Source organism: Arcobacter sp. L (assembly GCF_000284235.1).
GTDB lineage: Bacteria > Campylobacterota > Campylobacteria > Campylobacterales > Arcobacteraceae > Aliarcobacter > Aliarcobacter defluvii.
Genome location: NC_017192.1, coordinates 1,787,818 through 1,903,160, shown reverse-complemented (window position 1 = coordinate 1,903,160; position 115,343 = coordinate 1,787,818). Strand labels below are relative to the sequence as shown.

Below are 115,343 nucleotides of genomic sequence, written 5' to 3'. Positions count from 1 at the left end.
TATTCAAAACCTAGATTTAGAAAAGATAACACTTACATTTCAAAAGCAAATTTTACAAATTATAAACAAAAGTGACTCTTTTGAGGAGATGCTAGACACTCTTTTTAAAGCTTATCCAACCTTTGATACAAAGCTTTTAGAAGAAAGTTTATATAAAAACCTTACCCTTTCGCAGATTTTAGCAGCTGCTCAAATTGAGGATGAAAATCCAAATGGTTAAAATAGATTTTGAAGCTCAAAAAACTCCAGCTGCAGTATATGATTATTTAAAAAGTAAAGGTTTAAAACTAACTTTTAATTATGATGAGCTTTTAAAAGAGGCTCATGATAAAGCTTTTACCGTTGCCAAAATCACAAGAGCAGACCTATTAAATGATATTCATGAATCACTTACAAATGCCATGAAAAGTGGAGAAAACTTCAATACTTGGAAAAAGAATATTATCCCAACTTTAGAAAAAAAAGGTTGGTGGGGAGAAAAAGATATAGTAAATCCAGCAACAGGTGAAGTAAAAAAAATAGTAATAGACTCAAGAAGATTAAAAACTATCTACAGTACAAACATGAGAGTTGCATATCAAAAGTATAGATATAAGCAAATGATGGAACTGCCATTGTCAACCTATTGGATGTATAGAAGTGCTCTGCTTGAAAACACCAGGGACTCACATAGAAAACTTCATGGAACAGTTCTGCCAAGAGATAATGCTTTTTGGAATACAAACTATCCTCCAAATGATTGGAATTGCAAATGTACAGTTACAGCTCACAGCAAAAGAGACCTTGAAAGAAGAGGATTAAAAGTAGCAACTGGAGACATTGAAAATATCGCTTCAAGGGATTGGGCATACAATGTAGGTAAAACTTCAAATTTAGCTGCTATTTCGAAACTAAATTTAGATGATTCATTATCTTCTTTAACTACTATGAATAGTGTAAAAAATGAAGCTTTAAAAGACATGAGTGAAGTTGAACTAAAAGAAAGATTTTATAAAACTTTAGGTGTTGCACCAGGAACAGTTTTTATAGATAAAATAAATGATCCTATCATAATTGATGATAATCTATTTGAAGCAGCTTCAGGTCACACGAAAATAAAAAAAAGAGATAGACACTTATATCTTGATGAAATAGCCAAAACTATAAGTGACCCTGATGAGATATATCTTGAATCAAAAAGAGGAAATATATCAAAAGAAAACACAATATTTAAAAAGATGTTTAGATACATAGACGACAATGGAAAAAAAAGAGCAATAGTTGTTATATTTGAATATTTAGAGGATAAAACACAAGGTGTCACAGCGTACTACTTAGACAATGGAACTCAAGTAGAAAAAAGAAGAATAGAAAAGTTAGTTTACAAAAGAGAGTCGGATTAAGGCTACAGTTTGCGGGGCAGAGCCGACATGCCATTATCTGTAGTCCCATTTCTCTTTTTATACTCTAATTGTACCAAATAGGATAATTAAATGCAAGTAACATTAGAAATATTAGAATTACCAGCTATTAAAAGAAAACTTGAAGAAATAGGTCAAAATATCTCAAATACTTTTCCATTAATGAATGAAATGGGACAATACCTAGCAACCATAACAAGAGATAGTTTTGATGAAAAAAAAGACCCAAATGGAAGAAATTGGACTCCATTATCAAATGCAACTGTTCAAAAAAAACTAAAAAAAGGAAAACCTAATAAATTACTTTTTCAAGAAGGAGATTTACAAGATAGATTTATTTATCATATTGAAGAAAATGAAATAGCAATAGGAACAAATGCAAATAATGATGGTTTTTTATATCCAGCTGTTCATCAATTTGGAACAGATAATGCTTGGGGAAGAGGAATAAAAGTTGAGGCAAGAGCCTTTATGCCTATAACAATAGATGGAAAGCTTTATGATGATGTGGAAAATGAATTAGAAAGGATTGTTGTAGATTTTGTAGAGAGTGCTTTAGAATAAACTACCAGGCTCTCTTAAATGTTTTGTGATAAGTAAGATTTGTGCTTCACTTAAATCATAAGTTTTTGCAAGCTTTTTAGTAAGTCTTTTTTCACCTTGTCTTTTTTTATATTCAGTACAAATTTCATCATTTCGGATAGTTGTTTTATATGAAGGTATATACAAAGAAGAACCTCCATGTTCTTTTATTACATCTTCAATTGTACTTTCAGGTTTTTTTACAAAGTTAAAAAACTCTTGGAATAAATCATAATTTGTAATTGTTGCCATTTTTAACCTCCATAAAATAATGGATTATATCCAAATAAATAACATTTTGCAATATATAACTAGAATTATATTTCTAAGTGAAATTAAAAAACTAAAATATTTCATATTAATATTAAAGTTTTTCTAAGCATTCCCGTAGCCCTGAAATAGTATCAGATACAATATAATGATCTTCAGCAAGTTTATATAATTCATTAAGTATTTTTTCTCCATATGGTTCTTTTAGAGGATTAAGATTTACTTTTTTAGTAGCAGGCACTCTGAAATAACCTTTCAATAAATATTCTAAATCAACCATAACTTCTTCAACTTCACCATCTATAAGATAGTTCACTTTTCATACTTTCTCCTTTTTTATTATTTTATCCCATTTTTTCTAAAGCTATAATCACCTTTGTAGCTTCATGTTTTGTTAAGCTTTCCATTTCTTGCAATTTATGTCTTGTAATTCTCAATATAAAATTTGCTAAAGCTTTTTTGTCTTTATCTCTTGCCTTTTTACTCCATAATTCATATATTTTATGTTCTTGTGCCTCAGTTGCTTTTTCAATAGGAATATCACTTACATTTCTATTGCAAAAATCTAAAAGTAGTTTTAATTCATCTATACTTAGCTTTGTTGTACTATCAGCTCCAAAACGACTAAGCATAAACTCTTTTCGCATTTCATCATCTATAAAAACATTATGTTTAACTATTTGGATTTTTTGAATAAGTCTTTTTTTATAAGATTGTTGTTTGTTTATCATAGTTTTTCCTTTTTCTATACAACCTTTACAACCTATACAACCCCTATATTATAAGCCTTTGTTTGTGGTAGTTGTAGTGGTTGTAGCGGTTGTGTTAAATTAAAGTATAAGTTATAGGTTTACCTTTTTTTTCTTGGTATTTACTCCAAAATTTATCGGTAAATTTATCTAAAGTATCTCGTGCTGTTTTATCTGTTTTTTCATATCCGATTTGATTTAAAAGTTCAGTTTGTCCTAATCCATCAGGATTTTTATTTAGAATTTCTTTTGCTTTATTTACAAAGCTTTCTTCATATTCACTCATATTTGAAAAAACTGGATCTATATCTTTTAAGTCTAAAGTTATAGTATCAACTGCAAAGCCACAATCAGATATCGCATCTCTATCATTTTCAACTCTTAAACTCCATTGTAACTCATTTCCTAATCTTACTTTTTGTTTAAATTCATAAACATTATCAGCACTTTTTGCAAATTCACTACTTCCATCTATAACTTTTCCATTTTTTGTTGCATGATGTATTAATAATACAGTTCCACCAGAGTCTCTTATATCTTTCATATTCTGCATAAAAGATTTTGCTTTAGTGTCATTATGAATATTATCAACAAAATCTCTTGTACTATCAATAACAAAAATACAATCTTTATAATTTTGCCCAAAAGCATTTTTAATAATTTCACTCAAGAAACCCTCAGGAGTTAGACCCACTTTACCTTTATTAAAATATTTAATATTTTTATGTTCTTCAATAAGCCAATTAACTCCTCGTTCTTTTAATTGTCTTTTTGGGTTATCAAAATCAATATAATAAATCTTTTTTATTTTTGTTGCTAAAAGTTTACTAACTGCTAACATGAACCAAGTTTTACCTTGACTTGGAGGACCATATATCATAGTAATAGCTTCAGCAACCAAAAAATCTTTTATATAAAATACTGTTTCTTCATCATTTAAATCATTCGGTGTTAAAGCCATATTTTCAAAGCTAAACATTATGCACCTCTTACTTTCTCTAATTTTTCTTTTAACCAGTTTTCTAATTTTTCTTTATCCCTTAGAGATACTCTCTCAAGCAAAATATCAAAGTCATGTTTTTGGCTAGTTCTTCCATATCTAAACTCAATAAAAAGCACTTTTAAAAGCCATTTATTTAATCTATCTTTATCATCTGTTTTTACTATTTTGTTAAAAATAGTTTTGAAACTCAGGGAACTTATCATAAGTACTTATATGTACTTGGATATTTCTATAAGCTTCATCTAGTTTCTCATCACCTGTATTAACTGTTAATATGTTCATCTTTTCTTCCTTTCGTCACGTAACCATCTTTCAAGCTTATTATTTTCAGACTCTAAGAATTCTGCTCTTTCTTCTAATACTCTTATTTTATTATTTGCTTTTGTTAGCCCATCAATAGCTCTTATGTACATTTCCCATATTTCTTTTATTGCTAATGTTTTTAACATTTCTTCATCTTCTATAATCTCACTCATTTTTACTCCTCCTAATAATCTCAATAGAACAGCTCGTAAGCTGCTCTATGAGATCACTTAACCTCTTGGTAAATCTTTAAATTTTTTCTATCACCAAAAAACTCTTCATCATTTTTGATAAACTCTTTTGCCTCTTGTAGTGTTTCTTCTACACCTACTATGCAAAAGGTAGTTTCATCCTCAACATTAATAATTAAAAATTCATTCATCTCATCCTCCACCAATTATAAAATCTACCTACCAAATAGCTTCTACTGTAGCTAAAACCAAACATAGTGAAAACAACTATCACACTTTGTAATTCAGGGCTTAAATCTTTTATAAGAGGAAGTAATATCCTCATAACAATAAGCCCTATTAATATTCCTAACACACTATTTATGAGTGCTTCATTGTGTGTATCTCTTTTAGAACGCATTCATCCCCTCATTTTGATGAGTACTTTTTAAAAAAATGCAAAAATCTTCTTTTATCTTTTTTACTGTATTAAGAGATTCTTTTATGTTCATATTTTTTGTTTCAGCATACTTTGTTTCAATTTTTTGCAAGAGAGAGTCAATGTCTTTAAGTGAAATACAATTACAAGTTTTAAATATTTCTAAAGAATCACATCTTTTTATTTTTAATTTTTTCTTTGTAAAATTCAATCTATATTTCTTAAAAAGCCTATTAACAGCTGTTCTTTGGTTTTCAGTAAAAACCCTTCTTATTGGGATTAATTTTGTTTCAAACATATTACTATCCTTTCAGTACCTCATTTCGACGAGTAATCTTTCACAACAGTAAAACCATTGTCTTTTAACTCTTGTAAGGCTTCTTGCTCTTTTTCTTCATATTTTTTATTCTCGTCAGATTGGGGTATCATTCTCTACCATCGCTTTCATAACCAGCTATTTTATAAATATGCCTTGTATCATCAACTTTAAATTTTACACTACTGGTATTTCCCAGCATATCTCTAAATCCCTCAGGAATTCCATTTTTATGCATCTCTTTAGCAAGACTAATATTAGAATCTAAAAAACTATTTGTTTCATTAGTATCAAGCCAATCAACAGCTTGATTTAATACCTCTTCAACACTATCACCTGTAAAAACTACAACTTCATCAAGGACAAGTCTATACTTGCCCTTTTTACATTGCAAATCAAAGTTATTGCAATCTGCTTTTAAAATTTCAAATAGTTCTTCTATCATTACCATTCCTCCTCACTATCATCCTCGTCTGACATTTCAAAATCAGGACAATCTTTTATTTCATCATCAAGATAATTTCCATAAGCCTTACACTCAAAAGTTCCATCTGTAAAATCACTTCCTTTATATTTACAGTTGTAGCAACAGTTTGTTGCTATTCTTATCATAGTTCCCATCTTTTAGCCTCTTCTAGCTTTCTATACACAGCAGGGAAGATAAACTTCTTGTGGATTCATTTCAAAGCCTTTAAGTACTCCAAGCTTTCTGCTATTGCTTCACAAAATCCTGCTGTAAGACTTCCTTGATTAAAACATAGTTCCCCATTTATAAGTTCATCATCGTTATCTATAAAAAAAGGTTCTGTTATTATGCAAGGAGCATTTGTATATCTAAGCATATAACCACCTCTATCTTCAGCTGTTTTAGGTTTTATACCTCTATCTTTATTTTTTAAAACTGCTAATATATTTTTTTGAAAAATAGTAGCTATAGCTTTACCTTTTATAGATTTGTGATAATAAAGTGTTTCACAACCATTTGCTTGTTTATTAAAAGCATTACAATGTAACTCTATTACCAAATCAGGTTTTTGAGCATTTACTTCATTTGGTAAGTTCTGTAAAGTTGTTTCTCTATACATAACAACTATTTCATGCTGGTCAAAATTAAACAAATTCCCAAAATTATGCTCAATATCATGTGCAAGTTTTTGATTAAATTCAAACTCTGTAGTTCCATAAGTGCTATTCATAGCACCTTTAGATCTTTCTTGATGTCCTATTACTACTGCTACTTTCATTATTTCTCTCCTATATTATTTCCTGCTTCTTGCCAACATTTTTCCTCTTCTTTTGCATAGGATAAAGCTTCATCAATACTTTTACCCTCATCAAATAATTTTCTCCAGTAATAATCATCTTCAGACTCAATAAATACGAATTTATTTCCTCTTCTTAAAAGATTTCTTTTCCATTTTATAAACTCAATACTCTTTTGTATTACAGTATCTTGTATAGGAAGAGCTGCAAGATCTAAAATAATTCCTTCCCACATTCCATCTAGTTTTAATTCTTCTTTTTGTCTAAGATTTATGTAAGATTTTGTACCCGTAGTAATTCTTGCACTTTGTAATAGTTCAACTCCTTCTTTCCAAAATGGATGTTCAAATCCCCAATTTATAAGTTTCTGAATATCTCTATCATCATATTTCCCATTTTTAGGCTCTAATGCACCTAAAACAATAGTTTTTATATCATTGTCTTCAATATCTTTTATTTTCAAATTTGCGTATTGAAGAAACTTTTCTTTTGCAAGTTCGACTTTCACTTGGTTATAGTCAATAAGATTATTTACAGAAATTTTAAATTCTTTCGTTCCATTAAAAGACTTTAAAGTTATTCTTTCTGTTTTTCCTTTTAATCTTTCGATGTTATATTCTTCTCTTAGATTGTCTAAAAAAGCGTAACATTCACTATAAACAAAATCTTTATATTCCAAAATGGCAGCTTGAAGTTTCAAACCTTTAGCATGGATTTTTTCCACAAGTTCATCTTCTAGTTGTTCATCTATATCTATCCTTGCAGGATGTTTATATTCACCTGTTTTATCCTGCCACCAACCCTTATCATCTACAATTGGCATATATTCTCCTTATAATTTATTTTTTTGAGTACTCAATAAAGCTATCTTTTTCTAAGATAGCTCTATGAATACTCTTCATATTCATCTCCACCAAATGGATATTCTTTAGAACTTTTTTCATTTGCTTTTTGAGCAAGTACTCGTATATTTTCTCTTTGATCTACGATACTTAAACCCATAAATAACGCTAAAGTTCTACATATATATTCAGCTTTTTCTTCATCTACTTGTATTCCAACCTCTCCATGTTTTACAATAAACATCTTTTTATCTTCAACATTCACCCTTTTTACACGAATTGCACTCATTTCACATCCTCCTTGAAAGGTATTTTGTTTTTATCTTTTCTTTTATTTCCTGCAACCTCTGCAGCAACATAACCACATATAAACCATAAAAAGCAAACCAATAAAATCACTGCTATCTTCATCACAAACACTCCCTAATTTTTTTATAAATTAGGTGTGGAGCAGGGTATTTATTGTGCAAAACCTGATTTATAGTTGTTTTAGATAACTCTAATCTTTTTGCCACATCGCCTTGCGACATTACTTTTAAAGCATTTAGTAGTATTTTTCTAGCTGCAATATCTGTTTTAATTCCTGTTGTTGTACAATAAACTTCTTTGCTATTTATAATAGGAGCTGTTAAGATATTTTCTTTCGCAAGGAATACAAAAGTTGCTTCAAACAAAACTTTTCTAGCTTTTGTTTCATCAGCTCCTCTTCTTTGTATATATCCAGCAACTTCTAGCGGATAAATTATTGCTCTAATCGTATGCTCTTTAATATCCAAGATACTTTGCATATCTTTTACTTTAAAAAGTTTGTTACGTCGCATATAGTCCCAAACCCTTTGTTTCACACTTCTTTTTCCTGCAAAAGTTGTTTTTGCAATTCTTTTTCTAGGTTTTCGTTTTTTCTCTTCCATTACTCAACTCCTAAATCCTTGTAAGTTCGTAAATTCACACTTTCAATATCTTTTAGTAAACAAAGCTCTTCAAGTGCCTCAATCTTTCTTTTTATTTGTCTTAAATTTCCATATTTTTTATCAAAATGTGCTACTAAATCATTTTCGATTTTCACCTCAGATAACTCACAAAAGGCTTTTATATCTTCTAAAGTCATTTTTTCAAGCTTATGCAGTCTTAATCGGCTATAATAGTGTCCATATTTAGCCCATTTAACAGCACTTTGCTCCATACCTATAAAGATAATTACGCAAGAGGTTTGGTCTGTTAAATCTCTAAATACTTCTAGAAGTTCGTGTTTTGCGCCAGTCAGAAGTTTATCAACTTCATCAACTATCATTATTCTGTCTTCAAGTCTTAGTCTCTCTTTTATTTGCTCACTTGTCTCTGTTATTTTTCCACTATCAACGCCAAGCTCAACGCCAATTTTTTTAATCAAGAAACTTTTGGTCCAAACTTCCTCAGCTCTTAAAAAGATTATATTTTTAGGTTCATTTGCTGCTATTTTTTCAATAGTCCAAGTCTTACCAATCCCAAAACCACCATGTAAAAGAGCCATTCTTGCACTATTAAACTCTTCAATCTCTTCATTTTTAAGAGCATCTAACACCTCTCTTACTTTCTTAAAATTTGCTGTTTCTATAAAACCATGTTTCATTATGCCAATCTCCTTTTTTCATATTTTTCAAAAGCTCTTTTGTAGCTATCAGGCTTAAGCTCTTTTAATTTTTTATCTTTCTCATTCCACTCATTTTTCTCTAAGCACCATAAAAATCTATCTTCATAGGTTTCAAACTCAGGTCTTCTGCCCTCAAGTACTTTTTTAGGCTTACCATCTTCATCTTTGTTTTTAAAGTCATAGTGTTTGCTTGTTTCAAGTTCTGCTTTATCTTGCTCTTGTAGTTTATGCGACTCATTTAGTAGCATAGTTGTTACCGTAGTTCGTTTTGTTGTTGCAAGGGTATAACTTATTTCATATTTTTCTTTTGCTTTTATCACATCAATCAAAGTAGGGTCATCTGCTTCCTCAGCCATCTTAATAGCCTTATTAAACTGTTGTACTATTTTGTTTTGTTGTTTTCTAGCACTTGCAGCAGTTTCTCTACTTATTCCGTAGTACTCTAAATCTATTGCTTTACAAATAAGCTGCATAGTTTCAGGATCATAAGCTATTACTTCACCTAAGTTATCATTTGTCATAACTTTTACAGTTTTACCCATATAGTTAAATAACTCATCATGCCAATAGGTACAGTTATCCATCCTAATACCTTTTTTACCAACTTTAGCTTTGTAACTTTTACCAAGTAGTAAATCAAGCATTCTCTCATCGCCTATACTTTGCACAGGTGTAGGATAAGAGTTCCAAGCATTAATCGGAGATTTATTTAATCCACCATGTTCTTTTTGTTCATATATTCTCTCAGTCCAAAGATCTATTATCTCTTGTAACTCATCTTTATATAAAGCTATATTTATATCTATTCCTATATTCTCTTTTTTTATCCTCCAAAGTTCCCTAAAAGCATCCTCTTCATCTTTGTTTTTTATCTCTTCATTTGCCTTTTTTATAGACATAATCTTATGTGCAAAACTCTCTCTAGCTTTTATTTCGCTATTCATTGCAACATTGTGTCCTATAAAAGCAGGTATGTATCTAAACAATCCCCTTGCTAGTGTTCCAAACATCCTTTCAATAAAAGGTTTTTTATCCCCACTAAAAGGAGGTGTTGTATGCACCATAATCTCAAGATTTGCACAAACACTTGCAAAATGATTAGAAATAAACTCTTTTCCATTATCTATTACTATATTTTCAGGTATTCCAAACTTCAAAATCCCAGCTCTTAAAAGTCTTGTTACAGCAAAAACACTATTCGAATCTTCAACTTTAAATATAGGTCTTCTAGTTGCTATATCAATAAGTCCTAAAATCGTGTATCTTTTCCCATCTTTACATATAACATCTGCAGGTGTTGCATCAAACTCCCAGAAATGGTTTCTATAAAGTGCTTTTTCACTCTCATTTCCTAATGCAATAAGGAAGTAGTTCTTCCACTTATCTGGACTTTTAGAAAACATAAACAACTGTGGATTTGCTTTTTTCCATCTCTTATAAAAATTGTTTAATGCATCATACGAGGGCATAGTAGAACCAAAATGACTACACATAAGAAGATGAATAGTCCTTATTATCGGATGCGATTGTTTTAAAAAGTATCGCTCTGCCATTTGCTGTTGTTCTATTGTAAGAGCAGTTGTATTTTTCTCTTTGCCTCTACCATCAACAAAGGCTTCCACTAGATTCTCACCCTTTGCTTTAGCTTCTTTGTATGTTCTTATCCAGTCATTTAGTTGCTTCAAAGATATATTTCCCAAAATATCAAACTCAATTGAGTTTTTAAGGGTGTTTTCTATAAATTTGCCCTGCGATACACTTATATCTTTTTTAAAGTAGAACTCTATAAATTTAAGCTTTTTTAAGGCTTTTTCTTGCTTTTCACTACTTGCAAGAAGATATTTTTTTGTAAAAGCTTTAAAATTTGTTTTAGAAATGTTAGTAACTTTTTCTTCCTCTTTTACAATTCCTAGCTCTTTAAGCTTTTCTTTGTAGCGTTCAGGTAAATCATCATATTTATAGTGTTTTACAGGTTTTGTACTTGTATCTAGTTTTTTAGATTCAAAGGGGATGTTTTTTAGAGCTTTAGAAAGTGCCATTTTTGTTAGATTTAATTTTTCAATCAAATCTTTAGCTGTAAACTCCATATCAATTCTCCTCTTTTTCTTCCTTTTTTATCCAAGGCAATTTTCCAGCCCAAACACCATCTTTTTTAAGCTGTGCTATTATTTTTCCAACAGTGCTATTTTCATCTTTTACATTTTTACCTGTAACTCTTCTATTCATCAGTTTAGAAAACATTGTTTTATCAAGATTGTATTTCTCTACATATTTACCATCACTAAACATAAGTGAATCAAACCTAGCTCTTAACAAAGGAACAGTTTTATTTTTTTTATTTGAATCTCGAACTCTTATCATCCTAAAATTTAGATCTATTTTTTCATTCATTCTAAAATCTCCTTTTCAATAAACTCCACTAACTCTTTTTCTCCCTCAAGCTTTTTATTCTTTATAAATACAAGCTCCACTTTTGTTGGATTATTCTTATGCCTACAAACATAATATTTTTTACCAAACATAACCTCAGGCTCTGTTTGTATATTCCAAAAACCAAATTCAACTATCATTATTAACTCCTAAATTAAAATATAAAATACTCACAAAAATTAAGATATTTTTATCAATATTCACGGTTAAGTCCTTATTGGTTAAAATTTTGAGTACTCAATTCAAAACAACCAACTAACCAAAAGGACTTAAATATGAATAAATTTTTTGATAGTTACTATTACTGTGATGAAGGATTAATTCCTGTAGATGCTTTAATCTTAGAAAAATTAATGCGAGAATATTCAGAAATTAAAGAGTGCTATTTATCTATATATAAAGAGTTAGATGCTTTAAACATATTAAGATCAAGCTTTATGTCTAAATATAAATATGTAATATCTTATCATCCATACTATATGCTTTATAACAACATCAAGAGACCTGATATTTCTCTTTACAGAAGAAAAGAAAAATATCTAAACAGCACAATGTCTTTTTCTATTGCTTCTAAATCAAAAGCTATATTAGTATCATTTGAAGATGATAAATTTGTACATATTCCTCAAATATTAGAAGATAAAAAAACAAAAGTAATAACACTCAAAGAGTTTCGAAAAAAGGAAATAAAACTTTTTCATACAAACAATCCAACATCAACCGAATTGAACGATATAATTGAAATTTTAAAAGCTTTAAATGAAAAATTAAATATCATTTTTTCAAAAAAGATACCCTTTACCATTTTAGAGAATTCATTGAATTGGAGTTTAGTCTTCTTTTCCATGCGAGAGATTTCCTAGCCATTCTTCTAGCACACTTTTTAGTTGCACCCATTTTTCTGAACTTTTTTTCATATTCTTTTTGTTCAATCATTAGTTTATTTGACATTTTTAGCCATATAGAAGCCTTTGATTCTTCTATATAAGTGCCATTTTTTACATCAGCTATTATTTCCATTAAAGTTTTACTCATCCTCTTCCTCCTCCTCAATATCTAAAGTTAAGCCCTCTTGAAAATCGCAAAATCAAAAGGACTTAAGAATAGATATTTTCATATCTATTTATATTCCAGTGCTTTTCTTTTCTTGGTACACTGCTCAAACCTCAATTTATATCCCTTTTGACACATATAAATATTTTTTTAACAATTATCACTAGATGTTACTCCTAGCGTTTTCAACCGTTGTCTTAAGAACTGGTTTAAAAATTTAAAGATCATGTTTTTTAAAAAAAAAACTCAAGTTTTAATAAACTTAATAGAGCTTTTAAACAAAAGCTCCGTTAAATCTACTTATATTTTAAAAGTGTAATTTTTTGTTGTTTTATGTACCTCGTACATTTTTTTTTCATAAACTCTTTTGAATTTTTCAAGTTTATTTATGTTTTCTTCAAATTTACCTAGTATTTGTGAGGGACTTATTCTTGCAGGTAAATCTATTTTTATATCAAGTAAATTTCCATTTAGTGTTCTTATTCTTACTGCATAAATATCTCCGCTTGAATAAGCTAACACACTCTCCACTCGTGTTCCAAAATCTGTACAAGCCATAGTTAAAATATCAAGCATAAAAGTACTATCTATCTCTTCTTTTTCTACAAAAATTTTTAAAGCACTTTGCGCGACAAATTCCTCCGTTCCTGTTTGTGTCAATTCAAATCTAATCTTTCTCATTTATGTTCCTTTTTATTATTTTTCTCTTATAATGTTCTTTGTATGTTGAACAAATATATAACGAAGTATAGATAATTTTTACTCTATTGTCAAGAGTAAAATTACTAAATTAGATAATTTTTACTCTAAAGGAATATGATGACACCTGCTGAAAGGTTTAAAGAAGCCCGTAATTACATTGTTTTAACTCAAAAAGAGTTGGGGGAAAAATTGGGATTCCAATGGCATAAAATTAAAGATATTGAGGCTGGAAAGCTAAAAGTTACACCAGATATCGCAGAATATTTAGAGAATTATTACTCTATTAGTGGCTGGTGGCTTCTAACTGGCAAGGGTGAAATGTTACTAAAAGATAACAATTTAGTTCAAAAAAATGAAACAAAATTAGATTCAAATTTAGTTACTATCTCTTATTTTAAAGATACTTATGCAGCAGCTGGAGCAGGTGCTATAAACTATGATAAAGCTCCAAAAGTTATGACTTTTGATAAAGAATTTTTAAGAGTTCAATTGGGAATAACAGTTTTCAAACATCTTCATATTATCCATGCTATTGGAAATAGTATGCATCCAACTATACAAACAGGAGAGATGCTATTTATAAATCCTTTTGAAAATGAAGACTTTAAAATAAGAGATAAAGATATTTATGTAATTAATACTCCCAATGGAGTGCTTGTAAAAAGAATAAAAATACATCCAATAAAACCTATTTACATATTAGTGTCAGATAATCCTGAAGATGAAGATATTATTCTTGAAGGTGATGAGTTTAACTCTTGTACAGTTATAGGTCGAGTTATTGGTCATTTTAATAAGTTGTAAAAAGGAGAGGATATGGCTTTTATACCATTTGTATTATTTATAGTAGTTTGGATTTTTACTTATAAACATTTCATAAGTAAGCAAAAAGGAAAGTTTATATCCCATTTTTTAGGATTTATAATCTCTTTTTTGGTATTTATTATTTCCCTTACAATAATTGCACCTACATCAACGCCTACTTTAGAACAGATAGAAAAAAAAGAAGAACCTAAAATTTCAGATACTTCAAATACACAGTTGAAAGTATTAAAGGTATCAGATTATCCATATACCTTTAAAAATAAATCCGCTGTCTCTTTTTATATAGGAACGGATGAATATAACTATATAAATATTACTATCCCTCGTGAAAATGTAAAAAAAGGTTTTATTTTAAACACAAAATTAAACACTAATGATAGAAATCTTATTTCTGCCATTGCATCATGGGATAAAAAAACATATTTTGACAATGAAAATTCATTTGTAATTTTTGAAATCACAGATATAGATTATAAAAATAAAACTGCATCTATAAAGCTAGAAGTAAGTCTTAATGAAGCAAAAGAAATCGCTAGTAATTTTCACGTTCAATTAACTGCAAATATAACAGATGAAGTATTTAACAATTTTATAAAAAAAGATGAAATAAAAGATAAATATCTAAATAAAAAATTAGAAAATAAGCCTTTAATTGATTTAAAAGCATATCAATCTATTTCTCCAGAATATGTTTTTGCAAACTTTATAAATAAATGGGGGGATAAAAATTATAAAGAGATGGCAGAATATACTCAATTAAGATGGAAAGAAAAAGAAAAAAATCCCGAAGAATTCTTGAGAAATTTATATGATCTTAAAAATTTGCAAAGTGCAGAAATTGTTAAAATTGAAAAAAGTGGAACAGCTGCATATAAAATTATTGCAAATATGATTTATATAAATACTATGAATAATGAAGAGTATAATGTTTCTATAACAGGCATGGTAATTAAAGAAGAAAACATATGGGGAGTAAACCCAATATCAACTTTAGCAGAAAAATAATTTTTTTTATTTGCAGTTAAAATGTTAGTAACTTTCACTAACTTTTTAACTGCAAATCTTAAGCTTTAGGTTTACTTGGTTTACTTGCTAGGTTTACTTGCTATACTTTTACAATCGTTTCACTCTTTCCTTTTTCTTTTTTTAATACAAAAGCTTCTACTTAATTTTATTGATGATATAGCCTATAATATCGGCTTAGTAGATACACTTTAAGTGTTAAAATTTCTTTGATTTTTTCTATAATAAGGAAGATAAGGGGAGATAGGGAAAAAATACATCACATACATTTCTACAACCGAGCTATAAAAACCCTTATAAAGCCGATAATAAGGGCATTAAAAATAAAAAACACCCGATAAAACACACTAACATTTCTTTTACTCCCTCACACAGATTCATATAAAAACAAAATTATCACAATATGTTATAAAGCTATAATTTTTTATAATCAAAAATATTAAAAATTGAGGATTTAATGGTAACTTTTTTTATAAAAGTAAAAGGCATTGTTCAAGGAGTAGGGTTTCGTCCTTTTGTATATAATTTAGCAATTAAACATGATATAAAAGGTTGGGTTAATAATGATGAAAAAGGTGTAAATATTTTATTATATGCACAAGAAGAGAGTATTGAAAATTTTATATTAGAATTAAAATCAAATTCTCCTATCTTGGCAAAAATTGATTCTATAAGAATAAGAAAAATAACTAAAAAACAAGAATATAAAAGCTTTGAAATATTAGATAGTTCAACATCAAAAAATAAAACTACAATTATCTCTCCTGATATATCAATTTGTGAGGAATGTATCAAAGATATAAATGATATGAATAATTTTAGATATAATTATAGTTTAACAAATTGTACAAATTGTGGTCCAAGATATTCTATAATAGAAACAATTCCTTATGATAGATGTAATACCTCTATGAAAGAGTTTAAATTATGTCAAAATTGTCAAGAAGAGTATGAAAATCCAGCAAATAGAAGATACCACGCACAACCTGTTTCTTGTGAAGTTTGTGGCCCAAATGTAACTTTGTATAATAAAAATAATATTGTAATATCTAACAATATAGAAGCTATTAAAAAAACAGCAGAATTATTAGATAAAGGATATATAATTGCAATCAAAGGATTAGGTGGTTTTCATTTGATGTGTGATGCAACAAATGATAATATTGTTAATAAATTAAGGGTAGTTAAGAATAGACCAACAAAACCATATGCTCTTATGTTCAATAATATAAATACTATTAAAAGATATACAAAAATAAATATCATTGAAGAAGAAATATTAACTTCAAAAGAGAGACCAATAGTTCTTGTTAATAAAAAAGAAAATACTATTATTTCAAAATTCGTTGCTCCGAATGTTAATAAATTAGGATGTTATATCGCTTATACACCATTGCATTATTTATTATTTAGATATATAAATAAACCACTTGTTGCAACAAGTGCAAATCTTAAAGATGAACCAATAATAAGAACAAAAGAAGAGATAACAGACAAACTAGAAGATGTAATAGATTTTGTATTAGATTATAATAGAGAAATTATAAACACTTGTGATGATTCTATTATACAAAATGTTAGAAAATATAATATCAAACTGAGAAATGCTAGAGGTTATGCTCCAACTTCTATAAAATTGAAAAAAGAACTTCAAAAAAAGATTTTATCTCTTGGTGCAAATCAAAAATCAACTATCTCAATTGCTTTTAAAAATAATTTAATTTTATCACCTCATATTGGAGATTTAAATTCTATTGAATCAGCTGAATATTTTGAAAGAACTATAAATACATTTAAAAGATTTTATGATTTTGAACCAGATGTTATAATCTGTGATAAACATCCAAATTATGAATCTACAAAATTTGCAATGAAAATAAAAGAAAAAAATCCAAATATTAAGCTTGTACAAGTTCAGCATCACTATGCACATATATTATCTGTTATGGCACAAGAAAATATCGAAAAAGAAGTTTTAGGATTTGCTTTTGATGGTACTGGCTATGGAGATGATGGAAATATTTGGGGTGGAGAGGTATTACTTAGTTCTAGAAAAGAGTTTAAAAGAGTAAAACATATCAAATATTTTAGGCTAATTGGTGGTGAAATTGCTGTAAAAGAGCCAAGAAGAGTGGCTTTAAGTCTGTTGTTTGATACTTTTTCTTTAGATGAAGTTTTAGCTATGGATATTCCAACAGTAAAAGCATTTAAAGATACAGAGATAAAAATGTTTTATACAATGTGGCAAAAAGGTTTAAATAGCCCTTTATGTAGTTCTATAGGTCGTTTATTTGATGCTATTTCATCATTTGCAGATATTCTACAAGTTCAAACTTACGAGGGTGAAACTGGATTACAAATAGAGCAAAATTATGATAAATCAATTATTTCTTCATACACTTATGAAATTTTTGAAGAAGAAATTGATTTAAGACCTATGATCAAAGAAATTATAAATGAAAAAGATAAAAAGCTTATCTGTACAAAATTTATAAATACTCTTGTAAATCTTATTTTAGAAATCTCAAATATTTATAAAAATTTTCCAGTTGTTTTAAGTGGAGGAGTTTTTCAAAATAAAATTTTACTTGAAATTTTACTTGACGAATTTGAAAAAGAGGGTAGGGAATTTTACTTTAATATTGATATCCCATCAAATGATGGTGGCATCAGTATTGGTCAAATTTACCATCAATTTGAATAAAGTATAAATATCAAGAAAAGTCTTCTTTATATAAAACATATAAATTATACATAATATAAATATTTAATATTCTATAAGATAGATATAAAATGTAATAAAAATATTTAAATATGCTATAATATAGGCTTTTATAGAAAAAATAATTTTTTCAAAAAAATTAATAAAAAATATTTTAAATAAATATAAAATAAATCAAAAAATATTTATACATAGTATATAAATAATTATATCTTATATATTATACATAAAAAGATAAATAGTAAATATAAATTTAGAGTATGATAGAATAAAAATAAAAATAGGAAAGCTTGTTATGATTAAAACCACTTCTTTAATATCAGATGAAAATGGATATAAAAAATATAATCTTTTTGAAATTCATGAAGATTTAGAACCAATAATTGCTGGTGATTATCTTTTGTATTCTTCGAAAGATTTCAAAAAAACTGCTTATTGTGAACTGATGTATAAAAACAATTTTTATGATAAATATGATAAAGATACTTATCAAGAAATTTATGAAAAATATATAAACAATGAAAAATTTATTGAAAAAGCAAAATTTATTTATAGCATAATTGATTATGATAAATATGCAAAATTTGTTGAAGAAAATGAAACAATTGAAAATCCAAATGATTTGATTATTTCTTATAGTGTTGTTGATAGTGACGGAGTGAAAGTGAATATTTATAATATTAGTATAAAAGAGATTGCTTTTGTATTTTAGAAAAATAAAGATATTTTTGTCGTATTAGCAATTATTAGTTGCTAATACAAAGTGCAGTTAAAAAAGCTTGTTCTTGATATTTTTTTAACTCTTTTGGAAATACTATTTGATTTTTCTTTTCAAAAGAACTTATAGTTTGAGTTGAGATTAAATCAACAGAACAAATAGGATTTAATTGTATTAGTCCTTCCATTTTAAAGGTTACTGCTCCACCTGAAAAACTTCCTTTTTTTGCTCTTTTTTTTATGTAAATTTTTTCAATTTGATTTTTTTGTAAAAAATCTAAAAATTCATTACAAAATTTTCTGATATTTTCTTGTTTCTCATCATCTTCAAATATAATTTTTTTTATTTTATTATCTTGATATTTTTTATCATTTAGAATTACTAAAATAAGATTATTAGATTTCAATTCTATTCCACAAATATTCATATTTTTCCTTTATTATTAGAAATTAATCAAATTATAGTGAACTATTTTATTTTGAATTGATTTTATTACAAAATGCAATAAAATAATTAAATAATTAAAATTTTCAAATGATATTAAGTATAGAGTAAGTACAATCAAAATAATAACAATTATCAATTGTAAAAAAGGAGTACATTATGAAAAAAGACAAAGTTTTAGTTTTAAGTGATCTAAGAGAATTTACTGAAATTGTTGCAAAAAAAGCAATATTTTTAGCAGATAAATATAATAAAGAGTTAAATGTACTTCACGTAGAAGATGAATCATTTTTGAAATTCTTTAAAGAAAAAACAGAAGGTTCTTTGGAAAAAAGTAAATCTATATTAAAAGATATTTATAAAGATAAAGCAGATGTTTATTGTGAATGTGGAGATTTTATAGAAATTGTAAAAAAACATATAAAAATACATAATATCTCAACTGTAATTGCTGGATTTAAAAGAGAAAGAACTTTTTTTGAAGATATTTTTAATGGTTCAAATCTAAGTTCAATAATAAGAAAGCTTGATATTCCAGTTCTTGTGGTAAAAACAGAAGAAAAACCAGAGTATAAAAATATATTAATCCCAACAGATTTATCTAAATCTTCAAAAAAAAATATAGAGTATTTAGTGAATTTATTTCCTGAAGCAAATTTTCATATAGAGCACTATTATAAAACATTTTTTGAAGATAGAGTTAAATTATATGGTTTTGATGAAGATGAAATTCATGATTTTGTGGATTTTTATGCAACAGAAGCAGAACATGATTTGAATAAATTTATAAATAATTTAGATATTCCAAAAGATATAAAACTATTTACAAAAGCAAAAAAATTTATAGATATAAAAACAATGGTTGATGAGTCAATTGAATATAAAACAATTGATTTATTAAGTTTGTCTGTTGGAAGTAGTTTGAGTATTTTTTCATTTGATTTATTAGAACACTCAACAAAAGATGTAATTATTTATAAAATATTAGAGGATGATATAGTATGAAATTTGTTACATTAGTTGTTATAGCATCTTCTGAACATGAAGATAAAATTAAATTAGTAGCTAAAGAATATGGTGCTGATGGAGCAACTATTGTACAAGCAAGAGGAAGTAGTTCGGGGAATAAAAAGAGTTTTTTTTCTTTAACTTTTGATGGAAATCAAACAGTTATTCTTTATGTACTTGAAGAGAGATTATCAAAAAAAGTGCTTAAAGCAATAAATAATGAGATTTTGAACAAAGGTACAAATTGTGTTGCTTTTACAATGCCAATATCTCATATCATTGGTTTAGATAGAGAAGTTTTAAAAAAATTTGAAGATACAATAAAAAATGAAGATGATTTATAAGGGAAAAGTATGTTAGTTGAAAATTTGATGAAAAAAGATGTTACGACTATTAAGCCTTATGCAACTTTAAAAGAAGCATTGCAACTTATGAAAGAAAAAAATTTAAAAGTATTGGTTGTTGAAAAAAATTCTCCATCTGATGCTTATGGAATTATTACAAATACACAAATTTTAAAAGCAATTGTAGCTGAAGATGGAGATATTGATTTATTAAATGTTTATGATTTATATAAAAAGCCTGCATTTAGTGTATCTTCAAAAATTGATGTTAAATATGCAGCTAAAATAATGATAGAACATAATATTAAAAGAGTTGTTGTTACAGATAATAATGAACTTGAAGGTGTTTTGTCAATTACAGATTTAACTAACTATTTGATGACTTGGGTGGAGTAAAATGTGCATGAGTTAATAAAACAGTTTAGATATACTTTAGTAGAATCAGCTGTAAATTTAATTCCAATTTTATTAATAATCATAGGATTTCAACTTTTTGTTTTTCAAAGTTTACCACAAGATGTAATTTCAATTTGTATAGGTTTTATAATTGTAATAGTTGGAGTTACATTTTTTTTAATGGGGCTAGAAATAGGAATTTTCCCTTTAGGCAATAATTTATCTAGTGAATTTTTAGAAAGAAAATCTATACTATTATTTGCACTTTTTGGATTTTCTTTAGGTTTTAGTGCATCTATTGCAGAACCTGCAATTATTGCTGTAGCTTCTCAAGCAGGAGAGATTACTCAAGGAGCCTTAAATCCTTTAACTTTAAGAATAATAATTGCTATAAGTGTAGGATTAATTACTGCTTTTGGAATAGTAAGAACTATTATAGGTTGGAATATAGCAGTTATTATAATAATTGGATATTTAATAGTTTTAATAGTGACTTATTTTACACCAACTGCAATCATAGGCTTAGCTTATGATTCTGGTGGAGTTGCTACAAATGTAGCAACAGTTCCTTTAATCGTCGCTTTAGGTGTTGGTATTGCTTCTGCTTTACAAGGAAGAAGTGTTTTAAAAGATGGTTTTGGTTTTGTTGCACTTGCAGCTATTACTCCTATGATTAGTATTCAACTTTATGGAATATTTGCTTTAGGAAGCGATTTTGGAAGTGAAAATATAGAATTTATATCAAACGTTGAAGATGAAGCACACTATGACAAGGGTTTTACTCTATTTGGAATTGTTATAGATTTATTTAAAACTTTTCTAAATTTGGTTCCAATAATTGCTACGATTTTAATATTTCAATATTTAGTTATTAAAAAGCCTTTAGCAAATCTTTCAGGTGTGATATTTGGTTTTATTTTTTTAATTATTGGTTTATATGGTTTTATCGTTGGAATAAAACTAGGACTTTTTCCTATTGGTGAATCAATAGCAAATAATCTAGTACAAATGAATAATGTATTTTTTATATATTTGTTTGCATTTCTAATTGGATTTGGAACAACAATGGCAGAACCAGCTTTGATTGCAGTTATAAAACAAGCTGATAAAATGTCAAGTATTCGATTGAATGTAACAATTATCAGGTTATTAGTTGCCATAGGAGTTGGATGTGGTATTTTATTTGGAGCTTATAAAATAGTAAATGGATATAATATTTGGTTATTGATAACTATTCTTTATAGTATAGTTGTAATTTTAACTATATTTGCACCAAAACAAATAGTTGCTTTTGCTTTTGATTTAGGAGGAGTTACAACTTCTGAAATTACTGTTCCTATTGTAACTGCTTTTGGAATATTTTTAGCTTCAAATATAGAAGGAAGAAATGTTTTAATGGATGGATTTGGTCTTATTGCTTTTGCTTCAGTTTTTCCAATGATTACAGTTATGACTTATAGTATAATCATAAATTTAATAAATAGTATAAAAGCTACATAGAAAGCTTTTATACTTCTATTTCGTACTTTTTATTAATCAATAGTGACTATAATAATTTAATTTTTTTAAGATATAATTTTTATTATTTATAAAAGAGGAGTTTTATGGCATCTATTGAATTTTATTTATTAATTACTGCTTTTTTGATGCTTTTAAGTGTTGTAGCTAGCAAGCTATCTAGTAATTTTGGAATACCTTCTTTATTTATATTTTTAGGGCTTGGAATGTTAGCTGGTTCAGATGGAATTTTAGGCATACATTTTGACAATGTAGAACTTGCTCAACATATTGGAACTTTAGCTCTTATTTTTATCTTATTTGGTGGTGGTTTAGATACAGCTTGGAAATCAATAAAACCTGTTTTAAAAGATGGATTGATTTTAGCAACAGTTGGAGTATTTTTAACAGCTTTTTTTGTTGCAATTTGCGTTTATTATATACTTGGATTTACTTTTTTGGAATCTTTACTTGTAGGAGCGATTATCTCTTCAACAGATGCAGCTGCAGTTTTTGCAATATTAAGAGCAAAAGGTATTTCTTTAAAAAAGAAACTTACTCCACTTTTAGAACTTGAATCAGGAAGTAATGATCCAATGGCAATCTTTTTAACAGTTGCTATATTACAAATTTTGATGTTACCTGAAAGCTCAAGTATAACAGAATGGATTTTGAGATTTTTTTTACAATTTATAATAGGTGGAGCTTTAGGTTATATTTTTGGAATATTATTACCTCCCATATTAAATAGAATACATTTGAGTTTTTATGGATTATATCCTGTATTTACTATTGGTTGGATTCTATTTTTATTTTCAAGTACATCTTTATTGGAAGGAAATGGTTTTTTAGCTGTTTATTTAGCAGGTATTGTTGCAAATACAAAAGAGTTTGTACATAAAAAAAATCTAATTGGTTTCCATGAAGGATTATCTTGGATTATGCAAATAACAGTCTTTTTAGCTCTTGGACTTTTAGTTTTCCCATCTGAACTTCCTGATATTGCTTTATCTGGTTTACTTATTGCTTTTTGTTTAATGTTTATAGCAAGACCCGCAGGGGTTTTTATAAGTACGATTTTCAGTTCTTTTACCATAAAAGAAAAAGCTTTTATTTCTTGGGTTGGTTTAAGAGGAGCTGTTCCAATTATTTTGGCAACATACCCATATTTACAAGGATTTGATAAATCAAATTTGATTTTTAATATAGTATTTTTTATTGTTTTATTTTCAATTTTGATTCAAGGAACAACTCTTCCTCTTATGGCAAAATGGTTAAATGTTGAATCAAAAAGTAAAGATTTTAAACCAGATAATGTTATAGCTTCACCACTTTTTTATCATACTTTAAAACAGTTTTATATTGAAGAAAATTCGAAAGTTATTGGTTTAAGTATAGTGGAATTAAATCTTCCTGCTGATTTTTTGATTCTTCTAATAAAAAGAGAAAATGATTATTTAAAACCAACTGGTTCTACAATCTTAGAAGAAAATGATATGTTATTAATCCAATGTAATAGTGAAAATAGATATAAAAAAGTTCTAAAAAGATTTAAACCATAAAAGAAAACAAGCTCTATATTCTGAGCTTGTTTTAATAATCCTCATCTTCTGTATCTGTATCACAACAATAAATACATTTTTCATCAAAAAATGAATACTCATCATAACAATAAAATTTATCACAACTTTCACATTTGAAACAATCATATTTTTTTGAAAGAATTTGTTCTAATTCTTCTTCATCAATTTTGTTGATTTTTGCATACTCTTTAAAAAGTTCTAGTGCATTTTCATTTTCATCAGATTTTAACTCTTTAGCTAAATCTTCTAAAGTATCTATATCCATATTTTCCTCTTTATTTTAATAAATCTTCTCTCATTTTTGTAATATCAATAACCAGTCTTTCTTTCATCTCTTTTGTTATTGATGGATTTGCTTCAAAAACTTGATTTATTATATTTTCAAATTCATTAGTTGTTAACTCTTTAGTTTCAGCAATTAGTTTAAAAAATAATAATCTAATTTTTTCATATTGGTTTTCTTGCATACTTTATTCCTTTTTTTACAAACGGGTATTATGTCAAAAAAAATTATAGAAAAAAATAAAAATACTTACCTTTACAACTGTTATGTTATAATTCGCACCAATAAAAAATAGAAGGTCTTTCAAATACATGGATAAATCACAAATCAAAACACAAAAATTCATAATAAAATATTTCACAGAAATTATGATAAAAGGCACAACTGCAAAAAGACAGATGATAGCCCAAGTTTATAATAATCTTGTAAATCTTTTATCAAGAATTTCAAGTGATATACAAATCAAAAAATTTTTTGACAAAGTAGAAATAGTTTGTCCTATAGAAGTAGTTGACCAAGTTCGAACAAAACTACTTGATACTCCAGGAATAGAGCAAATATTAGAAGCATTACAATTTGATAATATGAATACTTTAGATGATATTAAAGTAAAAGTAAATGAAATGATGGCAGATGAAATAAAAGGTAAAACTTTTGTTATAAGAGCAAAAAGAACTGGAACACAAGATTTTAAATCTACAAATATAGAACAAACTGTTGGTGGTTATATGTTAGCAATGAACCCAGAAACAAAAGGTGTTGCTTTAAAAAATGCTGAGGTAACTATAAATATAGAGCTTGAACATACAAAGTTAAATATTATTACAAAAAAACATATGGGACTTAGAGGTTTTCCTATAGGAACTCAAGGAAGTATAATATCTTTGATGTCAGGTGGATTTGACTCAACAGTTGCTTCATATCTTACAATGAAAAGAGGAATTAAAACTCACTTTATTTTCTTTAATCTTGGTGGATTAGCTCATGAAATTGGAGTAAAACAAGTAGCTTATTATCTTTGGAATAAATTTGGAAGTTCTCATAGAGTTTCATTTATTAGTGTTCCTTTTGATGATGTAGTAACTGAAATTTTTAAAAGCGTAAGTCAACCTTATATGGGAGTTATGTTAAAAAGATTGATGCTAACAGCAAGTGAAAAAATAGCAAATAGTATGGGAATAGATGCTTTAGTAACAGGAGAGAGTGTTGCTCAAGTTTCGAGTCAAACATTAAGAAATCTAGCATTAATTGACCAATGTACAAATAAACTTGTATTAAGACCTCTTGCAATGATGAGTAAACCAGATATTATTGATATTGCTTATAAAATAGGAACAAGAAGATTTGCAGAGTCTATGCCTGAATATTGTGGAGTTATTTCAAAAAATCCAGTAACTCATGGAAGTTATGAAAGAATGGAAAAAGAAGCAAAGGCTTTTGATTATTCTATTTTAGATGAGTCTGTTAAAAAATCTGTATTTGTAAATGTAGATGAAATAGATCAAGATGTAAATGAAATAGGGCAAATGGAGATAATTACTGATTTAAATAGTGGAGATTACACAGTTATAGATATTAGACAAACTCCTGATTGTATAGAAACTTCTTGTGAGACTTTAAAAATTCCATTTTATGAGTTAAAAAATGAATTAAAAAAACTACCTCAAGATAAAACTTATTTATTCTATTGTGATAAAGGAATAATGAGTCAATTACATGCCCAATATTTAAGAGATAGTGAAGGTTATACAAATATAAAAGTTTATAGACCAGAGAGTAAATAATGAAAAAGTTTTTATTAGCACTTTTTACAGCATTTTTTTTTACAACTAATTTTGCTTATGCAAATCCAATCATTGATAAAGCTTATCACAATAAACAAAGTGATATTCAAGTTCAAGGAAGTGGAAAAGTTATTAAAATTTTAAAAGATGATACAAAAGGTTCAAAACATCAAAGATTTATATTAAAATTACCAACAAAATTATCAATTTTAGTTGCTCATAATATAGATTTAGCTAAAAGAATAGATGATTTACAAGTTGGTGATACTGTCGAATTTTATGGAGAATATGAGTGGAATAATAAAGGTGGAGTAATTCATTGGACTCACCATGATCCAAGAAAAAAACATAAAAATGGCTGGTTAAAACACAAAGGAACAATTTATCAATAAGAAAAAAGGGGGAAGTATGAAAAAAATTATTTTAGGAATAATAGCTATTTTAGTAGTTATAATAGCTGTAGTTGTAGGTTTTAAAATAAAATCTGATAATTTGATAAAAACAAAAATTGAAGAGCTAAATAATAATGGATTTTTAGTAACTCATAAACAAACATCAAATTATTTAAAAACAAATGGAAATGGACAAATTGAAGTTATTTATCCTGAAAAAGTAGCTTTATATATTTTTAGTAAAATAAAAAATGAAGAAATAAAAAAAGCTTTAGAAAAAGAGTTTAATTCAGTTTCTTTATATGAAAAAGAGAAATTTTTTGAAGGTATTACTTTTGATTATGATTTTTTAATTAATAATTTAAGTATGGATGTAAATACAAATATCTATTTATCTAAATTATCTAAAAAAAATATGTATTTACTTGCTAATAATCCAAATAGTCAAGCTGATACTTGGTTATTAAATTTTGTAAAAGATAAAAAACTAAAAGTAACAATTGATAGAAATGCAAATTATAAATTGGCAGATATTGATACAGTTATTCCAAATTTAATGTTTTTAACTATTCGTGGTTTAGAAGGAAATAGTAAAAATATGAAATTACCTTTAGTAAAATTATCAAGTACAGATAATTCTGCAAAAGATTTTCTTCAATTAGATAATTTAAATTTGGATTATATTTTTGATGATAAAAAAGAAGTTTCAGATTTGACTATTCAAAATTTTGAGTTCCAAAGTTCTGATTTATCATTTAATATCAAAAATGTAGTAATAAAATCAAATACACAAAAAGATGAACTTAATGTTTCAGGAAAAAGTGAAATATCATTTGATGAAATTCATGCAAAAAAATATGATGAAGAAATTGCTAATTTGAAAAAAACATCTTTAAATTTTGTAGTTGATAAATTACCAATAAAAAAATTAGATGAAATAACAAAATATTTAGAAGATGAAAATTATAAAGAGTATTTAAAATCTTTATTTCAAAGTGGAATTTCAGTATCATCAAATGGAAGTGCAACTAATTATATGATAAAAAATCAAAAGATTTTTGATACTTTAAAATATGAATTATCTTTAGGATTAAATAAAAATGGTTCTATTGAAGATGCAAAAAATATAAAAGATATTTTTGAAACTATAAAATTGGCAATAGATTTAGATAATGATACAGCACTAAATGTAAAAAATTTACTAAATTTAAAACAACCAGATTCAAAAGTAGATTTTATGGATGCTCCTAATAATTTAAAAAGATTTGAAGCAGAATTGAAAAATGATGGTGTTTATGTAAATACTAAAAAAGTATTAGATGAAAAAGAATTAGTTTTTCCTGAAAAAAAGAGTTTTAATGATACAACATTAGGACAAAATGATACAGGAAAAGGTGTATTTTATGATTATGAGTTTATTGGCAATAATCTTTTAAAAGTAAATTTTAAATATTTAACTAATTTAGAAGTAATTTCAAGTGGAGGAATATCTGTTTCTTTCCCTCAACTTACAGATGCAACAAGAATTAAAAAACATTCAACAAAAAGTTTTGACAAAATTAATTTTTACAATGCAGGAAGTGAAATCTGGAATGGTGGATTACAAAAAAATGTAATCTCATCATATTTATTAGTTGAAGGATGGGATGAAAACTGGACAGATACAGCTATCGAAAAAGAGTTCAGTTTAGTAATAGATGTAAAAGATTTAGATGTTTTAGAAATAAATTTAAGAGCAGGTGCTTTAAATGATGTTGATATTAAAGCAAAAGCTTATGAAATAGTTCCTGAGACAGGTGATTTAGATCAACAAAACTATCCAATAGAAATAGCTGATATTGAAATAGTTACACACTAAAAAGAAAAAATATTAAGGTTTAAAACCTTAATATTTAAAATACAAATAAAAATAAATAGATAAAAATTCCCATAATAGAACTTACTGTTAATGCTAAGAAAATAGCTTTACCCATTTTTTTATGTTTTTTAGGATTAAGTTTTCGATGAACATAATCTTTATATGAAGAGATAAATAAATATAGCCAACCACCAACAGCTGCAATTGCTATTAAAATATGAATTACTAAAAAGATTACCATAAAATCAAAAGAGATATTACTATATTTTGAATATTCAATAAATCCACCAGTTATTCTAACACCTATTTCAAAAATAACAACAATAAATAAAGTGATACCTAATATTATTGCTTGTGAAAGAAAGTGTTTGTTATACTCTTTTTTAATAGCAAAATAGATACTAATAGCTAATAAAAAAGGTAATATTGCAAAATAAATTGTTGCTAAATCTAAATAAAATGGAGCAGATGTTCCCAAAAAACCTTTTGAAAAAAACATCTATTTTAACTTCTTAGGTGGAGTTTTCATGATAGTTTTTTCAATTAAAATAAAACCAAATGGAATTAATGAATAAACAAAAAGTTGAAAACTTAAGAACTTCCAATTATATTTTTTCATTGCCATAAATAAAGCAATAAAAAATAAAATAAATAAAATACCATGAGTCATTCCAGCAACTTTTACTGCAATTTCATAACCAGCAAAATATTTTAAAGGCATTGCAATAAATACTAAAATTAAGTAAGAAAGACCTTCTACAAATGAGATTACTCTAAATCTTGAAAAAGTATCGTTTAACATAATTATCCTTTTTTAAAAGGCGTAGTATAATGAACTTTAGTTTATGAAAAGTTAATATCAATAACTTTGTGTTACAATCGCGAATGAAAAATATAATACTTACTACATTAAACGCGAGATACTCTCACACATCTTTAGCTTTGAGATATTTATATGCAAATTTAAAAGAATTAAAAGAAGAAGCTAAAATATTAGAGTTTGTTATAAACTCATCAAACCAAACAATAGCAGAACAAATACTAGAACATAAACCAAAAATAGTTGGAATTGCTGTTTATATTTGGAATGCAAGTGATGTTGCTGAACTTGTACAAACTATAAAAAAAGTATCACCTGAAACGATAGTTGTTCTTGGAGGTCCCGAGGTTAGTTATACTCCTTTACGAGTAAATTTTGATATGGCTGATTATATAATCAAAGGTGAGGGAGAAGTGAGTTTTTACAATTTATGTTTTGATATTTTAAATGGAAATTGTAAAGAAACAAGAGTTATAAATTCACCAAAAGTTGATTTAGAAAATATTGTTTTACCTTATGATGACTATACAGATTTTGATATCAAAAATAGACATATTTATGTGGAAATGGCAAGAGGTTGCCCTTTTGAATGTGAGTTTTGTTTATCTTCAATTGATACAAAAATGAGATATTTGTCTATTGAAGTTTTTTTAGAAGAAATTGATAAATTATGGCAAAGAGGTGCAAGAAATTTCAAGTTTATTGATAGAACTTTTAATATCAAAATCTCTTATGCAAAAGCCATTTTAAACTATTTTTTAGAGAAAAAAGAAGAGTATTTTTTACATTTTGAAGTAATTCCTGATAATTTCCCTGAAGAATTAAGAGAATTAATCAAACAGTTTAAAGCTGGAAGTTTACAACTTGAAGTTGGTATTCAAACTCTAAATTTAGATGTGGCAAAAGAGATTCATAGAAATCTAAGAATTGATAAAATCAAAGATAATCTAAAGTTCTTATCAACCCAAACTCACGCTCATATGCATATAGATTTGATTATTGGGCTTCCAAGTGAAACTATTGAGAGTTTTGGAAAAAATCTTGATTTACTTTATACCCTTTCAACTGGAGAAATTCAAGTTGGTATTTTGAAAAAATTATCAGGTACAACGCTTGATAGACATGATAAAGTTTACGGTATGGTTTATAGTGATTTACCTCCTTATGATATTTTACAAAATGATTTGATTGATTTTTCTTTGATGCAAGAGATGAAAAGATTTGCTAGATTTTGGGATATAGTTTACAATAGTGGGAATTTTCAAAAAACAACTGCTTTACTTTTTGAAGATGGAAAAGTTTTTGAAAACTTTTATGATTTGAGTAAGTGGCTTTATAGAAGAAGTGAATCTACTTATAAAATCTCACTTGATAGAATGGCTGAATTTTTATTTGAATATATGAGTGCAAAATTTGATAAAGAAAAAATTGCAAATATAATTTTGGAAGATGTTATGAAAGTAGGGGGACGAAAAATTCCACCATTTCTAAAGAAAATTATTCCAGAAAACTATGATTTCGCTCAAAAAGAAGTTTCAAAAGCAAATAAAAGACAAGTATTAAGACAAGAAAATTAAAATATTTTTAGCTAAGATAATCTTATGAATTACAATAAGATTATCTTCACTTTACTAATGCTTTATATTTTAGCAGATATTATTAAGAGTTACTTTTTTTAAATCTTGAAAAGATATTTGAAATAAACGGAACTATTAAAACAACAACATAACCCACAATCGCCCCTAAAATAATCTCACTTAAAAATCCTCCAAGAGGAATAGCTTTTAAAATCTCATCAAATGAGTGTAAGATATGTGTTTCATGAGAGATAATTCCTCCTCCAACAGCAAGCATTGCAATCGTTCCTAAAATACCAATAGTTTTTATGATATAAGGCATTGATTTTACAAATCCATCACCAATAGTTTTTAACATTGCACTTTTTTTCTCTTGTAAATAAAATCCTATATCATCAAGTTTTATAATAAATGCAACAATTCCATACACAAAGATTGTTGTTAAAATTCCAACAAGAATTAAAACAGAAACTTTTGTTAAAAACTCAGTTTCTTCTATCAAACTAAGACTTATTACAATAATTTCAAAAGATAAAATAAAGTCAGTTTTAACCGCACTTTTTACTTTTGCATCTTCTAGTTTTTCACTTGAAAGCTCTTTTATTGTCTCTTTGACATCATCTACTTCATGATGTTTACCAAACTTTTCTAAGATACTTTCAACTCCTTCATAAGCTAAATAAGAACCACCAAGTACCAAAATAGGAGCGATTAAAAAAGGAGCAAGATAACTTAAAATTAATACAATAGGGATAATGATAAATTTGTTTTTAAAACTTCCAAGTGCAATTTTATAAACAATAGGAAGTTCTCTAAGTGCTGCTTTTCTTTTTGCTTCAAGAATTGCTAAATTTCTAATATTTTCAAGTTCAGCTAAAATCTTTTTTTGTTCATTAACATCAAGTTTTTCAATATTTTCTTTAAATTCTTCAACAGATTTTGCTTTTTCTAACTCTTTTTTCAAAATATCAGAAGTTGTTTCATTTGTAAAATTTGCAATAGCAGCTAAGTCATCAACTAAAAGACCACTAGATTTTACACTTGCAAGTTTTGTGTAAGTTGCAATATCATCAAACAGCAATCCTATATCATCAAGTGATGTTGCTAAACTTTTGGCAGTTGTTGCCATAGTTTTTCCAGCAAGAGAACTTATATCATCTGCTAAAACTGATAAATAGCCTAATATTCCAGCCAATTATAATCCTTCAAAATAATTTAATATGTAATGATATTTAATAGTTACTTAGAAAGATTTTTTATTAAAAAATTTATTTGTATATTTTTTAAACAATAAAACTATTCAATAAAGATTAATTTTTATTTATAATTACTTTATCAAACATGTTAGAGGCAATTTCGCCTCTTAAAGAACTGCAAAGATGGCTAGGGTTCCGAACTTTTTAAGTTGACTGGTCCAAGAGCCATCGACTCTTAAATTAGAGTTACACGGAGGGATAAAAGCCCGGGAGGTGAAAACCTCTTTCGTGTTTAATTTTATTTAGGAGTAATACATGAAACTTTCGATTTCAAAAATCTTTAAACTATTGTCATTGGTTGTTCTATTTTTAGGATTAACATCAACTTCGCTTTTTGCTGGAACAAAAAAAGATTTTAAAGTTGCTTGGAGTATCTATGTTGGTTGGATGCCTTGGGATGTTATAGAATCTCAAAAAATCATGGATAAATGGGCTAAAAAATATGGAATTAATGTGCAAATAGTTCAAATAAATGATTATATAGAATCAATCAATCAATATAGTTCAGGTGAATTTGATGGTTGTGTAATGGCAAATACTGATGCATTAGGAATTCCTGCTGCTGGTGGAGTTGATTCAACTGCTTTAATCATTGGAGATTATTCAAACGGAAATGATGCTGTTATTTCTAAAACTGCAAAATCAATCAAGGATTTAAAAGGAACAAATATAAATCTTGTTGAATTATCAATTTCTCACTATTTATTAGCTCGAGCTTTAGAAAAAAATGGAATGAGTGAAAAAGATATAAAAGTTGTAAATACAAGTGATGCTGATATGGTTTCTGCTTATACAACTGCTGATGTTACAAGTGTTGTTACTTGGAAACCACAAGTTAGTGAAATTCAAAAAATGCCAAATGCAAATACTATTTTTGATAGTTCAAAAATCCCTGGTGAGATTATAGACTTAATGGTTGCTAACACTCAAACTTTAAAAGAAAATCCAGAATTTGGAAAAGCATTAGTTGGTGCTTGGTATGAAATGATGACTTTAATGACTTCTAATTCTAAAGAATCAATCGAAGCAAAAACAATTATGGCAAAAGCATCTGGAACTGATTTAGCTGGATTTGAAGACCAATTAAAAACTACAAATATGTATTACACACCAGTAGAAGCTGTTAAATTTAATAATAGTGATGAAATAGTAAAAACTATGGAGTTTGTTGCTAAGTTCTCATTTGACCATGGTTTATATGGTGAGGGTGCTAGTGATTATGGATTTGTAGGAATTGAGTTTCCAAATGGAAAAGTTATTGGAGATAAAGGAAATATCAAACTTAGATTTGATGATACATATATGAAAATGGCACTAGAGGGAAAACTTTAATTTTTAGGAAAAAATATGAAAAGGTTAATAAATGAAATTCCATCAAAAACAACAAATATTTTTTTGGGATTATTACCTTTTCTATTAATAGTGATAGTTTATATAGGTTCTTCAAATGCTAGACTTGCTGAAAATCCAAATGATAAACTGTTGCCATCAATAGAAAAATGTATTGAAAGTATGAGTAAATTGGCTTTTGAAGAGGATAAAAGAACTGGAAGTTATATCCTTTATGATGACACAGTTTCAAGTTTAAAAAGATTGGCTTTAGGTGTAGGAATTAGTGCAGTTATTGCTTTAGTTGTTGGTATTTCTATAGGAGTTATTCCTATGATTACTTCAACTTTATCGCCACTTATTTGGTTTTTTTCACTAATACCTACAATGGCAATTTTACCAATACTTTTTATAGTATTTGGTTTAGGTGAGATTTCAAAAGTAGTTTTGATTATTTTGGGAATTACACCAATTATGATAAGAGATATTTATCAAAGAGTAAGAGAAATACCAAGTGAACAAATCATAAAAGTTCAAACTTTGGGAGCTAATACTTGGCAAATAATTACAAGAGTTGTAACTCCTCAAATATTTCCAAGATTGATTGATTCTATTAGATTGACTTTAGGAACTGCTTGGATATTTTTGATTTCAGCTGAAGCAATAGCTGCAACTGAAGGTTTAGGTTATAGAATATTTTTAGTACGAAGATATTTAGCAATGGATGTGATTTTACCTTATGTTATATGGATTACACTGTTAGCATTTTTAATAGATTTTGTTTTAAGACAATTTAATCAAAAACTATTTCCTTGGTTTGGAAAGGAGTGATTATGGGATTAATTAAAGCAAAAAATATTTGGAAGAATTATGGTGAAAATATAATTTTAGAAAAAGTAAATTTTTCTATGAATAGTGGAGAATTTTGTACTTTAGTTGGACCATCTGGTTGTGGTAAAAGTACATTTTTAAGAATGTTATTAGGAATTGAACAACCCTCACGTGGTGAGTTGTTTTTTGAAGATAAAGAGTATCCAAAAGAGCCAAGTGATGATAGAGGAATAGTATTTCAACGATATTCAACACTAAATCACTTAAATGTGATTGATAATGTAATTATTGGTTTAGAGTTTAAAAAGTCGCCATTTTTTGGAAAACTTTTTGGAAAAGCAAAAAAAGAGGCTGTAGAAAGCGCTGATGAGATTTTAAAGGCAGTTGGTTTATATCACTCAAGAACTAAATATCCACATGAGTTAAGTGGTGGAATGAAACAAAGATTGTCTATTGCTCAATCACTTGTAAAAGAGCCAAAACTTTTACTTTTAGATGAGCCGTTTGGTGCGCTTGACCCTGGGATTAGTAAAGATATGCATGAATTACTTTTGGATATTCATTCAAAACTAAATTTTGGAGTTGTAATGGTAACTCATGATATTAGTGAAGCTTTTAAATTAGGAACAAGAGTTTTGGTATTTGACAAAATAAAAGTTGATGAGAATTTTCCAAATAGATATGGCTCAACAATTGTAAATGATATAGATTCAAGTAAGGAAAGAAAAAATGAGAAGTAATAAAGTGGTTTTAAATGAAATTTTCCCTTCAAGTGTAAAATGGTCAAAAATTATAAAAAGAGGGCAAACAATACAACTAAAAGCAAAAGGTGAAAATGCAAGTTTAAGTGCTATGTTTTACAACGCTTCAAATGTAGCAGAAAGATTTAATAGTGCAGATACAGTAAAAATCCAATGGAATGCTTTTTTAGGAAAAGAAAAAGTTCTATTTTCAGAAATGGGTAGAGTTTTATTTGCAATTACAGATGATTCTACTGATGGTTTATTTGATATTTTAGGTGGAATTTCAAATGAAAGAACTATCAAAGAAAATTTTGGTGGAACAGCAACTTATGAAAGTTGTAGAAATGGTTACTATAAAAGTGATAAAGAAAACTTTTTAATAGAGCTTGGAAAATATGGAATGACAAAAAAAGATTTAATTCCTGCACTGAATCTATTTAGAAAAGTTGATGTTAAAGAGGGTTCAAAACTTGTATTAAGTGATAGAAAAGCTGCACAAGGTGATGTTATAGAATTAACAGCACACATGGATGTTTTACTTGTATTATCAAATACACCACACGCTATGGATAAAAGTGGAGTTTATGAACCAAGTGATATTGAAATAACTATTTTTGATAGTGTTGAGTTTAAAGATGAAGATTATAAAAACTATAGTGATGAAGCTAAAAGAGGCTTTATAAATACAAATAGATATTTTGTGTAAGGATTAAAAAATGTCAAAAAATATAGAAAACGCAATTTATAATGAAAAGTTACCATCAGGTCTTCCATGGGCAGGTGTTATTAAAAAAGGGCAAACTTTTAGAATAATTGATTTAGAAGGGTGTCAAGCAGTAGATACACTTTTTTACAATAATGATAATTACAATGATAGATATAGTGCAAATGATACTATTAGAGAACAAGGAAGTATTTTTATTACAACTGGAACAAAACTAATCTCAATAGATGATAATGTGTTAATGGAAATTACAGAAGATACTTGTGGAAATCACGATACTTTAGGTGGACATTGTAGTGCTGAAAGTAATAGTGTTAGATTTGGATTAGATAAAAAATATATGCACTCTTGTAGAGACAATTACTTAACAATTGCGGCACAACTTGAAATGAGTCCAAAAGATATTACAAATAATATTAACTTTTTTATGAATGTACCAGTAGAAGAAAATGGACATTTAGCAATAGTTGATGGTATTTCAAAACCAGGTGATTATGTGGAAATGGTTGCACACATGGATACTTTAGTTTTGATATCAAATTGCCCACAATTAAACAATCCATGTAATGGATATAACCCAACTGCTATACAATTAATTATTTGGGACAAATAGTTAGTTAAAAGCCTAAAAGAGCTAATTCTTTTTATCTTATTAGACGACTTATAAGATATATTCATACGGGACGGCCCAAAATTATACTTCAAGGATATAAAGTGTTTAAAAGAGTATTAATTGCAAATAGAGCTGAGATTGCAAATAGAGTAATTAGAACTTTAAAAAAGATGGGTATTGAATCAGTTGCGATTTATAGTGAGGCAGATAAACATGCTTCCTTTGTACGAAATGCAAATATTAGTGTACAACTTCATGGAACTACACTAGAAGAGACTTACCTAAACTATAAAAAAATTATTGAGATTTGTAAAGAGTATAATGTTGATGCTATTCATCCAGGATATGGGTTTTTAAGTGAAAATGTAAATTTTGTAAAAGAGTGTGAAAAAAATGGTATTGTTTTTATTGGACCAACTTCTAAACAGATAGAAGATTTTGGATTAAAACACACTGCGCGTGATATTGCAAAAGCAAATAATGTACCATTATTAGAGGGAAGTGAACTTCTTACGAGTTTAGAAATGGCAAAAGAGATTGCAAACACTATTTCTTATCCTGTTATGTTAAAAAGTACAGCAGGTGGTGGTGGAATAGGAATGAAACTTTGCTTTAATGAAGAAGAGTTAGTTCAAGCCTATGAAAGTGTTATAAAACTTGCTACTTCAAACTTTAGTAATGGTGGAGTTTTTTTAGAAAAATATATCGAAACTGCTCGTCATATTGAAGTTCAAATTTTTGGTGATGGAAATGGAAATGTTAAAACTTTAGGTGAGAGAGATTGTTCAATACAACGAAGAAACCAAAAAGTTATAGAAGAAACACCAGCTCCAAATATTAGTGATGAGTTAAGAAAAGAGTTATTTGAAGCTTCAAAAAAATTAGCACTTGCAGTAAATTATAAAAGTGCTGGAACAGTTGAGTATATCTATGATACAAAAACAAATAAGTTTTACTTTTTAGAAGTTAATACAAGATTACAAGTTGAACATGGAATTACTGAAGAGGTTTGTGGGGTTGATTTAGTTGAGTGGATGATAAAAATTGCATATGGTGATAATAAACCACTACTTAATTATGTACATAATCCAAAAGGTCATGCAATACAACTAAGAGTTTATGCAGAAGATGCAAGTAAAAATTTCCAACCAAGTACTGGACTCATCACAAAAGTAGAATTTCCAAAAGATTTAAGAATTGATACATGGATTGAAGATGGATGTGAAGTAAGTCCATTTTATGACCCACTTTTAGCAAAATTAATCTCTTATGGAAAAAATAGAGAAGAAAATTTAGAAAAACTACAAGAGGTTTTAAAAACTTCAAAAATCTATGGAATTGAATCAAATCTTTCATATTTAGAAACAATTATAAAACAAGACTTTTTCAAAAATTCTAGCTTTTATACAAAAGTATTAGAGAAGTTAGAATACAAACCATTTAAAGTTGATATTTTAAAATCAGGAACGATGACATCAATTCAAGATTATCCTGCACGACAAAACTTCTGGGCAGTTGGTATTCCACCATCTGGAGCTATGGACAATCTAACACCAAGACTTTTAAATTATCTGTTAAAAAATGATGAAAAAGCTGCATTTATTGAGATGACTTTTATGGGAGCTACTTTTAAATTTAGAAACTCTACAACTATTGCATTTGGTGGGGCCAATATGCAAGCAATACTAAATGGAAATAGTGTAGAGATGTATAAAGCTATAAATGTAAAAGAAAACGATGTTTTAGAGTTTAAAAAAGTTATTGGAAATGGAAATAGAACATATTTAGCTATCAAAGGTGGTTTTGATGTGGCTTCATATCTTGGAAGTGCTTCAACATTTACTTTAGGTGAGTTTGGAGGACATGGAGGACGTGCACTTAAAGCTGGTGATGTATTAAACTATTTTGAAACTAAAGATGAGGTTTATGAAGATCTTGTAAATAAAATAAATTTAGTAAATGAGTGGGAAATCGGAGTTGTTTATGGTCCTCATGGAAGCCCTGATTTTTTTACGGGTGTTGATATAAAAGAGTTTTTTGCTACTTCTTGGGAAGTTCACTTTAACTCAAGTAGAACAGGAGTTAGACTAATAGGACCAACTCCAAAATGGGCAAGAAATGATGGAGGAGAAGCTGGACTTCACCCTTCAAATATCCATGACAATGCTTATGCTTTTGGAACAATAGATTTTACAGGAGATATGCCAGTTATTTTAGGACCTGATGGTCCAAGTCTTGGAGGATTTGTTTGTCCTGCAACAATTATCTCTTGTGAATTACATAAAATTGGTCAGCTTAAAACTGGTGATAAAATAAAGTTTAAACCAGTTAGTTTAGAAAATGCAGATTTGATGAACAAAGCTTATGAAAAAGCTATAAAAACAAATGAAGTTTTACCAAATTTGGCTGATTTTATTATAGATTTTGATGAAGAAAAAGCAACGCCAATTATAAAAACTTTTAATTATAAAGAGCTAGATTTAGATATTGTTATTAGAAGTGCTGGAAATGAGTTTGTTTTAGTTGAAGCAGGGGAGTTAAAACTTGATATTGAATTAAGATTTTTTATTCATGCTCTAATGACTTATATTGAAGAGAAAAATTTAACTTCAATTATTGATTTAACGCCAGGTATTAGAAGTTTACAAATTCATTTTAACTCTTTAGAGATAAATAGAAGTGAGATTTTAAAACTTGTAGAAGAAGCGATAAATTCACTAAAAGATATAGAAAATTTAGAAGTTGAATCTAGAACAGTTTATTTACCACTTTCTTGGAATGACCCATCAATTCAACTAGCAATTGATAAATATCAACAAGGAGTACGACCAAATGCACCTTGGTGTCCTTCAAATATTGAGTTTATTAGAAGAATAAATGGACTTAAAGATGTAGATGAAGTTCAAAGAATTATCTTAGATGCTTCTTATTTAGTTATGGGATTAGGTGATGTTTATTTAGGTGCTCCTGTTGCAACTCCTTTAAATCCAGCTCATAGAATGGTTACAACAAAATATAATCCAGCAAGAACTTGGACAGCTCAAAACTCTGTTGGAATTGGTGGAGCTTATATGTGTGTTTATGGAATGGAAGGGCCCGGAGGTTATCAACTTTTTGGAAGAACTTTACAAATGTGGAACACATATAGAAGTACAAATGAGTTTAGTAAACCTTGGTTATTAAGATTCTTTGACCAAGTTCGGTTTTATTTAGTTTCAAGTGATGAGTTACATGAGATTAGAGAGAAGTTTTTATATGGAAAATATCCTTTAAAAATTGAAAATGGAACATTTAAACTAAAAGAATATAAAGAGTTTTTAGAAAACAACAAAAAAGAGCATACAACTTTCCAATCAATGCGAAAACAAGCCTTTGAAGATGAAAGATTGATGTGGAAAGAAAAAGGACTAGATAAGTTTAATGTTCAAACAGAAGTTATTGAAGCTAAAGATGAAATCATTTTAAATGAAAATGAAGAAGCCGTTGAATCTATCATGTCTGGAAATATTTGGAAAATTGAAGTTAAAGTGGGTGATAAGGTAAAAGCTGGTGAAGTTTTAGTTATCTTAGAATCAATGAAAATGGAAGTTGATATTGAGACAAATATTAGTGGAACTGTAGAGAAAATTCTTTTTAAAGAGGGTGATAATATAAATTCTGGTGATGTTTTAGTAATCATCAAAAAGGATGAAAAATGAATCTAAATATAAAAGATTTAAGAGCAAAATATTTAAGTGGTGAAGTTACAGTAAAAGAAGTAATTTCATCTATTTTTGAAAAAATAGAACAAACTAGAGATTCTAATATTTGGATTTATACTTTAACTGAAGAAGAGTTAAGCCCATATTTAAAAAATTTAGAAAATAAAAATATAGAGGATTTACCACTTTATGGTATTCCTTTTGCTATAAAAGATAATATTGATTTAGTAAATATTCCTACAACTGCTGCTTGTCCTGAATTTTCTTATACTCCAAAAAAATCTGCATTTGTTGTAGAAAAGTTGGTAAAAGCAGGAGCTATTCCAATTGGAAAAACAAATCTTGACCAATTTGCAACTGGACTTGTGGGAACAAGAAGTCCTTATGGAGCGTGTAAAAACTCAATAAATAAAGATTACATCTCAGGAGGTTCAAGCTCTGGAAGTGCTGTTGCAGTAGCTCTTGAAATGGCTAGTTTTTCCCTTGGAACTGATACAGCAGGAAGTGGAAGAGTTCCAGCAGCTTTTAATAATCTAATAGGATTAAAAGCTACAAAAGGAGTTATTAGTACAAGTGGTGTAGTTCCTGCTTGTAGAAGTTTGGATTGTGTGACAGTTTTTGCAAAAGAGTTGGATGGTATCAAAAAAATATTTGAGATAGTAAATGCTTATGATGAAGAAGATATTTATAGTAGAGCTTATGAAAAAAATGAGTTTGAAAAAAAATCAAAATTCTCTTTTGCTATTCCAAAAAAAGAACAATTAAAATTTTTTGGTGATGAGGAAGCAAAAAATCTATTTGATGAGGCAGTTAAAAAGTTTGAAAGTCTAGGTGGAAAGGCTTTTGAGATTGATTATGAGCCATTTAATGAAAGTGCAAACTTACTTTATAGTGGACCTTGGGTAGTTGAGAGATTTATAGCTATAAAAGAGGTTATTACAAAAACTCCACAAGTAGTTGAGCAAACAGTTAGAAAAATCATAAGTGGTGGAGAAAATATAAATGCTATCAACTATTTTGAATCAGAATATATCTTGAAAAAAAATAGAAAAAAAGCTGAGAAGTTCTTTGAAGAGTTTGAATTTATGCTAACACCAACAACTGGAACGATTTATAAAATAGAAGAAGTAAATAACAATCCAATAGAACTAAATACAAATCTTGGATATTACACAAACTATATGAATCTACTTGATTTAAGTGCTATTGCAGTTCCTGCTGGATTTAGGAAAAATGGTTTACCTTTTGGAGTTACTGTTGTAGCAAAAAACTTTGAAGAAGAAAAACTATTAAGTTATGCTTCAAAATATTTAGGAGTTTAAGATGAATGAAAATGAGATTTTAATAGGAGTTTGTGGAGCTCATATGAGTGGGTTACCTTTAAATTGGCAATTAACAGATTTAGAAGCTACTTTTGTAAAAAAGTGTAAAACAAAAAAAGGTTATAGACTTTTTTTACTTGAAAATAAAACTCCTATTAGACCTGGTATGATTTATGATAGTTCTGTTAAAAGCCAATTAGAGCTTGAAGTATGGTCTATGAAAGTAGAAAATTTTGGAAAGTTTATGAAACAAATAGCATCACCTCTTGGAATAGGAACAGTATTTTTAGAAGATGAAAGTAGTGTTTATGGCTTTTTATGTGAAGCAGATTTTGTAAAAAATTCAAAAGAAATAACAAGTTTAGGAAGCTGGAGAAACTTCTTATGTCAGCAACAACAATAGCTTGGATTTATCTTTTTATAGCTGGACTTCTTGAAGCTTTTTGGGCAATTGGTTTGAAATATAGTGAAGGTTTTTCAAAGCCAATTCCTACTATTTTGACTTTATGTTTGGTAGTTTCAAGTTTTTTTCTTCTTTCAAAAGCGATGAAAGTGTTACCAGTTAGTTTTACTTATGCAATTTGGTGTGCAATAGGAATAGTTAGTTTGGTTTTAATAGAGTATTTTTATCTAAATGGTGTTTTAAATTTTCAAAAAATCATCTCTATACTTTTTATTTTGATAGGAATTGTAGGCTTAAAAATATCATAGTATTAAGAAGATGCACTTAAAGCTTTATATATAATACGAAAAAAATATAAAGAGATTGATTTGAATGATATTTATGATTGTATAGTTATTGGTGGTGGACCTGCTGGAATCTTAGCAAGTATTAGTTGTGCAAGTGAAAATAACAAGGTTTTACTTCTTGAAAAACTTCCAAAAATTGCAGCTAAACTAAAAGCTACTGGTGGAGGAAAATGTAATCTTACAAACACTCTTTCAACTGAAGAATTTATGGCAAAGTTTGGTAAAAATGGTCGTTTTATGAGCCATGCAATAGATGCTTTTAATGCAACAGATTTAAGAGATTTTTTTGCTAAAATTGGAGTTGAAACAATCGCCCGAGATGGATTTAGAGTTTTTCCTGTAAATCATAGTTCAAGTATAATCTTAAGTGCTTTAGATGAAGAATTAGAAAGAGTTGGAGTGGAAGTTGAGTGTTCAGTTGCTATTGAAACTATAAAAAAAGAAGAAGATATTTTTATCATTACTTCAAAAAATAAAATCTACAAATCAAAAAATATCATCATTGCAACTGGAGGTTTGGGTTATCCAATCTTAGGAGCAACTGGTGATGGATATATTTATGCTAAAGATTTTGGTCATAAAATCACTTCAACTCATCCTGCTATGATGCCACTTATTACAAAAGAAAAAAACTTCGCTTCATGTAAAGCTGATACAATCGCAAAAGCTATATTAAAAGTAAATATTCCAAAATACAAAAACTTAAAACTTGTTGGTGATTTGATTTTTACAAAAGAGGGTTTACGAGGTCCAGTTATTTTGGATTTTGCAAGAGAAATTACTCCTATTTTAGCAAAACACAATGAAGTTCCACTTTTGATAAATTTTTTAAAAGGGAAAAATGAAGAAGAGATTTTTACTCATTTAAAAAATGAAATAGCAAAAAATCCAACACACACTATCTTAGAAAATTTAGAAACTCTACTTGCAACTAGTGTAGCAACTGAAATTTTAAATATTTGTGAAATAGATATAAATTTAAGATTTAAACAAATAGAGGGAATTAAAAGAGAAAAATTAGTTAAAACATTAGCTTGGACACCTTTTACAATCATAGGTCATGAGGGATTTAAAAATGCCATGATTACAAGAGGTGGAGTTGAACTTAAAGAAATTGATTCAAAAACTATGCAAAGTAAAATAACAGATGGTTTATACTTTTGTGGAGAAGTTGTAAATATAGATGGACCTTGCGGAGGATATAATCTTCAGTGGTCTTTTTCAAGTGGCTTTTTAGCAGGAAAATTAAATAAAGATTAGGAAAAATATGAAAAAAATAAATTTAAAACAATATATATTTATAGTATTAGGTTCATTAGCAATGGCATTTGGAACAGTATGTTTTTTATCTCCAAATCAGATAATTACAGGTGGAGGAGTAGGAATTTCTTTACTTTTACATGCGCTTTTCCCTCAAATTACTTTAGGTATTTTTATGGCGATTGTTAGTATTCCATTTTTGATTATGTCATATATATATTTTGGAAAATACTATTTATTTAAAACATTTATTGTAGTTATTCTTTTATCAACTTTTACAGATGTTTTGAAAGAAGTTTTAAACGTAAAAGCTATAACAAATGACATTTTATTAGCTGCAATTTTTGGCGGAATTTTTATAGGTTTAGGTGTTGGTTTTGTAATAAAAGGAAGAGCTTCAACTGGAAGTACTTCGGTTGTTGGAGAAATAGTTGCTAAAAAAACAAAATACAAAGCAGCAGAAGTTTTACTTGCTATTGATGCAACTATTATGTTTGCATCAGTTTTTGTTTACAATGATATAAATAAATCTCTTTATAGTATGATTAGTGTTTATGTTGGGATTAGAGTTATTGATATGATTTTAACGGGACGTCCTTCTAAAAAAATAGTAAATATTGTTTCAAATAATGTAGAAGTTTTAAAAGAGCAAATAAGAGAAAGAATCGAAGAACACGGTACGATTTTAACAGGAATTGGACTTCATCAAGGACAAAATAAAACTATTATTTATGTTACGGTTGAAGCTAGTAAAATCGATTTATTAAAAAATTTGATAACAAAATATGACCCAGATGCTTTTATGATAATAACAGAAGCTTCAGAGTTTTTAGGTAGAGGTTTAAAATAATTGTGATGAACAAGTTTTAAAAACTTGTCCATTCATCTTCATCTGTTGTAGTTGATTTTATTTCATTCTCAGGTTTTTTGATTTGTGTTTCTTGTTTTTTTAATGTTGGTTTTTTGATATTTACAACTGGAATATTTGTTATTGTTTCTTCTAAGTTTTTTGCTTTTACTTCATCTTTACCAATAAACTCTTTAGCATTTGCATTAGAAAGAACTAACTTAGCAATTGTATCTGTTTGAACAGCCACACCATATGTTTGAGATGCAATTTGTGCATTTTGTTGTGTTTGTTGGTCAAGTGAAGTAATTGCATGATTAATTTGTTCAATTCCAGCAAGTTGTTCTTTACTTGAAGATTCAACACCTTTTATAAGCTCAATAGTTTGTATGATACTTTCATTTAGAGTTTTATATCCAGTAATCATATCTTCTGATATTTTTTTCCCTTGGTCAGCTTTTTGTGTAGCCGTTTCTACTAAGTCTTTTATCTCTTTAGCAGCTTCAGCACTTCTACTAGCAAGATTTCTTACTTCTTGTGCAACAACAGCAAAACCTTTTCCAGCTTCGCCAGCAGTTGCAGCTTCAACAGCAGCATTTAAAGAAAGAATATTAGTTTGGAAAGCTATTTGATCTATTACAGAAATTGCTTCATTTATGGCATTTACTTCTTTATCAATATCGTTCATAGCCTCTGTTGTTTGACTTGCTAGTGTTTGTCCTTGTGTTACAGAACTTGTTACACTTGAAGCAAGTTTTGACATTTGAATAATATTATCAGTATTATTTGAAATATTACTAGAAATCTCTTCAACAGCAGCAGAAGTTTCTTCTAAAGCAACAGCAGCTTCATTTGAATTTTTATTTAATGTATCAACATTCTTAAGTAATATATGACTACTTTCACCTAAAGTTAATCCATTTGATTTATTTTCAACAAGCATTTCATTTATAATATCAGCAAGATTATTTAATCCAACAGTAACTCCACTATTACAACCTCTTATTCTATGTGTAAAATCAAGTTTTGCATATCTTTCTAGTGCATGAGAAATATCATTGATATTAGTACAAACTCTAAGTTGTAAGCTCATTAACATATCATTGATATGAACTCTAAGTTTTTCCATACTTTCAGATTGAACTTTATTTTCAAGTCTTTTGTTTAAGAAACCATTTCTTACTACTTCAACTACTTCATTTATCTCTGATAAAAATTTATTATCTGAATCAATAGTTGTTTTTGTTTTTAAAATATTTTCATTTACAACTTTCGCCATATTCCCAAATTCATCATTTGAACTATCATCTAACATTTCAACTGATGAGTTTTCTTTATTTACATAACCAAAGAAACTTAATAATCCTTTTTGAAAATTATTTAAAGAGTTAATTAGTTGATTTGATAAAAACATTGAGAAAGTTACAAAAAATAATATTGCTATTATGGCAATAATAATTAAAACATTATTCATTGTTATTTCTGATGAATTTTTTAATTCGATAGCATTTTTATTTATAATTGATAATTTATCTTCAAGTTCAAGTCCAACATCAACCATATCTTTTATTATTTTTTGAACTTCAGGGCTTTCTTTTAATATATCATTATTAAATTCTGTAACTCTTTTAGAATAAAATTTATCAAAATTTTCAATGTATTTTTTTGATAATTCTAAGATTTTATTTGATAAATCAATATTTTCTTTTTCAATTAATAGAGGTTTTAAACTATTAACATAATTATCAAACTCTTTGAAGTCATTTTTTACATTTTGGGCTGTATTTTCACTAGGTGTTCTAAGAAATTGATAGACGGAAATACGACCTTTTAATAGTTGTTGTATGAATAAATCTGTTTGTGAAGCAACATGAATCCTTCCATTTGAAATACTATTAAAATAGCTAAAGACAAAAGCTGAAACAATAACAATAATGATAAACGTTACAGGTAAAAGAAATAACTTCTTCTTCGTTGAGAAACTTTTTAACATGAGAACACCTTTTAAGAAAAAATATAATAATAAGTGAGTTTATATAATAATACCATAAATATAGCTTAAATTATGAAGAGAAAATTATGATTTAGATAAAATAAAATTATAATATAATTTTTTAAGAAAGAAAAAATAACTGATTTAGTATCTCTATTTGTTCTTCTTTTTGATAGTTAAATTTAAATTCATACTCCTTTAAATAGAAAAAAAAGTTATCTTCATCAAAACCTTTATACTTTTTTAGGTTTGATTCAAGATATTTCCAAAATTCATTTAATTTTGTTTGATGAGAGTTTTTTGAGTGTATTTTATACCAGTTTAGATATTGAATAAAACCATCTTCTACATCAAAAGCTCGATTTCCAACTTTTGGCATAAGTAAAGTATAGATTCTTTCATTTGAGTAAAAACCTATAATATTTACTGCTTGGCTTAAAGATTTTCTTTTTTTCTTTTTTTCTCTTTCTTTTATATAATAAAACTCTTCATATTCTGTATAGTCTTTTATTGAATTGTGATATTCTTCTTCTAAAAAAATAGCAATTTTCTTTCTAAATAAATCAAATCTATCTTTTACAGTTTTGTAATTTAATTTCAATTCTTTTGCTGTTTCAAGTGCATTTTTATCTTCACAAAATTTTTTTATGATAGATTCATCTTTTTTTATTTTTTTTAGGGATAACTTTTTTGCACAAGTTTTGCATTTGATATAATCATCTGCAAGGATATAAAAGGTAGTATTTTTACAGTTTGGGCAAATCATAAGAAGTATTTTATCATTTTTGTATTATTAAATAATAAAATTTTTATATGGAGTGATAATTGCATTATCTAAATATTAAGGTAAGATATATTTAAACAAAAATAAGGTGGTACAAAAATGAAAATAGCAATTCCAGTAAAAGATGAAAGTTTGACATTTTTTAATAATGCAGGACATACTCCAAAATTTGCTATATATGATTTATTAGGTTCAGGAATATTTAAATCATTTAAGTTAAATTCTATAATAACAAACCCAAGAACTGATTTGGATCATGACCATGCAGAAGAAAATCATGCTTGTGAGCATGCTCATGATGATGAAGAACATATAAAAGAACACAATAAAATGGGAATAGCACTAAAAGAGTGCAATTATATAGTTGTTAAAAAAGCATGTAAAAATACAGCAAACTCTTTTACTTCACAAGGTATAAAACTTGTTAAATATAATGGTGAAGCAAATGATGTAAATACTATTTTAAAAGAAACATCAGCACAATTTATTTAAAAACTTGTTCTAAATATATATAAGTGATTTAATATTGTTATATGATATTTAGACTTTTTGAGTTAAACTATTTAAAATGAATAAATATTCACTAAAAATAGTTTAAACAAAAAGGAAAAATATATGTGTAAAGATTGCGGTTGTACAATAGCAGGACAAGAACATCATCATGAACATCATTCACATGAACATAGTGCATCTCACCAAGCAGCACACGAAACACTTCATCATAATCCTCAACTAAATGATGCAAAAACAATCTCAGTTATTCAAAAAATCTTAGATAAAAATGACCATGAAGCAGCTCACAATAGAGCACATTTTGATAATCATAAAGTTTTAGGAATAAATCTAATGTCAAGTCCTGGAAGTGGGAAAACTACACTTTTAGAAAATATTGCTGATATGGTAAATTTTAAATTTGCAGTTGTTGAGGGTGACTTAGAAACTTCAAGGGATGCAGATAGATTAAAAGCAAAAGGAATAAATGCTGTTCAAATACAAACGGGAAGTGCTTGTCACTTAGATGCGTTTATGGTTCATAAAGGTTTACATGATATCTCTTTAGATGGAATAGATGTTTGTTTTGTGGAAAATGTAGGAAATCTAGTATGTCCAGCATCTTATGATGTGGGAACTCACTTAAATATTGTTCTTGTTTCAGTTCCTGAAGGAGAAGATAAGATAGCAAAATATCCAGTTATGTTTAGATGTGCTGATTTAATACTTATTACAAAAACAGATTTACTTCCATATTTTGATTATGATATTGAAAAAGAGAAGATGGAAGCTAGAAAACTAAAACCAAATGTAGATATTTTAGAAGTAAATATCAAAGATAAACAATCACTTCAAAATGTAATTGATTGGATTAATTTTAAAAGAAAGATGAGATGATTTTGTAAAATCAATTTCATTCATTTAGGCTTCACGGTGGGTACCCAAAAATCAAAGATTTTTACCCTTCCGTTGCAGAATCATTCATAAAATTGTTTTACAAAAAAGGAGAATATGGGGATGTGTTTATCAATACCATCAAAAATTAAAAGTATAGATACAGAAATGAATACTTGCGTAGTTGATACTATGGGAGTTGAAAGAAGTGCTAGTTTAGATTTAATAGACCAAGATGTAAAGATTGGGGATTATGTTTTAATTCATATTGGTTTTGCTATGAATAAAATAGATGAAGAGGATGCTTTAGAGTCTTTAAAAGTCTATCAAGAAATCATAGATAAGATGGAAGAAAATGACCGACTTGCAGCTATTGAAGAAGCTGAAAACTGTCCAAATAGGTAAGTTATGGAAAAAGAGTTACAACTAAAAGATTTATATGATGGTTTTAGAGATGCTAAAGTTATAAAAGCATATAAAAAACTAATAGATGAAGATTTAAAAGATTATGATGGAACTATAAATATCATGGAAGTTTGTGGAGGACATACACATACTATTATGAAGTATGGAATACCACAACTAATAAACAAAAAAATAAACTTTATCCATGGTCCTGGCTGTCCAGTTTGCGTTATGCCAAAAGATAGAATAGATAGTGCTTATGAGTTGAGTCTTCAAAAAGATGTAATACTTGTAACACTTGGAGATATGATAAAAGTTCCAGGAAGTAAGGGCAGTTTACAAAAGGCAAGAAGTGAAGGTGCTGATGTAAGATTTGTTTATTCTCCTATGGATTGTCTTAAAATTGCAGATGAAAATCAAGATAAAACAGTAGTATTTTTTGCAATTGGTTTTGAAACAACAACTCCAATGACTAGCGCTTTAATAGAACAAGTTATAAAACAAGATATAAAAAATATTCTGTTTCATATAAATCATATAACAGTTCCAGAAGTAATGCGTGTATTAGTACAAAATAGTGATTGTAAGATAAATGCTTTTTTAGGACCATCACATGTTAGCGTAATAAGTGGAAGTAAAATATATGAAGAGTTCCCAAGAGATTATAATAAACCAGTTGTTGTAAGTGGATTTGAACCAGTAGATGTGATGCAAAGTATTTCTATGATAGTAAAACAGTTCAAAGAAAAAAGAGCTGATTTGGAAGTAGAGTATAAACGACTTGTATCATATGAGGGAAATCTAAAAGCTCAAGAACTTATAAATAAATACTTTAAAAAAGTTCCTTTTAAATTTAGAGGAGTAGGTGAGGTAGAAAATAGTGGATATGAACTAAAAGATGAATATAGTAAATATAATGCAAAAATAGTTTATAAAGATATATTACCAACACAAGAAGTAAAAGAGAATAAAGCTTGTAAATGCCCTGAGATTTTAATGGGAGTTGCAAAACCAACTGATTGTAAAATCTTTGGAAATGTATGTACTCCAACAAACCCAGTTGGCTCTTGTATGGTTAGTAGTGAAGGTGCTTGTAGTGCTTATTATAAATATGGGAATTTGATAAATTAAAAAAAAGAGAACAAAACAGTGAGTTTATTTGAAATAGAATTGAATAGCGAATTTAAAATACTTAATTCAAAAATTTTTTTTGATGAAAAAAAATTAAAAAAATATTACAAATTAAATAGACTAAATGATAATTATGATGATGACATTAAAGAGATGATAGAAGAACATAAGTTATATATACATCAAGATTTATTTGTAATTAATAATTATAAATATGAATTTGATGAAATTAATAATATGATTTTATCAAATATTTATAAGTCAAATGCTAATTCAACTGAACATCTTGTATATCCTGAATGGTTGTTGTTTCTCATTAGTATAAAAAAAGAAAAAGTACGATTTATTAATGAAAAAGAATTTTATAAATATTTAGAGTATTTTAAATATATTGCAGAAATAAGATACAAAAATTATATTATAAGAAATGTAAGAAATTATATCAATTTTAAAGAATTGGGAAAAGTTTCTGATATAAAAAATTCTTTACATGATAGTTTATTAGAGTATTTGAAAAAATCAGAATATGAAACTAAAGAGTTATATGAATATTTAAATTTCTTATATAGATTTCATCAAGAATTAAAGGATAATGAAAAATATAAACTTATGTGGAATATAGAAGTTTATATACAAGAAACAATTGTACTTTTACTTGATAAAGAAATTTCTTTAAAAGAAATATATGAAGAAGTCTATAAGTATATGAGAGGTACTTATTCAGTTTTACATGAAATATATATTTATAAACCTCTGTATGTAGAAGAGAGTAAAAATCATTTTGAATTATATTTAACGAAGATAAATAAATTATTTAATAGTAATATTGATATAAATGATTTTATGTCAATACTTACAAAAAATGATAAGCATAAGGATATTCTTTTTTCTTGTATAGAACTTGATAACAGACTTAATGCTAATAAAATGAATGAACATACAATGGGTGCTATAACAAGAAGTATTGTATTAAGTGTTGAAGAACTTATTAAAGATTATAAAGAAGAAAGAAAACTTTTAGATTGTTTAAAGAGTTTATCTGAAGATGAAAAACTTTTTGAATCTTATGTTATAAAAGAATACAGAGATTATAATTCATCAGATGAATTGTTAGAATTACTCAATGAGTTAATATGTGATAATGAACAATCTTTAGAACAATATTTAGCGATATATCACGCTTCAAGAAATTATTTAGCTCATTATAATATTGATATGAATAAGTTCTTTTGGGGTGAAGATGGACAAAGAAGAATAATATCAAATACAATAAGTTCGGTTATTATAATTTTGTATAGAATAGAAGTGATGAAAAAAACTTTGAAAAAGCAATAAAAATACTAGACAATGTCTATGAAATATAGGAATCAAAAATGAATATAGAAAAAATAAAACATAGAATACAAAAATTTAGTGATGATAGAAATTGGGAAAGTTTTCATAATCCAAAAAATCTAGTTATGGCATTAAATGGAGAAGTTGGAGAGTTAAACGAAATTTTCCAATGGTTAAACTTTGAAGAGTCTATGAACTTACCTGATGATGTAAAAGAGCATACAAAAGAAGAGGTTGCAGATATTGCTATTTATCTTATAAGAATTTGTATGAAGCTCGATATAAATCTTGAAGAAGCCATATTAAATAAAATGACAAAAAATGAAGCAAAATATCCAGTTGAAACATCTCAAGGTGGAAGTAAAAAATATAGTAAGAGTAGGGAAAATAGATAAATGACTAAAACAATAACACTAGCACATGGAAATGGTGGAGCTGAAAACAATGAACTAATAACAAAGGTATTTTATAATGCTTTTAAAAATGAGATATTAGAAAAAAGTGAAGATGCCGCAGTTATAGAAAATGGAAAACTTGCTTTTAGTACAGATTCATTTACAGTTTCACCACTTTTTTTTAATGGAGCAAATATAGGAAAACTTGCCATTTGTGGAACTTGCAATGACTTAGCCATGATGGGTGCAAAGCCAAAATATCTTACTTGTTCAGTTATTATAGAAGAGGGCTTTGAAGTAGAACAACTTGAACTTATAGTAAACTCTATGAAAGAAGAGTTGGCTAAAAATGAAGCGATTATTGTAAGTGGAGATACAAAGGTAGTACCACGTGGTGCTGTTGATAAAATCTTTATAAATACAACTGGTATTGGAGAGATACTTTATAGTGGAATAAGCTCAAATAATATCACTGAAAATGACCTGATACTTGTAAGCAGGGATATTGGAGCTCACGGTGCTACAATCTTTACTGCGCGAGAAGGTATGGATATGCACTCAAACCTAAAAAGTGATTGTAACTCTTTATATCCTCAAGTAAAAGCTTTGATTGATAGTGGAGTTAAAATAACTGCTCTTAGAGATGCTACAAGAGGAGGAGTGAGTGCCGTTTTAAATGAGTGGGCAAAACAATCAAATATTTGTATAGAAATAGAAGAAGAAAATATTCCAGTTAGCGATGAGGTTAAGGGAATTTGTGAAATGCTAGGATTTGAGGCAACAAATTTAGCAAATGAAGGGACATTTGTACTTGCTATATCAAAAGAAGATACAGCACGTGCAATAGAGGTTTTACACAACTTTCCTGAGGCTTTAAATGCTTGTATTATCGGAAAAGTAACTTCTCAATATCCACAAAAAGTTATTTTAAATAGTTCTTGGGGAACAAAAAGATTTTTAGATACACCAACTGGTGAACTTCTTCCAAGGATTTGCTAGTGCATGAATATAGTATAGTTCAATCATTATTAGAAAGTTGTGAAGAGCACGCAAGGGCAAATGACGCAAAAAAAGTTACAAAAGTAGTAGTAAAGATTGGAGTTTTAAGTGGAGTTGAGCCAGATTTACTTCAAACTGCTTTTGATACTTTTAAAGAACAAACAGTTTGCCATGATGCACAATTTTTGATAAATGTCCAGAAAATAGAGATTTTATGTCTTGATTGTGATACAAAATCAACTTTAGAAAAACATGAGTTTTCTTGCCCTAAATGCCAAAGTGTAAATATAAAAGTAACAGATGGCGAGGATATGTTTTTGATGAGCCTTGAAATGGAATAAAAGATTATTTTTTATTCTGTTTTATGATTTATTAGCTTTTTCTCTAAATTTGTGATATTATTTTTTCATTGAGTCTATATGAAAGGCTTTAAAATGAAAAAAATTACATTAGAAAGGTTACTTTATAGAAAGTATTTAAAAACATCTTTTATATCAGTATTTTTTATTGGATTATTTTTAATATCTTTTTATTTTATAGTCAATAAAAATATAGTAAATAAAAGTAAAGATTTGATTTTAAGTAATCTTGAAACATTTATATCTTTAATGATTGATAACCAATCAAAAATAAAAACTGAACAATTTTTAGAATATCTATCAAATAAAAATTATCCATACAATGGTAAAATAATAATTCTTGATAATATGGGAAAAATAAAATTTACCAATACAAAATTAGGAAATCTTTTAGGTATAAAAAAAAATGATGATATTTTCAAAAATAATACTTACAAAATAAGTTATTATTTTAAAGATATTCTAGCTGAAAAAATCGTAGAAAAAATTGTATTAGATAATGAAAACTATTTAATCTTTTCAAAAAAATTATCAAATTCTTCCTTTTATTTAGTTTGTTTTATAGATGAAAAAGAGATTTTAAAAGAGATTAATATCTTAGTTGAGTATTGTAGAAATTTGGAGTTTATACTTATTTTTGGAATAGTTATATTTTATTTAATTTCATTTTTTTATATCTCTTTTAATGCAAAAAATTTTGTTTATAAAATAAATCAACCATTATCTAAAATTGTAGATTTAACAAAAACTTTTGGTAAAAAAGATGCATCTATTGAATTAGAATCTTGTGGAATTTTTGAAATAGATAGATTAAGTTGTAATTTCACAAAAATGCTAAAAGAGTTAGATAACAGAACAAAAGAATTGATTTTAGAAGAGACAAAGAGAGCTTATCAAGAAAGTTTAGCTAATACAGATGCCTTAACAGGTGCTTATAACAGAAGGTATCTTTATAATTTTTCAGAACAATATTTAAAAATAATAAAAAGAGAAAATAAAGAATTATCTTTACTCTTATTAGATTTAGATGATTTTAAAAAAATAAATGATACTTTTGGACATGAAATTGGTGATATTGTGATTAAAGAATTAGTTAAAATATCAAAAAATTGTATAAGAGACAATGATTTGATAATAAGACTAGGAGGTGATGAATTTGTTATTTTATTACCAAATACTTATGTTGAAGATGCAAGAAAAGTTGCAATGAAAATTATTGATAAAATTAATGAGTATAATAAAAATAAAGAGTTTAATTTTACTATTAGTGTGGGAGTATCGCACTATCAAAAAGGTGATATATCTATTGACAATTTAATTTCAAGAGCAGATGATTCTTTATATGAAGCAAAAAGAGTTGGAAAGAATTGTGTTATTTAGATTTATATAAAATATTATTTATTGATTGTTAACTTATTTTTATTATAATATGCAAATATATATAAATAGGAAATGAATAAATGTTATTAATGAAGTTACAATCTAAAGAAAAGTTTTCTTTCTTGCAATTAGCTCACTATTTAGCAAGAATTGATAATAAATTTGGGGAAAGAGAAGAAGAAATAATATCTGAATATTGTACAGAAATGGGAATTGAAAATCTTGATTCTTTTGATATGGAAAATTTTAGTTTAGATAATATTTTAAAAGACTTTAAATCTGAATCGAGTAAAAGAATTGTAATTTTAGAATTAATGATTTTGATTCATATAGATCATAGTTTTAATATAAACGAACAAAAATTGATGGAAAAAATATCAATAAGTTTTGGTATTGATTTAGACGATGTTAATGATTATTCTCAATGGGGAAAATCAGTTGCTATGCTTTATGAAGTAGCAAAAATTTTCATAAATGAGAAAAAAAAGATTCAATAAAAATATTTTAAACTTAAATAATAAGAAATTTTAGATAAAATCTTCTTATGGAAATAATAGAAACATTAAATAATAAAATTGATAAATTAATTCATGATTATGAAAAGCTAAAGTTAGAGAATCTTTCGTTGATTCAGGAACTTGAGAAGTTAAAAAATGAAAATGATGAATTAGTTAGAAATAATCAAGATATGTTTTTAAGAATCGATAGTACATTAACATTGATAAAGGCACAAAAGAGTGAATAAAGAAGTTACATTCCATATAAATAATATGGCTTATACTGTAAATGTTGATGAAAAAATATACAAAGAATTAACTAAATATTTAGATTTAAATAAAAATAATGATACAAAAGATTTATTGATAGCATATCTTCAATTATCTCAAGATTATCATCTTTTTAAAAAAGATGTTGAAGATATTACAAATAAACTAGCAAGGTTTTAATATCAAAAGTTTTTCTTTATTAGAAATAATTATAGCAATAGTAGTAATAGCTATAATTATCTCTTTTTCAATTCCCAAATTAACTCAAATAAATAATAAATCAAGTTTAGTATCATTGAAATCTGAGGTATATTTAATTCAAAACGGAATAACAAAACTAAAAAGTAAAAATGTACTTTTAGGAAATTCAAATGAAATTGATTCTTTGGATAATGCTTCAATAAATAAAAAAGCAGAAAAACTTTTTTCAGAAATAGTTGATTTTTCAGTTACATCAACTGATACAATTGAAAAAAAGATAGGAAGTTGGGCAAAACTTTCATCAAAAAATTATACTTTTTATTTACCTTCAAATTCTGTTTTATTTGCTCTTGAAAATGGAACTTTTGTTTGTAAAAGTGAAGAAAATATTTGTAAAGAGGTAGAATAGTGTATTTTTATGAAGTTGCAATTTTAAGGTCACCTTTAAATAATTTAACATATCAAAGTGAAAATAAAATTGAAATTGGAACAAAGGTTTTAATAAAACTAAGACAAAGAAAAGTTTTAGATGAAGCCGTAATCATAAAAGAAGTTGAAGAACCAACTTTTAAATGTACAGATATAAATGAAATTACAAATGAATTTTATGATGAAAAAATGCTTCAAATTTCATCTTTTGTTTCTCAATATTATGTTTGCTCTCTTGGTGAAGCTTTAAGTGTTTATAATGCTTTTGATAAAAATATAAACAAAATTGAAATAGAAGAAAAATTTGATAGTAAAATAATTTTATCAAGCCTTCAAGAAAAAGCAAAAGAGTTTTTAGAAGAAAAAAAGCAAGCACTTTTATTTGCAAATACAGGTGCTGGAAAAACAGAAATTTATATAAAAATCATTGAAGAACATCTAAATAATCAAAAACAAGCAGTTTTATTGATGCCTGAGATTTCTTTGACTCCACAAATGCAAAAAAGATTAGAAAAAGTTTTTGGAAAAAGTGTAGCTATTTGGCACTCAAAAATTACTAAAAAAAAGAAAGTAGAGATTTTAAAAGGTCTACAAGAAGGAAGCATAAAACTAATAGCAGGTGCTAGGTCTGCACTTTTTTTACCATATTCAAATCTTGGAGTAATTGTTGTTGATGAAGAGAATGATGACTCATATAAAAGTGATTCAAAACCAAGATTTCATACTAAAGATTTAGCAATTTATATAGCAAAAAAATTTGACTTACAACTTGTTCTTGGAAGTGCAACTGTAAGTACAAGTTCTTTTTATAAAATCCCATTTTTTAGACTTGATGAAACTTATCACAAAACAAAAAAATTATATAGTTTTGAAGATAGCGATGCAAATTTATCTTCAAAAGTTATAGATAAAATAGATAAAACATTAAAAAGTAATAATCAAGTAATTGTATTTTTGCCTACACGAGCAAATTTTAAATATCAGATTTGTACAACTTGTGGAAAATCTGTAGAGTGTCCTTTTTGTTCAGTTTCTATGAGTTTACATAAAAATGATTTGGCTTTAAAATGCCACTATTGTGGATATACTCAAAAAATTCCAGATTCTTGTCCATCTTGCAATAATGGAATTATTCATAATCTAAGAGTTGGAACTGCTCAAATTGAAGAGGAGTTAAAACTAATATTTCCTGCTAAAACAATTAAAAGATTTGATAGAGATGAGATAAAAACTGATAATCAATTAAAAACAGTTTTAAATGATTTTAATGATGGGAAAATAGATATTCTTGTTGGAACTCAAATGCTTTCAAAAGGTCATGATTATCACAATGTAAAACTAGCTGTTGTTTTAGGAATTGATTCTGTTTTAAATATGAATTCATATAAAGCAAGGGAAAAGGCTCTCTCACTACTTATTCAAATAGCAGGAAGAAGTGGACGAAGTGGAGAAGGTGAAGTAATAATTCAAACAAAAAATCAAGATTTTTTTAATCACTATTTAAATGAGTCAAATTATTTAGAGTTTTTAGAAGAAGAACTTGAATTTAGAAAAGATTTTTATCCACCATTTTTAAAACTAGCAAAGGTGATGTTTTCTCACTCAAATGGTCTTAAAGTTAAAGATGAAATGGATTTTTATGTAAAACTTTTTAAAGAAAATAAAGATATTGAAGTTGTAGGTTTTGGTCAAAGTCCTATTTTTAAAATGTCAAATAAATATAGATATGAGATACTTCTTCGTTCTTCAAATATAAAAGCATTATTACAAGCTTTACATTCTGTACAAACGCCCAATGCAACTATTGATATGGATACAATTTACTAATTAACCTTATATTAGTCAACTTTATTGTAAAATACACCAAAAAATTTAATAGGAGAACTAATGGCTTATACAAAAGATGAATTTAAACAATTAGTAGATGATATTCAATCACAACCTTGGTACAAAAATCCAATCGGATTTGGTATTGCAAAAGTTGATAGAGGACAAATAAATAAAGATAAAATACTACAAGCGACTTTCCCTGTAATAAATTGGAATGAGAATTTTGGAAGTGCAGCAGTATTATTAAACGCTTTAAAAGTTGCTGGTGTTGATGTTGATACATCAAAATCAGAATTAGTATGCAAAATTTCAGATGAATTTTTAACTTCTTGTATTGAAGCTTTTAGACCATTTATTCCAGAAGCAAAAGGTGATGCACATAAAAATGTTCAAGTTGTTTCAACATTAGCATCTTTACCAATAGATTCAGGATTAAGTGCTGATGATTATAGAGTAGTATTTATTTTTGAAGATGCAGCACCTGAATCAACAGAAACTGTATATTTAAAACTTTATGCACTTTCAACTGGAAAAGCAGCATTAAGAAGTCTTAATTTAAATGGTGCATTTGGTAAATTACACAACTGCGCTTGGATTGGAAATCAACCAATTGAATTAGATTGGTTAAGAGCAAATGAGATTGTATTAAAACTTTCAGGTAAATATCCAAATATTGATTTTGTTGATAAATTCCCAAGATTCTTACAACACATTATTCCTGCTGATAATACAAGAATTTTAGAGTCTTCAAAAGTTAGAATGGGAGCACAATTAGCTGCTGGAACTACAGTTATGCCAGGTGCTGCTTATATCAACTTCAATGCTGGAACTTTAGGTTCAGTTATGGTTGAAGGAAGAATCTCTTCAAGTGCTGTTGTTGGAGCTGGGTCTGATGTTGGTGGAGGAGCTTCAATTCTAGGAGTTTTATCTGGAACTGATGGTGTGCCTGTTACTATTGGAGAAAACACACTTTTAGGAGCAAATTCTTGTACTGGAACAACTATCGGTGATGGTTGTATTTTAGATGCAGGTGTTACAATTCTTCCAGGAACAAAAATCGCATTGTCTGATAAAGCTGTTGAAGCATTAAAAGCTATAAATCCTGGAAAAGAAATCTCTAATGTTATGAAAGGTAGCGATTTTATCGGAGTAAATGGAGTTCACTTTAGAGTAAATTCTTCAACTGGTCAAACTATTGCTATGAGAAGTACAAGAGAAATCAAACTAAACGCTGATTTACACTAATTTTTATGGTATTTTTCATTTAAAAGGTAAGAAGTTTTCTTCTTACCTTTTTTTATTTTAACTTTCTAATCAACATATAACCACATATATCGTATAATCGCAACCTTAAAAAACAGAATAATACAATAAAAGAAGAATAATGATAGAACTAGTAAACATATCAAAAAGTTATCCAACAAATGAACTTTATAGTAACTTAGATTTAAGATTAAATGCTGGAAATAAAGTTGGACTTGTGGGAAGAAATGGAAGTGGAAAATCAACACTTTTTAAACTAATTTTAGGGGAAGAACAACCAGATAGTGGTGAGATAGCACTTCCTAAAAATTATAAGATAGGTGCTTTAAAGCAATACTTTGATTTTACAGAAAAAACTCTACTTGATGAGACAGCTTTAGCTTTGAGTGAAGATGATAAATATAACATCTATAAAGCTGAAAAGATTTTATTTGGACTTGGATTTTCTCAAGAAGATTTAGAAAAAGCGCCAAAAGAGTTTTCAGGTGGTTATCAAATTAGAATTAACTTAGCAAAACTTTTATTAACTGAACCAAATATGTTATTACTTGATGAGCCTACGAACTATTTAGATATTTTATCTATTAGATGGTTAAAAGCCTTTTTAAAATCATTCGAAGGTGAAGTTATTTTAATCACTCACGATAGAGATTTTATGGATAGTGTTTGTACTCATACTATGGGTATTATTAGAAAAAGTGCTTTTATGGTACAAGGAAGTACTCATAAATTTTATGAACTTTTAGCTTCAAATGAAGAACATTACGAAAAACAAAAAATAGCTCAAGAGAAAAAAATCAAAGAACTTGAAGAGTTTATTGCTAAAAATAAAGCACGTGCTGCAACAGCAACTTTAGCTCAATCAAAAGTAAAAATTTTAGAAAAAATGGAAGTTATGGAAGACTTACAATATGATTCTAGTTTAGACTTTAACTTTAACTATAAAGATACAGTAGCTAAATTCTTACTTGAAGTTAAAGATGTAAGTTTTGGATATTCACCTGATAATATTTTATTTAAAAATATTTCTTTTGCATTAAGTAAAGGTGAAACACTTGGGATTATAGGAAAAAATGGTAAAGGTAAATCGACTTTACTAAATGTAATTGCGGGAGAATTAAAAGCCTTAACTGGAACTATTGATTATCATACAAGTACAGTTTTTGGACACTTTGGGCAAACTAATATTTCACACTTAAATAAAAACAATACAATTATGGATGAGATTCACTCTGCAAATGTAAAACTTCCAGAATCAACTATTAGAGGAATTGCTGGATTAATGATGTTCAGTGGTGATAATGCTAAAAAGAAAATTTCACTTCTTTCAGGAGGAGAAAAAAGTAGGGTAATGCTTGGAAAAATCATAGCAAAAGATGTAAACTTACTTTTCCTAGATGAGCCTACAAACCACCTTGATATGGATTCTATTGATGCACTTACAACTGCAATTAAAGCTTTTGAAGGTTCTTGTATTATCGTAACGCATAGTGAAGATTTATTAAGAGCTACTTGTGATAGATTGATTGTATTTACAAATGATGGAGCTGATTATTTCAATGGAACATATGATGAGTTTTTAGAAAAAATTGGTTGGGAAGAAGATGAAACTGTTGAAAAGAAAAAAGTTGAAAAACCAAAAGTAAATAAAAAAGAGAGCAAAAAATTAAGAGCTGCTATTGTTTCAGAAAAAAGTAAAGCAACAGCACCACTTAAAAAAGAGATTCAAGATTTAGAAGAACAAATAGAAAAACTTGAAGATGCACTAGAAGATGCAAGAGTTAAACTTTCAAGAGATATTCCAAAAATTGAAAAAGAGATTGAACAAAAATTTGAATTACTTGAAGCAACTCAATTCAAACTTGATGATATGAATAAAGAGTTTGAAAGAAGAATGAACGAGGTTTAAGCTAATAATAGCTTAAAGCTCTTTGGCGTAAATAGTTTTAAAGAATCACTTTTTAGTGATTTTAACTCATTTGAGAATCCATTTTTACTAAAGATTACAAAGATATCTACATTTAAACCAGCACCTTTACAATCATCCATTAGTCTATTTAATTCATTTTTTTTGATTTTAGAGTTTATATATTTACAGTTTCCTGCAATGATTTTTCCACTTGTTGTTTTTGCAACTAAATCTATCTCTCTTTTTTCATCCCAATATTTCCCAAACTGTTTTATAGGGTCTTCATTTAATAAATCTCTAATAAATTCCATTGATAGTTCTTCAAATACAAAGTTCCCAAATTCAGCTTGTTTGTTTTCAAAAAGAGTATAAAATTCTTCATAATTTTTCTCTTTTATACCTTTATAAATTGGAGAAACAAAAGCAAACCAAAATCTTAAAAATGGTGTGGTAAATAGAAGTTTTCTTGCAACTTTGTCATCACCTCTTTTATTTGCTAAGTGATGTTGAGATGATTCAACTTCTATTATTCCTCTTTCAACTAATTTTTCAACACATTTAGAACCTTCTTCAAAACTTACAAACGCTCTTTTAAAAGATGAATTTGTTCTTCTATCGCCTTGAGCTATTCCTGTTAAAATAGCATGGTCAACTTTATAACCACCTGTTAAACTGTGGATTTCATTTCTTAATTGTAAATAGTTATTTAAAATATGTTGTTCTATTAGTTCTAGTATTGGTTTGTTTGTATCTATTTTTATATTTAAACCACCAAATACTATAAAGTATTGAACAGCTTTTTCCATATCTGTGATGTTGTTTTCTTTACAAAAAATTCTAAATTGATTTTTTGTTGATTGGTCTATTAAAATTATGGTAAATCCTTATTATTTGTAATATTTTTGCAAAAAAGCATTAAATGAATTTGCAAATTGTTGTGCATCTTTTTGACTAAAAGGAGCTGGACCTTTTGTCATTTCTCCACTATCTCTTATTTCTTGCATTAAATTCCTAATCGCAAGATACTGTTTTATATTATCTTGCGTATAAGTTGCACCTCTATGGTCTATTGCATGAGCATTTTTTTGTATAGTTCTATCAGCTAGTGGAATATCTGCTGTTATTACAAGGTCATTCTCTTGCAACATTTCAATTATCTTATCATCTGCTTCATCTTGTTTTGTATCAACAATTATATATTTTATATAATTAGAAATGCCTATATTGATTTTTTTATTTGCAATTACAATTGTATCTATTTTTTGTTTCTCAATTGCTCTTAAAACAATTGGTTTTAATAAATTTGGAAAAGCATCACCATCTATAAAAAGTTTCATATTTTAAACAAATCTTTTGGATCAATATGAGATGAATCTTTCGTTACTTGGAACATTAAACTATCATCAACCCTTCCAACTACATAACCTTGTTTTATCCATTTTCCTACAACTAAAGTTGGAGAGATTTCATCTAAATGAGAGTAAATAGTGTGTAATCCACCTTCATGCTGAATAATTACAACATTATCAAGCATACCTGCATTTTTTTTAGCATAAACAACTTTTCCATTTAAAACTGCTACAACTTTTGCTTTAGGTTCATTGCTTTTTAAAACAATAGATTCATTAAAAAGTTTTATTTTATAAATTGGGTCATAATATGTTCCAAAATTTTTTACAACTTTAAATGATTTTAATGGAGCAATAGATTTTTCACCTCTATATTTTATTATTTTTATTCCATCAGTTGAAGAACCAATTTTTTTTACATCTAAATTTAGATTCTTTGCATATTTTTGATTTCTAACATCAGATGTTTGTATTTCATCATCATTTACTGTATCTTCTTGAGTTGTTGTTGAACCTTTTTTAGTATTTAAAAGTGTTTGTAATTTTTTTCTTTTTTCCTCTTCTTCTCTTTGTGCAATTTTTTTATCTTCTTCTTCTTTTAAAATATTTAATTCAGCAAGTAAATTTTTCAATGATTCTTGTTGTTTTACTACTTTATTCAATTCTATTTGATAAGATTTATGTTGTTCTTCAAGATTTGCTAATGAACTTGAATGTTTTTGTTTTAAAGATGTTAATTTATCTTTTGTTTTTTGTCTATCTTCTATATATGAAGAGATTTTTTCAATATCTTTTTGATTGTTTTTTGTATTTGTATATAAAACAGTATATGTACTATTTAATTTAGTTACTTTTTCTTTTGAATATTGAGATAATAAAGTATATATTTCATTATCAATTAATTCTTGTAAAGAGTTTTCAGAAGCAAGTTTTAATGCCATTGATACTGAAAACTCTTCAATGATAGTGTCAACTATCTCTTCTTCATTACTACTTTTTTCTTTTATTAATTCAGTTGATTTCGATTTTAATTCATCAAGTTTATTTTTTGAATCTTCAAGTAATTTCTGATGTTGTTCTATATCTTCATTAACTTGTTTTATCTCTTTTTCTAAATTTATAATATTTGTATTTTGTGATTCAATTTTATCTGCTAAATCTTTTATTTTTAGATTTGTAGTCTCTTTTTTTTCAAGATTTGAGTTTAAAATTTCTTTATTTTGTTTGATTTTTTTATCAATATTTGAAGCAAAAATCAAATTTACAAAAAACAATAATAGAAAAAATATTTTAGTCATTTTTTATCTTATATTTTAATAATACACCAAATATTGTAAAAATTGAAATTGAAAAAGATAGTAGAAATATTTTCATCAATTCAAATGGTAAATTTATTTCAATATCAACAATATCATGTAATTCCAAAGGGAATAATACATCCATATTATTTGAAACATAATAAAGAAAACAAGTTGTAATTAAAAATGCTAAAAAAGAACTAAGAAGTGCATAATTTAAAATAGATGATGCACTGTATAAAATAGAAGCTCCATGCAATCTAAGTATAGAAATTTTTATATTATGTTCATGAAACCATAGTTTTATTTGCTTAGCAATAATAATTATTGCAAAAATAGTAATAATAAAAAATAGTATAAATGAAACACTATTTAGTAAAAGTAATAAAAGATAAATTTGATTATGGTTTTTATAAAATACTTCTACTTTTTTAATATTTTTATTTTGAAGTAAAGTTTGTTTTATTTCTTCTAATTCACTACTTGTTGGAAAAATTTCTAAATATATTTGATAAAAATTTGGAAGTTTTTGTTTTAGTAATTCTATAGAATTATTTGATAAATTAGTTTTGATATTTGCAATAATTTTTTCATTTGGTAAAGCTTGTATTCTTTCAACTTTTATACCTGCAAGTTCACTAAATGTATCTTTTTCAATAGGTGTATTACTTACAATTACTATAGAATAATCCCTTGAAATTTGAGTTTTATAATTATCAACTACATTATTTATTAGTAAAAATATAGAAAATGCAATTAACATAGAAAGCAATGGAATTAAAAAAGCAAATATATTTTTAAGAAACTTCATAAATGATTCCATCCTCAATAGATAATTGTCTAAATTTTATTCCTAAATTTTTAGGAACTCTATGTGTTACTACTACAACAGTTATACCTAATTGTTCATTTGCACCTTTTAATAAATTCCATACAACTTCAGCTGAATAATCATCAAGATTTCCTGTTGGTTCATCTGCTATTATGATTTTTGGATTATGTGCTAAAGCCCTTGCTACTGCAACTCTTTGTTGTTCTCCACCACTTAACTCATTTGGATAATATCCTGCTCGATGAGTAAGTCTAACATGAGCTAATAGTTTATTTGCTTGATCTCTTGAAACTTCATGAGAATAGCCATTTATTTTAAGTGGTATCATGATATTTTCTTCTATTGTAAATTCATTTACAAGTTTATAATCTTGGAAAATAATACCAATATCTTTTCTAAGAAGTCTTAGTTTTTTACCTTTTATTCCAAAAACTTCTTGATTTTCAATTTTTAAACTCCCATGTTTTAAAGGAATATCTCCATAAAATGATTTTAATAAAGTAGATTTTCCACTACCTGAGTTTCCACCTATAAATATGAACTCCTTAGGTTTTATTGAAAAGTTTCCTTTTTTTATAATATATTTATTATCATCATAAGTAAGGTAAATATTCTTAGCTTCAATCATTTACTTAAAATCTCTTTTAATTTTTTATGTGCATTTATATTTGAGCTTGTTGGAAGAGGATTTCCTTGATAATAAGTAATTTCTCCTTCTTCAACAAGTAAATATTTTGTAACAGGTCTATCAAAATTTCCCATAGTTACTTTAATTAATCCCGAATTATTTTTATTCTCAATAATATATAATTCTTCAATATGAATAAAATAATTTTTTTCAATTAGTGATTTTGTAGGAATTTCTTTTAAAATTTTACTAAAATCAATTTTTGAATTAAATGAAAAATCAAAGTTTAAATTGATGTTTTTATCTTCATTAAAAGCCTCTAGAACTACATCATAGATATTTTTACCTTGTTTTTTCCATCTATCTTCATATTTACTAGAAACTGCTAAATCTTTATTTATATCAATAGTAATTCTTCCTTTTGGAAGATTTGTTAAAACTTCTGTGCAAAAATCAAAATATTTTCTACTATCAGTTCTAAGTTCTAATGTTCCATTAACTTTTAAAACTCTTAAAGCTTCATTTACAAATTCATTAGAGTATATTCTTCTATGAGGTTTTTTATCCCAAGGAACCGGAAAATGAACAAAGATTTTTCCAACTTTGTTTGATTCAATAAATTCCATAAATAATCTTGCATCATAATTTACAACTAAAACATTTGTAATACCTTGAATTTCAAGTTGTTTTAAAAGTTGTTCAATTGATGGATAGTGAATTTCAAGACCAATAAATTGAACATTTGGATTTGATTTTGCTTGATGTAAAAGATGTCTTCCACTTCCAAAACCTATCTCTATTTGAATCTCTTTATCTGTCTTAAAATCATCAACAAAATAGTTTATATCTTTTAGATATTCATGTTTTGTCTCTTTTTTTACTTGAAGATTATTTGTATTTGAAAATAATACATTGGCTTCATTTAGATTTACATAGGCATTTAAAGCATTTTTTACAAGAGTAACAGGTGATAATCTCGTAACTTTATCTGCTTTTATCATAAAGTTTTCATCTTTAGGTTTTAAAGATAATAAAAATTCTTTTCCTTGGTTTTTAACAGCAACTCTATATTCTGTTTTTCTTTCTTTTTGAGTAAAGTTATATGACTTTGCTATAAATTTAAACTCTACACCATCTTTTTCTGATGGTGTATTTATTAACTCTTTTCTTTCAAATACGATATGTGGCATTTATTCTTTCTTATTATTTTGAATTTGTTTTTGGTATTGTTAATGACGCTTCATTTGTTTTTTCAGATACTAATCCAAACTCATCATTTGCTTGAACTGTATATTTATATTCTACACCGCTTACAATATCTGTATCTTCAAATCTTGTATCTGTTATGTTATTAAATTTTACTAACTTATATTCAAAAAAGTTTTGTTTGATTTTCTTCTCAATATTATATGATACAGCTCTATTATCTCCTGCTTTCCAGTTTAAAATAGCTCTATTATTTTGAATTTGTGCAAGAGTTAATACTGGTTTTGCAGGTTTTGGTAAACTAATTCCTTTTATAGGTGTAATATCAAAAGAACTTTCTAATCCATCTTTTCCTACAGCAATAACTTTATAGTAATAAACTCTTCCATCATCATCTGTTTTATCTGTAAATTCAAGAACATTTGAATTTACAGTTCCAACTTTTTTATATCCAAAAGATGAATAAATACTTCGGTGAATATCGTATTTAATAATATCTTGTGTTGGGGAAACATCCCAAGCTAAAAATATCTTTTTAGGAATGTTATTTGAAGCTCTTACATTTGAAGGTCCAGTTGGAAGAGGTTTTGTTTTTGCTACAACAGGTTTTGAAGTTGCTGATTCAACATCATTGAATGTAAATGCTTTAACTCTATATTTATAAGCTGTATTATTGTCTAAGCCTGTATCAATATATTCAACTGATAATCTTTGATTTATAGTTTTTAAATAAATCCATTCATTTAAAGTTGTATTGAATTTTTCAATTCTATAGTATTGAACTCTTGGGTCTGGATGTGGTCTCCAAATTATTTTTATTCTATTTGGTAAATCAGAAATTGCTTGTACAAATTCAACAGCAGGAAGTCTTTGTAAAGTTTGTGCTATGTATGCATCTGTTGTAGGAGATTCACTACCATCTGCCAATCTTGCAGATATTTGGTAAGCATATTTTGTATTTGGTTCTAGATCTTTATCGACATAATGTGTAGCATATCTGTTATCAATAGATTTAATAAGTCTTAAAGTTTTTCCATCTTTTTGTAAATCCATTCGATAAAAGTTATATCCTACAACTTTTGGGTCATTCGATCTTTGCCATTCAAATCCAATTGAAGTCATATCTGGAATTGATTTTATAGAATTAAAATCTACAGTTTCAACTGAGTTATTAATTTTAGGTTTTGTTGGTGTATTTAAATTATCAAATATGTTGGTACAACCACTAAATAGAAAAAGTAAAACTGTTAATGATGTAGCTTTCATCAATTTTAACATCTATATTCCCCTTTTGAAAGTTTTTAGTTAAAAAATCATTTATATCTGTTGGTAAATTTGCTTTGAAACTCATTTGCTTATTTGTTATGGGATGGGTTAAATAAAGATAATAAGCATGCAAATAAAATCTATTTATTTTATTTAATTCGCCCTTAAAACCATATAAATTATCGCCAAGTATATGCCTATTTATCGAACTTAAGTGAACTCTAATTTGATGAGTTCTTCCTGTATATAATTTTGCAGCAATTAATTCAAATTTCTCATTATCACTTAATGCAATTTTTGAAAAAGCTGATTTCGCAAATCTACCATCTTTTTCAATTGACATTTTTAATCTATTATTAGGATTTCTTCCAATTGATTTTTCAATAATTGTATTTTCTTTTAATGGCATATCAACTATTGCAAGATAATATCTTCCCATAGATTTATCTTCAAGTTGTTTTGATAATCCAACATGAGCTTCATTTGTTTTTGCAACAACCATAACTCCACTTGTACCTTTATCAATTCTATGAACAATACCATGTCTTTCTTCACCACTAATTGTTGAAAGTGATATATTTTTCAATTTTAACCAATCAACTAAAGTTGCATCTTTTACACTTGGTGCATCATGAACTGTAAGATTATATGGCTTATTAATAACAAGAATATGCTCATCTTCATAAATAATTTCTACCTCTTTTCCTTCTAAAGAGTTTATTATAAACTCTTCATCTTTTATATTATTAAATTCTGCTTTTGGAAAATGGACATCAACTACTTGATTTTCTTTTAATTTTAGTCCTGTTTTATTTACAGTCTTACCATCTACTTTAACATACTCTTTTTTTATAAGTTGTTCAATTTGATTTCTTGAAGCTTCAATTTGTGAAGCTAAAAATTTATCCAATCTATTTGTTTCAAAAACAATAAAAATTTTATCCATATTTAGATACTCTTTCACTATGCGTTTAATTGATAAAAGAATTATTTCACACTTTGATTATTTGTTAATAATATTTGTTTTACCTTTGATATTCTTATCATACCATTTAATAAGTGAAACAAACGAACAATTGGCTAATAAACAATTGGTGTATTATACTATTTCTATATTTGCATTTCTTTTAGTATTTATGTTGCCTATAAGAAAAAAAGTGAGAATTATCCCAACTTTATACTGGATAGGAATAATTTTGCTAATTGCTGTTGAACTTATAGGAATTTCAAAACTAGGTGCAAAAAGATGGATTTATATACCATTTATTGGAACTACAATTCAACCATCAGAACTAATTAAACCAATATTTATTTTGATGCTAGGATATTTAATACAACATAAGCCGCCACCAAAAAATGGTTATGGATTTAGTGATTTTATATATTTTTCATTTTATATATTGTTACCATTTGTTTTAATTGCAATTGAACCAGATTTAGGAACAGCTTTAGTTTTACTTTTTGTTGGTTATGGAATTTTATTTTTAATAGGTGTAAATTGGAAAATATGGGTTAGTATAATAGTTATAGTTGGAGTTGCTTCTCCTTTTATGTATACTTATTTGGTAAAAGATTATCAGAAAAAAAGAATTCATGATTTTATTTCTGAAAAGCCTAGTTATCATGTTCAACAATCAATTATAGCTATTGGTTCAGGTGGACTTACGGGAAAAGATAGTGAAGATGCAACCCAAACACAATTGAAATTTTTGCCAATTGCAACAAGTGATTTTATTTTTGCTTATTTTGTTGAAAGATATGGATTCTTAGGTGCAATAGGATTGATTTTTTTATATTTGTTGATTATTTTACATTTATTAACAATGAATTATTTTTTTAAAGATGATTATATAATTAGAGCTTTTGCCTCCGGTTTAGGACTTTTAATATTTTTTAATATGAGTATTAATGTTTTAATGGTTATTGGTTTTGCACCAGTTGTTGGGCTTCCTTTACCGTTATTTTCATATGGTGGAAGTTCTTTTATAAATTTTATTGTGACATTTGCAATTTTAGAAAATTTATTAGCATTTAGATATATGAATTTATATAATTATGAAAGAAAGTTATAAAATAAAATTTTTAAGTAATAATTTGAGTTTAAATAAAATATAAAAAATTTTATTTAAACTCCTTGCTTTTCTAATAAATTACTTACAATGTCTAAATCATAAATTGAATCTCCGCAGTTTTCTTTTTTTGTTTCAATATTTATTATCTCTTCATCATTTTCATTTGTATATTTATAAGATAAAATATAATCTTTTTTTAATAAACTTAAAGTAGTTTCACTATCACAAAGGGAATCATTAATTTGTTTTTTGAAAATATTTTTAGATTTTTCTTCTGTTAAATCAACACCAATTAGAGTATATACATAAAATATAGTTTTTTCTTTTTTATATATATCTATCAAAATGCTATTTGCATCAACTTGTATAGGTAAATTATTTTTAAAGTCTTCAATATCTTTTCCAATAAGATAATCTTCTAAAAAATAGTATTTATATATTTCAATAATAAGAGCTAATGAAAAAAATAAATTTATTGTAACAATAATTTTTGCTAAAAAAGACCAAACTTTTAAACCTGTATATTTAGAAGCACTTTTAAAGGTGATATAAAATATTGCTATTGAATATATTAAAACCATAAAATAAATAAAAAACTGTAAGTATTCAGATTCAAATCTTATAAGATTTACTTGAAGACAAATTTCTATACAAATAGAAATAAAAACAAACCACAACCAAAAAACAATTATTAATGGAATTTCACCTTTAAAAAGTCTACTTAAATATTTTTTTTTATTTTCTAAAATCATTTCTTTCCCTAAAATAGCCTATAAAATACTTTAAATCTTAATTTTGTTGGAGTTGTTGGTCTTGGATAATCTTTATAGGCAATTTCAATTAATTCAATTGTATAATCATCTAATACAGCATAACCAGAAGAATTTATAATTTTTAATCCACTTATACTTCCATCTGGATGAAACATAAATTCAACAATATTTATTCCTCCAATTTTAAGTTTAGCAGCAAGTTTTGGATAACCTAATCTATCTAAAACTCTTTGTGTAATAACTTGAAAATTATTTAGATTTTTTTCTAAATAAGCTTTTTGTACTTTTGTAAAATTTTGATACTCTTCCCCATATAATCTCTCTAATTCATTAAGAATTTCTTTGTTTATAGGTTCTTTTTGTGATAAAAAATTTTCTAAAGTTTTTTCTTGCAAAGAGTTATTTTCTTTTACAATTTGTTCTTGTAAAATACTTTTTTGGAATTTTTTAGATTTTTCAATATCTATCTCTTTTTTTCTTTCAACTTTTTTGCCAATCTTCTTAGGAGTAGATTTATTCTCTTTTATCTCTTTTTTTACAGTTTCTACTTTTTTTGTAATTTGTGGTTTTTCAATTTTTTCTACTTGAGTTTCAATTTTTTCTATTTCAGTTTTTTGAATCTCATTTTTTTTTAATTTTACAAATTTCACATCAGATTTTTTTTCTACAATCTCTTTTTTAGGTGTATTTTCAGGCAATTCTTTATCTTTGTATTTTTTTAATAATAGCAAATGTAAAGATATTGAAATAATAAAAGCTAGGATAATAATTTTCATAAGCGGGATTATAGTACAATTCCGCTAATAAATGATTAATTAGGAATGTGAATGTTTGAAAAATCAATAAAAGCTTATGAAGAAGCTTGTAAAGTGATTCCTGGAGGAGTAGATTCTCCTGTTCGTGCCTTCAAAAGTGTAGGCGGAACACCACCTTTTATTCAAAAAGGTGAAGGAGCGTATTTATATGATATAGATGGAAATAAATACTTAGATTTTGTTCAAAGTTGGGGACCTTTAATATTTGGTCATTGTGATAAAGATATTGAAGAAGCTGTTATAAAAACTGTAAAAAATGGATTGTCATTTGGAGCACCAACAGAACTTGAAACACAATTAGCAAATGAAATTGTGGAAATGTACGATAATATCGACAAAGTTAGATTTGTAAGTTCTGGTACAGAAGCTACAATGTCTGCAATTAGATTAGCACGTGGTGTTACTGGTAAAAATGATATTATCAAATTTGAAGGTTGTTATCATGGACATTCAGATTCTCTTTTAGTACAAGCTGGTTCTGGAATGGCAACATTTGGAGCACCAAGTAGCCCAGGTGTTCCTGCTGATTTAACAAAACATACTTTAGTTTGTGAATATAATAATATTGAAAATTTAAAAAAATGTTTTGAAGAAAGCTCTGATATTGCTTGTATTATTATAGAACCAATTGCTGGAAATATGGGATTAGTTCCTGCAACTGAAGAGTTTTTAGCAACTTGTAGAGAATTATGTGATAAACACGGAACTTTATTGATTTTTGATGAAGTTATGTCAGGATTTAGAGCAAGTTTAAAAGGTGCTAGTGGGATTTTAAAAACTCAAGGTGATATTATCACATTTGGAAAAGTAATAGGTGCTGGTATGCCAGTTGGTGCTTTTGCTGCAAGTAAAGAAATTATGGGACATTTATCACCTGAAGGTAAAGTATATCAAGCTGGAACTTTAAGTGGTAATCCAGTTGCTATGGCTGCTGGATTAGTAAGTCTTAAAAAATTAAAAGCAAATTTAGAAATTTATGCTGATTTAAGTGCAAAAGCAAAAAAATTGGTAAATGGTTTAAAAGATATAGCAACAAAATATAATATTCCTATGCAAGTAGATACAAGAGGAAGTATGTTTGGATTTTTCTTTTGTGAAAAAGCTCCAAAGAATTTTGTTGAAGTAGGGCTTTGTGATTTTAAAAGATTTGCAACATTTCACCATGAAATGTTAAAAAAAGGTTTTTATTTCGCTTGTTCTCAATACGAAACAGGTTTTGTTTGTACTACAATTACAAATGAAGATATAGATGCATGCTTAAATGCTGCAGATGAAATTATGCAAAAATTGTAAGAACAACTAGTTGTTCTCTTTAGAGTTTGTTTCTTTAACTTTGGCTTTGTCAAAGTGTTAAAAGAAATTTAATATTAAAATAAAAAGGAAAATTATGCCAGTATTAAAAAATGTAGAATTAACAAAAAAAGCGAATATTTATTTCGATGGAAAAGTTACAAGTAGAAGTTTTGTAGATGAAAAAGGTATTAAAAAATCTTTAGGTATTATGATGCCAGGTGAATATACATTTGGTACAAATGAAGCAGAGCATATGGAAATTATTGCAGGAAAAGTTGAAGTACTTGTTGCTTGTGGTGATAGTAATTGGGAAACATATGGACCAGGTGAATATTTTGAAGTTCCAGCAAATTGTAGTTTTGATATAAAAGTAATTGAAATAACAGATTATTGTTGTACTTATATTGGATAATTATGCAAGAAGAATATGAAAAACCAAAACATCAAGATAAAATAGCTGCTTTAGATAATCTATCATTAGGTATATCTATTGTTGCTGCAATTATAATAGGTTTTGGTATTGGATATGGTTTAAAACAATTAACTGGATATACTTGGACTTTATGGCTTGGTATTTTTTGGGGAGTTTTAGCTGCTTTTATGAATGTTTATAAAGCATATAAGAGAGCTCAAAAAGAGTTTGAGGGGATGGAAAACGATCCTAGATATTCATATAGAGCTAAACATGGAGATACATCTTTTGATGATGAAGATTAATCCAGAAGTTGTTAGATTTGCAAGGGTTTTTATTTTTTTAGACCTTTGCATTTTTATTTATACATTAATTTTTCAAAATAATATTTGGTTATTAAATACTCAAGTAGCTTTTGTATCTTCTTTATTTATTACAATTGCTTCTTTTTATTCTTATAAAAAAAATATTCAAAATAGATTATCAAATTTAGATTTATCAAAATCATCTACTTTAGAAAATAGAGATAAAATTGATGAAATTGATGATCCATACGATTTATATACTGAATATGAAGAAATTCCAGAATCAGAGCTTACACCTGAAAAAATTAAAGAAATAATAAATGATGAAAAATCAAAAGTAAAAAAGAATACATTTAAGAATACACTTTTTGCGACAGGTAGTTTTTTATCTCTTTATAGAGTTATTGGATATGGATTATTGGTTTTTGGTTTTTTTGCATTGAATAATAATAAAATATTTACTCCAATTGCTTTTATAATTGGATTAGGTATCGTTCCACTAGGAGTTCTAATTTCAAAGCTAACTAGAAAATAGCTTTGAAATTATAAAATTAGAGGTAAATCTATAGTTACTTTACTATCATCAGCAGTTAATATAAAGGAGTGATGATTCTCTTTTAGATTGATTTTTGAGAAATCTCCACTTTCATTCGAGGCAATTTCTACACTAATTAAAGAATATTTTTTTCCATCAATTTTTATATATTCACCAATTTTCAATAAAATAGAGCAAGAAACTTGTTTTCTTCCTGTAAATGCTTCAAAAATCTGATTTAACGTTTTTATGAATGAACTTGCGTCTAATTTAAATTCAGGAATTGAAGGATCATAATTTTTTGTAAAATTTATATCAGTTTTAATTTTACTTGTAGAAATTGCTAAATCAACTAACGTAAAAATATTTGTACTATTAATATTTTTTATATTTAATTTTGATTCTTTTTTTACCATTGCACTTTTATATAGTTTCATATGAATTTCATCTTCATTTTCATACATAACTGTAATTGCATAAAATGTATAATTTTTAATTGTTAAATCTATATAAGAAGTTAATGCTCCAAAAGTTTTTGGAGCATATGTTAACGCTAAATCAAATAGTTCTTTTTGTTTTATTCTATTTAATAAAAATTGAGCTTCTGAATTAGAATATATTATTTTAGAGCTAGATGAAAAAGATAATACAGGATTTAAGTCCAGCTCAACCCATTCTTCAAAAAAACTCATCTTTCTAACTTTCTACATAATTTTTAAGATTTTTACCAACTTTTGGATGCTTTAATTTTTTAATCGCACTTGATTCAATTTGTCTAACTCTTTCTCTTGTTACAGAAAGTTCTTTTCCAATTTCTTCTAATGTTCTATCACTTGCATCTTCCATAAGACCAAATCTCATTCTAATAACAGCTTGTTCTCTTTCATTTAATTGACCTAAAATTTGATCAATTTGACCTTGTAAATCTTCTTTCATGATATTGTCAACTGGTGTTGGAGCTTTTTCATCAGGAACAAAATCTCCAAATTTACCATCATCATCACTTCCAATAGGAGCTTCTAAAGATACAGGCTCTTTAGTAATTTTAATAACTTGTTTTACTTTATCAACAGGAAGTCCTACTTCTTTTGCGATTTCATCAACATCAGGCTCTTTTCCATTTTCTTGGATACCTTTTCTGATGATTTTATTAATTCTATTAATAGTTTCAATCATATGAATAGGAATTCTAATAGTTCTAGCTTGATCTGCAATTGCTCTTGAAATTGCTTGTCTAATCCACCATGTTGCATAAGTAGAAAATTTATAACCTTTTTTATATTCAAACTTATCAACAGCCTTCATAAGACCGATGTTTCCTTCTTGAATTAAGTCAAGGAAGGGTAAACCTCTATTTGTATATCTTTTTGCAATTGATACAACAAGTCTTAGATTTGATTTTGCCATTCTTGTTTTTGAAGTATCAGTAATTTGTTTACCTCTTTTTATTTGCTCAAGAACATCTCTTAGTTCTTCAGGTGATAAATCAAATCCTCCCTTACTTGCTTCTGCTGTTTGGAAAAGTTTTTTTATTTCCATATAAGTAGAAACCATAGTTGCTTCTGGAACCATAGATGTAATTTGTGCTTTTGATAAATTAACAATATTATCTAAAATCTTTTTGTGATTTTTTAATAAAGTTTCATTAAATAATGGTAATTTATATTCTAATCTTTTTAATTCACTATCAAAACCAGTATCAGATTTAAGTGCAGTTTCCATCGCTTTTACAATTTCAGTAATAAGTTTAGAAGTTGGACCTAAATCTAATAAAGCTTCTTTTAAAATTTTCTTTTTAAATGCAACAGCAAGATTGAAAGTCATTTGATCAACTTCATCATCTGATTTTGCAGTCTCTTTTACAGAAAATTTAAGCCAATCTTTTTTAGCTTTTTCTAAATTTTTGAAGGCTTCAATAATAGTTTGTGCTCTTTTATCAAGTTTTTTCTGTTTTTTCCCACTAACTTTTTCTTCATCAGATTCATCAGATTCACTATCAATATCTTCATCTTCAATATCTTCATCTTCTAAGTTTTCTTCATCTTCATTTTCAGAATCATCATCATCAAAATTTTTAAATAATTCTTTTACTTTTCTTTCTCTATTTACTAAAGGTTCTTTATATTCCAAAATAAAATCAATTAGATATGGTACATAACAAATAGCATCAAGAATAATATCTTCACCCATTTCTATTTTTTTAGAAATTTCAACTTCTTCTTCTTTTGTTAAAAGAGGAATTTGTCCCATTTCTCTAAGATACATTCTTACAGGAGAATCTGATCTTGACCATTCAAGTAGTTCTTTATTTTTTAATAAATCGTAAACGTCATCTTCGTTTTCGATTAACTTTTCTCTTAATTCTTTTCTTTTTTTAGCTTCTTCAGCATTCATTCTTTTTGCTTGTTCTTGAGAACTAATTACAGTTACATTATATAATTGTATTAATGCTAAAAGTTTTTTAATGTTTGGACCTGAAGGTGCTTTAGGAAAGATTTTAATAATTTTCTCATAGGTAAGTATAGAATCTTTGTATTCTTTTACCAATTGCTCGATAGTTTTATTTATATCTTTTACGCTCATTGTGTTCGGAAATCCTCTTTATTAAGATGGTCGGATATTATACCCAAATTAATTAAACATCTTATTAAAAAAAATAGATTTAAACAAATATTACTAAAAAATTAGTTAAAATGCATTTTTTTTGAAAATATTTATTTGATAACTTTTAAGAATTATCAAATACAAGGACATATATTATGAATAAAATTACTGGAAAAGTGTGGAATTTTGGAGCAAATATTGATACAGATGTTATTATTGCAGCTAGATATTTAAATAGTTCAGATCCTGAACATTTAGCAAAATATGTAATGGAAGATGCAGATCCTGAATTTCCAAAAAAATTACAAAGAGGTGACATTATTGTTGCTGGTGAAAACTTTGGATGTGGTTCAAGTAGAGAACATGCACCAATCGCATTAAAAGCTGCAGGAGTTGCTGCTGTTGTTGCACCTTCATTTGCTAGAATTTTTTATAGAAATGCATTTAATATGGGATTACCAATATTTGAATTACCTGAATCTTTAGAAATTAAAGAGGGTGAAGAAATTTCAATTGATTTAGATAAAGGTGAAATTACAAATAATACTACTAATAAAACATATAAATTTATTCCAATTCCTCCTTTTATGCAAGAATTAATTGCAACAGGTGGATTAATTAATTATGCAAAAGCAGAAATGGTAAAGGCTAAATAAATGAGAAATTATAAGATATCAATAATCAAAGGTGATGGGATAGGACCAGAAATCGTTGATGAGGCAATAAAAGTATTAAATGCAGCAGCAAAAAAATGTAATTTTGAATTAAATTATAAAGAGTATCTAATGGGTGGTATTGCTATTGATACTACTGGTGTTCCATTACCACAAGAGACAGTTGATGGAGTTTTAAATTCTGATGCTTGTTTGTTTGGTGCAATTGGTGGAGAAAAATGGGATACATTACCAAGAGAATTAAGACCTGAAACTGGATTATTAAAATTTAGAGAAGAAATGGGTGTTTATGCTAACTTAAGACCTGCAATTATCTATGATGAATTAGTAAATGCCTCTACTTTAAAACCTGAAGTAATTACTGGCGTAGATATTATGATTGTAAGAGAGTTAATTGGTGGTATTTACTTTGGTAAACCAAGAGAGAATGATGGATTTAAAGCATTTAATACAATGGTATATACAAAACCAGAAATTGTAAGAATTGGTAAAACAGCATTTGAACTTGCAATGAAAAGAGATAAAAGAGTTTGTTCAGTAGATAAAGCAAATGTTTTAGAAGTTTCTCAACTTTGGAGAGATACTATGAATGAATTATCAAAAGATTACCCAGAAGTAACTTTAAGTCATATGTATGTAGATAACGCAGCAATGCAACTTGTAAGAAACCCAAAACAATTTGATGTTATTGTAACAGGAAATATTTTTGGAGATATTCTATCAGATACAGCATCAATGGTAGTTGGTTCGATTGGATTACTTCCATCAGCATCAACAGGGGATAAAACAGCAATATATGAACCAATACATGGTTCAGCACCAGATATAGCAGGGATGGGAATAGCAAATCCATTGGCAACAATAGTAAGTGCAGCAATGATGCTAAGATATTCTTTAAATGAAGAGAAAGCAGCAGATTTAATAGAAGAATCAATAAAAGCTGTATTAAAAGATGGATATAGAACAAAAGATTTAGCAGCATATGATGCAAAAGAAGTTTTAAATACTTCTGCTATGGGCGATGTCATTGTTAAATATATTAATAAATAATTTTTTATGATAAAATAAATAAATTATAAATTTCAGGATTAATTATGAGTGAAAAAAAATATAGATTAGTTACTAGAAGTGATATGGATGGTTTAGTTTGTGGTACTTTACTTAAGTATTTAAATATTATTGATGAAATAGCATTTGTTCATCCAAAAGATATGCAAGATGGAAAAATAAAAATTACAAAAGATGATATAACAACGAATCTTCCATATGTTGATGGTGTATATTTAGCATTTGATCATCATTTTAGTGAAACATTAAGAAATGAGAAAAAAGACAATCATATTATTAATCCTGATGCTCCAAGTGCAGCACAAGTTGTTTATGAATATTACGGAGGAGATGAAGTTTTCCCTGGATATTTTACTGCAATGATGAATGGAGCAAATAAAGCGGATTCTGCTGATTTTACGCAAGATGATATTTTAAAGCCTAGAGGTTGGGCATTATTAAGCTTTTTAATGGATTCTAGGACTGGACTTGGAAGATTTAGAAATTTTAGAATTTCAAATTATCAATTAATGATGGATTTAATTGAATATTGCGCAAGACATAATATTGATGAAATTTTAGATTTACCTGATATAAAAGAAAGAATAGATTTATATTTTAAATATGAAAAAGATTTTGTAGAGCAATTAAAAAGATGTACTACTATCAAAAATAATTTATTAATAATAGATTATAGAAATGAAGAAATAATTTATCCTGGAAATAGATTTATGGTATATGCAATGCATCCAGAGCAAAATATTTCTATTCATGTTGTTTGGGGAAAAGATAAACAAAATATTGTATTTAGTACAGGAAAATCTATTATAAATAAAAGTTCAAAAACAAATGTTGGTGAATTGATGCTTAAGTATAATGGTGGAGGGCATAAAGCAGCAGGCGGTTGTCAGATTGATACAGATAAAGCAGAAGTAGTTTTAGAAGAGTTAATAAAACAAATTAATCAAGATGGTTAAAAAGAAGTTTTAAAACTTCTTTTCTAAAATTTTATAAAATTCTTCAAAAGAGGGTAAATTTAAATTTGACTCTCTTTGTTTTTTCCCCCACATTGATTCTGGGAAAAAAGAATCTTCTTTAAATCTTGCCATAATATGAAAATGCACATGAGGAACATAGTTTCCAAAAGATGCTATATTTATTTTTTCGGGTTTAAAATAATTAATCATCTCTTTTTCTATTAATTCTAAGTATTTCCAAATCTCTTTTTTTGTAGCTTCATTACAATATGAAAATTCTTTTATAGGCTCATTTGTAAATATTTTTAACCATGGAATTTCTGATGGTTCAATTTCTATTTTTATTAACTCATTTTTAAAAAGTTCTAACACAAGAAGTCCTTTATTAATTCAAATTTTTTGAATATTACAATAATTAAAATTAAATAAATTAAAAATATATATCTTCAACTTGCTTTAAGTAAAAATTAATTATAATCCGAATCCATTTTTTCAACCATTGAGGAAGTTTTTGTAAAATAATTATATTTTATAAAGAGTTGGGCAGAAACAGAAAAAAGCAATTAGTTTTTAATATATTGAAAACTCTTAGCTTGGCTCCACAAATTTTTAGATTTTAAGTTTAAAATTTAGTGTGAACTACAGAAAAGCAAAGTTTTGCTTTTTTCATTAAGTAGTTCTTCCCTGTTGAAAATTGGTAATAACACAAATAAAGAGGACAAGACTTATGAAAGTAAGAGCTTCAGTAAAAAAAATGTGTGATAAATGTAAGGTTATCAAAAGAAGAGGTGTCGTAAGAGTAATCTGCGAAAACAAAAAACACAAACAAAGACAAGGATAAGACACATGGCAAGAATCGCGGGTGTTGATTTACCAAATAAAAAGAGAATGGAATATGCTTTAACGTATATTTACGGAATCGGATTACATAACTCTAGATTAATTTTAGATGCAGTTGGTATTGATTACAATAAAAGAGCATTTGAATTATCTGAAGATGAAGCAGCAACAATTAGAAAAGAAATCCAAGAAAACTACATGGTAGAAGGGGATTTAAGAAAAAAAGTTGCAATGGATATTAAAGCTTTAATGGACTTAGGATCATATAGAGGGTTAAGACATAGAAAAGGTTTACCTTGTAGAGGGCAAAAAACAAAAACAAATGCCAGAACTAGAAAAGGTAAAAAGAAAACTGTTGGTGCAGCAACTAAATAAGGGATTGTAGATGGCAAAAAGAAAAGTTACTAGAAAAAAAATTGTAAGAAAAAATATTGCTGACGGTATCGTACATATTGCTGCAAGTTTTAATAATACAATGGTTACAGTTACAGATAATGCAGGAAACGCAATCGCATGGTCAAGTGCTGGAAATTTAGGATTTAAAGGTTCTAAAAAATCAACTCCATTTGCTGCACAAGCTGCAGTTGAAGATGCAATGAATAAAGCAATGGAACACGGAATTAAAAACGTTGGGATTAAAATTCAAGGACCAGGTTCAGGTAGAGATACAGCTGTTAAAGCAGTAGGTTCTATGGATGGAGTTAGAGTTACTTGGTTAAAAGATGTTACACCATTACCACACAATGGTTGTAGACCTCCTAAAAGAAGAAGAGTGTAAGGAGTAAATAATGGCAAGATACAGAGGACCAGTAGAAAAAATCGAAAGAAGACTTGATGCGGATCTTGGACTAAAAGGTGAGAGAAGATTATCAGGTAAAAGTGCTTTAGAAAAAAGACCATTTGCTCCAGGACAACACGGACAAAGAAGAGCTAAAATTTCTGAGTACGGATTACAATTAAGAGAAAAACAAAAAGCTAAATTTATGTATGGTGTTTCTGAAAAACAATTCAGAAAATACTTTAAAGAAGCTGCAAGAAGAGAAGGTAATACAGGGGCTAACCTAATTACTTTAATCGAACAAAGATTAGATAATGTTGTATTTAGAATGGGATTTGCTACAACTAGAGCAAATGCAAGACAATTTACAACTCATGGACATATCTTAGTAGATGGAAAAAAAGTTGATATCCCTTCTTACATTGTAAGACCAGGACAAAAAATTGAAATTAAAGAAAAATCAAAATCTAATCCTCAAGTTGTAAGAGCATTAGAATTAACAAATCAAACTGGTATGGTTGATTGGGTTAATGTTGATAAAGATAAAGTATTTGGAATTTTCACAAGAATCCCAGCTAGAGAAGAAGTTGTTATTCCTGTTGAAGAGAGATTAATAGTAGAGTTATATTCTAAATAATAAGTAAAAGGTAGCTAATGAAAAAATTTGCAGAAACTCCGTTTTTACCAACTGAAGTTGAAATAGAGGCTATCAGTGATAATGAGGCTAAAATATCAGCATATCCATTTGAGGATGGTTTTGCAATTACTTTAGCACACCCTTTGAGAAGACTTTTGTTAAGTTCTTCGGTTGGCTATGCACCAATTGCAGTGAAAATTGAAGGTGCTTCTCATGAGTTTGACTCATTAAGAGGTATGCTAGAAGATATAGCTATTTTTGTTATAAATTTAAAGAATATTAAGTTTAAAATAAATGGTGATAAAGAGCAAGTAGTAGTTGAGTATTCATTCAATGGACCAAGAGGAATTAAAGGTGAAGATCTTATTAATTCTGATGTTGAAGTTGTATCAAAAGATGCTCACTTAGCTACAATTAATAGTGATTGTAATTTAACGTTTTCAGTTATTATTCAAAAAGGTATTGGTTATATGCCAAGCGAAGACATTAGAGATATTGTTGGTGCTGATTATATTCCAATTGATGCTTTCTTTACACCGGTTAAAAAAGTGGTTTATGATATTGAAAAAATGTTAGTTGAAGATAATCCTAACTTTGAAAAAGCTGTATTTACAGTACAAACAAATGGACAAATATCTCCGATAACTGCATTTAAAGAAGCAGTTTCAGTTATGTACTCACAAATGTCAGTATTTAACAAAGTATTTGATTTATCTGAAGTAACAGTGAGTGAAAGTGGTGAAGAGCCAGTTGAACTTAAAGAATTAGTTATCAAAATTGATGATTTAAATTTAAGTGCTAGAAGTTTCAATTCTTTAGATAGAGCTGGACTAAAATACTTAGGTGAATTAGTACTTATGAGTGAAGTTGAAGTAAAAAATATTAAGAATCTTGGGAAAAAATCTTATGATGAGATTGCTGAAAAATTAGAATCTTTAGGATACCCAGTTGAAAATACACTTCCAGAAAATGTTGCTTCTGCATTAAGAAGAAAATTAGAGCAACTAAAAGCATAATTAAGGGTTTAATATGAGACATAAGCATGGATATAGAAAGTTAAGTAGAACTTCTTCTCATAGAAAAGCATTGTTAAAAAATATGGCAATTGCAATCATTGAAAGAGAAAAAATCGAAACAACTGTACCTAAAGCAAAAGAATTAAAAAGATATATTGAAAAATTAGTAACTGTTGCAAGAAATGCTGATTTAAATACACATAGATATGTATTTGCAGCTTTACAAAGTAAAGAAGCTACTAAAAAATTAATTAATGAAATTGCACCAAAATACGAAGGTAGAAATGGTGGATATACTTCTATAGTAAAAACTAGAATAAGAAGAGGTGATGCTACACCAATGGCATTCATCTCATTTGTATAATAGTTTTTTATTTTTAATTTGAAAGGGATAGAATTAAGTTTCTATCCCTTTTTTTATTCTCAAATTAATTTCTTAAAAATCTTTTCCTAACCTTTTTTTAATTAACTTTTTGATATTATTTCGCGCAATACTACAACTGTAAAATCATAGGAGAACCGATTGATAACTCTAAAAGAAGCACTAACTTTAGGTAGTGATGATATAAAAAAATTAAGAGATGATTTAACTTCAAAAATAAAAGAAAACAATATAGGTGCTTATGTTGAACAATTAGTTTCGACAGAAATTTCAAAAACTGGTGCAGGTATACCAATCGCTATTAAAGATAATATTAATGTTAAAAATTGGGAAATTACTTGTTCTAGTAATATTTTAAAAGGCTATATTTCACCATATAATGCAACTGTAATTAATAAATTAGAAAAAGCTGGATTATCTCCTTTTGGAAGAACAAATATGGATGAATTTGCAATGGGAAGTTCTACTGAATCTTCTTGTTATGGAAAAACATTAAATCCTATTGACAATACAAAAGTTCCAGGTGGAAGCTCAGGTGGTTCAGCTGCAGCAGTTGCTGCTGGAATTGCTATTGCAGCACTTGGTACAGATACAGGTGGAAGTATTAGACAACCTGCAGCTTATTGTGGGTGTGTTGGAATGAAACCAACTTATGGAAGAGTTTCAAGATATGGAATAACTGCTTATTCATCTTCACTTGATCAATGTGGACCAATTACTCAAAATGTTGAAGATGCAGCAATTTTATATGATATTATTTCTGGATATGATCCAATGGATTCAACTTCTGCAAATATTGAATATGAAGCAGTTACTCCTAGATTAGATTCAAATAAAAAATTAACTATTGCAGTTATTGATAATTTTGTATCACAAGCTAGTCCAGCAATTCAAAAAGGTTTTTCAAAAGCAATAAGTGCTTTAGAAAAAGCTGGACATAAAATAATTCATAAAAATATGTTAGATACAGATAAAATAGTTTCAACTTATTATATTGTAGCAACTGCAGAAGCAAGTGCAAATTTGGCTAGATTTGATGGTGTTAGATTTGGAAATAGAAAAGGTGAAGGTGGACTTAAAGATATGTATGTTCAAACAAAATCACAAGGTTTTGGTTCTGAAGTACAAAAAAGAATTATGTTAGGTTCTTTTGTATTAAGTTCTGGATATTATGATGCTTATTATATAAAAGCTCAAAAAGTAAGACATTTAATTAAAGATGAATATTCAGCAATCTTTGCAGAAGCTGATTTAATATTATCTCCAGTTGCACCAACAACTGCACCTGAATTTGGTTCATTTAAAACATCATTAGAGATGTATTTGAGTGATATTTATACAATTTCTATTAATCTTGCTGGACTTCCAGCTATCTCTTTACCTGTTGATAAAGATGAAAATGGAATGCCTGTGGGATTACAATTTATTGCAAAAGCTTATGATGAACAAACTTTGTTTGATGGTGCTTTATCTTTAGAAAAAGCAATTAACTATATAAAATAAATATTAACCAGGATAATAAAATGAGAATAAGAAAAAGAGCATTAACATTTGAGGATGTACTTTTAGTACCAGCTAAATCAGAAGTTTTACCAAAAGAAGTTTGTATCAAAACTAAACTTACAAAAAAAATCGAATTAAATATTCCTTTTATAAGTGCTGCAATGGATACTGTTACTGAATATGAAGCAGCAATAGCAATGGCAAGACTTGGTGGAATTGGAGTTATTCATAAAAATATGGATATAGAAACTCAAGTATTACAATGTAAAAAAGTAAAAAAATCTGAATCTGGTATGATTATTGATCCAATTACAATACAACCATCTCAAACTTTACAAGATGCAGAAGATATCATGGCATCTTATAAAATTTCAGGTGTACCTGTTGTTGATGATAATGGTATTTTAGTGGGAATTTTAACAAATAGAGATATGAGATTTACAAAAGACTTTACTCAAAAAGCCAAAGATAAAATGACTGTTATGCCACTAATTACTGCAAAAGAAGGTACAACTTTAGAAGAAGCAGCAGATATTATGCATGCTAATAAAATTGAAAAATTACCAATTGTTGATACAAATAATAAATTAATTGGATTAATTACAATTAAAGATATCAATAAAAAAAGAGAATATCCAAATGCAAACAAAGATGAATTTGGAAGATTAAGAGTAGGTGCAGCAATTGGTGTTGGTCAGCTAGATCGTGCAAGAGCATTAGTCGCTGTTGGTGTTGATGTTTTAGTTTTAGATTCTGCTCATGGACATTCAAAAGGTATTTTAGATACAGTTAAAGCAATTAAAGCTGAAATGGATGTACAGATTATTGCTGGAAATGTTGCAACGGCAGAAGCAACAGCTGATTTAATTGCTTGTGGAGCTGATGCTGTTAAAGTTGGAATTGGACCTGGAAGTATTTGTACAACTAGAATTGTAGCAGGAGTTGGGGTTCCTCAAATTTCTGCAATTGATGAATGTGCAGCTGAAGGTGCAAAAACTGGAACTCCAATTATCGCTGATGGTGGAATTAAATATTCAGGAGATGTTGCAAAAGCATTAGCTGTAGGTGCAAGTTCAGTTATGATGGGAAGTGCTTTAGCTGGAACAGAAGAATCTCCTGGTGAAGTTGTATTATTCCAAGGAAGAAAATTCAAAACATATAGAGGAATGGGTTCAATAGGAGCTATGACTAAAGGAAGTACAGATAGATATTTCCAAGAAGGAACAGCTGCTGATAAACTTGTACCTGAAGGAATAGAAGGAAGAGTTGCATTTAGAGGAAGTATAGCAGATATTATTCATCAAATGGTTGGTGGATTAAGAAGTTCTATGGGATATTTAGGTTCTAAAGATATTCCAACATTCCAAGAAAGAGCAGAATTTGTAGAAATTACAAGTGCAGGATTAAGAGAATCTCATGTACATGATGTAACAATTACAAATGAAGCTCCTAACTATCATATTTAAATTTTGAAAGCAGAATATATCAATTCTGCTTCAAACTACATATTAAAAAATTCTATTTAAAATCTATAATTAAGTTAATTACCATATAATAAATGTTTTATTCAAAATAATTATAAAGGATTATACTTATGAAAATTGCAGTTTTTTGTGGATCAAGTTCAGGAAATAATATTAAATATATAGAGGCTACAAAATCATTAGGAAAATTCTTTGCTCAAAATAATATTGATATTGTTTATGGTGGAGGAAAAGTTGGTCTAATGGGTGTTATTGCTGATTCTGTTATAGAAAATGGTGGTAAAGTTTATGGAGTAATCCCTGAAAAATTAAAAAATAAAGAATTAGCTCATACAGGAATTACAGAACTTTATGTTGTAAACACAATGCATGAACGAAAAGCTATGATGGCTGATATGGCAGATGCATTTGTTACTCTTCCTGGTGGTGCAGGAACTCTCGAAGAAATATTTGAAGCTTGGACGTGGGCACAACTTGGGTATCACAATAAAGCTTGTGCTTTTTATAATATAGATGGTTTTTATGATAAATTGTTTGAGTTGATTGATTCTATGTGTTTATCGGGATTTTTGAAACAAGATTATTCTGAAATGCTTATAAATACAGATAATGAAAAAGAACTATTAAAATCTTTAGAAAATTATAAATCTCCTAAAAACAAATGGTAAAAAAGAGTTTAATAAAACTCTTTTTTAGATTATTAACTCACCTTTTTGTGTATTTCTTACTTCATCAATTTTAAAACATTCATTTGCAATATTTCTTGCAGTTGTATTTGTATATTGATTTATTAATTTATGTATAGTTTTTATTTCATCTTTATCAAATAAAGTTTCATCAAAATCTTCTTCCATTTTAATAAAATTCAATTCAATAAATTTTTCTTTTTTTTCAACAGCAATATCTAAATAATCCAATAATTCTTGCATTAAAAAAATTCTTTCATCATCTTCTTCCAAATCTTCTTCATTTGCTACAATATCAAATAATTCACTAAGAATAACAGGTTCTGGATGTCTAGTTCCTTTTATATAATCTTCATTAAATATTTTTTTACCACAATATTTCAAATGATTATAATCTATTAAAAAAAGTATGATTGATACTTTTTTATCATTTAAGTGTTTTACTTGTTTATGTAACATATATAAAATTACATTTGCTACTTTTGTCATGTCTATATTCAAAAAAAATCCTTTGTTTATCTAATGGAAGTATATAATATAAAAAATAAATTATCTATTTTCAATAAATTTAAAAATTGCGCCATCTTCACTATTTATAATAATCATTTTTTTATTATTTTTATTTGCAATTTCTTTAGCCATTTTTATACCAATACCTCTATATCTTTCTTCTTTCATTTCTTCTATTAATGTTGAATCAATTTTTCCACAATTATCTTCAAATTCAATCTCTTCTTGACTTAATGAAATTAAAATTTGAGGATTCTTTATCTCTCTTTTTTCAGCTATATTTATTGAGTTAATTATAAGATTTATCCAAACTTGCATCCATTCATTTCTAATTCCATTTATTTTAATTGTGAAATCTCCAATAAAATTTATTTCTAAATTAGAATATTTTATTTTTGTATCTATGATACTTAAAGCACTTTTTATTGAATCATAAACTTCAAAATTTAATGTATTTAATGAAGGTTTATAATAATCTAAAAAATTCTGCATAGTTTCTGACATAAAATCTAAACTTTTTTCTATTTCTAAAGTACTTTTATTTAGGAATTCTTTAGATATATCTTTTTCTTGTAAGATTCTTGCTCTTAAATTTAGATTTATATATCCAATTTTTGTAAGAGAATCTCTCCATTGATGAGATATATTTCCAATTAAATTTCCAAGTTCTGCTTGTTTATTTTGTCTAAACATTAAATCTTGCTGAGTAGAATTTTTTTCTATTTCTATTGCTATTTTTTTTCTTAATTGATGATTCCATAGTAATACAACAATAACAATTAAAATAATAAATATTAAAATATAAATAAACACTGATAAATATTTTGTTTCAGATGGAATTTTTACAGATATATGATTATTTACTATGTGTTCTAGCTCTTTTTTACTTATTGTTTTTATAGCTTTATTCAATATATTTCTTAATAAGTCTTCATCTTTTAAAACACCAATTCTAAGTATGTTTTTATATTCTAAAGGTTGAGAGATAATTTTAAGATTAAATAAACCATTTTTCTTAATAGTATGAGCAGTAACAATTAAAGATCTAATTGTAAAATCAGCCTTTTTGTTTTCTACAAATTTAAAAGCCTCATCTTCTGAATTTGTTGGAATAATTACCAAATTAGGAAAATCTTTTTGAAATCTCTCACTCATAGCTGTGTCTTTTGGCAAGGCTATTGACGCTTTGATTTTTGATAAATCTTTTATATCTTCATTCTCAATTCTTCCAACAATCACATTTGGATCTTCAAAAATTGGTTCTGTAAAATTTAACCATTCTTTTCTCTTTTGTGTCTCATTTAAAAAACTTAATATATCACATTTTTTTTCTTTTGAAAAAATAATACTCTCTTCCCAAGATTTTGTAGGAATAAGTTCTATTTCTATACCTAATTTTGAAGAGATTAAATTTATAATATCAGCAGCAATTCCTTCATGTTCACCTTTTTCATTTATCTTTTCAAATGGCTCCCAATCGGGATCTGTACACATTGTGATTACTCTTTTTTTAGCTAAATAATTTTTTTCATCTTTTGTTAAATTTATATTAGAAATTTTTTCATATTCTTCTGAATTAATCCATTTCCTTTTTAAACTAATAATCTCTTTTTCACTAATTTGTTCTTTGCCTTTTTCTAATAAATCTCTTAATATAATATTATTTTTATTTGTTGCTAAATACATCTTAAGATTAAATCTATCATCATCTATTGAAAAACCTGGTTTTAAATTTGAGATATGATTATTTTGTATATAATAATTTCCAACAGCAAAATTATCTACTGCTCCATCAGCCTCTCCAAAAGCAACTTTCTCTAATGCTTCAAGGGAATCTTTAACTAAAAGTAATTTAATATCAGGATAATATGCTTTTAAAAGCTCTTCTTCATAAAATCCTTTTATTACTGCAAGTGTTTTTCCCCTGAAATCTTCTATATTCTTTAAGTTTATATCACTCTTTTTTATAAAAATTGTATCTATGGCTTTTACATAATCACTTGTAAAAATAAAATCTTTTTCTCTTTGTGCTGTTTTTGAAATATTTAACATTACGTCTATTTCATCTTTTTTTAACTTTTCTATAAATTCGTTCCAACTATAACCTGAAATATACTCTATATTTATTCCTAGTTTTGAAGCTACCAAATCCATATATTCTATTGAAAAACCTGTTGGCTTTCCTTTTAAATTATAATTAAATGGTGGCCAGTTTGATTCATTGTGTACTTTTATTGTTGGATGCTTTTTTAAATACTCTTTTTCTTCTTTTGAAAATGGTATTAATCTTTTATAATTGTCCCTTAAATAATAAGAATCTAATGCAAAAGTAATATTTAAATTTTTATCAACTAAACCTAATTTTGTATATAAATCAGCATTTAGTTTTATTAATTCAGGAGCTATAGCTCCTATTTTAAATATGTTTGTTTTAAATATCTGTTCAGTTTGATTCGCCTCATATAATAAAGATTCTTTTGTTTTTCTTTTTGTGTATTTATTATAAATTAAATCAACTATCTCTTCCTTATTTTTAAAAGCATATTCCCAACCTTTATTTGTTGCTTCAATAAAATTTTCAACCATTTCTGGATTTTTATTTATAATATTTTCACTTGTAAATAATTCAACATCATAAGAATATATTCCAAAATTTGCAGGATTTAATATATTATATTTAATTCCTAATTTGTCCAACTCATAAGGTTGTGAAGTGATAAAAATACTCATAGCATCAACTTCACCATTTACAAATTTGTCAATTTTATAATCATGATTAATTAAAGTAAAACTATCAGAAGTTATTCCATAATCTTTTAACATAACTCCTAAACTTGTATGACCCATTTCCCAATCTAAAGCCATGATTTTTTTGTTTTTTAAATCAGCAGGAGTTTTAATATGAGGTTTTGTAACTAATGCTAAAGCATTTTGTTTAAAATAAGAAGCAATTAAAATAACAGGTTTATTTTTTAATCTTTCTAAAATAAGAGCAGAAGAAGAGATACCAAAAGTAGATTTTCCGTCAATAACATCTTGACTAATGTTTATACCATCTTGAAACTCTTTGATTTGAAGATCTAAACCGACATCTTTGTAATAACCTTTTTCTAATGCAGTATAAAATCCTGCAAATTCAAATTGATGTTTCCATTCTAGTTGTAAAGAGACTTTTTCTAAGTTCCCATATAGTAAATTATTTGATATTATTGTCAGTATAAATAGTAGTTTTATTACTTTTTTCATATTTTCCTTAAATAATCATTTTATAACCAATATCAGGAATTGTATGTAAAAAATTTTTTCCAAATCTTTTTCTAATTCTTAATATAAAATTATTTAAAGCACTATCACTCATTGGTTCATATTCATAAACAAATTGAATAAACATATCTTTTGTTATGATTCTTTTTTTATTTTCACATAACATTTCAAAAAATAAGATTTCTTTTTTGTTTAATTCAAAAATTTCATTTTGCTTTATTACTCTTTTTAACTCTTTATCATATTTGAAAGAATCTTTTAACTCTATTATGGTTTGATTATTAAATTTAATTTTATGTTCACATTTTTCTAAACTTTCAATTAAAGCATTGAAATTTATTGGTTTTATTAAATAACCACTTAAATTTAAAGTCATTGCTTTAAATAATAAATCTTCATCTTTATAGCCTGAAAGTATTAAAATAGGCATTTCATTGTTAGTTTCTCTAAATTTTTTAATAAAATCAAGACCTGATTCATTTTTTAAATTTATATCAGAGATTATTAAATCAATTTTCTCATTTTCTAAAATTTTAAAAGCCTCTTCAATATTTTTTGCAATAAAAGTTTTTTTAACAAACATATTAAATAAAGAAATTGCATTTTCAATAAATTCATCATTGTCTTCTAATAATAAGAGATATTTATCATTAAAAAATTGCATAATAAGCCTTTCAATATCATTATTTAAATATTAATAATAATATATTTAAATCTCAAATACATCTCAAAAAAAGATAAAAAAAATTAATTTTTGTGACTTTGCTGAGAAATTAGAATGTTACCATAACATCATAATAAATCAAAAACAAGAGTAGAAGGAAACAATTATGAGAAAAGTAACAAGGATAGCTGCAATATCAATAGTAACATCGTTTGTAATAACAGGTTGTGCTGTAAAACCTGAAATGATGAAAAAAGAAGATATACAAGAACAAGTAAAAAAAGATTTAAATGTATTAAATGAAGTTGTCCTACCCGTAACAAAACCAATATCTTTGGATGAAGCGATAGAGAGGGGATTAAAATATAATTTACAAAAAAAAGTAAAAGTATTAGAGAGTGCTTTATCACAAAAACAACTAGATTTAGTTTATTATGATATGTTACCAGGATTAACAGCAGCAGCAGGATATTCAGAAAGAAATAACTATGCAGCAAGTGCAAGTACATCGTTCATTGATGGGAATCCACAACCATTAGGAAGTAATCCTTCATATTCAGTATCTCAAGATAAAGAAAGAGTGACAACAGATATAGGATTTAGTTGGAATATATTAGATTTTGGATTGTCTTATGTAAGAGCACAACAACAAGCAGATAAATTTTTAATAGCAAAAGAAAAAGAGAAAAAAGTTGAACATAACTTAACACAAGATATAAGAAGAGCCTACTACCAAGCAGTTTCAGCACAAGATTTATTAAAAAGAATACAACCAATGATGGTAGAAGTAAAACAAGCATTAAATGACTCAAAACAAATACAAGATCAAAGAGTAGGGAAATCTCCAATGGAAGCTCTTTCTTATCAAAGAGAGTTGTTAGATATCTTAAGATCATTACATACACTAGAAAGTGGTCTGATTTCAGCAAAAATAGAATTAGCAGAATTAATGGGATTAAAACCAGGGATAGAATTTGAATTAGCAGATAAAGTAGAAAAAGATTATGTAATTCCAGAATTTCATATGAATCTAGATGAAATGGAAAAAATAGCATTAGAAAATAGACCAGAAGTAACAGAGAGTAGATATCAAGAAAGAATATCTGAAAAAGAGATAACAGCAGCTAAACTTAAAATGTTACCAGGAATTAATCTAAATGCATCATTGTCTTATGATGATAGTGATTATTTACTAAATAATGATTGGTACTCTTATGGAGCAAATGTTTCATGGAATCTTTTAAATGTATTTAAAGGTAATGAAATGAATAAATTAGCAAAAACTCAAGTAGAAGTAGCAAAAGAACAAAAATTAGCACTTTCAATGGCAGTATTATCTCAAGTACACCTTTCAATAGTGAAATTTAATCAAGCTAAAAAAGAGTACACACTTGCAAAAGAGTATTTGAATGTAGCAGATGATATTTATAACTTAACAGAAGTAGAAAATAATCTAAATATAAATAGTAGATTGATTTTAATAAAAGAAAAATTAAATAATATCCTAGCAACTTTAAGATACTCATCAGCTTATGCAAATGTACAAAATAGTTATGGAAGAATCTTTGCTTCTTTAGGAGTTGAAGAGAATAATAAAAAAGAAATAGAAAATAAAAAGACTGAAACAGCTTTAATCAAAGTAGATGATAGTGTAAAAAAAGTTGAAGTAAAAAATTAAAGGTTATCTAAATGAAAAAATTTCTAAGTTCAGTTTTGTTGATTTCAACTACTTTATATGCAAATGAAAATTTAACAGCAAGAGCAGTAATAGTTTCTCTTGATAAAACAGTTCTCTCAAGTGAAATAGCAGGAGAAATAATAGAATTATCAAAACAAGAAGGTGATGCCTTTAAAAAAGGTGAATCATTGATAAAAATAGATTGCTCAATATATAAAGCTCAAAAAAGAAAAATTGAAGTTGAAAAAAATATAGCAAAACTAGAACTAGAGAAAAATAAAAAATTAGATACTTATGGTTCAGTAGGTACTTTTGAAATACAAATTTCTCAAGAAAATTTTAATAAACAAAAAGCTGAGAGTGATATAGCTAGTATAAATGTATCAAGATGTGAAATAAAAGCACCATTTGATGGAAGAATAGCATCTAAAAAAGTATCAAAATATCAAAGTATTAAACCTCAAGATGAACTTTTAGAAATAGTAGGATTAGATAATCTTGAAGCAAAAGTAGTTGTGCCTTCTTCTTGGCTTGTATGGTTAAAAAGAGGTACTCAATTTGATTTGAATATTGATGAAACAAAAACAAGTGTAAAAGCACAAATAGTACAAATAGATTCGATTGTTGATCCAACAAGTCAATCTATAACAGTAAGAGCGAAATTGTTAAAACCATTTGAAAATATTATTCCAGGTATGAGTGCAACAGCTAACTTTTACCAAGAAAACAACTAATATCAAGGATATAAGAGATGAAAAGAAAAAATTTAAAAAAACCAATGATTAGTGCTTTAGAGCAAAGAATTCTTTTTGATGGGGCAGCAGTTGCCACAGCTGTTGATGTCCTTGATAATAGTAGTTTTACACCAACAAATGACTCAACAACTACAAATGATATGACAAATAATAATGCAGAGAATAGTGTACATGAAGCACAAGCAGTTCAAGGGTTTGAAAAGAGTAGAAAAGAAGTAGCCTTTGTAGATGTAACAGTAAAAGATTATCAAACATTAGTTGATGGAGTAGGAGAAGGTGTAGAGACTTATTTAGTAAGTTCTTTAGATGAAATAAAATCAATATTAGAGAATGAAACAAATATAGATGCAATACATATTTTATCTCATGGAGAAACAGGTGAAATAACTGTGGGGAATGATGTATTAAATAAAGATACATTGCAAAATTTCGATGCAGTATTGCAAAGTATGAAAACATCATTAACAGAGAATGGGGATATATTACTTTATGGATGTAATGTAGCAAATGATGGAAGTGGAGAAGAGTTTATAACAGAATTAGCAACTATCACAGAAGCAGATGTTGCTGCATCTGATGATTTAACTGGTTCAAGTGCTCTTGGTGGTGATTGGGTTTTAGAAGTTAATACTGGGAGTATTGAAGCTAGTAGTTTAGTTGCGAGTAATTACGTAGGTACATTAGATAGTGATGCTAATGGAAATTTTAATTTTAGTCCTATTGGTAGTGGAAGTGCTGGTACAAGTAAATATTTATATGCAAACTTAGCAGGTTCTGGAACAGGGACTATTAAAATAGTTGCAAATGATGTTGATTATGCTCAAGGTGAAAGAAATGCTGTTTATTTTAAAGATGCAAATGATACAAGTGAAAGATTTCTAGGTTATTTACAAGGAGCTAATGGTGTAGATTCTACTACTACTTTTAATAATGTAACTTTTAATACGGCTGGAACAGCTACTATTAGAATTTATGGAGAAGTTTCAGGATGGGTTTATAATGTTAAATCGGCAAATTTTACTACAAGTGGAAATGCTGCTCCTGAATTTACATCAGGAACAAATGCAACTGTTGCTGAAGATGGAAGTGTAAATATAACTGTTTCAGGTAAAGATGGTATGACTTTAAATGATAATGTAACTTTATCTTTACATTCAGGTCCTTCTCATGGAACAATCTCAGGATTTGCAACACAATCAGGAAGTCCAACTGCAAGTGATACATTTACATATACTCCAAGTGCTGATTATAATGGAAGTGATTCTATAACCTTTAAATTAACAGATGGAATAGATACTGTATATCGAACAATAAATATAAATGTGACAGCTGTTGCAGATATAGCAAATGATTCAATAAGTGTAAATGAAGATTCTTCTGTTACTTATAATCTTTTATCAAATGACTCTTTTGAAGGAAATGACTCTATTTCATCAGTTACTCAAGGAGCTTATGGAAATGTAACTATAGTAAATGCTTCAACTGGGGAGGTTAGATATACTCCAAGAACTGCAAACTGGCATGGAAGTGATAGTTTTACTTATACAGTATTAAGTGGAGGAAAATACGAAACAGCAACTGTAAATGTAACAGTAAATTCTGTAAATGATGCTCCAACAGTGACAAATAATGCAAATTTAAAACTTCAAGCTATCAATGAAGATGTAGCTAGTGAAGACAATAAAGGTAGCAGAATTGATAGCTTATTTGACCCAGTTTTTAATGATGTGGATTCACCAGATAGTTTAAGTTCAGTTGAAGTTGTAAGTATAAATGCAGACTCTGCTACACAAGGAGTTTATGAGTTTTCAAGCGATAATGGAGCAAGCTGGAGTACAGTAACAGTTGGTGCAATTTTAAATGATACATATAAAATAAGATTTACTCCTGTTGCAAATTATTTTGGAACACCAGGAACAATAACTGTAAAATTAAGAGATCAAGGAAATGGAATAGGTGGAGTTTTAGCTTCATCTGGAACAGCAACCTTATCAGTTCAAGTAAACTCTGTAAATGATATACCTGTAATTACAAGTGCTTTAGGAGCTGCAACGATAACAGAAACATCAGCAGATGATGTACCTTCTTCTTTAACACCAAGTTCTGGTTCTTTAACTGGAACTTTAAGTGGAACAGATGTTGAAGATGATATTTCAACTACACCATTAAATTTCTCAATTCAAGGTGGAACACTATCAGGAAATACATACACTTTACAGGGTAAATATGGTGTATTAAGCTTAGATACAACTACAAATGATTGGACTTATACACCAAATAAACAAGAGGCTTTAAATGCCCTTGCAGCTGGTGATACGGATACTGATGAGTTTATGTTTAAAATCATAGATTCTGAAGGTGCACAAGCAAATCAATCTTTGGTTATTACTCTTGTTGGAGAAAATGATTTACCAGAAGTAAGTCAAACTATAAGTGACCAAACATTTAGTGGAAATGGTAATTGGATTTATCAAATTCCTGCAAATACATTTTTAGATAGAGAAGGTAATGGGCTTACTTATACTGTTCAACAAGTTGATAGTAATGGAGATATAGTTGGTGATGGTTCATTACCAACAGGTGTAACATTTGATGAAGCAACAAGAAGTTTTCTTGGAAATAAAGACACTATAACAAATGGAAGTTTTTATGTAAAAGTTACTGCAACAGACCCTGAGGGAGCAAGTGCAACAGATACATTCCAAGTAACATTTACAGATGTTGAAAATAGTGCTCCGGTTGTAGCTAATCCAATTGATAGAGTTGCTATTGATTTAGCAACAGCAGAAACTGTTGGAACATTTTATACTATACCCGAAAATACTTTTTCAGATGATATTGATAATAGTGCAGATTTAATATATTCAGTAGGAGCTTTGCCCGCTGGTATGAGTTTTAATGCAGGAACTCGTGAATTTTCAAGTGATGGGAATACTTTAATTGCTGGAAAATATATTATTGATTTAACAGCAACTGATAGCGGTGGAAAATCAACTACAACTCAATTTGTTATTTATGTAGATGATGGTGTTGATAGTACAATTTCAACAGATCAAACTATTCCCGATCAAACATGGAATGGTTCAGGAGAACATACTTTTAAAGTACCATCAAATGCATTTACATTTGATGATGCAGGTGATACTGTAACTTATAGTGCAACAGCTGATGGAAATCCACTACCTTCTTGGTTGAGTTTAGACCCACAAACTGGAGTATTATCAGGAAATCCACCTCATGATGCAGCTGCTATTTATGCAATAGTAATAACGGCAACTGAAACTACAGGTTTAGAAATTGCAGCAAGTGGATTTAATTTAACTATTGGAACACCAAATGATGCACCAGTATTAAATGGTACAACAGTTGCACAAGATCAATTAGTAACAGAAGAACAAAATTTCAGTTACAACTTCGGTGAGTTGTTTATTGATCCAGATGGAAATACAGATGGAAGTGCAACTACTTCAACTTTAACTTATAGTGCAGAAGTTTGGGATGGGACTAATTGGGTAGCAGCACCTTCTTGGCTTACAATAACAGATACAACAATCTCAGGAACACCAATAGGAAATGTTCCATTTTTGGATATAAAATTAATCGCTACAGATGAAGGTGGAGCAAGTAATGAAACAACATTTAAGTTAGATTTACAAGATCCAGCTTCAACAAGTTCTGTTGGTGCATATACTGCAAATAATCCAGGAATTGTAACAGTTGGAGGAACTCCAACAGAAGGACAAACATTAAGTGTGACTTCTGTAATAGACCCAGATGGAAATCCATCAGGTGGAATAACTTATCAATGGCAAGTAAGTAGTGATGGTGGAACTACTTGGACAGATATCAGTAATGCAACAAATGTAAATTATACTTTGACAAATAATGAAGCAGGTAAACAAGTAAGAGCTAAAGTATTCTATACAGATGGTGGAGATGTTGCTGAAACTCAAGAATCAGATGCTTTATCTATCGCAAATGTGGATGATACAGGAAATGTTAGTTTATCAGGAACTTGGGCATCTGGTGATGTTGTTGTTGCTACAATAAATGATAGTGATGGGTTAGTTGGAGTTGAACCAACTTATACTTGGTATCGTGGAAATTCAAATACTGGACCTTGGACACAAATAAGTGGTGCAACAGGAAGTTCTTATACATTAACAAATGATGATGGAAATAAATATATTAAAGTTGTAGCTTCATATACAGATAACCAAGGTAGTTTAAATAATCCTGAATCAGTTAGTTCTACAACTGTTCAATTAGGTGCTGTTGCACCTGTTGCTGTAAATGATACAGCAAGTGTTACTGAAGGTGGTGGATTAAATAATGCAACTGCTGGTGGGGCAATTAGTGGAAACTTATTTACAAATGATACAGATTTAAATCCAGGAGATACAAAAACTTTAGTTGAAGTTAGAGTTGGAAGTCTTGAGGGTGCTGGAAGTGGTGTTGTTTCAGGTGTTGATGATGGAAATGGAAATATAATTTACACAATAACAGGAAGTTATGGTACATTGACTATAAACGAAGCGACGGGTGCTTATACTTATACATTAGATGAAACAAATAGTGATGTTGAAGCATTAAATGTAGGAGATTCATTAACAGAATCATTTAACTATGCTATTAAAGATAGTACAAATAGAAATGATATTGCAGTTTTAAATATCACAATAAATGGAGCTAATGACAGTTTAGTTGTTACAACAGATGTAAATTCTGCTGATTTAATTGAAGCAGGTGGAGTTAATAATGATATTGTTGGAACAAGTGTAGCTAACATAACTTTTACAGCTGTTGATGTTGATGATGCAGTATCTTTTGATACAACTTATTTAACAGATATTAGAGAAAATGTTTATGACAATAATACTCAAACAACAACTTCTCAACAAGTTTGGTTTTTAGAAGGTAATCAAGTTTCAAGAACAACACAATACGGTGGAGTATATTTTGATACAACTACTGGTGTAATGACATATTATATTTCAAATAGTATTCCTGAATTACAAGCTTTAAAACCAGGGGATAGTATAACTGAAACAGTTTCTATAAAAGTAGTTTCAGGAGCTGAAGAGATTATAAAAACGGTAAGTTTTGTTATTAAAGGAAGCAATGATAATCCTATTATAACAGTAGAATCAGGTGATAAAGAAACAGCAACGATAGATGAAACAAATACAACTTTAACAACTTTAGGAACATTAACCGTAACTGATGTTGATACTACACAAACAGTAAGTGTTAGCAAAGTTGATGTTGTTGCAAGTGGAACAACTAATGGTTTACTTTCAGATAATGCTACATTATTAGATATGTTAAGTTTAGATAGTGGAAATATAATTTCAAATTCTTCAACAACTGGTGTTATAAATTGGACATTTAACTCAGGGGAAGAAACATTTGATTATTTAGCAAGTGGAGAGACATTAACATTAACATATACAATAAAAGCGATGGATGATGATAGTTCAAATGCTTTTGATGAACAAACAGTAACTATTACAATTGTAGGAACAAATGATACTCCAAATATAACAGTTGAAAGTACAGATGTAGAAGCAGTGACAATAAATGAGACAAATACAACTCTGACAAGTACAGGAAGTTTAAGTGTAGTAGATTTAGATAGAACAGATGTGATAACAACAAGTCATAGTGTAAGTTCAGTACAAAAAGATGCAAATGGAAATGTAATGAGTACAGATTCATTAGAACCAATAAATATTGATTTAGCAAATATGTTGAGTATTACACAAACACCAATAGATGGAACAAATCAAATAGGGACAATTTCATGGACATTTAACTCAGGGGAAGAAACATTTGATTATTTAGCAAGTGGAGAGACATTAACATTAACATATACAATAAAAGCGATGGATGATGATAGTTCAAATGCTTTTGATGAACAAACAGTAACTATTACAATTGTAGGAACAAATGATACTCCAAATATAACAGTTGAAAGTACAGATGTAGAAGCAGTGACAATAAATGAGACAAATACAACTCTGACAAGTACAGGAAGTTTAAGTGTAGTAGATTTAGATAGAACAGATGTGATAACAACAAGTCATAGTGTAAGTTCAGTACAAAAAGATGCAAATGGAAATGTAATGAGTACAGATTCATTAGAACCAATAAATATTGATTTAGCAAATATGTTGAGTATTACACAAACACCAATAGATGGAACAAATCAAATAGGGACAATTTCATGGACATTTAATTCAGGGGAAGAAACATTTGATTATTTAGCAAGTGGAGAGACATTAACATTAACATATACAATAAAAGCGATGGATGATGATAGTTCAAATGCTTTTGATGAACAAACAGTAACTATTACAATTGTAGGAACAAATGATACTCCAATAGTTTCTATTGACGATATTGATGATAAAACTCCATTTGGAAAAGATTTTCTAAAAGAAGTTGCTTATTTATTTAGTGATTTGGATACAACTGATACATTTACTTTTGAAGCAGACAATCTTCCTAGAGGATTGACAATAGATTCTAATACTGGAATTATTTCAGGTAGAGCTATAGAATCAGGAATATTTGAAATAACAGTTAAAGTAAAAGATTCTGGTACACCAACTTTAAACGTGTCAAGAACATTTAGTTTATTAGTTATTGCTCCTCCTAAAGCTGATTCTCCAGTATTGATAGAAGTTCCAAAAATAGGGGAAACAAATATTAATAATGGTGATATTTCACTAAATAATTTTAATGATAATGGACAAAATAATTTAGGAGTATTAAATTATAATTCAAATGAAGGAATAGGTACTGATACTGGAAATGGATTTATTGGTACAGAATCTATAGGCGATAATAATGGAAAAGATTCTCAAAATGGAAAAGGAAATGATAATCAAGGAGAAAATAATACAGCAAATAAAGTAAATGGAAATACTAACGAAAAAGGAATCTTACAAGCAAATGTAGATTTAAATGTATTAAATAATGGTCAAGTTGTATTTAATCAAGATAATCAAGATTCTTTCTCAATAGTTGGAATAACTATTGAAGATATTAAAATAAATAACAATTATATAGATGTTAAAGTTGTAGATATAAAATCTGCACAAAACTTTATAGTTACACAAATTGATGGAACTCCGTTACCAAATGGCTTGTCTTATGATCCAAGAACTGGTAATATTACGGGAGTAATTTCTGAAGATTTAGAAAAACTTGAAATAAGTATAAAAGCAATAAACTTAGATGGAACAACAAGAGTTTTAAATTTGAAATTGGATTTAAAAGAATTAAAACAAAAAATGCAAGCAGAAGTAAATGAGAAATTTATAGGATTAAAAGAGCAAATAGCTTTTGAAAATCAAAAATTAGATGGTTATGGTTCTTATTTGACTAAATTGTTTGCTTAAATAAAGGACAAAATAAAATTTGGAATCAAATATATCAAAACTTCTACAGTTGGAGCACAACTGTAGAAATTGTGAAAGTAAAAAAGAGCTCTATTTTCAAATAGTAAATGGAACAAGAAGCCTTGTGAATTATTCACAAGGTATTTTATTAACAACTGATTTAACAGGAAAATACAAAGTTGTAGCTATTTCGGATATTTCAGTAGTTGACTCAACATCTCCTTATGTTCAATGGGTAGAAGATGTAACACTAGATTTGCAAAATAATGAAAAAATAAAAGATGTTTTTATTGTTGATACAAAAAATGATTTAAAAGAGATAAATTATAAATCTCTTCATGAATTTGCACCGTCAAATATCTTATATATTCCTTTAAAAAAATCAAAAGAAAATAGTGATACGGATTATATTTTTCTTTTATTTAAAGAAGAATCTTGGAATGAAAATGATATTTTGATGATTAAACACTTGTCTTCTTCTCTCACTTATTTTTTATTTGCTATGAGAAGTTGTGGAATTTCTCAAACCTTAAAGAATTTATCATTTAAAAATAAATATTTTAAAATAGCAGTTCTTGTGGTATTTCTTTTGATGTTTTTGCCTGTTAGATTATCTGTTTTAGCACCACTTGAAGTTGATGCAAAAAATCCTTATGTTGTAACATCTCCATTAAATGCAGTTATTGAAGAAGTGAAAGTTTTTCCAAATGATAAAATAGAAAAAAATCAATTGATTGTAAAATTTGATGATGTAGATTTTTCAAATGATTATTTGGTAGCAAAAAGAACTTTGGATGTTACAAATGCTGAACTTTTTAGTACAAAACAGAGCAGTTTTTTAGACCCAAAACAAAAAAGCCAAATTTCACAGTTGGAAAATCAAGTTAAATTAAAAGAAGCAGAACTTGATTATGCAAAAGATCAACTTGATAAAACAAAAATATTCGCAAAAGAAGATGGAATCGCAATTATAAATAATCCAAATGATTGGAAAGGAAAACCGGTATCAACAGGAGAAAGAATTTTTTTAATAGCAAAACCAGAGAATATAGAATTAAAAATTATGTTACCTGTTAGTGATGCTATTTTTTTAGAAGAAAATGCTATTGTAAAAGCTTTTTTTGATAATGATCCAACAAACTCTTGGAGTGCAAAAATAAAATATATCTCTTATAAACCAGAACTTACAGAACAAAATATTTTATCTTATAAAATAACTGCAAATTTTGATGATATAAAAGAAAATGGTTATATTCCATCTATTGGACTTAGAGGAACTGCAAAAATTTATTCAAAAAAAGTATCTTTATTTTTCTATTTATTTAGAAAACCTATAACTGCTGTTAGACAATGGATAGGTTGGTAATGTTTCAACAAGAACAAACAATTTTACCAAAAATAAGAGATGATTTAAATCTTTTAGAAACATCCGTTGCTGAAGATGGTTCAAAAAGATGGCTTTTATTTGATCCTATTCAAAATAAATATTTTAATATAGGAATTGATGCTTTTGAACTAATTTCAAACTGGCAAAGTGATATTGAACTTGATGAATTTATAAAAATTTTAGAAGAAAAAGATTATGACATAGATAAAGAATCTTTGCAGACTTTTGTAGATTTTTTAATAAATAATAATCTAATTGTTTGTGATGATTTAAAATATACTTCAAGAATGATAAATCTTCAAAAGCAATCAAAACAAAATATTTTTAAATGGTTGATTCATAACTATTTATTTATAAGAATCCCTTTATTAAAACCTGATAGATGGCTTGAAAGAAATAAAACAAAAGTTGATTTTTTATATTCTAAACTTTGGCAAAATATTGTTTTAGTTTTGGGTTTTATTGGAATTATTTTTGTATTAAGGGATTGGGAAAAATTTACTTCAACTTTTATGTATTTATTTTCAAAAGAGGGTTTTTTTTACTATTTTTTATCTTTAGTTTTTGTTAAAAGTTTTCATGAATTAGGTCATGCTTTTACAGCTAAAAGATATGGTTGTAAAGTTCCAACTATGGGAGTTGCTTTTTTGGTTTTATTCCCTGTTTTATATACAGATACAACAAATGCTTGGAAATTAAAATCGAAATATCAAAGATTAAAAATTGTAGTTGCTGGAATGAAAGTAGAACTTTATTTAGGTTTAATTGCTACTTTTTTATGGTCTTTTGCTCCTGATGGAATACTAAAAAGTATTTTATTTATTATTGCAACAACAAGTTGGATTAGTTCATTACTTATAAATATTAGTCCATTTCTACGATTTGATGGGTATTATGCACTTTCAGATTTAACTGATAGTAAAAATTTACAACCTCGTTCTTTTGCAATGGCAAGATGGTTTATAAGAAAAAATATTTTAGGTTTAGATGAGATAAAACCAGAAATTCTAACAAAAGAAAAAGAGAAATTTTTTATTATTTATGCTATTGGAACTTGGATTTATAGATTTTTCTTATTTTTAGGAATTGCTGTTTTAGTTTATTATTATGCTTTTAAAGTTTTAGGAATAGTTTTATTTTTAGTTGAAATTATCTGGTTTATCTTTTTGCCTATTTTTAAAGAGTTGAAATTTTGGTGGAGTAAAAAAACACAGTTAAAATTTAATAAAAGAAATAAAATCTCTTTAGCTTTATTTTTAATATTCTTATTTTTGATATTTATTCCTTGGAATACAAATATTAAAATGCCAGCAATTATTGAATCAAAAAACTATATTGAGTATTATTCTGCTGAAGATGGATTTATAGAAAAAATATTTTTTACTAATGGTGAAAATGTAAAAAAAGATCAACTGTTATTGAAAATTAAATCTCCACAAATAGAATTTAAAATATCACAAATTCAAAAAGAGATAACACAAATTGAACTTGAAATCAATAAACAAGCAGGTTTTAAAGAAAATCTAAATAAACGTTTTGTTTTAGAAGAATCTTTATTAAAAAAACAAAATGAATTAGAAGGTTTAAAAAAAGTTATAGATAAGTTTGAAATAAAAGCAAATTTTGATGGAAAGATCTATTTTAATGATACTTTTAAAGTAAATCAATGGATAAATAAAAAAGAGCCAATTTTTGTATTATATGATAATTTAAACTATAAAATAGTTGGTTTTTGTAATGAAAATGATTTTAAATTATTGAAAGAAAATAGTAATAGTAAATTTATTTTTAGTTCAGGGGATATTCAAGATATTCATTCAAAAATATCAAATATTTCAAAAGTTTCTGTTCCATATTTAGAATTTCCAGAATTATCTTCTGATTTTGGAGGAGAAATAGCTACAAGACAAGATAAAAATAAAGGAATAAAAACAGAACAAGCTTATTATAAAATTTCAATGGATTTAAATGATAGTGTACTAAATTTAGAAAATAGAAAAGTTGGAATTTTAGTTACTCAAGGAGAATCTTCAAGTATAATTTCAAGAGTCTTTAAAAAAGCAGTTTCAGTTCTAATAAGAGAGAGTGAATTTTAAATTCACTCTACAGTTTTCATCAAAATATCTCTATAATTATTTAATTCTTTCATTTTCTCATCGTTTCCACCATTTATATCTGGATGATATTTACGTGCAAGTTCTTTATATCTTTTTTTTATCTCTTCTTTTGTTGGTGAGTGAGTAAAACCAAAGAAATCTTTTGCTTTTTGTACTTCATCAAATCTTGGAGCATTCGCAAAACCTTGAAAGTCTGATTGGTTAAAACTTCTAAAATCATTGAAATTAAAATTTTGACCATTTTGAAACTGTGAACTGTCAAATCTAAATGAAAAACTATTTGCTTTCATTTTTTTCTTAAAGTTATAAATAAAAAAAGCGATAATTAGAACAAAAATTCCTACTATTATCATAAAAGTACCAAAATTTGTAAAAATTAAATATAGAATAAAAAATAATATAGCGAGTCTTATTAATCTATTAAATATATAAATAATTGTGTTGTTATACATAAAATCCCTTTTAAAATAGTTGCGTATTATATAATGGTTTATACTATAAATAAATTAATCAATATTAATAAAAAATTATTTTATTAATAAATATTTTCATTTAATATATTTTATATTTATATTTTGTATAATCATCCATATTTTATCTTGTTAGGTATTCTAAATGAAACTCATTAGAAAATTATATTTATTATTATTTTTATCTTCTATCCTTTTTGCTAAGGAAAGTATTCTTGATGAAATAAAATCAACAAATAAATTAAAAGTTTGTGTTTGGCCTGAATATTATGGAATTTCATATTTAGACCAAAGAACTCAACAATTTTCAGGAATAGATAGTGATTTAGCACAAGAATTAGCTAAAGATTTGAATGTAAATTTAGAGTTTGTGATAAGTTCTTTTGCAACTTTAATTGATGATATAAATAATGATAACTGTCAAATTGCAATGTTTGCTATTGGAAATACAGCTCAAAGAAGAGAAAAAATTAGATTTACAACAGCGCATTTATCAAGTGATGTTTATGCGATTACTACAAAAAATAATAGAAGAGTTCAAAATTGGGATGATATTGATAAACAAGGTAATATTATTGCAGTTGCAAAAGGTACTTATCATGAACCAATTATGAAAGAAAAATTAAAAAATGCACAACTTTTAGTTGTGGATAAAATGCATCAAAGGGAAGAAGAAGTTCAATCTGGTCGAGCTGATGTTTTTATGACAGATTATCCTTTTGCTAAAAGAATGTTAGTGAAAACTAATTGGGCAAAATTAATAGAGCCACAAACAACTTATTTTAAAACTGATTATGCTTGGGCGATGAAGTATGGTGATGATAAGTTTTATGATAGAGTTGAACAATTTATCCGTGACATAAAAGCTGATGGAAGACTTTTGTTATTAGCTAAAAAAAATGGTTTAGAACCAATTGTTAAATTAAAATAAGTTTTTTGATGAAGTTTACAGTTTCTAAAATAATTATTGCAAGTTTATTTATCATTTTTCTTGTAATTTCTAGTGTTTTTTTCTCTATAACTGTTTTAAAAGATGAAACAATAAAAACTCATTTAAAATTAGTGCAATTGTATTCAAGTATTTTTGTTGATAATTTGAGTAAAACAATAAATACCATAGATTTATTCACTGATAGTTTAGTTGTACTTTTGAAAAATGAAGAAAAAGAAGAAATTATCAATAATAAATTGCTAAATTTATTAAAAGAGAATTTAGAAATAAGATCAATAAATATTTTAGATGAGAATAATAAAATCATATATAGCTCAAATAAGTTAAATAAAAATCTTTTAATAAATTTAGAATCTTTTTATCCAATACCAACTTATAGTAAAGATATTTTAAGAGTTGGAAATACGAAAGAGGGAAGAGATTTTTTTGATGCAAAAAATATTGAGTATTCAAAGAATAATTTGGATATAAATTTTTTTCCTATATTAAAAGAAGTTTCTTTAGGTTATAAAAGAGTTAAAGTTTTAATTGCCATAAATGGTGATTTTTTACTTAATCGATATAATAATTTTTTAAATATTGAACATTGTTATATTGATATTTTAAAAATAGATGGAACATTGTTGGTTTCAAACGATTTTAGAGAACAAAGTAATATAGATATTAGTGATGAGTTAAAGACTATTATAAAAGAAAAAAATTCATTTTCTGGTATTTTTGATTTTAATAAAGAAAAAACTATTCTTTCTTATAACAGCACTTTAAACTATCCATTTTTAGTAATAGTAAGATTAAATTTTGACAAAACTTTACAAACTTGGGAAGAAAAAAGTTATACTTTTTTAGTAACTATTTTTGCTTTATTAATCTTATCTATTATTCTAATAATTTCATGGTTAATTACTTATAATAAAAGAATTAACAAAGAATTTTCTTTAAATAAAAAATTTAAAATTTTGTTTGAACAAAGTAGTTTTTTTGCTCTAATAGTAGATTCTGATGGAAAAATTTTAGATATAAATAAGAGTTTTCTATCTTTATTTTTTGAAAATAAAATTGAAGATAAAAATATTTGGGAATATTCATGTTGGCCTGAGAGTGAAAAGAAATGGTTAGAAAGTATTTTTAGAAATTACACGGATGGTGAAAAAGTACAAAAAGAGTTAAATATATATGATTTAGATGGAAAACCAAGAGTATTAGAAATCGTAATATCATCTTTTGAAATTGATGAACATATTGAATATGTACTAATTGCTTTAGATATTACAATAAAAAAACAAAGAGAAAAAGAACTTAAAAATGCTCATATTGTTTTCAAAAATGCCCATGATGGAATAGTTGTAACTGATGATAAAGCAAATATTGTAAATGTAAATAAAGCATTTGAATTAAATACTGGATATACATTAAAAGAAGTTGTTGGAAGAAATCCAAAAATCTTAAAATCAGGTCTTCAAGAAGAAGATTTTTATAAAAATATGTGGACAGAGTTAATTTCTACAGGTTATTGGGAAGGTGAAATAACAAATAAAGATAAAAATGGGAAACTTTATATTGAAAGAATAAAAATAAACGCTGTTTATAATGAAAACAACAAATTGACAAATTATATTGCAGTTTTTTCTGATATAACTTTACAAAAAGAACAAGAAAGACTTTTACATGAAAAAGAAAAACTTCTTTTTCAACAATCAAAATTATCAGCTATGGGTGAAATGATAGGAAATATTGCCCATCAATGGAGACAACCTTTAAGTGTGATTAGTTCTTCAACGAGTGCTATTAAACTTCATGAAGAAGAGGGGTTTTATTCAAAAGAAGAAATTATTGATTTTATAGAAGTGATTTTAAATTCTACAAAATATTTATCAAATACTATTGATGATTTTAGAAATTTTTATAAAGAAGACTCAGTAAAAAGTAACTTTGATGTAAAACAAGCTATTAATAGTAGTTTAAATCTGATAAAAACAGAGCTAGTAAAACATAATATTGAACTTGTTTTTGTCAATGATGATAATTTTGAAATAAAAGGTATTAGAAACCAATTTTTACAAGTTATGATGAATATCTTAATAAATGCAAAAGATGCTTTTATTGAAAAAGAAGAAGATTTAAAATTAATATTTATAAATCTTTATGAAGAAGAAGGAAAAAAAATTATTGAGATTTATGATAATGCAGGTGGAATAAATGAAAATGTTATTGCCCATGTTTTTGAACCATATTTTACAACAAAACATAAATCAGTTGGAACGGGAATTGGTTTATATATGAGTGAAGAGATAATTACAAAAGGATTAAATGGAGAAATTTTTGTTTCAAATAAAAATTTTGTATATAAAAATCAAAAATTTATTGGAGCAGAATTTAGAATAATTATATAAAATGTAACTAATTTGTTACCAAAATTATCACTTTTATAGATAAATTTATGTTATTTTCTTACTAGATATTTTTTCTCATAAAAATATCATATCTCAAAACTATTCTTAGTCTAATTTTTATTAGGAGGAAAGTTTATGAGTTTAGGTTTTCAAGCATTTTTTGCTGCGTTACCAATCATATTTGCTGGTATTTTACTTGTAGGACTTAGAGTTTCTGCAAAAAAAGCAATGCCTTTAGTTTATATTGCAACAATCGCAGTTGCATTTTTGGTTTGGGAAGTTTCTTTTGAAAGAGTTCTTGCTTCAACGATTGAAGGAATGTTAATCACAATTTCTGTTTTATGGATTATTTTTGGTGCTATTTTACTTTTAAATACACTAAAACATTCAGGTGCAATTATTGTAATTAGAGAAGGATTTAATAATATTAGTCCTGATAGAAGAATACAAGTTATTATCGTAGCTTGGTTATTTGGTTCATTTATTGAAGGAGCTTCTGGTTTTGGAACACCTGCTGCTATTGCTGCTCCATTACTTGTAGCTATTGGATTTCCTGCTATGGCAGCTGTTATGGTTGGTATGATGATCCAAAGTACTCCTGTATCTTTTGGTGCAGTTGGAACTCCTATTTTAATTGGAGTAAATAAAGGATTAGATTCAGCTGGAATTGGAGCAACTTTATCAAATCTTGGTTCTTCTTGGGATGCGTATCTTCAAATTATTACATCAGAAGTAGCTATTACTCATGCAATTGCTGGAACATTTATTCCTTTATTTATGATTATCATGCTTACAAGATTTTTTGGAGAAAATAAATCTTGGAGTGAAGGATTATCAATAATTCCTTTTGCAATTTTTGCTGGTCTTGCATTTACAATTCCTTATGCTTTAACAGGTGTATTCTTAGGTGCAGAGTTCCCATCATTAATTGGTGCATTAGTTGGTTTACCAATCGTTGTATTAGCAGCTAAAAATGGATTTTTAGTTCCTAAAAAATCTTGGGATTTTGCTCCAAGAGAAAAATGGCCAGTTGCATGGGTTTCTAAATTTGAAATGAAATTTGATGCAATGACATCAAAAGAAGCTATGTCTTTAACAAAAGCTTGGATTCCTTATGTATTAGTTGCTGCAATTTTAGTATTAACAAGAGTTAGTGCTGATGCAAAAGCTTTTGTTATGTCTTTAGCATTCTCATACAAAAATATTTTAGGTGAAGGTTTAAACTTTACTATGAATCCTTTATATTTACCAGGAGGAATTTTAGTATTTGTTGTAATTATCACTTATTTTTTACATAAAATGGAATTTAAAGAGTTAAAAGCTGCTGTTGGTGAATCTTCAAGAGTAATGATTGGTGCTGGATTTGTACTTGTATTTACTATTCCACTTGTAAGAGTTTTAATTAATTCAGGTGTTAATTCTTCTGGATTTGATTCTATGCCAATTGCAATGGCAAATTTTGTTGCTCATTCAGTTGGAGATATTTATCCTTTATTTGCACCAGTTGTTGGAGCTTTAGGAGCATTTATTGCTGGAAGTAATACAGTTTCAAATATGATGTTAAGTCAATTCCAATTTGGTGTTGCTGATGCGTTAGGTGTTTCTACAGCATTTATGGTTGCTCTTCAAGCAGTTGGAGCAGCAGCTGGAAATATGATAGCAATTCACAATGTAGTTGCAGCTAGTGCAACTGTTGGATTACTTGACCAAGAGGGTGAGACTTTAAGAAAAACTATTATTCCTACAATTTATTATTGTTTAGTTGTTGGAATTGTTGGTTTAATTGGAATGTATTATTTAGGATTAACAGATCCACTTATGAAATAAATAAAAAAGAAGAAGTAAAAACTTCTTCTTTTTAAAAATAGCTATTTTCTACTAAATCATTTATTTGATTTAACATACTTTTATAATCATTATATTTTATATTTATTGGATAGAGTTCTTTTTTATATTTTAAAATCAATGAAGGAAAAACTTTTACATAAAGCGAACGTCTAAAGTTTAGTTCTTCTTGTAAATCATCTTCTATTTTTTGTGATTTTAAATTCTCTTCAAATTTTTTCTCATCTATTCCTATTTGTTTTGCTAAACTAATTAATGTTGAGGCATCACTTGGATTTAATGCTTTTTGATAATAAGCTTCTTGAATTGCACTTATCATTTCATCTTCTTTATCTTCATAACGTGCAAGCATAGTTGCTTGACATGCAAGATAAGTTGAACGTCTTGGAATACAATTTTTCCAAAAATCATGATTAAACTTAGTTCCAGTTACTTCTTCTATTTCATACCAAATATTTTCTATTTTTTCTTGCATTTCTTTTGGCATTGGCTCATCTGAATGTTTTGCTAAACCTCCAACCACATAAACTATTTTTATATTTGATGCTAAATGTTTTTTTAGTTCATCTAATGTTGCTTTAAATGCATAACACCATGAACACATTGGGTCATGTACATAATATAGAGTATAAACCATAAAAATCCTTCTAAAAATTAATTATTATTTTTATTTAGATTACCTAAATTGATATTAAAACTTTTTGAGTACAATATGTATGAATTTAAAAGGATTTATATGGATTATAGTGAATTTGAAAAAGCTGTTGATATGTTTGGAATATTAACAAGAGTTTCAAGAAAAGATTTGAAAAAAAAGTATTTAAAATTGTCAAAAAAATACCATCCTGATATGCCAGAAGGTAGTGATGAAAAGTTTATTGAATTAAAAAAGAATTACGAAATACTTTGTGCTTATATGGATTCATATTGTTACTCATTTGATAAAGATGAGTTTAGACATCAGTTTCCAGCATTTACGAACTATAAAAATTGGGTGAAATAAGGAGATACAAATGTTTGAAGAAAAAATAAAAGATTTAGTTTTATCTGCGTTAGTTGTAGATTCTTACTGTTTAGGAATGCATTGGGTTTATGATGAAGAACAACTTTTAGATAAAAACTTTAATTGGCAAGTTTTAAATGCTCCTAAAGCTTTATGGCATAAAGGAAAAGAAGCAGGAGATTTTACTCATTATGGAGATCAAACTCTTTGGTTATATGAATTTTTGAAAGATAAAAATAGTTTTGATGTGGATTTATATAGAGATTTTTGGTATAAAAAAATGAAAAATTATACAGGATATTTGGATTCTGCTTCAAGAAATACTATTTTAAATATTGAGAATAAAACCACTCCAAGTGGCTCAAATTCAACTGATTTATCAATTGTTGGAAGAATTGCTCCTCTTTTAAAAGTATCAAAAAATAAAGAAGAATTTTTAAAAAATGTACAAATTTTTGTACAAGTAACCCACAATAGTAAAAAAGCAAAAGAGTGTGCAGATTTTTTTGCAAGATTACTTCTTTTAGTTTTAGAAAAAAATGACATAACAAAGTCTATTTTAAAACTTAAAAATGAATATGATGATTCATTTCAAGTTATGATAGAAAAAGGTTTAAATTCAAAAGATGAAGATAGCTTTAAAGCAATTCGAGAATTTGGGCCAGCTTGTGATATAGATGGTGGATTTAGTGGAGTTATTCATCTTTTGGCAAAATATGATAATTTAAAAGAGATGATTATAAATAACTCAAAAGCTGGTGGAGATTCGAGTGCAAGAGCAATGATTGCAACAACTATTTTTATGGCAAATAAAAATATAAATGAATTGCCAAAAGAGTGGTTAAATATAAATAAAAAAATTTAAAGGAGCATTTATGAGAAGAACAATATTAAATTTTTTTTCGGATAAGTTGTATATCGAATTAGCAATTACATCAGTACTATTTTTGATTGCCCTTGCTCTTGATAAACTTATGGATTTTATTATTTATATGCTTTATTTTGTGATTTTTTTGGAGATTGTACGAGCAGTTGTAAATTATGTAAGAGAACAAAGAGTTTCTATGACTTTGTTAGTTGATGCTTTTATAATTTTGGCTTTAAGAGAGTTTATTGTAAATGTAGTAAAAGTTAATAAAGAGGATTTGAATACAATTGAGGCAATTTTCTCAAGTCCAATAAATTATAATCTTTTGATATTATCAGGAGTTATTTTATTTTTGATGCTTATTAGATATTTATCTGTAATAACATCACAAAGAAATCTTCTAAAAGAAAAAATAGAAGATAAATTTTTAAATTAAGTGAGTTTATATGCAAAAGAAGTTTTTAGTTTTATTTTTTTTATGTTGTTTTGGTTTGAATAATCTTTTTGCTAATGAGAGTTATTCAAAAGAAGATATAGAAAAAATGATTGCAAAAATGGTGATTTTAGGATTTAATGGGGAAAATATAAGCCAAAAAGATGAAATATATCAAAATATTAAAGTAGGTTTAGGTGGTGTTATTTTATTTGATAAAGATCCAAATGATAAGAAAAAAGTAAAAAATGTAAGAAATAAAGAGCAATTAAAGATTTTAACTTCAGAACTTCAATCAATATCAAAACAAAAATTACTTATTGGAATTGACCAAGAAGGTGGAATAGTTCAACGATTAAAAAGTAGTGATGGTTTTGTAAATACTCCAAAAGCAAGTGAAGTTGCTTTAAAAGGTGAATCTTTTGCAAAACAAACATATAAAAATCTTGCAATTGATTTAAAAGAATCAGGAATAAATCTTGATTTTGCTCCTGTTGTTGATTTGGCTATAAATAAAGAAAATAAAGTAATTGTAACAAGAGGACGTTCTTTTGGAGAGAGTTCAAAAGAGGTTATAAAATACTCTTCAATTTTTATTGATGAATTAAAAAAAGAGCATATTATTTCTGTATTAAAACACTTTCCTGGTCATGGTTCATCTTTAGGTGATTCTCACTTAGGTTTTGTGGATATAACAAATACATGGAATCAAAAAGAGTTAGAACCATATAAATATTTAATTAATAATGGTAAAGCAAATATGATTATGACGGCTCATGTTTTTAATGAAAAATTAGACAAAGAATATCCTGCAACATTATCTTATAATATAAATACAAATTTATTAAGATATAAATTAGGTTTTGATGGAGTTTTAGTAAGTGATGACTTACAAATGTATGCTATTTCAAAACATTATGATTTAAAACAAACGTTAACTTTAGCTATAAATTCAGGAGTAAATATGCTTTTATTTGCAAATCAATTAGCAAAACCTATAACATTAAAAGAGATTGTTGATACAGTTTATACTCAAATTTTAAGTGAACAAATATCTTTAGAAACAATAATAACTGCAAATAAAAGAATAGATAGTTTATTAAATAAATTATAAAAAGGAGTTATCTCCTTTTTATGCTTCTTTATTGTTTTTTTCTCTTTTTCTTGATAAATCTGACATTAAAATTCCAAGCCAATGCGTTCCTAAATTTGAATCAAAAGCAATTTTTAAAGTCATTGTTATTGGAACAGCTAAGAACATTCCTACTATTCCTAAGATGTAACCCCAAAAAATTAAAGAGAAAAAAATAACTAAAGGAGAAAGACCAAGTTCTTTTCCCATAAGTTTTGGTTCTAGTATATTACTTATTGAAATATTTATTACAACATAGAAAATTGTAATCCAAATAGTTGCATTTACATCAAGATTCATTATTGCTAATAATATCGCAGGAAATGATGCAATAATAGAACCAACAACAGGAACAAAGTTGAAAAGCATTGCAATAACACCCCATAAAATGGGGTAATCAACTCCGAAATATGACAACATAATAGCAATTATAAAACCTGTTAAAAAACTTGTAAATGATTTAACAACAAAGTATCTTTGAATGTTATATGAAAAAAGATTAAAATGTTCAAGTTTTCTTGCATTATTTCTAAAAATAACTCTTAGTTTTGTTTGGAAAGATTTTGATTCTGCTAAAATAAAAGCTACACCAATTACAACTAAAAGAAATTTTGATAAGAAAGTACTAATACTTCCAATAATATTTGTAGTAAAACCAAAAAAAGAACCAAAGTTTAGACTTTCCATGATTTTTGCTTTATCGATTTCAACACCATATGCTTGTATAAAATGAATTGAATTTAAAATCAGATTTTTAAATTTTTCTTCATATATTGGAAGATTTGTAATAAAATCTTTTAATGAAATATTTACTACATAAGCTAACATTAGACTCACTAAAATTACTAAAAATAAAATAAATATATATGATAAAACTTTAGGTATATGTTTTTTTTGCAGTATCTTTAATAAAGATGAAAATATTGAAGAGATAAAAATTGCTAAAAATAGTATAACAACTACTTCACTTGACATTTTAATTCCAGCTATAATTACAACAAAGCTTGCAAAATAGAAAAAATAGTTTTTTAAATTTATTGCATCCATCTAATACCTTTTAAATTTTTTAGTTTGTTATTATAGTTTAAATAAGCTGTTGTTTTACAAATTCTAAATAGTGACCTTCTTTTTCTTCTAAATCCTTATGATTTCCACTTTGAACTAATTTCCCATCATCTATTACATAAATCATATCAGCATTTTTTACAGTACTTAATCTATGTGCTATAGTAATAACAGTTTTATTTTTTAAAAATTCTTCTAAATCACTAAAAAGTTTTGTTTCCGTATGTACATCAAGTGCAGAAGTTGATTCATCAAAAATTACAATAGCTGGATTTGCTATAATCATTCTTGCTATTGATAATCTTTGTCTTTGACCTCCACTAAGTCTTATTCCATGTTTTCCTACAATCGTATCAAGTTTATTTGGCATATTTTCAATACTTTCATATAATTGAGCAATTTTTAAAGCTTTATAAATTTCTTCATCACTTATAACTTCATTTCCCATAGTGATATTAAATCGTAAACTATTATTAAATAAAATGGGCATTTGTAAAACTAAAAAGATATTTTCTCTTAAACTTTGTCTTTCAATTTCGTCAATACTAATATTGTTATATAAAATATCTCCAGAAGTTTTAGAGTAAAAGCCTGAAATGATATGAGCAATTGTAGTTTTTCCACTTCCACTTGCTCCAATAATAGCTATTTTTTCTCCTGCTTTTATATCAAAAGAGATATTTTTTAAAGTTTGTTTGCTTTTATTATATGAAAAAGATAGATTTCTTATAGAAATATCTATTTTTTTTATATTTTTATTTAGTTTAATTGTTCCATTTTTTTCTTTTTCTAATTCTAAAATCTTATTTATTCTATTTATTGCAGTTTTTGCACTTGCATATGAGTATTGAATAGTTAAAATGTCTTGGATTGGAGTCATTATAAACCAAATATATCCAAACATTGCAAACATTAAACCAATTGATAAATCACTATAAGCAACTAAAATCAATCCAACAGCTCTAAAAATTTCAAATGCAATTAAAAAAATAGTAAATGAAAATCTCTCATAAGCAACACTTTTATAGTTAAATTCATTTGAAGTTTTTTGAATATTTTTTGCTTTATTTATTGAATCTTCAAAAAAATATTTTTCTTTATTGCTAGCTTTTATTTGACCAAATAAATCTAAAGTTTCATTTATATTATTTTGAAAAATTTCAACTGCTTTATTCTCTTCTTTTTTTAATAAACCTGTTTTATTTGCAATTTTTTTTGATAATATCATGATTATAGGTTGAATAAACAAAATCATTAAACCTAAAATGAAATTTATTTTAATTACAACTATTGCAACTGCAATTAAAGTTAAAGTAGAAGATATTAATTTACTTGAAACAGATACAATAAAATTATCTAAAGTATTAACATCAGTTATTAAGTTTGCACTTATACTTCCACTTCCTAAACTTTCGTATTCATTCATATTCACCAGTTCAAGATGATTTAAGAGTTTTTCTCTTATTTTAAATGTTACAAACTTAGAAATTTTTGTAAATATTTTGGTGATAATTACACTAAAAATAAAATAAGTTAATCTTAAAAATAAAACAATAAATGTAACTATTGTAATATAATAAAAAGCTGAGCCATTTCCCAAAAGTTTATCAATATTTGTTACAAA

The 115,343-nt window shown here is 27.1% G+C and carries 121 protein-coding genes and 1 riboswitch (2 of these 122 only partly in view); of the genes, 73 read left to right on the top strand and 48 right to left on the bottom strand.

Translation table 11 applies throughout. The annotated features are described in order from the left end of the window. The 3 genes from ABLL_RS09450 to ABLL_RS09440 all read left to right on the top strand — a co-directional run. On the top strand, positions 1 to 220 hold the end of the coding sequence (locus ABLL_RS09450) for a DUF935 family protein (RefSeq protein ID WP_014474574.1). Its footprint begins 1,232 nt before the window's first position; the window shows 220 of its 1,452 coding nt (coding positions 1,233-1,452); the start codon falls outside the window, past its left edge; the stop codon is at positions 218 to 220. Beyond that, positions 213 to 1,382 carry a phage minor head protein gene (locus ABLL_RS09445; RefSeq protein WP_014474573.1) on the top strand — a complete coding sequence of 390 codons (1,170 nt, stop codon included), beginning with the start codon at positions 213 to 215 and terminating at the stop codon, positions 1,380 to 1,382. Before ABLL_RS09450 ends, ABLL_RS09445 begins: the two co-directional genes overlap by 8 nt. Before the next feature lie 90 nt (positions 1,383 to 1,472). Continuing rightward, a complete protein-coding gene (locus ABLL_RS09440) occupies positions 1,473 to 1,964 on the top strand; it encodes a phage virion morphogenesis protein (RefSeq protein WP_014474572.1) in 492 nt (163 codons plus the stop codon). Here the strand turns inward: ABLL_RS09440 and ABLL_RS09435 are convergent. The 19 genes from ABLL_RS09435 to ABLL_RS09355 form a co-directional block, all read right to left on the bottom strand. Next, positions 1,956 to 2,234, bottom strand: a complete 279-nt coding sequence (locus tag ABLL_RS09435; protein WP_014474571.1) for a hypothetical protein — start codon at positions 2,232 to 2,234, stop codon at positions 1,956 to 1,958. The two genes, ABLL_RS09440 and ABLL_RS09435, sit on opposite strands and share 9 nt — an antisense overlap. A gap of 112 nt (positions 2,235 to 2,346) precedes the next feature. Further along, entirely contained in the window at positions 2,347 to 2,568 is a 222-nt protein-coding gene (locus tag ABLL_RS09430; RefSeq protein WP_014474570.1) for a hypothetical protein, read from the bottom strand. 28 nt (positions 2,569 to 2,596) lie between these two features. Next, positions 2,597 to 2,983, bottom strand: a complete 387-nt coding sequence (locus tag ABLL_RS09425; protein ID WP_014474569.1) for a phage protein GemA/Gp16 family protein — start codon at positions 2,981 to 2,983, stop codon at positions 2,597 to 2,599. 94 nt (positions 2,984 to 3,077) lie between these two features. After that, positions 3,078 to 3,980 (bottom strand): AAA family ATPase, encoded by a 903-nt coding sequence (locus tag ABLL_RS09420; RefSeq protein ID WP_014474568.1) that lies wholly within the window; start codon positions 3,978 to 3,980, stop codon positions 3,078 to 3,080. Continuing rightward, positions 3,980 to 4,207, bottom strand: a complete 228-nt coding sequence (locus ABLL_RS09415; RefSeq protein ID WP_014474567.1) for a hypothetical protein — start codon at positions 4,205 to 4,207, stop codon at positions 3,980 to 3,982. Before ABLL_RS09415 ends, ABLL_RS09420 begins: the two co-directional genes overlap by 1 nt. Before the next feature lie 75 nt (positions 4,208 to 4,282). Beyond that, entirely contained in the window at positions 4,283 to 4,480 is a 198-nt protein-coding gene (locus ABLL_RS09410; RefSeq protein ID WP_014474566.1) for a hypothetical protein, read from the bottom strand. Between the two features lie 53 nt (positions 4,481 to 4,533). Further along, the gene (locus tag ABLL_RS15080; protein ID WP_014474565.1) at positions 4,534 to 4,689 is read right to left on the bottom strand and encodes a hypothetical protein; all 156 of its coding nucleotides are present in this window, start codon (positions 4,687 to 4,689) and stop codon (positions 4,534 to 4,536) included. Between the two features lie 198 nt (positions 4,690 to 4,887). Further along, positions 4,888 to 5,214, bottom strand: coding sequence for a hypothetical protein (locus ABLL_RS09400; RefSeq protein WP_014474564.1), 327 nt, complete (start codon positions 5,212 to 5,214; stop codon positions 4,888 to 4,890). Positions 5,215 to 5,341: 127 nt separating this feature from the next. Further along, positions 5,342 to 5,677 carry a hypothetical protein gene (locus ABLL_RS09395; protein ID WP_014474563.1) on the bottom strand — a complete coding sequence of 112 codons (336 nt, stop codon included), beginning with the start codon at positions 5,675 to 5,677 and terminating at the stop codon, positions 5,342 to 5,344. Next, positions 5,677 to 5,853: a hypothetical protein gene (locus tag ABLL_RS15075; RefSeq protein ID WP_158310010.1), complete on the bottom strand. Its 177-nt coding sequence runs from the start codon at positions 5,851 to 5,853 to the stop codon at positions 5,677 to 5,679. Before ABLL_RS15075 ends, ABLL_RS09395 begins: the two co-directional genes overlap by 1 nt. A gap of 56 nt (positions 5,854 to 5,909) precedes the next feature. Next, the gene (locus ABLL_RS09390; protein WP_014474562.1) at positions 5,910 to 6,476 is read right to left on the bottom strand and encodes an N-acetylmuramoyl-L-alanine amidase; all 567 of its coding nucleotides are present in this window, start codon (positions 6,474 to 6,476) and stop codon (positions 5,910 to 5,912) included. Then, a complete protein-coding gene (locus ABLL_RS09385) occupies positions 6,476 to 7,318 on the bottom strand; it encodes a DUF3164 family protein (protein WP_014474561.1) in 843 nt (280 codons plus the stop codon). The genes ABLL_RS09390 and ABLL_RS09385 overlap by 1 nt, the downstream gene beginning before the upstream one ends. A 62-nt stretch (positions 7,319 to 7,380) precedes the next feature. Next, positions 7,381 to 7,626, bottom strand: coding sequence for a hypothetical protein (locus tag ABLL_RS09380; RefSeq protein WP_014474560.1), 246 nt, complete (start codon positions 7,624 to 7,626; stop codon positions 7,381 to 7,383). Continuing rightward, positions 7,623 to 7,751 carry a hypothetical protein gene (locus tag ABLL_RS15210; RefSeq protein WP_258239352.1) on the bottom strand — a complete coding sequence of 43 codons (129 nt, stop codon included), beginning with the start codon at positions 7,749 to 7,751 and terminating at the stop codon, positions 7,623 to 7,625. The genes ABLL_RS09380 and ABLL_RS15210 overlap by 4 nt, the downstream gene beginning before the upstream one ends. After that, the gene (locus ABLL_RS09375; protein ID WP_014474559.1) at positions 7,748 to 8,248 is read right to left on the bottom strand and encodes a hypothetical protein; all 501 of its coding nucleotides are present in this window, start codon (positions 8,246 to 8,248) and stop codon (positions 7,748 to 7,750) included. The genes ABLL_RS15210 and ABLL_RS09375 overlap by 4 nt, the downstream gene beginning before the upstream one ends. Continuing rightward, the gene (locus ABLL_RS09370; RefSeq protein WP_014474558.1) at positions 8,248 to 8,946 is read right to left on the bottom strand and encodes an ATP-binding protein; all 699 of its coding nucleotides are present in this window, start codon (positions 8,944 to 8,946) and stop codon (positions 8,248 to 8,250) included. The genes ABLL_RS09375 and ABLL_RS09370 overlap by 1 nt, the downstream gene beginning before the upstream one ends. After that, complete coding sequence (locus ABLL_RS09365; protein WP_014474557.1) at positions 8,946 to 11,054, bottom strand: DDE-type integrase/transposase/recombinase; 2,109 nt, start codon at positions 11,052 to 11,054, stop codon at positions 8,946 to 8,948. The genes ABLL_RS09370 and ABLL_RS09365 overlap by 1 nt, the downstream gene beginning before the upstream one ends. Position 11,055: 1 nt before the next feature. Continuing rightward, on the bottom strand, positions 11,056 to 11,358 hold the full coding sequence (locus tag ABLL_RS09360; RefSeq protein ID WP_014474556.1) for a hypothetical protein: 303 nt from the start codon (positions 11,356 to 11,358) through the stop codon (positions 11,056 to 11,058). Beyond that, positions 11,355 to 11,537, bottom strand: a complete 183-nt coding sequence (locus ABLL_RS09355) for a hypothetical protein (RefSeq protein ID WP_014474555.1) — start codon at positions 11,535 to 11,537, stop codon at positions 11,355 to 11,357. The genes ABLL_RS09360 and ABLL_RS09355 overlap by 4 nt, the downstream gene beginning before the upstream one ends. Before the next feature lie 135 nt (positions 11,538 to 11,672). Between ABLL_RS09355 and ABLL_RS09350 the strand changes: the two genes are divergently transcribed. After that, complete coding sequence (locus ABLL_RS09350; RefSeq protein WP_014474554.1) at positions 11,673 to 12,260, top strand: hypothetical protein; 588 nt, start codon at positions 11,673 to 11,675, stop codon at positions 12,258 to 12,260. A 490-nt stretch (positions 12,261 to 12,750) separates the two neighbouring features. Here the strand turns inward: ABLL_RS09350 and ABLL_RS09345 are convergent, their stop codons facing one another. Continuing rightward, the gene (locus ABLL_RS09345) at positions 12,751 to 13,131 is read right to left on the bottom strand and encodes a hypothetical protein (protein WP_014474553.1); all 381 of its coding nucleotides are present in this window, start codon (positions 13,129 to 13,131) and stop codon (positions 12,751 to 12,753) included. Between the two features lie 138 nt (positions 13,132 to 13,269). Between ABLL_RS09345 and ABLL_RS09340 the strand changes: the two genes are divergently transcribed. From ABLL_RS09340 to ABLL_RS09325, 4 genes are all read left to right on the top strand, one after another. Next, positions 13,270 to 13,956: an XRE family transcriptional regulator gene (locus ABLL_RS09340; protein ID WP_014474552.1), complete on the top strand. Its 687-nt coding sequence runs from the start codon at positions 13,270 to 13,272 to the stop codon at positions 13,954 to 13,956. Positions 13,957 to 13,968: 12 nt separating this feature from the next. Next, positions 13,969 to 14,982, top strand: a complete 1,014-nt coding sequence (locus ABLL_RS09335; RefSeq protein ID WP_014474551.1) for a hypothetical protein — start codon at positions 13,969 to 13,971, stop codon at positions 14,980 to 14,982. Positions 14,983 to 15,457: 475 nt separating this feature from the next. After that, on the top strand, positions 15,458 to 17,704 hold the full coding sequence (gene hypF / locus ABLL_RS09330; protein WP_014474550.1) for a carbamoyltransferase HypF: 2,247 nt from the start codon (positions 15,458 to 15,460) through the stop codon (positions 17,702 to 17,704). A 313-nt stretch (positions 17,705 to 18,017) separates the two neighbouring features. After that, entirely contained in the window at positions 18,018 to 18,434 is a 417-nt protein-coding gene (locus tag ABLL_RS09325) for a hypothetical protein (RefSeq protein WP_014474549.1), read from the top strand. A gap of 34 nt (positions 18,435 to 18,468) precedes the next feature. Here ABLL_RS09325 and ABLL_RS09320 read toward each other — a convergent pair whose 3' ends face one another. After that, positions 18,469 to 18,867 (bottom strand): DUF3010 family protein, encoded by a 399-nt coding sequence (locus tag ABLL_RS09320; protein WP_014474548.1) that lies wholly within the window; start codon positions 18,865 to 18,867, stop codon positions 18,469 to 18,471. A 176-nt stretch (positions 18,868 to 19,043) separates the two neighbouring features. On the opposite strand from ABLL_RS09320, the gene ABLL_RS09315 reads away from it, so the two are divergent. The 5 genes from ABLL_RS09315 to ABLL_RS09295 all read left to right on the top strand — a co-directional run bounded on the left by ABLL_RS09315 (position 19,044) and on the right by ABLL_RS09295 (position 23,691). After that, positions 19,044 to 19,889 (top strand): universal stress protein, encoded by an 846-nt coding sequence (locus ABLL_RS09315; protein WP_014474547.1) that lies wholly within the window; start codon positions 19,044 to 19,046, stop codon positions 19,887 to 19,889. Further along, entirely contained in the window at positions 19,886 to 20,236 is a 351-nt protein-coding gene (locus ABLL_RS09310) for a P-II family nitrogen regulator (RefSeq protein WP_014474546.1), read from the top strand. Before ABLL_RS09315 ends, ABLL_RS09310 begins: the two co-directional genes overlap by 4 nt. A 9-nt stretch (positions 20,237 to 20,245) precedes the next feature. Further along, positions 20,246 to 20,632 carry a CBS domain-containing protein gene (locus ABLL_RS09305; protein WP_014474545.1) on the top strand — a complete coding sequence of 129 codons (387 nt, stop codon included), beginning with the start codon at positions 20,246 to 20,248 and terminating at the stop codon, positions 20,630 to 20,632. A gap of 3 nt (positions 20,633 to 20,635) precedes the next feature. Continuing rightward, complete coding sequence (locus ABLL_RS09300; protein WP_014474544.1) at positions 20,636 to 22,132, top strand: DUF1538 domain-containing protein; 1,497 nt, start codon at positions 20,636 to 20,638, stop codon at positions 22,130 to 22,132. A 104-nt stretch (positions 22,133 to 22,236) separates the two neighbouring features. Continuing rightward, positions 22,237 to 23,691 (top strand): potassium/proton antiporter, encoded by a 1,455-nt coding sequence (locus ABLL_RS09295; RefSeq protein ID WP_014474543.1) that lies wholly within the window; start codon positions 22,237 to 22,239, stop codon positions 23,689 to 23,691. A 31-nt stretch (positions 23,692 to 23,722) separates the two neighbouring features. Here the strand turns inward: ABLL_RS09295 and ABLL_RS09290 are convergent, their stop codons facing one another. After that, the gene (locus tag ABLL_RS09290) at positions 23,723 to 23,977 is read right to left on the bottom strand and encodes a hypothetical protein (RefSeq protein ID WP_014474542.1); all 255 of its coding nucleotides are present in this window, start codon (positions 23,975 to 23,977) and stop codon (positions 23,723 to 23,725) included. Between the two features lie 10 nt (positions 23,978 to 23,987). Further along, positions 23,988 to 24,179, bottom strand: a complete 192-nt coding sequence (locus ABLL_RS09285) for a hypothetical protein (RefSeq protein ID WP_014474541.1) — start codon at positions 24,177 to 24,179, stop codon at positions 23,988 to 23,990. Positions 24,180 to 24,306: 127 nt separating this feature from the next. On the opposite strand from ABLL_RS09285, the gene thiI reads away from it, so the two are divergent. Genes thiI through ABLL_RS09270 form a run of 3 tightly spaced genes read left to right on the top strand, consistent with a single transcriptional unit; the run spans position 24,307 to position 28,029 of the window. Continuing rightward, positions 24,307 to 25,779, top strand: a complete 1,473-nt coding sequence (gene thiI / locus ABLL_RS09280) for a tRNA uracil 4-sulfurtransferase ThiI (RefSeq protein WP_014474540.1) — start codon at positions 24,307 to 24,309, stop codon at positions 25,777 to 25,779. Then, complete coding sequence (locus ABLL_RS09275; RefSeq protein ID WP_014474539.1) at positions 25,779 to 26,171, top strand: DUF3465 domain-containing protein; 393 nt, start codon at positions 25,779 to 25,781, stop codon at positions 26,169 to 26,171. The genes thiI and ABLL_RS09275 overlap by 1 nt, the downstream gene beginning before the upstream one ends. Positions 26,172 to 26,187: 16 nt before the next feature. Continuing rightward, on the top strand, positions 26,188 to 28,029 hold the full coding sequence (locus ABLL_RS09270) for a hypothetical protein (RefSeq protein ID WP_014474538.1): 1,842 nt from the start codon (positions 26,188 to 26,190) through the stop codon (positions 28,027 to 28,029). Between the two features lie 34 nt (positions 28,030 to 28,063). Here ABLL_RS09270 and ABLL_RS09265 read toward each other — a convergent pair whose 3' ends face one another. Continuing rightward, positions 28,064 to 28,528, bottom strand: coding sequence for a DUF420 domain-containing protein (locus ABLL_RS09265; protein ID WP_014474537.1), 465 nt, complete (start codon positions 28,526 to 28,528; stop codon positions 28,064 to 28,066). Next, positions 28,529 to 28,831 (bottom strand): DUF3817 domain-containing protein, encoded by a 303-nt coding sequence (locus ABLL_RS09260; protein WP_014474536.1) that lies wholly within the window; start codon positions 28,829 to 28,831, stop codon positions 28,529 to 28,531. 83 nt (positions 28,832 to 28,914) lie between these two features. On the opposite strand from ABLL_RS09260, the gene ABLL_RS09255 reads away from it, so the two are divergent. Beyond that, the gene (locus ABLL_RS09255) at positions 28,915 to 30,426 is read left to right on the top strand and encodes a B12-binding domain-containing radical SAM protein (RefSeq protein ID WP_014474535.1); all 1,512 of its coding nucleotides are present in this window, start codon (positions 28,915 to 28,917) and stop codon (positions 30,424 to 30,426) included. A gap of 82 nt (positions 30,427 to 30,508) precedes the next feature. On the opposite strand, the gene ABLL_RS09250 is transcribed toward ABLL_RS09255, so the two are convergent. Further along, the gene (locus tag ABLL_RS09250) at positions 30,509 to 31,621 is read right to left on the bottom strand and encodes a DUF808 family protein (protein WP_014474534.1); all 1,113 of its coding nucleotides are present in this window, start codon (positions 31,619 to 31,621) and stop codon (positions 30,509 to 30,511) included. A 177-nt stretch (positions 31,622 to 31,798) separates the two neighbouring features. Continuing rightward, positions 31,799 to 31,897, top strand: a riboswitch (guanidine-I (ykkC/yxkD leader). Between the two features lie 40 nt (positions 31,898 to 31,937). Here ABLL_RS09250 and ABLL_RS09245 point away from each other — a divergent pair. From ABLL_RS09245 to ABLL_RS09195, 11 genes are all read left to right on the top strand, one after another. Beyond that, entirely contained in the window at positions 31,938 to 33,014 is a 1,077-nt protein-coding gene (locus ABLL_RS09245; protein WP_014474533.1) for a putative urea ABC transporter substrate-binding protein, read from the top strand. 15 nt (positions 33,015 to 33,029) lie between these two features. Next, positions 33,030 to 33,842, top strand: coding sequence for an ABC transporter permease (locus tag ABLL_RS09240; RefSeq protein ID WP_014474532.1), 813 nt, complete (start codon positions 33,030 to 33,032; stop codon positions 33,840 to 33,842). 2 nt (positions 33,843 to 33,844) lie between these two features. Further along, positions 33,845 to 34,582: an ABC transporter ATP-binding protein gene (locus ABLL_RS09235; protein WP_014474531.1), complete on the top strand. Its 738-nt coding sequence runs from the start codon at positions 33,845 to 33,847 to the stop codon at positions 34,580 to 34,582. Next, entirely contained in the window at positions 34,572 to 35,291 is a 720-nt protein-coding gene (locus ABLL_RS09230; protein ID WP_014474530.1) for an urea amidolyase associated protein UAAP1, read from the top strand. Before ABLL_RS09235 ends, ABLL_RS09230 begins: the two co-directional genes overlap by 11 nt. A 10-nt stretch (positions 35,292 to 35,301) precedes the next feature. Next, positions 35,302 to 35,922, top strand: a complete 621-nt coding sequence (locus ABLL_RS09225) for an urea amidolyase associated protein UAAP2 (protein ID WP_014474529.1) — start codon at positions 35,302 to 35,304, stop codon at positions 35,920 to 35,922. Between the two features lie 101 nt (positions 35,923 to 36,023). Continuing rightward, positions 36,024 to 39,620 carry an urea carboxylase gene (gene uca / locus ABLL_RS09220; RefSeq protein ID WP_014474528.1) on the top strand — a complete coding sequence of 1,199 codons (3,597 nt, stop codon included), beginning with the start codon at positions 36,024 to 36,026 and terminating at the stop codon, positions 39,618 to 39,620. Next, the gene (gene atzF, locus ABLL_RS09215) at positions 39,617 to 40,945 is read left to right on the top strand and encodes an allophanate hydrolase (protein WP_014474527.1); all 1,329 of its coding nucleotides are present in this window, start codon (positions 39,617 to 39,619) and stop codon (positions 40,943 to 40,945) included. Before uca ends, atzF begins: the two co-directional genes overlap by 4 nt. Before the next feature lies 1 nt (position 40,946). Then, on the top strand, positions 40,947 to 41,348 hold the full coding sequence (locus ABLL_RS09210) for a hypothetical protein (protein ID WP_014474526.1): 402 nt from the start codon (positions 40,947 to 40,949) through the stop codon (positions 41,346 to 41,348). Next, positions 41,330 to 41,656: a multidrug efflux SMR transporter gene (locus ABLL_RS09205; RefSeq protein ID WP_014474525.1), complete on the top strand. Its 327-nt coding sequence runs from the start codon at positions 41,330 to 41,332 to the stop codon at positions 41,654 to 41,656. The genes ABLL_RS09210 and ABLL_RS09205 overlap by 19 nt, the downstream gene beginning before the upstream one ends. A 60-nt stretch (positions 41,657 to 41,716) precedes the next feature. Further along, entirely contained in the window at positions 41,717 to 42,955 is a 1,239-nt protein-coding gene (locus tag ABLL_RS09200; RefSeq protein ID WP_014474524.1) for an NAD(P)/FAD-dependent oxidoreductase, read from the top strand. Positions 42,956 to 42,962: 7 nt separating this feature from the next. Continuing rightward, entirely contained in the window at positions 42,963 to 43,805 is an 843-nt protein-coding gene (locus ABLL_RS09195; RefSeq protein ID WP_014474523.1) for a YitT family protein, read from the top strand. A 16-nt stretch (positions 43,806 to 43,821) separates the two neighbouring features. On the opposite strand, the gene ABLL_RS09190 is transcribed toward ABLL_RS09195, so the two are convergent. Further along, positions 43,822 to 45,795 carry a methyl-accepting chemotaxis protein gene (locus ABLL_RS09190; RefSeq protein ID WP_014474522.1) on the bottom strand — a complete coding sequence of 658 codons (1,974 nt, stop codon included), beginning with the start codon at positions 45,793 to 45,795 and terminating at the stop codon, positions 43,822 to 43,824. A gap of 121 nt (positions 45,796 to 45,916) precedes the next feature. Continuing rightward, a complete protein-coding gene (locus ABLL_RS09185; protein WP_014474521.1) occupies positions 45,917 to 46,561 on the bottom strand; it encodes a hypothetical protein in 645 nt (214 codons plus the stop codon). Between the two features lie 117 nt (positions 46,562 to 46,678). Here ABLL_RS09185 and ABLL_RS09180 point away from each other — a divergent pair, with 117 nt between their 5' ends. From ABLL_RS09180 to ABLL_RS09105, 16 genes are all read left to right on the top strand, one after another. After that, a complete protein-coding gene (locus tag ABLL_RS09180; RefSeq protein WP_014474520.1) occupies positions 46,679 to 47,071 on the top strand; it encodes a hypothetical protein in 393 nt (130 codons plus the stop codon). A 123-nt stretch (positions 47,072 to 47,194) separates the two neighbouring features. Beyond that, positions 47,195 to 47,968, top strand: coding sequence for a hydrogenase nickel incorporation protein HypB (gene hypB, locus ABLL_RS09175; protein WP_014474519.1), 774 nt, complete (start codon positions 47,195 to 47,197; stop codon positions 47,966 to 47,968). Positions 47,969 to 48,088: 120 nt separating this feature from the next. Continuing rightward, positions 48,089 to 48,370 (top strand): HypC/HybG/HupF family hydrogenase formation chaperone, encoded by a 282-nt coding sequence (locus ABLL_RS09170; protein WP_014474518.1) that lies wholly within the window; start codon positions 48,089 to 48,091, stop codon positions 48,368 to 48,370. Between the two features lie 3 nt (positions 48,371 to 48,373). Then, positions 48,374 to 49,501 carry a hydrogenase formation protein HypD gene (gene hypD / locus ABLL_RS09165; RefSeq protein WP_014474517.1) on the top strand — a complete coding sequence of 376 codons (1,128 nt, stop codon included), beginning with the start codon at positions 48,374 to 48,376 and terminating at the stop codon, positions 49,499 to 49,501. An 18-nt stretch (positions 49,502 to 49,519) separates the two neighbouring features. Further along, complete coding sequence (locus tag ABLL_RS09160; protein WP_014474516.1) at positions 49,520 to 50,836, top strand: hypothetical protein; 1,317 nt, start codon at positions 49,520 to 49,522, stop codon at positions 50,834 to 50,836. Between the two features lie 38 nt (positions 50,837 to 50,874). After that, a complete protein-coding gene (locus ABLL_RS09155) occupies positions 50,875 to 51,231 on the top strand; it encodes a nucleotide pyrophosphohydrolase (RefSeq protein ID WP_014474515.1) in 357 nt (118 codons plus the stop codon). Then, positions 51,232 to 52,230, top strand: a complete 999-nt coding sequence (hypE, locus tag ABLL_RS09150) for a hydrogenase expression/formation protein HypE (RefSeq protein WP_014474514.1) — start codon at positions 51,232 to 51,234, stop codon at positions 52,228 to 52,230. Beyond that, on the top strand, positions 52,230 to 52,571 hold the full coding sequence (gene hypA / locus ABLL_RS09145) for a hydrogenase/urease nickel incorporation protein HypA (protein WP_014474513.1): 342 nt from the start codon (positions 52,230 to 52,232) through the stop codon (positions 52,569 to 52,571). Before hypE ends, hypA begins: the two co-directional genes overlap by 1 nt. 93 nt (positions 52,572 to 52,664) lie before the next feature. Next, positions 52,665 to 53,969, top strand: a complete 1,305-nt coding sequence (locus ABLL_RS14745; RefSeq protein ID WP_014474512.1) for a GGDEF domain-containing protein — start codon at positions 52,665 to 52,667, stop codon at positions 53,967 to 53,969. Between the two features lie 80 nt (positions 53,970 to 54,049). Beyond that, on the top strand, positions 54,050 to 54,466 hold the full coding sequence (locus ABLL_RS09135) for a hypothetical protein (protein ID WP_014474511.1): 417 nt from the start codon (positions 54,050 to 54,052) through the stop codon (positions 54,464 to 54,466). Between the two features lie 47 nt (positions 54,467 to 54,513). Next, the gene (locus tag ABLL_RS09130) at positions 54,514 to 54,714 is read left to right on the top strand and encodes a hypothetical protein (RefSeq protein ID WP_014474510.1); all 201 of its coding nucleotides are present in this window, start codon (positions 54,514 to 54,516) and stop codon (positions 54,712 to 54,714) included. Then, positions 54,707 to 54,916 carry a hypothetical protein gene (locus tag ABLL_RS09125; RefSeq protein WP_014474509.1) on the top strand — a complete coding sequence of 70 codons (210 nt, stop codon included), beginning with the start codon at positions 54,707 to 54,709 and terminating at the stop codon, positions 54,914 to 54,916. The genes ABLL_RS09130 and ABLL_RS09125 overlap by 8 nt, the downstream gene beginning before the upstream one ends. Positions 54,917 to 55,031: 115 nt before the next feature. Continuing rightward, positions 55,032 to 55,346 carry a hypothetical protein gene (locus tag ABLL_RS09120; protein ID WP_014474508.1) on the top strand — a complete coding sequence of 105 codons (315 nt, stop codon included), beginning with the start codon at positions 55,032 to 55,034 and terminating at the stop codon, positions 55,344 to 55,346. After that, entirely contained in the window at positions 55,346 to 57,193 is a 1,848-nt protein-coding gene (locus ABLL_RS09115) for a primosomal protein N' (protein WP_014474507.1), read from the top strand. The genes ABLL_RS09120 and ABLL_RS09115 overlap by 1 nt, the downstream gene beginning before the upstream one ends. Before the next feature lie 60 nt (positions 57,194 to 57,253). Beyond that, positions 57,254 to 58,441 carry a tetrahydrodipicolinate N-succinyltransferase N-terminal domain-containing protein gene (locus ABLL_RS09110; protein WP_014474506.1) on the top strand — a complete coding sequence of 396 codons (1,188 nt, stop codon included), beginning with the start codon at positions 57,254 to 57,256 and terminating at the stop codon, positions 58,439 to 58,441. A gap of 139 nt (positions 58,442 to 58,580) precedes the next feature. After that, positions 58,581 to 60,368 carry an ABC-F family ATP-binding cassette domain-containing protein gene (locus ABLL_RS09105; protein ID WP_014474505.1) on the top strand — a complete coding sequence of 596 codons (1,788 nt, stop codon included), beginning with the start codon at positions 58,581 to 58,583 and terminating at the stop codon, positions 60,366 to 60,368. On the opposite strand, the gene ABLL_RS09100 is transcribed toward ABLL_RS09105, so the two are convergent. The 8 genes from ABLL_RS09100 to ABLL_RS09065 form a co-directional block, all read right to left on the bottom strand. Continuing rightward, a complete protein-coding gene (locus ABLL_RS09100) occupies positions 60,365 to 61,174 on the bottom strand; it encodes a DUF234 domain-containing protein (RefSeq protein ID WP_014474504.1) in 810 nt (269 codons plus the stop codon). The two genes, ABLL_RS09105 and ABLL_RS09100, sit on opposite strands and share 4 nt — an antisense overlap. 81 nt (positions 61,175 to 61,255) lie before the next feature. After that, complete coding sequence (locus tag ABLL_RS09095) at positions 61,256 to 61,705, bottom strand: YaiI/YqxD family protein (RefSeq protein WP_014474503.1); 450 nt, start codon at positions 61,703 to 61,705, stop codon at positions 61,256 to 61,258. Beyond that, complete coding sequence (locus ABLL_RS09090) at positions 61,702 to 63,015, bottom strand: murein hydrolase activator EnvC (protein ID WP_014474502.1); 1,314 nt, start codon at positions 63,013 to 63,015, stop codon at positions 61,702 to 61,704. The genes ABLL_RS09095 and ABLL_RS09090 overlap by 4 nt, the downstream gene beginning before the upstream one ends. Further along, on the bottom strand, positions 63,008 to 63,826 hold the full coding sequence (locus tag ABLL_RS09085; RefSeq protein ID WP_014474501.1) for a hypothetical protein: 819 nt from the start codon (positions 63,824 to 63,826) through the stop codon (positions 63,008 to 63,010). The genes ABLL_RS09090 and ABLL_RS09085 overlap by 8 nt, the downstream gene beginning before the upstream one ends. Next, entirely contained in the window at positions 63,813 to 64,475 is a 663-nt protein-coding gene (locus ABLL_RS09080) for a cell division ATP-binding protein FtsE (protein ID WP_014474500.1), read from the bottom strand. The genes ABLL_RS09085 and ABLL_RS09080 overlap by 14 nt, the downstream gene beginning before the upstream one ends. Then, positions 64,472 to 65,665 carry a tRNA (guanosine(46)-N7)-methyltransferase TrmB gene (gene trmB / locus ABLL_RS09075; RefSeq protein ID WP_014474499.1) on the bottom strand — a complete coding sequence of 398 codons (1,194 nt, stop codon included), beginning with the start codon at positions 65,663 to 65,665 and terminating at the stop codon, positions 64,472 to 64,474. Before trmB ends, ABLL_RS09080 begins: the two co-directional genes overlap by 4 nt. 13 nt (positions 65,666 to 65,678) lie before the next feature. After that, the gene (locus ABLL_RS09070; protein ID WP_102043409.1) at positions 65,679 to 66,959 is read right to left on the bottom strand and encodes a fibronectin type III domain-containing protein; all 1,281 of its coding nucleotides are present in this window, start codon (positions 66,957 to 66,959) and stop codon (positions 65,679 to 65,681) included. Next, positions 66,907 to 67,893, bottom strand: coding sequence for an RluA family pseudouridine synthase (locus ABLL_RS09065; protein WP_014474497.1), 987 nt, complete (start codon positions 67,891 to 67,893; stop codon positions 66,907 to 66,909). The genes ABLL_RS09070 and ABLL_RS09065 overlap by 53 nt, the downstream gene beginning before the upstream one ends. Before the next feature lie 19 nt (positions 67,894 to 67,912). Between ABLL_RS09065 and ABLL_RS09060 the strand changes: the two genes are divergently transcribed. Continuing rightward, positions 67,913 to 69,019: an FtsW/RodA/SpoVE family cell cycle protein gene (locus ABLL_RS09060; RefSeq protein WP_041654818.1), complete on the top strand. Its 1,107-nt coding sequence runs from the start codon at positions 67,913 to 67,915 to the stop codon at positions 69,017 to 69,019. Between the two features lie 53 nt (positions 69,020 to 69,072). Here the strand turns inward: ABLL_RS09060 and ABLL_RS09055 are convergent, their stop codons facing one another. Then, entirely contained in the window at positions 69,073 to 69,771 is a 699-nt protein-coding gene (locus tag ABLL_RS09055) for a hypothetical protein (protein WP_014474495.1), read from the bottom strand. An 8-nt stretch (positions 69,772 to 69,779) separates the two neighbouring features. After that, complete coding sequence (locus ABLL_RS09050; protein ID WP_014474494.1) at positions 69,780 to 70,568, bottom strand: energy transducer TonB; 789 nt, start codon at positions 70,566 to 70,568, stop codon at positions 69,780 to 69,782. Between the two features lie 51 nt (positions 70,569 to 70,619). Between ABLL_RS09050 and hemL the strand changes: the two genes are divergently transcribed. From hemL to ABLL_RS09030, 4 genes are all read left to right on the top strand, one after another. After that, positions 70,620 to 71,900, top strand: coding sequence for a glutamate-1-semialdehyde 2,1-aminomutase (gene hemL / locus ABLL_RS09045; RefSeq protein WP_014474493.1), 1,281 nt, complete (start codon positions 70,620 to 70,622; stop codon positions 71,898 to 71,900). 94 nt (positions 71,901 to 71,994) lie between these two features. Next, a complete protein-coding gene (locus ABLL_RS09040; protein WP_014474492.1) occupies positions 71,995 to 72,312 on the top strand; it encodes a pyrimidine/purine nucleoside phosphorylase in 318 nt (105 codons plus the stop codon). 2 nt (positions 72,313 to 72,314) lie between these two features. Next, positions 72,315 to 72,617 carry an AtpZ/AtpI family protein gene (locus tag ABLL_RS09035; protein ID WP_014474491.1) on the top strand — a complete coding sequence of 101 codons (303 nt, stop codon included), beginning with the start codon at positions 72,315 to 72,317 and terminating at the stop codon, positions 72,615 to 72,617. Further along, positions 72,604 to 73,152 carry a hypothetical protein gene (locus ABLL_RS09030; RefSeq protein ID WP_041654816.1) on the top strand — a complete coding sequence of 183 codons (549 nt, stop codon included), beginning with the start codon at positions 72,604 to 72,606 and terminating at the stop codon, positions 73,150 to 73,152. Before ABLL_RS09035 ends, ABLL_RS09030 begins: the two co-directional genes overlap by 14 nt. 8 nt (positions 73,153 to 73,160) lie before the next feature. Here ABLL_RS09030 and ABLL_RS09025 read toward each other — a convergent pair whose 3' ends face one another. Both ABLL_RS09025 and rpoD read right to left on the bottom strand, forming a co-directional pair. Beyond that, a complete protein-coding gene (locus ABLL_RS09025; RefSeq protein ID WP_014474489.1) occupies positions 73,161 to 73,844 on the bottom strand; it encodes a hypothetical protein in 684 nt (227 codons plus the stop codon). A gap of 4 nt (positions 73,845 to 73,848) precedes the next feature. Continuing rightward, positions 73,849 to 75,735: an RNA polymerase sigma factor RpoD gene (gene rpoD, locus ABLL_RS09020; RefSeq protein ID WP_014474488.1), complete on the bottom strand. Its 1,887-nt coding sequence runs from the start codon at positions 75,733 to 75,735 to the stop codon at positions 73,849 to 73,851. Between the two features lie 176 nt (positions 75,736 to 75,911). Between rpoD and ABLL_RS09015 the strand changes: the two genes are divergently transcribed. The 3 genes from ABLL_RS09015 to ABLL_RS09005 are packed head-to-tail and all read left to right on the top strand — an operon-like array spanning position 75,912 to position 78,454. Beyond that, entirely contained in the window at positions 75,912 to 76,412 is a 501-nt protein-coding gene (locus tag ABLL_RS09015) for a 3-isopropylmalate dehydratase small subunit (RefSeq protein WP_014474487.1), read from the top strand. Next, entirely contained in the window at positions 76,413 to 77,480 is a 1,068-nt protein-coding gene (leuB, locus tag ABLL_RS09010; protein ID WP_014474486.1) for a 3-isopropylmalate dehydrogenase, read from the top strand. It abuts the gene before it with no gap. A gap of 44 nt (positions 77,481 to 77,524) precedes the next feature. Continuing rightward, the gene (locus tag ABLL_RS09005; RefSeq protein WP_014474485.1) at positions 77,525 to 78,454 is read left to right on the top strand and encodes a DHHA1 domain-containing protein; all 930 of its coding nucleotides are present in this window, start codon (positions 77,525 to 77,527) and stop codon (positions 78,452 to 78,454) included. A gap of 9 nt (positions 78,455 to 78,463) precedes the next feature. Here ABLL_RS09005 and ABLL_RS09000 read toward each other — a convergent pair whose 3' ends face one another. Next, positions 78,464 to 78,826: an HIT family protein gene (locus ABLL_RS09000; RefSeq protein ID WP_014474484.1), complete on the bottom strand. Its 363-nt coding sequence runs from the start codon at positions 78,824 to 78,826 to the stop codon at positions 78,464 to 78,466. Positions 78,827 to 79,181: 355 nt separating this feature from the next. Between ABLL_RS09000 and rpmJ the strand changes: the two genes are divergently transcribed. The 9 genes from rpmJ to ABLL_RS08960 all read left to right on the top strand — a co-directional run bounded on the left by rpmJ (position 79,182) and on the right by ABLL_RS08960 (position 85,762). Further along, on the top strand, positions 79,182 to 79,295 hold the full coding sequence (rpmJ, locus tag ABLL_RS14930) for a 50S ribosomal protein L36 (RefSeq protein ID WP_014474483.1): 114 nt from the start codon (positions 79,182 to 79,184) through the stop codon (positions 79,293 to 79,295). A gap of 5 nt (positions 79,296 to 79,300) precedes the next feature. Beyond that, complete coding sequence (gene rpsM, locus ABLL_RS08995) at positions 79,301 to 79,669, top strand: 30S ribosomal protein S13 (RefSeq protein ID WP_014474482.1); 369 nt, start codon at positions 79,301 to 79,303, stop codon at positions 79,667 to 79,669. A gap of 10 nt (positions 79,670 to 79,679) precedes the next feature. Next, entirely contained in the window at positions 79,680 to 80,072 is a 393-nt protein-coding gene (gene rpsK, locus ABLL_RS08990) for a 30S ribosomal protein S11 (protein ID WP_014474481.1), read from the top strand. A gap of 10 nt (positions 80,073 to 80,082) precedes the next feature. Next, positions 80,083 to 80,709: a 30S ribosomal protein S4 gene (gene rpsD / locus ABLL_RS08985; RefSeq protein ID WP_014474480.1), complete on the top strand. Its 627-nt coding sequence runs from the start codon at positions 80,083 to 80,085 to the stop codon at positions 80,707 to 80,709. A gap of 17 nt (positions 80,710 to 80,726) precedes the next feature. Continuing rightward, positions 80,727 to 81,725 (top strand): DNA-directed RNA polymerase subunit alpha, encoded by a 999-nt coding sequence (locus tag ABLL_RS08980; RefSeq protein WP_014474479.1) that lies wholly within the window; start codon positions 80,727 to 80,729, stop codon positions 81,723 to 81,725. 13 nt (positions 81,726 to 81,738) lie between these two features. After that, on the top strand, positions 81,739 to 82,089 hold the full coding sequence (gene rplQ, locus ABLL_RS08975; RefSeq protein WP_014474478.1) for a 50S ribosomal protein L17: 351 nt from the start codon (positions 81,739 to 81,741) through the stop codon (positions 82,087 to 82,089). Positions 82,090 to 82,248: 159 nt separating this feature from the next. Continuing rightward, positions 82,249 to 83,610, top strand: coding sequence for an Asp-tRNA(Asn)/Glu-tRNA(Gln) amidotransferase subunit GatA (gene gatA / locus ABLL_RS08970; protein ID WP_014474477.1), 1,362 nt, complete (start codon positions 82,249 to 82,251; stop codon positions 83,608 to 83,610). 20 nt (positions 83,611 to 83,630) lie between these two features. Beyond that, on the top strand, positions 83,631 to 85,076 hold the full coding sequence (guaB, locus tag ABLL_RS08965; protein ID WP_014474476.1) for an IMP dehydrogenase: 1,446 nt from the start codon (positions 83,631 to 83,633) through the stop codon (positions 85,074 to 85,076). 128 nt (positions 85,077 to 85,204) lie between these two features. Next, positions 85,205 to 85,762, top strand: coding sequence for a TIGR00730 family Rossman fold protein (locus tag ABLL_RS08960; RefSeq protein WP_014474475.1), 558 nt, complete (start codon positions 85,205 to 85,207; stop codon positions 85,760 to 85,762). 24 nt (positions 85,763 to 85,786) lie between these two features. Here ABLL_RS08960 and ABLL_RS08955 read toward each other — a convergent pair whose 3' ends face one another. The 3 genes from ABLL_RS08955 to ABLL_RS08945 are packed head-to-tail and all read right to left on the bottom strand — an operon-like array spanning position 85,787 to position 90,218. Then, positions 85,787 to 86,281: a type II toxin-antitoxin system antitoxin SocA domain-containing protein gene (locus ABLL_RS08955; protein ID WP_014474474.1), complete on the bottom strand. Its 495-nt coding sequence runs from the start codon at positions 86,279 to 86,281 to the stop codon at positions 85,787 to 85,789. A gap of 48 nt (positions 86,282 to 86,329) precedes the next feature. Next, positions 86,330 to 89,536, bottom strand: coding sequence for an ABC transporter substrate-binding protein (locus ABLL_RS14925; protein WP_014474473.1), 3,207 nt, complete (start codon positions 89,534 to 89,536; stop codon positions 86,330 to 86,332). 7 nt (positions 89,537 to 89,543) lie between these two features. After that, positions 89,544 to 90,218, bottom strand: coding sequence for a response regulator transcription factor (locus ABLL_RS08945; protein ID WP_014474472.1), 675 nt, complete (start codon positions 90,216 to 90,218; stop codon positions 89,544 to 89,546). Positions 90,219 to 90,384: 166 nt separating this feature from the next. On the opposite strand from ABLL_RS08945, the gene ABLL_RS08940 reads away from it, so the two are divergent. From ABLL_RS08940 to ABLL_RS08920, 5 genes are read left to right on the top strand one after another with little or no spacing between them, the layout of a single operon-like run. Next, on the top strand, positions 90,385 to 91,896 hold the full coding sequence (locus ABLL_RS08940) for a TolC family protein (protein ID WP_014474471.1): 1,512 nt from the start codon (positions 90,385 to 90,387) through the stop codon (positions 91,894 to 91,896). A gap of 11 nt (positions 91,897 to 91,907) precedes the next feature. Continuing rightward, positions 91,908 to 92,630 (top strand): efflux RND transporter periplasmic adaptor subunit, encoded by a 723-nt coding sequence (locus tag ABLL_RS08935; protein WP_014474470.1) that lies wholly within the window; start codon positions 91,908 to 91,910, stop codon positions 92,628 to 92,630. A 17-nt stretch (positions 92,631 to 92,647) separates the two neighbouring features. Further along, a complete protein-coding gene (locus tag ABLL_RS08930; RefSeq protein WP_014474469.1) occupies positions 92,648 to 100,057 on the top strand; it encodes a DUF4347 domain-containing protein in 7,410 nt (2,469 codons plus the stop codon). Between the two features lie 19 nt (positions 100,058 to 100,076). Beyond that, positions 100,077 to 101,423 carry an efflux RND transporter periplasmic adaptor subunit gene (locus tag ABLL_RS08925; RefSeq protein WP_014474468.1) on the top strand — a complete coding sequence of 449 codons (1,347 nt, stop codon included), beginning with the start codon at positions 100,077 to 100,079 and terminating at the stop codon, positions 101,421 to 101,423. Continuing rightward, the gene (locus ABLL_RS08920; RefSeq protein ID WP_014474467.1) at positions 101,423 to 103,540 is read left to right on the top strand and encodes a site-2 protease family protein; all 2,118 of its coding nucleotides are present in this window, start codon (positions 101,423 to 101,425) and stop codon (positions 103,538 to 103,540) included. Before ABLL_RS08925 ends, ABLL_RS08920 begins: the two co-directional genes overlap by 1 nt. 2 nt (positions 103,541 to 103,542) lie before the next feature. Here the strand turns inward: ABLL_RS08920 and ABLL_RS08915 are convergent, their stop codons facing one another. Further along, positions 103,543 to 103,851, bottom strand: a complete 309-nt coding sequence (locus ABLL_RS08915) for a DnaJ domain-containing protein (RefSeq protein WP_258239351.1) — start codon at positions 103,849 to 103,851, stop codon at positions 103,543 to 103,545. Positions 103,852 to 104,176: 325 nt separating this feature from the next. Here ABLL_RS08915 and ABLL_RS08910 point away from each other — a divergent pair, with 325 nt between their 5' ends. The 3 genes from ABLL_RS08910 to ABLL_RS08900 all read left to right on the top strand — a co-directional run bounded on the left by ABLL_RS08910 (position 104,177) and on the right by ABLL_RS08900 (position 109,200). After that, entirely contained in the window at positions 104,177 to 104,962 is a 786-nt protein-coding gene (locus ABLL_RS08910; protein ID WP_014474465.1) for an ABC transporter substrate-binding protein, read from the top strand. A gap of 8 nt (positions 104,963 to 104,970) precedes the next feature. Further along, positions 104,971 to 107,373, top strand: a complete 2,403-nt coding sequence (locus tag ABLL_RS14740) for a PAS domain S-box protein (RefSeq protein WP_014474464.1) — start codon at positions 104,971 to 104,973, stop codon at positions 107,371 to 107,373. Between the two features lie 135 nt (positions 107,374 to 107,508). Further along, complete coding sequence (locus ABLL_RS08900) at positions 107,509 to 109,200, top strand: L-lactate permease (protein ID WP_014474463.1); 1,692 nt, start codon at positions 107,509 to 107,511, stop codon at positions 109,198 to 109,200. Positions 109,201 to 109,231: 31 nt separating this feature from the next. Here the strand turns inward: ABLL_RS08900 and ABLL_RS08895 are convergent, their stop codons facing one another. After that, positions 109,232 to 109,855: a DsbA family protein gene (locus tag ABLL_RS08895; protein WP_014474462.1), complete on the bottom strand. Its 624-nt coding sequence runs from the start codon at positions 109,853 to 109,855 to the stop codon at positions 109,232 to 109,234. Between the two features lie 99 nt (positions 109,856 to 109,954). On the opposite strand from ABLL_RS08895, the gene ABLL_RS08890 reads away from it, so the two are divergent. The 4 genes from ABLL_RS08890 to ABLL_RS08875 are packed head-to-tail and all read left to right on the top strand — an operon-like array spanning position 109,955 to position 112,636. Next, entirely contained in the window at positions 109,955 to 110,221 is a 267-nt protein-coding gene (locus tag ABLL_RS08890; protein WP_014474461.1) for a DnaJ domain-containing protein, read from the top strand. Positions 110,222 to 110,231: 10 nt separating this feature from the next. After that, positions 110,232 to 111,086 (top strand): ADP-ribosylglycohydrolase family protein, encoded by an 855-nt coding sequence (locus ABLL_RS08885; protein WP_014474460.1) that lies wholly within the window; start codon positions 110,232 to 110,234, stop codon positions 111,084 to 111,086. A gap of 10 nt (positions 111,087 to 111,096) precedes the next feature. Next, positions 111,097 to 111,525, top strand: a complete 429-nt coding sequence (locus ABLL_RS08880; protein WP_014474459.1) for a phosphate-starvation-inducible PsiE family protein — start codon at positions 111,097 to 111,099, stop codon at positions 111,523 to 111,525. 10 nt (positions 111,526 to 111,535) lie between these two features. Further along, on the top strand, positions 111,536 to 112,636 hold the full coding sequence (locus tag ABLL_RS08875; protein ID WP_014474458.1) for a glycoside hydrolase family 3 N-terminal domain-containing protein: 1,101 nt from the start codon (positions 111,536 to 111,538) through the stop codon (positions 112,634 to 112,636). An 18-nt stretch (positions 112,637 to 112,654) separates the two neighbouring features. Here the strand turns inward: ABLL_RS08875 and ABLL_RS08870 are convergent, their stop codons facing one another. Both ABLL_RS08870 and ABLL_RS08865 read right to left on the bottom strand, forming a co-directional pair. Beyond that, positions 112,655 to 113,701: an AI-2E family transporter gene (locus ABLL_RS08870; protein WP_014474457.1), complete on the bottom strand. Its 1,047-nt coding sequence runs from the start codon at positions 113,699 to 113,701 to the stop codon at positions 112,655 to 112,657. Between the two features lie 37 nt (positions 113,702 to 113,738). Continuing rightward, positions 113,739 to 115,343, bottom strand: partial view of an ABC transporter ATP-binding protein gene (locus tag ABLL_RS08865; RefSeq protein ID WP_014474456.1) — the 3' portion only. The gene runs 168 nt beyond the window's last position; 1,605 of the gene's 1,773 nt are visible here — the last part of the coding sequence; its start codon lies off the right edge, out of view — the gene reads right to left on this strand; it ends in the stop codon at positions 113,739 to 113,741.

Coding starts and splice junctions, on each gene's coding strand:
- ABLL_RS09195 (WP_014474523.1), top strand. CDS start 42,963: ATGAAAAAAATAAATTTAAAACAATATATATTTATAGTATTAGGTTCA.
- ABLL_RS09095 (WP_014474503.1), bottom strand. CDS start 61,705: ATGAAACTTTTTATAGATGGTGATGCTTTTCCAAATTTATTAAAACCA.
- ABLL_RS09270 (WP_014474538.1), top strand. CDS start 26,188: ATGAAAAAAATTATTTTAGGAATAATAGCTATTTTAGTAGTTATAATA.
- ABLL_RS14745 (WP_014474512.1), top strand. CDS start 52,665: ATGAAAAAAATTACATTAGAAAGGTTACTTTATAGAAAGTATTTAAAA.
- ABLL_RS09395 (WP_014474563.1), bottom strand. CDS start 5,677: ATGATAGAAGAACTATTTGAAATTTTAAAAGCAGATTGCAATAACTTT.
- ABLL_RS14925 (WP_014474473.1), bottom strand. CDS start 89,536: ATGAAAAAAGTAATAAAACTACTATTTATACTGACAATAATATCAAAT.
- ABLL_RS09265 (WP_014474537.1), bottom strand. CDS start 28,528: ATGTTTTTTTCAAAAGGTTTTTTGGGAACATCTGCTCCATTTTATTTA.
- ABLL_RS09155 (WP_014474515.1), top strand. CDS start 50,875: ATGAATATAGAAAAAATAAAACATAGAATACAAAAATTTAGTGATGAT.
- ABLL_RS09360 (WP_014474556.1), bottom strand. CDS start 11,358: ATGAATGAAAAAATAGATCTAAATTTTAGGATGATAAGAGTTCGAGAT.
- ABLL_RS09180 (WP_014474520.1), top strand. CDS start 46,679: ATGAAAATAGCAATTCCAGTAAAAGATGAAAGTTTGACATTTTTTAAT.
- ABLL_RS08915 (WP_258239351.1), bottom strand. CDS start 103,851: ATGAAAGCAAATAGTTTTTCATTTAGATTTGACAGTTCACAGTTTCAA.
- ABLL_RS09380 (WP_014474560.1), bottom strand. CDS start 7,626: ATGAGTGCAATTCGTGTAAAAAGGGTGAATGTTGAAGATAAAAAGATG.
- ABLL_RS09420 (WP_014474568.1), bottom strand. CDS start 3,980: ATGTTTAGCTTTGAAAATATGGCTTTAACACCGAATGATTTAAATGAT.
- ABLL_RS09240 (WP_014474532.1), top strand. CDS start 33,030: ATGAAAAGGTTAATAAATGAAATTCCATCAAAAACAACAAATATTTTT.
- leuB (WP_014474486.1), top strand. CDS start 76,413: ATGAGAAATTATAAGATATCAATAATCAAAGGTGATGGGATAGGACCA.
- ABLL_RS09400 (WP_014474564.1), bottom strand. CDS start 5,214: ATGTTTGAAACAAAATTAATCCCAATAAGAAGGGTTTTTACTGAAAAC.
- ABLL_RS08900 (WP_014474463.1), top strand. CDS start 107,509: ATGAGTTTAGGTTTTCAAGCATTTTTTGCTGCGTTACCAATCATATTT.
- ABLL_RS09005 (WP_014474485.1), top strand. CDS start 77,525: ATGAGTGAAAAAAAATATAGATTAGTTACTAGAAGTGATATGGATGGT.
- ABLL_RS08945 (WP_014474472.1), bottom strand. CDS start 90,218: ATGCAATTTTTTAATGATAAATATCTCTTATTATTAGAAGACAATGAT.
- hypF (WP_014474550.1), top strand. CDS start 15,458: ATGGTAACTTTTTTTATAAAAGTAAAAGGCATTGTTCAAGGAGTAGGG.
- thiI (WP_014474540.1), top strand. CDS start 24,307: ATGGATAAATCACAAATCAAAACACAAAAATTCATAATAAAATATTTC.
- ABLL_RS09015 (WP_014474487.1), top strand. CDS start 75,912: ATGAATAAAATTACTGGAAAAGTGTGGAATTTTGGAGCAAATATTGAT.
- ABLL_RS08930 (WP_014474469.1), top strand. CDS start 92,648: ATGAAAAGAAAAAATTTAAAAAAACCAATGATTAGTGCTTTAGAGCAA.
- ABLL_RS15075 (WP_158310010.1), bottom strand. CDS start 5,853: ATGGGAACTATGATAAGAATAGCAACAAACTGTTGCTACAACTGTAAA.
- ABLL_RS09415 (WP_014474567.1), bottom strand. CDS start 4,207: ATGATAAGTTCCCTGAGTTTCAAAACTATTTTTAACAAAATAGTAAAA.
- ABLL_RS09365 (WP_014474557.1), bottom strand. CDS start 11,054: ATGGAGTTTACAGCTAAAGATTTGATTGAAAAATTAAATCTAACAAAA.
- rpmJ (WP_014474483.1), top strand. CDS start 79,182: ATGAAAGTAAGAGCTTCAGTAAAAAAAATGTGTGATAAATGTAAGGTT.
- ABLL_RS09110 (WP_014474506.1), top strand. CDS start 57,254: ATGGCTTATACAAAAGATGAATTTAAACAATTAGTAGATGATATTCAA.
- ABLL_RS09085 (WP_014474501.1), bottom strand. CDS start 63,826: ATGAAGTTTCTTAAAAATATATTTGCTTTTTTAATTCCATTGCTTTCT.
- ABLL_RS09035 (WP_014474491.1), top strand. CDS start 72,315: ATGCAAGAAGAATATGAAAAACCAAAACATCAAGATAAAATAGCTGCT.
- ABLL_RS09295 (WP_014474543.1), top strand. CDS start 22,237: ATGGCATCTATTGAATTTTATTTATTAATTACTGCTTTTTTGATGCTT.
- ABLL_RS09055 (WP_014474495.1), bottom strand. CDS start 69,771: ATGATTTTAGAAAATAAAAAAAAATATTTAAGTAGACTTTTTAAAGGT.
- hypE (WP_014474514.1), top strand. CDS start 51,232: ATGACTAAAACAATAACACTAGCACATGGAAATGGTGGAGCTGAAAAC.
- ABLL_RS09025 (WP_014474489.1), bottom strand. CDS start 73,844: ATGAGTTTTTTTGAAGAATGGGTTGAGCTGGACTTAAATCCTGTATTA.
- ABLL_RS09135 (WP_014474511.1), top strand. CDS start 54,050: ATGTTATTAATGAAGTTACAATCTAAAGAAAAGTTTTCTTTCTTGCAA.
- ABLL_RS09060 (WP_041654818.1), top strand. CDS start 67,913: ATGCGTTTAATTGATAAAAGAATTATTTCACACTTTGATTATTTGTTA.
- ABLL_RS08910 (WP_014474465.1), top strand. CDS start 104,177: ATGAAACTCATTAGAAAATTATATTTATTATTATTTTTATCTTCTATC.
- ABLL_RS09255 (WP_014474535.1), top strand. CDS start 28,915: ATGAAAAATATAATACTTACTACATTAAACGCGAGATACTCTCACACA.
- ABLL_RS09310 (WP_014474546.1), top strand. CDS start 19,886: ATGAAATTTGTTACATTAGTTGTTATAGCATCTTCTGAACATGAAGAT.
- atzF (WP_014474527.1), top strand. CDS start 39,617: ATGAATCTAAATATAAAAGATTTAAGAGCAAAATATTTAAGTGGTGAA.
- ABLL_RS08875 (WP_014474458.1), top strand. CDS start 111,536: ATGCAAAAGAAGTTTTTAGTTTTATTTTTTTTATGTTGTTTTGGTTTG.
- rpsK (WP_014474481.1), top strand. CDS start 79,680: ATGGCAAAAAGAAAAGTTACTAGAAAAAAAATTGTAAGAAAAAATATT.
- ABLL_RS08935 (WP_014474470.1), top strand. CDS start 91,908: ATGAAAAAATTTCTAAGTTCAGTTTTGTTGATTTCAACTACTTTATAT.
- ABLL_RS09050 (WP_014474494.1), bottom strand. CDS start 70,568: ATGAAAATTATTATCCTAGCTTTTATTATTTCAATATCTTTACATTTG.
- ABLL_RS09040 (WP_014474492.1), top strand. CDS start 71,995: ATGCCAGTATTAAAAAATGTAGAATTAACAAAAAAAGCGAATATTTAT.
- ABLL_RS09375 (WP_014474559.1), bottom strand. CDS start 8,248: ATGGAAGAGAAAAAACGAAAACCTAGAAAAAGAATTGCAAAAACAACT.
- ABLL_RS08885 (WP_014474460.1), top strand. CDS start 110,232: ATGTTTGAAGAAAAAATAAAAGATTTAGTTTTATCTGCGTTAGTTGTA.
- ABLL_RS09130 (WP_014474510.1), top strand. CDS start 54,514: ATGGAAATAATAGAAACATTAAATAATAAAATTGATAAATTAATTCAT.
- ABLL_RS08960 (WP_014474475.1), top strand. CDS start 85,205: ATGAAAATTGCAGTTTTTTGTGGATCAAGTTCAGGAAATAATATTAAA.
- rpoD (WP_014474488.1), bottom strand. CDS start 75,735: ATGAGCGTAAAAGATATAAATAAAACTATCGAGCAATTGGTAAAAGAA.
- ABLL_RS08870 (WP_014474457.1), bottom strand. CDS start 113,701: ATGGATGCAATAAATTTAAAAAACTATTTTTTCTATTTTGCAAGCTTT.
- ABLL_RS09235 (WP_014474531.1), top strand. CDS start 33,845: ATGGGATTAATTAAAGCAAAAAATATTTGGAAGAATTATGGTGAAAAT.
- ABLL_RS09345 (WP_014474553.1), bottom strand. CDS start 13,131: ATGAGAAAGATTAGATTTGAATTGACACAAACAGGAACGGAGGAATTT.
- ABLL_RS09210 (WP_014474526.1), top strand. CDS start 40,947: ATGAATGAAAATGAGATTTTAATAGGAGTTTGTGGAGCTCATATGAGT.
- ABLL_RS09260 (WP_014474536.1), bottom strand. CDS start 28,831: ATGTTAAACGATACTTTTTCAAGATTTAGAGTAATCTCATTTGTAGAA.
- rplQ (WP_014474478.1), top strand. CDS start 81,739: ATGAGACATAAGCATGGATATAGAAAGTTAAGTAGAACTTCTTCTCAT.
- trmB (WP_014474499.1), bottom strand. CDS start 65,665: ATGCCACATATCGTATTTGAAAGAAAAGAGTTAATAAATACACCATCA.
- ABLL_RS09320 (WP_014474548.1), bottom strand. CDS start 18,867: ATGAATATTTGTGGAATAGAATTGAAATCTAATAATCTTATTTTAGTA.
- ABLL_RS09385 (WP_014474561.1), bottom strand. CDS start 7,318: ATGCCAATTGTAGATGATAAGGGTTGGTGGCAGGATAAAACAGGTGAA.
- ABLL_RS09350 (WP_014474554.1), top strand. CDS start 11,673: ATGAATAAATTTTTTGATAGTTACTATTACTGTGATGAAGGATTAATT.
- ABLL_RS09440 (WP_014474572.1), top strand. CDS start 1,473: ATGCAAGTAACATTAGAAATATTAGAATTACCAGCTATTAAAAGAAAA.
- ABLL_RS09225 (WP_014474529.1), top strand. CDS start 35,302: ATGTCAAAAAATATAGAAAACGCAATTTATAATGAAAAGTTACCATCA.
- ABLL_RS09070 (WP_102043409.1), bottom strand. CDS start 66,959: ATGTTAAAATTGATGAAAGCTACATCATTAACAGTTTTACTTTTTCTA.
- guaB (WP_014474476.1), top strand. CDS start 83,631: ATGAGAATAAGAAAAAGAGCATTAACATTTGAGGATGTACTTTTAGTA.
- ABLL_RS09305 (WP_014474545.1), top strand. CDS start 20,246: ATGTTAGTTGAAAATTTGATGAAAAAAGATGTTACGACTATTAAGCCT.
- ABLL_RS09410 (WP_014474566.1), bottom strand. CDS start 4,480: ATGAGTGAGATTATAGAAGATGAAGAAATGTTAAAAACATTAGCAATA.
- ABLL_RS09100 (WP_014474504.1), bottom strand. CDS start 61,174: ATGGAAAAAGCTGTTCAATACTTTATAGTATTTGGTGGTTTAAATATA.
- ABLL_RS09315 (WP_014474547.1), top strand. CDS start 19,044: ATGAAAAAAGACAAAGTTTTAGTTTTAAGTGATCTAAGAGAATTTACT.
- ABLL_RS09325 (WP_014474549.1), top strand. CDS start 18,018: ATGATTAAAACCACTTCTTTAATATCAGATGAAAATGGATATAAAAAA.
- ABLL_RS09285 (WP_014474541.1), bottom strand. CDS start 24,179: ATGCAAGAAAACCAATATGAAAAAATTAGATTATTATTTTTTAAACTA.
- rpsM (WP_014474482.1), top strand. CDS start 79,301: ATGGCAAGAATCGCGGGTGTTGATTTACCAAATAAAAAGAGAATGGAA.
- ABLL_RS09170 (WP_014474518.1), top strand. CDS start 48,089: ATGTGTTTATCAATACCATCAAAAATTAAAAGTATAGATACAGAAATG.
- ABLL_RS09425 (WP_014474569.1), bottom strand. CDS start 2,983: ATGATAAACAAACAACAATCTTATAAAAAAAGACTTATTCAAAAAATC.
- ABLL_RS09065 (WP_014474497.1), bottom strand. CDS start 67,893: ATGGATAAAATTTTTATTGTTTTTGAAACAAATAGATTGGATAAATTT.
- ABLL_RS09245 (WP_014474533.1), top strand. CDS start 31,938: ATGAAACTTTCGATTTCAAAAATCTTTAAACTATTGTCATTGGTTGTT.
- ABLL_RS09290 (WP_014474542.1), bottom strand. CDS start 23,977: ATGGATATAGATACTTTAGAAGATTTAGCTAAAGAGTTAAAATCTGAT.
- ABLL_RS09105 (WP_014474505.1), top strand. CDS start 58,581: ATGATAGAACTAGTAAACATATCAAAAAGTTATCCAACAAATGAACTT.
- hemL (WP_014474493.1), top strand. CDS start 70,620: ATGTTTGAAAAATCAATAAAAGCTTATGAAGAAGCTTGTAAAGTGATT.
- ABLL_RS09340 (WP_014474552.1), top strand. CDS start 13,270: ATGACACCTGCTGAAAGGTTTAAAGAAGCCCGTAATTACATTGTTTTA.
- ABLL_RS15080 (WP_014474565.1), bottom strand. CDS start 4,689: ATGAATGAATTTTTAATTATTAATGTTGAGGATGAAACTACCTTTTGC.
- ABLL_RS09090 (WP_014474502.1), bottom strand. CDS start 63,015: ATGACTAAAATATTTTTTCTATTATTGTTTTTTGTAAATTTGATTTTT.
- hypB (WP_014474519.1), top strand. CDS start 47,195: ATGTGTAAAGATTGCGGTTGTACAATAGCAGGACAAGAACATCATCAT.
- ABLL_RS09355 (WP_014474555.1), bottom strand. CDS start 11,537: ATGATAGTTGAATTTGGTTTTTGGAATATACAAACAGAGCCTGAGGTT.
- ABLL_RS09445 (WP_014474573.1), top strand. CDS start 213: ATGGTTAAAATAGATTTTGAAGCTCAAAAAACTCCAGCTGCAGTATAT.
- ABLL_RS09435 (WP_014474571.1), bottom strand. CDS start 2,234: ATGGCAACAATTACAAATTATGATTTATTCCAAGAGTTTTTTAACTTT.
- ABLL_RS08980 (WP_014474479.1), top strand. CDS start 80,727: ATGAAAAAATTTGCAGAAACTCCGTTTTTACCAACTGAAGTTGAAATA.
- ABLL_RS08880 (WP_014474459.1), top strand. CDS start 111,097: ATGAGAAGAACAATATTAAATTTTTTTTCGGATAAGTTGTATATCGAA.
- ABLL_RS14740 (WP_014474464.1), top strand. CDS start 104,971: ATGAAGTTTACAGTTTCTAAAATAATTATTGCAAGTTTATTTATCATT.
- ABLL_RS09335 (WP_014474551.1), top strand. CDS start 13,969: ATGGCTTTTATACCATTTGTATTATTTATAGTAGTTTGGATTTTTACT.
- ABLL_RS09370 (WP_014474558.1), bottom strand. CDS start 8,946: ATGAAACATGGTTTTATAGAAACAGCAAATTTTAAGAAAGTAAGAGAG.
- ABLL_RS09275 (WP_014474539.1), top strand. CDS start 25,779: ATGAAAAAGTTTTTATTAGCACTTTTTACAGCATTTTTTTTTACAACT.
- ABLL_RS09080 (WP_014474500.1), bottom strand. CDS start 64,475: ATGATTGAAGCTAAGAATATTTACCTTACTTATGATGATAATAAATAT.
- hypD (WP_014474517.1), top strand. CDS start 48,374: ATGGAAAAAGAGTTACAACTAAAAGATTTATATGATGGTTTTAGAGAT.
- ABLL_RS08920 (WP_014474467.1), top strand. CDS start 101,423: ATGTTTCAACAAGAACAAACAATTTTACCAAAAATAAGAGATGATTTA.
- ABLL_RS09390 (WP_014474562.1), bottom strand. CDS start 6,476: ATGAAAGTAGCAGTAGTAATAGGACATCAAGAAAGATCTAAAGGTGCT.
- ABLL_RS09030 (WP_041654816.1), top strand. CDS start 72,604: ATGATGAAGATTAATCCAGAAGTTGTTAGATTTGCAAGGGTTTTTATT.
- rpsD (WP_014474480.1), top strand. CDS start 80,083: ATGGCAAGATACAGAGGACCAGTAGAAAAAATCGAAAGAAGACTTGAT.
- ABLL_RS09205 (WP_014474525.1), top strand. CDS start 41,330: ATGTCAGCAACAACAATAGCTTGGATTTATCTTTTTATAGCTGGACTT.
- ABLL_RS08940 (WP_014474471.1), top strand. CDS start 90,385: ATGAGAAAAGTAACAAGGATAGCTGCAATATCAATAGTAACATCGTTT.
- ABLL_RS09190 (WP_014474522.1), bottom strand. CDS start 45,795: ATGTTAAAAAGTTTCTCAACGAAGAAGAAGTTATTTCTTTTACCTGTA.
- ABLL_RS08895 (WP_014474462.1), bottom strand. CDS start 109,855: ATGGTTTATACTCTATATTATGTACATGACCCAATGTGTTCATGGTGT.
- ABLL_RS08890 (WP_014474461.1), top strand. CDS start 109,955: ATGGATTATAGTGAATTTGAAAAAGCTGTTGATATGTTTGGAATATTA.
- ABLL_RS09230 (WP_014474530.1), top strand. CDS start 34,572: ATGAGAAGTAATAAAGTGGTTTTAAATGAAATTTTCCCTTCAAGTGTA.
- ABLL_RS09185 (WP_014474521.1), bottom strand. CDS start 46,561: ATGATTTGCCCAAACTGTAAAAATACTACCTTTTATATCCTTGCAGAT.